At 34.0% G+C, this 115,343-nt stretch carries 95 protein-coding genes (1 of these 95 running past the window's edge); 42 read left to right on the forward strand and 53 right to left on the reverse strand.

The window, feature by feature from the left end; translation table 11 throughout:
* Positions 1-217 precede the first annotated feature (217 nt).
* The 7 genes from B0A68_RS22100 to gdhA all read right to left on the reverse strand — a co-directional run bounded on the left by B0A68_RS22100 (position 218) and on the right by gdhA (position 11,114).
* Complete coding sequence (locus tag B0A68_RS22100; protein WP_035681592.1) at positions 218-598, reverse strand: TraR/DksA family transcriptional regulator; 381 nt, start codon at positions 596-598, stop codon at positions 218-220.
* 9 nt (positions 599-607) lie between these two features.
* Complete coding sequence (gene ileS / locus B0A68_RS22105) at positions 608-4,009, reverse strand: isoleucine--tRNA ligase (RefSeq protein ID WP_035681589.1); 3,402 nt, start codon at positions 4,007-4,009, stop codon at positions 608-610.
* 130 nt (positions 4,010-4,139) lie between these two features.
* Entirely contained in the window at positions 4,140-4,853 is a 714-nt protein-coding gene (gene recO / locus B0A68_RS22110) for a DNA repair protein RecO (protein ID WP_035681588.1), read from the reverse strand.
* Between the two features lie 44 nt (positions 4,854-4,897).
* Positions 4,898-5,845 (reverse strand): hypothetical protein, encoded by a 948-nt coding sequence (locus B0A68_RS22115; protein WP_035681586.1) that lies wholly within the window; start codon positions 5,843-5,845, stop codon positions 4,898-4,900.
* 3 nt (positions 5,846-5,848) lie between these two features.
* Positions 5,849-7,297, reverse strand: a complete 1,449-nt coding sequence (locus B0A68_RS22120) for an MBOAT family O-acyltransferase (RefSeq protein WP_035681585.1) — start codon at positions 7,295-7,297, stop codon at positions 5,849-5,851.
* Between the two features lie 55 nt (positions 7,298-7,352).
* Positions 7,353-9,635, reverse strand: coding sequence for a type IX secretion system anionic LPS delivery protein PorZ (porZ, locus tag B0A68_RS22125; RefSeq protein ID WP_035681583.1), 2,283 nt, complete (start codon positions 9,633-9,635; stop codon positions 7,353-7,355).
* A gap of 135 nt (positions 9,636-9,770) precedes the next feature.
* Positions 9,771-11,114: an NADP-specific glutamate dehydrogenase gene (gene gdhA / locus B0A68_RS22130; protein ID WP_035681578.1), complete on the reverse strand. Its 1,344-nt coding sequence runs from the start codon at positions 11,112-11,114 to the stop codon at positions 9,771-9,773.
* A 326-nt stretch (positions 11,115-11,440) separates the two neighbouring features.
* Between gdhA and B0A68_RS22135 the strand changes: the two genes are divergently transcribed.
* The gene (locus tag B0A68_RS22135) at positions 11,441-12,235 is read left to right on the forward strand and encodes a THC0290_0291 family protein (protein ID WP_035681576.1); all 795 of its coding nucleotides are present in this window, start codon (positions 11,441-11,443) and stop codon (positions 12,233-12,235) included.
* Between the two features lie 74 nt (positions 12,236-12,309).
* Here the strand turns inward: B0A68_RS22135 and B0A68_RS22140 are convergent, their stop codons facing one another.
* Positions 12,310-13,452: a cystathionine gamma-synthase gene (locus tag B0A68_RS22140; protein WP_035681575.1), complete on the reverse strand. Its 1,143-nt coding sequence runs from the start codon at positions 13,450-13,452 to the stop codon at positions 12,310-12,312.
* Between the two features lie 173 nt (positions 13,453-13,625).
* Between B0A68_RS22140 and B0A68_RS22145 the strand changes: the two genes are divergently transcribed.
* On the forward strand, positions 13,626-14,369 hold the full coding sequence (locus tag B0A68_RS22145) for a DUF3298 and DUF4163 domain-containing protein (protein ID WP_035681573.1): 744 nt from the start codon (positions 13,626-13,628) through the stop codon (positions 14,367-14,369).
* A 64-nt stretch (positions 14,370-14,433) separates the two neighbouring features.
* On the opposite strand, the gene B0A68_RS22150 is transcribed toward B0A68_RS22145, so the two are convergent.
* The 4 genes from B0A68_RS22150 to B0A68_RS22165 all read right to left on the reverse strand — a co-directional run bounded on the left by B0A68_RS22150 (position 14,434) and on the right by B0A68_RS22165 (position 18,049).
* Complete coding sequence (locus B0A68_RS22150) at positions 14,434-15,573, reverse strand: ATP-binding protein (protein ID WP_035681571.1); 1,140 nt, start codon at positions 15,571-15,573, stop codon at positions 14,434-14,436.
* 144 nt (positions 15,574-15,717) lie between these two features.
* Positions 15,718-16,470, reverse strand: a complete 753-nt coding sequence (locus tag B0A68_RS22155; RefSeq protein ID WP_035681569.1) for an SDR family NAD(P)-dependent oxidoreductase — start codon at positions 16,468-16,470, stop codon at positions 15,718-15,720.
* 181 nt (positions 16,471-16,651) lie between these two features.
* Positions 16,652-17,158, reverse strand: a complete 507-nt coding sequence (locus B0A68_RS22160) for a GNAT family N-acetyltransferase (RefSeq protein ID WP_035681566.1) — start codon at positions 17,156-17,158, stop codon at positions 16,652-16,654.
* Between the two features lie 15 nt (positions 17,159-17,173).
* Positions 17,174-18,049 carry an aldo/keto reductase gene (locus B0A68_RS22165; RefSeq protein WP_035681559.1) on the reverse strand — a complete coding sequence of 292 codons (876 nt, stop codon included), beginning with the start codon at positions 18,047-18,049 and terminating at the stop codon, positions 17,174-17,176.
* Between the two features lie 213 nt (positions 18,050-18,262).
* On the opposite strand from B0A68_RS22165, the gene B0A68_RS22170 reads away from it, so the two are divergent.
* From B0A68_RS22170 to B0A68_RS22210, 9 genes are all read left to right on the forward strand, one after another.
* Complete coding sequence (locus tag B0A68_RS22170) at positions 18,263-19,267, forward strand: AAA family ATPase (protein ID WP_035681551.1); 1,005 nt, start codon at positions 18,263-18,265, stop codon at positions 19,265-19,267.
* A gap of 80 nt (positions 19,268-19,347) precedes the next feature.
* Positions 19,348-20,211: a DUF58 domain-containing protein gene (locus B0A68_RS22175; RefSeq protein WP_035681548.1), complete on the forward strand. Its 864-nt coding sequence runs from the start codon at positions 19,348-19,350 to the stop codon at positions 20,209-20,211.
* A 66-nt stretch (positions 20,212-20,277) separates the two neighbouring features.
* Positions 20,278-20,517, forward strand: coding sequence for a four helix bundle protein (locus tag B0A68_RS22180; RefSeq protein ID WP_240475226.1), 240 nt, complete (start codon positions 20,278-20,280; stop codon positions 20,515-20,517).
* Between the two features lie 201 nt (positions 20,518-20,718).
* Complete coding sequence (locus tag B0A68_RS22185) at positions 20,719-22,353, forward strand: hypothetical protein (RefSeq protein ID WP_035681546.1); 1,635 nt, start codon at positions 20,719-20,721, stop codon at positions 22,351-22,353.
* Entirely contained in the window at positions 22,353-23,357 is a 1,005-nt protein-coding gene (locus tag B0A68_RS22190) for a vWA domain-containing protein (RefSeq protein ID WP_035681543.1), read from the forward strand. The genes B0A68_RS22185 and B0A68_RS22190 overlap by 1 nt, the downstream gene beginning before the upstream one ends.
* 129 nt (positions 23,358-23,486) lie before the next feature.
* Positions 23,487-24,524, forward strand: a complete 1,038-nt coding sequence (locus B0A68_RS22195; RefSeq protein ID WP_035681542.1) for a VWA domain-containing protein — start codon at positions 23,487-23,489, stop codon at positions 24,522-24,524.
* A gap of 42 nt (positions 24,525-24,566) precedes the next feature.
* Positions 24,567-25,328, forward strand: coding sequence for a tetratricopeptide repeat protein (locus tag B0A68_RS22200; RefSeq protein WP_035687766.1), 762 nt, complete (start codon positions 24,567-24,569; stop codon positions 25,326-25,328).
* A gap of 128 nt (positions 25,329-25,456) precedes the next feature.
* A complete protein-coding gene (locus B0A68_RS22205) occupies positions 25,457-27,205 on the forward strand; it encodes a BatD family protein (protein ID WP_035681539.1) in 1,749 nt (582 codons plus the stop codon).
* Positions 27,206-27,293: 88 nt separating this feature from the next.
* A complete protein-coding gene (locus tag B0A68_RS22210) occupies positions 27,294-28,043 on the forward strand; it encodes a tetratricopeptide repeat protein (protein ID WP_035681535.1) in 750 nt (249 codons plus the stop codon).
* Between the two features lie 84 nt (positions 28,044-28,127).
* Here the strand turns inward: B0A68_RS22210 and B0A68_RS22215 are convergent, their stop codons facing one another.
* The 4 genes from B0A68_RS22215 to B0A68_RS22230 all read right to left on the reverse strand — a co-directional run bounded on the left by B0A68_RS22215 (position 28,128) and on the right by B0A68_RS22230 (position 32,059).
* Positions 28,128-29,690, reverse strand: a complete 1,563-nt coding sequence (locus B0A68_RS22215; RefSeq protein WP_035681532.1) for a vWA domain-containing protein — start codon at positions 29,688-29,690, stop codon at positions 28,128-28,130.
* A 255-nt stretch (positions 29,691-29,945) separates the two neighbouring features.
* On the reverse strand, positions 29,946-30,275 hold the full coding sequence (locus B0A68_RS22220; protein WP_035681530.1) for a hypothetical protein: 330 nt from the start codon (positions 30,273-30,275) through the stop codon (positions 29,946-29,948).
* Positions 30,276-30,516: 241 nt separating this feature from the next.
* Positions 30,517-31,086, reverse strand: coding sequence for a 5-formyltetrahydrofolate cyclo-ligase (locus tag B0A68_RS22225; protein ID WP_035681528.1), 570 nt, complete (start codon positions 31,084-31,086; stop codon positions 30,517-30,519).
* Positions 31,076-32,059, reverse strand: a complete 984-nt coding sequence (locus B0A68_RS22230; RefSeq protein ID WP_035681527.1) for a succinylglutamate desuccinylase/aspartoacylase family protein — start codon at positions 32,057-32,059, stop codon at positions 31,076-31,078. The genes B0A68_RS22225 and B0A68_RS22230 overlap by 11 nt, the downstream gene beginning before the upstream one ends.
* A gap of 102 nt (positions 32,060-32,161) precedes the next feature.
* Here B0A68_RS22230 and B0A68_RS22235 point away from each other — a divergent pair, with 102 nt between their 5' ends.
* From B0A68_RS22235 to B0A68_RS22280, 10 genes are all read left to right on the forward strand, one after another.
* Positions 32,162-32,689: a hypothetical protein gene (locus tag B0A68_RS22235; protein WP_051892447.1), complete on the forward strand. Its 528-nt coding sequence runs from the start codon at positions 32,162-32,164 to the stop codon at positions 32,687-32,689.
* Between the two features lie 105 nt (positions 32,690-32,794).
* Positions 32,795-34,591, forward strand: a complete 1,797-nt coding sequence (gene uvrC / locus B0A68_RS22240) for an excinuclease ABC subunit UvrC (protein ID WP_035681525.1) — start codon at positions 32,795-32,797, stop codon at positions 34,589-34,591.
* 4 nt (positions 34,592-34,595) lie between these two features.
* On the forward strand, positions 34,596-35,096 hold the full coding sequence (locus B0A68_RS22245; RefSeq protein ID WP_051892446.1) for an XAC2610-related protein: 501 nt from the start codon (positions 34,596-34,598) through the stop codon (positions 35,094-35,096).
* A gap of 72 nt (positions 35,097-35,168) precedes the next feature.
* Positions 35,169-37,463: a patatin-like phospholipase family protein gene (locus tag B0A68_RS22250; RefSeq protein WP_035681522.1), complete on the forward strand. Its 2,295-nt coding sequence runs from the start codon at positions 35,169-35,171 to the stop codon at positions 37,461-37,463.
* Between the two features lie 211 nt (positions 37,464-37,674).
* Positions 37,675-38,832, forward strand: a complete 1,158-nt coding sequence (locus B0A68_RS22255; RefSeq protein WP_035681521.1) for a homogentisate 1,2-dioxygenase — start codon at positions 37,675-37,677, stop codon at positions 38,830-38,832.
* Between the two features lie 222 nt (positions 38,833-39,054).
* Positions 39,055-40,215: a 4-hydroxyphenylpyruvate dioxygenase gene (gene hppD / locus B0A68_RS22260; protein ID WP_035681519.1), complete on the forward strand. Its 1,161-nt coding sequence runs from the start codon at positions 39,055-39,057 to the stop codon at positions 40,213-40,215.
* Positions 40,216-40,514: 299 nt separating this feature from the next.
* Complete coding sequence (locus B0A68_RS22265) at positions 40,515-41,285, forward strand: DUF3108 domain-containing protein (RefSeq protein ID WP_035681517.1); 771 nt, start codon at positions 40,515-40,517, stop codon at positions 41,283-41,285.
* Positions 41,285-42,217, forward strand: a complete 933-nt coding sequence (locus B0A68_RS22270; protein WP_035681515.1) for a tryptophan 2,3-dioxygenase family protein — start codon at positions 41,285-41,287, stop codon at positions 42,215-42,217. Before B0A68_RS22265 ends, B0A68_RS22270 begins: the two co-directional genes overlap by 1 nt.
* 39 nt (positions 42,218-42,256) lie before the next feature.
* On the forward strand, positions 42,257-43,477 hold the full coding sequence (locus B0A68_RS22275; RefSeq protein WP_035681513.1) for a M23 family metallopeptidase: 1,221 nt from the start codon (positions 42,257-42,259) through the stop codon (positions 43,475-43,477).
* 40 nt (positions 43,478-43,517) lie between these two features.
* Positions 43,518-44,138, forward strand: coding sequence for a hypothetical protein (locus B0A68_RS22280; protein ID WP_035681512.1), 621 nt, complete (start codon positions 43,518-43,520; stop codon positions 44,136-44,138).
* Between the two features lie 13 nt (positions 44,139-44,151).
* Here B0A68_RS22280 and B0A68_RS22285 read toward each other — a convergent pair whose 3' ends face one another.
* The gene (locus B0A68_RS22285; protein WP_035681510.1) at positions 44,152-44,994 is read right to left on the reverse strand and encodes an AraC family transcriptional regulator; all 843 of its coding nucleotides are present in this window, start codon (positions 44,992-44,994) and stop codon (positions 44,152-44,154) included.
* A gap of 95 nt (positions 44,995-45,089) precedes the next feature.
* Between B0A68_RS22285 and B0A68_RS22290 the strand changes: the two genes are divergently transcribed.
* The 6 genes from B0A68_RS22290 to B0A68_RS22315 all read left to right on the forward strand — a co-directional run bounded on the left by B0A68_RS22290 (position 45,090) and on the right by B0A68_RS22315 (position 52,170).
* Complete coding sequence (locus B0A68_RS22290) at positions 45,090-45,650, forward strand: short chain dehydrogenase (RefSeq protein WP_035681507.1); 561 nt, start codon at positions 45,090-45,092, stop codon at positions 45,648-45,650.
* 9 nt (positions 45,651-45,659) lie between these two features.
* A complete protein-coding gene (locus B0A68_RS22295) occupies positions 45,660-46,148 on the forward strand; it encodes a lipocalin-like domain-containing protein (RefSeq protein ID WP_035681505.1) in 489 nt (162 codons plus the stop codon).
* Positions 46,149-46,265: 117 nt separating this feature from the next.
* Positions 46,266-47,909, forward strand: a complete 1,644-nt coding sequence (gene pgi, locus B0A68_RS22300; protein ID WP_035681501.1) for a glucose-6-phosphate isomerase — start codon at positions 46,266-46,268, stop codon at positions 47,907-47,909.
* Between the two features lie 320 nt (positions 47,910-48,229).
* Positions 48,230-51,055: a TonB-dependent receptor gene (locus tag B0A68_RS22305; RefSeq protein ID WP_035681499.1), complete on the forward strand. Its 2,826-nt coding sequence runs from the start codon at positions 48,230-48,232 to the stop codon at positions 51,053-51,055.
* Positions 51,056-51,161: 106 nt separating this feature from the next.
* Positions 51,162-51,587: a hypothetical protein gene (locus tag B0A68_RS22310; RefSeq protein ID WP_035681497.1), complete on the forward strand. Its 426-nt coding sequence runs from the start codon at positions 51,162-51,164 to the stop codon at positions 51,585-51,587.
* Positions 51,588-51,675: 88 nt separating this feature from the next.
* On the forward strand, positions 51,676-52,170 hold the full coding sequence (locus B0A68_RS22315; protein ID WP_035681494.1) for a septal ring lytic transglycosylase RlpA family protein: 495 nt from the start codon (positions 51,676-51,678) through the stop codon (positions 52,168-52,170).
* Between the two features lie 32 nt (positions 52,171-52,202).
* Here B0A68_RS22315 and B0A68_RS22320 read toward each other — a convergent pair whose 3' ends face one another.
* On the reverse strand, positions 52,203-52,658 hold the full coding sequence (locus B0A68_RS22320; RefSeq protein WP_035681492.1) for a DinB family protein: 456 nt from the start codon (positions 52,656-52,658) through the stop codon (positions 52,203-52,205).
* A 76-nt stretch (positions 52,659-52,734) separates the two neighbouring features.
* On the opposite strand from B0A68_RS22320, the gene B0A68_RS22325 reads away from it, so the two are divergent.
* From B0A68_RS22325 to B0A68_RS22355, 7 genes are all read left to right on the forward strand, one after another.
* The gene (locus B0A68_RS22325; protein WP_035681489.1) at positions 52,735-53,085 is read left to right on the forward strand and encodes an arsenate reductase family protein; all 351 of its coding nucleotides are present in this window, start codon (positions 52,735-52,737) and stop codon (positions 53,083-53,085) included.
* A gap of 205 nt (positions 53,086-53,290) precedes the next feature.
* Positions 53,291-54,151 carry a YicC/YloC family endoribonuclease gene (locus B0A68_RS22330; RefSeq protein ID WP_035681486.1) on the forward strand — a complete coding sequence of 287 codons (861 nt, stop codon included), beginning with the start codon at positions 53,291-53,293 and terminating at the stop codon, positions 54,149-54,151.
* Positions 54,152-54,215: 64 nt separating this feature from the next.
* Positions 54,216-54,602, forward strand: coding sequence for a hypothetical protein (locus tag B0A68_RS22335; RefSeq protein WP_035681483.1), 387 nt, complete (start codon positions 54,216-54,218; stop codon positions 54,600-54,602).
* A gap of 86 nt (positions 54,603-54,688) precedes the next feature.
* Positions 54,689-55,261: a guanylate kinase gene (gene gmk / locus B0A68_RS22340; RefSeq protein ID WP_035681480.1), complete on the forward strand. Its 573-nt coding sequence runs from the start codon at positions 54,689-54,691 to the stop codon at positions 55,259-55,261.
* A gap of 52 nt (positions 55,262-55,313) precedes the next feature.
* A complete protein-coding gene (locus B0A68_RS22345; RefSeq protein ID WP_035681477.1) occupies positions 55,314-55,679 on the forward strand; it encodes a four helix bundle protein in 366 nt (121 codons plus the stop codon).
* Positions 55,680-55,710: 31 nt separating this feature from the next.
* Positions 55,711-56,292, forward strand: a complete 582-nt coding sequence (gene nadD / locus B0A68_RS22350; RefSeq protein WP_035681474.1) for a nicotinate (nicotinamide) nucleotide adenylyltransferase — start codon at positions 55,711-55,713, stop codon at positions 56,290-56,292.
* Positions 56,293-56,997, forward strand: a complete 705-nt coding sequence (locus B0A68_RS22355) for a hypothetical protein (protein WP_035681472.1) — start codon at positions 56,293-56,295, stop codon at positions 56,995-56,997.
* Positions 56,998-57,062: 65 nt separating this feature from the next.
* Here the strand turns inward: B0A68_RS22355 and B0A68_RS22360 are convergent, their stop codons facing one another.
* From B0A68_RS22360 to B0A68_RS22455, 20 genes are all read right to left on the reverse strand, one after another.
* The gene (locus tag B0A68_RS22360) at positions 57,063-58,514 is read right to left on the reverse strand and encodes a nicotinate phosphoribosyltransferase (RefSeq protein WP_035681470.1); all 1,452 of its coding nucleotides are present in this window, start codon (positions 58,512-58,514) and stop codon (positions 57,063-57,065) included.
* Entirely contained in the window at positions 58,511-58,825 is a 315-nt protein-coding gene (locus B0A68_RS22365; RefSeq protein WP_035681467.1) for a hypothetical protein, read from the reverse strand. Before B0A68_RS22365 ends, B0A68_RS22360 begins: the two co-directional genes overlap by 4 nt.
* A gap of 18 nt (positions 58,826-58,843) precedes the next feature.
* Positions 58,844-59,920, reverse strand: coding sequence for an adenylosuccinate synthetase (locus tag B0A68_RS22370; protein ID WP_035681465.1), 1,077 nt, complete (start codon positions 59,918-59,920; stop codon positions 58,844-58,846).
* A gap of 3 nt (positions 59,921-59,923) precedes the next feature.
* On the reverse strand, positions 59,924-60,778 hold the full coding sequence (locus B0A68_RS22375; RefSeq protein ID WP_035681462.1) for a hypothetical protein: 855 nt from the start codon (positions 60,776-60,778) through the stop codon (positions 59,924-59,926).
* Positions 60,779-60,780: 2 nt separating this feature from the next.
* Positions 60,781-61,116, reverse strand: coding sequence for a hypothetical protein (locus tag B0A68_RS22380; protein ID WP_035681459.1), 336 nt, complete (start codon positions 61,114-61,116; stop codon positions 60,781-60,783).
* A gap of 240 nt (positions 61,117-61,356) precedes the next feature.
* Positions 61,357-62,196: an ADP-ribosylglycohydrolase family protein gene (locus B0A68_RS22385; protein ID WP_035681457.1), complete on the reverse strand. Its 840-nt coding sequence runs from the start codon at positions 62,194-62,196 to the stop codon at positions 61,357-61,359.
* Positions 62,197-62,214: 18 nt separating this feature from the next.
* On the reverse strand, positions 62,215-62,760 hold the full coding sequence (locus B0A68_RS22390) for an RNA 2'-phosphotransferase (RefSeq protein ID WP_035681454.1): 546 nt from the start codon (positions 62,758-62,760) through the stop codon (positions 62,215-62,217).
* 91 nt (positions 62,761-62,851) lie between these two features.
* Entirely contained in the window at positions 62,852-63,676 is an 825-nt protein-coding gene (locus tag B0A68_RS22395) for a TIGR02452 family protein (RefSeq protein ID WP_035681451.1), read from the reverse strand.
* Between the two features lie 24 nt (positions 63,677-63,700).
* Positions 63,701-64,171 carry a macro domain-containing protein gene (locus B0A68_RS22400; protein WP_035681448.1) on the reverse strand — a complete coding sequence of 157 codons (471 nt, stop codon included), beginning with the start codon at positions 64,169-64,171 and terminating at the stop codon, positions 63,701-63,703.
* Positions 64,172-64,187: 16 nt separating this feature from the next.
* Positions 64,188-65,642, reverse strand: a complete 1,455-nt coding sequence (locus tag B0A68_RS22405) for an O-acetyl-ADP-ribose deacetylase (RefSeq protein WP_084678984.1) — start codon at positions 65,640-65,642, stop codon at positions 64,188-64,190.
* Positions 65,639-66,052, reverse strand: coding sequence for a hypothetical protein (locus B0A68_RS22410; RefSeq protein WP_035681446.1), 414 nt, complete (start codon positions 66,050-66,052; stop codon positions 65,639-65,641). The genes B0A68_RS22405 and B0A68_RS22410 overlap by 4 nt, the downstream gene beginning before the upstream one ends.
* 8 nt (positions 66,053-66,060) lie before the next feature.
* Entirely contained in the window at positions 66,061-66,597 is a 537-nt protein-coding gene (locus B0A68_RS22415) for an NADAR family protein (protein ID WP_035681445.1), read from the reverse strand.
* A gap of 1 nt (position 66,598) precedes the next feature.
* Complete coding sequence (locus tag B0A68_RS22420; protein WP_035681442.1) at positions 66,599-67,066, reverse strand: nucleoside 2-deoxyribosyltransferase domain-containing protein; 468 nt, start codon at positions 67,064-67,066, stop codon at positions 66,599-66,601.
* Complete coding sequence (gene prs / locus B0A68_RS22425; RefSeq protein ID WP_035681438.1) at positions 67,063-67,896, reverse strand: ribose-phosphate diphosphokinase; 834 nt, start codon at positions 67,894-67,896, stop codon at positions 67,063-67,065. The genes B0A68_RS22420 and prs overlap by 4 nt, the downstream gene beginning before the upstream one ends.
* A 92-nt stretch (positions 67,897-67,988) precedes the next feature.
* Positions 67,989-73,391: an AAA domain-containing protein gene (locus tag B0A68_RS22430; protein ID WP_035681436.1), complete on the reverse strand. Its 5,403-nt coding sequence runs from the start codon at positions 73,389-73,391 to the stop codon at positions 67,989-67,991.
* Between the two features lies 1 nt (position 73,392).
* Positions 73,393-74,595 carry a M48 family metalloprotease gene (locus tag B0A68_RS22435; RefSeq protein ID WP_051892445.1) on the reverse strand — a complete coding sequence of 401 codons (1,203 nt, stop codon included), beginning with the start codon at positions 74,593-74,595 and terminating at the stop codon, positions 73,393-73,395.
* Positions 74,596-74,604: 9 nt separating this feature from the next.
* Positions 74,605-75,297 (reverse strand): NUDIX hydrolase, encoded by a 693-nt coding sequence (locus B0A68_RS22440; protein ID WP_035681434.1) that lies wholly within the window; start codon positions 75,295-75,297, stop codon positions 74,605-74,607.
* A 113-nt stretch (positions 75,298-75,410) separates the two neighbouring features.
* Positions 75,411-75,767, reverse strand: coding sequence for a PKD domain-containing protein (locus B0A68_RS22445; protein ID WP_035681431.1), 357 nt, complete (start codon positions 75,765-75,767; stop codon positions 75,411-75,413).
* A 122-nt stretch (positions 75,768-75,889) separates the two neighbouring features.
* Positions 75,890-76,249 (reverse strand): PKD domain-containing protein, encoded by a 360-nt coding sequence (locus B0A68_RS22450; RefSeq protein WP_035681429.1) that lies wholly within the window; start codon positions 76,247-76,249, stop codon positions 75,890-75,892.
* A 51-nt stretch (positions 76,250-76,300) separates the two neighbouring features.
* Positions 76,301-77,206 (reverse strand): LysR family transcriptional regulator, encoded by a 906-nt coding sequence (locus B0A68_RS22455; protein ID WP_035687754.1) that lies wholly within the window; start codon positions 77,204-77,206, stop codon positions 76,301-76,303.
* Between the two features lie 84 nt (positions 77,207-77,290).
* On the opposite strand from B0A68_RS22455, the gene B0A68_RS22460 reads away from it, so the two are divergent.
* The 7 genes from B0A68_RS22460 to B0A68_RS22495 all read left to right on the forward strand — a co-directional run bounded on the left by B0A68_RS22460 (position 77,291) and on the right by B0A68_RS22495 (position 87,983).
* On the forward strand, positions 77,291-78,055 hold the full coding sequence (locus B0A68_RS22460) for a type 1 glutamine amidotransferase domain-containing protein (protein WP_035681426.1): 765 nt from the start codon (positions 77,291-77,293) through the stop codon (positions 78,053-78,055).
* A gap of 367 nt (positions 78,056-78,422) precedes the next feature.
* A complete protein-coding gene (locus tag B0A68_RS22465) occupies positions 78,423-79,580 on the forward strand; it encodes an iron-containing alcohol dehydrogenase (RefSeq protein WP_035681423.1) in 1,158 nt (385 codons plus the stop codon).
* 265 nt (positions 79,581-79,845) lie between these two features.
* A complete protein-coding gene (locus B0A68_RS22470) occupies positions 79,846-80,841 on the forward strand; it encodes an NAD(P)H-dependent glycerol-3-phosphate dehydrogenase (RefSeq protein ID WP_035681421.1) in 996 nt (331 codons plus the stop codon).
* A gap of 395 nt (positions 80,842-81,236) precedes the next feature.
* Positions 81,237-83,909, forward strand: a complete 2,673-nt coding sequence (locus tag B0A68_RS22480) for a TonB-dependent receptor (RefSeq protein WP_035681417.1) — start codon at positions 81,237-81,239, stop codon at positions 83,907-83,909.
* 17 nt (positions 83,910-83,926) lie between these two features.
* Complete coding sequence (locus B0A68_RS22485; RefSeq protein ID WP_035681415.1) at positions 83,927-85,234, forward strand: DUF4876 domain-containing protein; 1,308 nt, start codon at positions 83,927-83,929, stop codon at positions 85,232-85,234.
* 11 nt (positions 85,235-85,245) lie between these two features.
* Positions 85,246-86,841, forward strand: coding sequence for a DUF6850 family outer membrane beta-barrel protein (locus B0A68_RS22490; protein WP_035681413.1), 1,596 nt, complete (start codon positions 85,246-85,248; stop codon positions 86,839-86,841).
* A gap of 2 nt (positions 86,842-86,843) precedes the next feature.
* A complete protein-coding gene (locus B0A68_RS22495; RefSeq protein ID WP_035681412.1) occupies positions 86,844-87,983 on the forward strand; it encodes a cytochrome-c peroxidase in 1,140 nt (379 codons plus the stop codon).
* A 304-nt stretch (positions 87,984-88,287) separates the two neighbouring features.
* On the opposite strand, the gene B0A68_RS22500 is transcribed toward B0A68_RS22495, so the two are convergent.
* From B0A68_RS22500 to B0A68_RS22515, 4 genes are all read right to left on the reverse strand, one after another.
* A complete protein-coding gene (locus B0A68_RS22500) occupies positions 88,288-88,695 on the reverse strand; it encodes a hypothetical protein (RefSeq protein WP_035681410.1) in 408 nt (135 codons plus the stop codon).
* A 99-nt stretch (positions 88,696-88,794) separates the two neighbouring features.
* The gene (gene pheS / locus B0A68_RS22505) at positions 88,795-89,814 is read right to left on the reverse strand and encodes a phenylalanine--tRNA ligase subunit alpha (protein ID WP_035681407.1); all 1,020 of its coding nucleotides are present in this window, start codon (positions 89,812-89,814) and stop codon (positions 88,795-88,797) included.
* A gap of 202 nt (positions 89,815-90,016) precedes the next feature.
* On the reverse strand, positions 90,017-90,544 hold the full coding sequence (locus B0A68_RS22510) for a hypothetical protein (RefSeq protein ID WP_035681404.1): 528 nt from the start codon (positions 90,542-90,544) through the stop codon (positions 90,017-90,019).
* A 54-nt stretch (positions 90,545-90,598) separates the two neighbouring features.
* A complete protein-coding gene (locus tag B0A68_RS22515; RefSeq protein WP_035681402.1) occupies positions 90,599-90,955 on the reverse strand; it encodes a hypothetical protein in 357 nt (118 codons plus the stop codon).
* Between the two features lie 239 nt (positions 90,956-91,194).
* Between B0A68_RS22515 and B0A68_RS22520 the strand changes: the two genes are divergently transcribed.
* Positions 91,195-91,758: a CvpA family protein gene (locus B0A68_RS22520; protein ID WP_035681400.1), complete on the forward strand. Its 564-nt coding sequence runs from the start codon at positions 91,195-91,197 to the stop codon at positions 91,756-91,758.
* Between the two features lie 260 nt (positions 91,759-92,018).
* Here B0A68_RS22520 and B0A68_RS22525 read toward each other — a convergent pair whose 3' ends face one another.
* From B0A68_RS22525 to B0A68_RS22575, 11 genes are all read right to left on the reverse strand, one after another.
* Positions 92,019-94,415, reverse strand: coding sequence for a glycoside hydrolase family 95 protein (locus tag B0A68_RS22525; RefSeq protein WP_035681396.1), 2,397 nt, complete (start codon positions 94,413-94,415; stop codon positions 92,019-92,021).
* Between the two features lie 327 nt (positions 94,416-94,742).
* Positions 94,743-96,689, reverse strand: a complete 1,947-nt coding sequence (locus B0A68_RS22530) for a sialate O-acetylesterase (protein WP_051892444.1) — start codon at positions 96,687-96,689, stop codon at positions 94,743-94,745.
* Between the two features lie 113 nt (positions 96,690-96,802).
* Positions 96,803-98,041, reverse strand: a complete 1,239-nt coding sequence (locus B0A68_RS22535; RefSeq protein WP_084678982.1) for a glycoside hydrolase family 5 protein — start codon at positions 98,039-98,041, stop codon at positions 96,803-96,805.
* A 90-nt stretch (positions 98,042-98,131) separates the two neighbouring features.
* Complete coding sequence (locus tag B0A68_RS22540) at positions 98,132-100,369, reverse strand: glycoside hydrolase family 3 C-terminal domain-containing protein (RefSeq protein WP_035681391.1); 2,238 nt, start codon at positions 100,367-100,369, stop codon at positions 98,132-98,134.
* Positions 100,370-100,461: 92 nt separating this feature from the next.
* Positions 100,462-102,033: a GH39 family glycosyl hydrolase gene (locus B0A68_RS22545; protein ID WP_035681389.1), complete on the reverse strand. Its 1,572-nt coding sequence runs from the start codon at positions 102,031-102,033 to the stop codon at positions 100,462-100,464.
* Positions 102,034-102,336: 303 nt separating this feature from the next.
* On the reverse strand, positions 102,337-104,343 hold the full coding sequence (locus tag B0A68_RS22550) for a glycoside hydrolase family 97 protein (protein WP_035681386.1): 2,007 nt from the start codon (positions 104,341-104,343) through the stop codon (positions 102,337-102,339).
* A 377-nt stretch (positions 104,344-104,720) separates the two neighbouring features.
* A complete protein-coding gene (locus tag B0A68_RS22555) occupies positions 104,721-107,120 on the reverse strand; it encodes a glycoside hydrolase family 31 protein (RefSeq protein ID WP_035687748.1) in 2,400 nt (799 codons plus the stop codon).
* Positions 107,121-107,244: 124 nt separating this feature from the next.
* Positions 107,245-109,731, reverse strand: coding sequence for a glycoside hydrolase family 2 TIM barrel-domain containing protein (locus B0A68_RS22560; RefSeq protein WP_035681383.1), 2,487 nt, complete (start codon positions 109,729-109,731; stop codon positions 107,245-107,247).
* A gap of 131 nt (positions 109,732-109,862) precedes the next feature.
* Positions 109,863-110,744: a hypothetical protein gene (locus tag B0A68_RS22565; protein ID WP_035681380.1), complete on the reverse strand. Its 882-nt coding sequence runs from the start codon at positions 110,742-110,744 to the stop codon at positions 109,863-109,865.
* A gap of 17 nt (positions 110,745-110,761) precedes the next feature.
* Positions 110,762-112,342: a RagB/SusD family nutrient uptake outer membrane protein gene (locus B0A68_RS22570; protein WP_035687745.1), complete on the reverse strand. Its 1,581-nt coding sequence runs from the start codon at positions 112,340-112,342 to the stop codon at positions 110,762-110,764.
* Between the two features lie 12 nt (positions 112,343-112,354).
* A protein-coding gene (locus B0A68_RS22575; RefSeq protein WP_035681378.1) for a SusC/RagA family TonB-linked outer membrane protein crosses the window boundary here: on the reverse strand, positions 112,355-115,343 show its 3' portion. Its footprint extends 125 nt past the window's final position; only the last 2,989 of its 3,114 coding nucleotides appear in the window; its start codon lies beyond the right edge, outside the window — the gene reads right to left on this strand; the stop codon is at positions 112,355-112,357.

Genomic DNA, 115,343 nt, shown 5'->3' on the forward strand with positions numbered 1-115,343 from the left:
AGCAGTTCTAATTAAAAAATATTAAAAAGCATTTCAAACTACATTTTAAGAGTTCTTACAAAACAAGAGTCTCATTCTTTAAATATTCTGCAAATAAATATCATTAATTTCTTTCAAATATAATTTATTCGCATCTTTTTATTCTTCATCAAACATTAAACAAAAAAAACGCCCCTAAAAAGGAGCGCTTGTTTTTTTTATTCTAAACGGGTGTTTTTTATCTCTGCAGGTTTTTAGCTTCGATACTCATTGTTGCATGAGGAACGATTTTAAGCCTTTCTTTGCCGATTAATTTACCGGTTACTTTGCAAATACCATATGTTTTATTTTCAACACGGAATAATGCGTTTTTTAAATCGCGAATAAACTTCTCTTGTCTGATTGCTAACTGAGAGTTTGCTTCTTTAGACATTGTTTCACTTCCTTCTTCAAAAGCTTTAAAAGTTGGAGAAGTATCGTCCGTTCCGTTATTCAAGTCATTCATGTACGCACTTTTGATCAAATCAAGATCTGCTTGTGCTTTTTGTATTTTATTTTGAATTATTTCTTTGAACTCTGCTAAATCAGCATCTGAGTATCTTGTAATTTCATCTACCATTTTATTATATTATTTTGAAATTAATATCGTTGTTTTAATATCATCAAACTCAATTTCTGTGCCGTTTTCTAAAGCGTCAACAAAAAGTAAGCTGTCTGTTAATGTCTCAGACTTAATATAGTCTTCATTTTTTGAAACTCCTTCTTCTAAAAGAGCATTTCTTTTTATTTGTACCTTAATTTTATCGGTAACTTCAAATCCTGAATCTTTACGGATATTCTGAATTCTGTTTACCAACTCTCTCGCGATACCTTCGTTCTTCAATTCTTCAGATATCGTAATATCAAGCGCAACTGTAATTCCGTTAGAATTTGCAACCAGCCATCCTTCAATATCCTGTGATGTTATTTCGACGTCTTCTAATGATAAAGTTACATTATTTCCAGCAATAACAATATCTAACGTTCCCTGCTTGTCTAATTGATTAATTTGATCAGCTGAAAAAGCTTGTATTTCTTTGGAAATCAACCCCATATCTTTTCCAAAACGTGGTCCAAGAGCCTTAAAATTAGGCTTTATCTGCTTTACTAAAATACCAGAATCATCGTCTAAAAGTATAATTTCTTTCACGTTTACTTCTGCTTTTACTAAGTCAGAAATAGCTTGAATTTCTACTCTCTCATTTTCGTCAAGTACCGGAATCATTACCTTTTGCAGAGGTTGACGTACTTTAATTTTTTCTTTTGCACGCAATGATAAAACCAATGAAGAGATGGTTTGCGCCTTCTGCATTTTGCTTTCCAACGTTTTATTAACAAAGTTTTCGACAAATTTTGGGAATTCAGCCAAGTGAACACTGGCAAAATTCTCAGTTCCTGTAGAAGCAGTTAAATCTCTGTATAATTTATCCATGAAAAAAGGAGCGACCGGAGCACTTAATTTACTTATCGTCAATAGACAAGTATAAAGGGTTTGGTAAGCTGCAATTTTATCGTGAGCATATTCGCCTTTCCAAAAACGACGACGGCATAAACGAACATACCAGTTACTTAAGTTTTCCTGGACGAAGTCAGAAATAGCTCTTGTAGCTTTTGTCGGCTCATAATCTGCATAACATTCGTCAACAAATTTTATCAACGTATGCAGTTCAGACATAATCCATTGATCGATTTCAGGTCTTTCGTTTAACGGAATTTCCGCTTCATCGTATTTAAATCCATCGATATTAGCATATAATGAAAAGAATGAATAGGTATTGTATAAAGTTCCGAAGAATTTACGACGTACCTCAGCAATTCCTTCAAGGTCAAATTTTAAGTTATCCCAAGGATTTGCATTCATAATCATGTACCAGCGAGTAGCATCAGGACCGTATTCTTCTATGGTTTTAAACGGATCTATAGTATTACCTTTACTCTTAGACATTTTTACACCGTCTTTATCCAGAACCAAACCGTTTGAAACTACGTTTTTATACGCTACTTTATCAAAAACCAACGTTGCAATAGCGTGCAAAGTATAAAACCATCCGCGTGTCTGATCAACACCTTCTGCGATAAAATTCGCAGGATAATCCTTATTCTCGTCAATTTTGTCTTTGTTTTCAAAAGGATAATGCCATTGTGCATAAGGCATTGCGCCAGAATCAAACCAAACGTCAATTAAATCGCTCTCACGTTTCATTGGCTGGCCTGAAGCCGAAACCAAAGTAATTTGATCTACTACATTTTTATGCAAATCGATTAAATCATAATTTGATTCAGACATGTTTCCGATTTCGAAACCTTTAAATGGATTTTCTTTTTGAAAACCAGCTTCGATAGATTTCTCGATCGCATTGTATAATTCTTCAACAGAACCAATAAGAACTTCTTCTTTTTTGTCTTCAGTTCTCCAAATTGGCAACGGAATTCCCCAATATCTAGAACGAGATAAATTCCAGTCGTTGGCATTTTTCAACCAATTTCCAAAACGTCCTTCACCAGTAGACTTAGGCTTCCAATTGATAGTTTCGTTCAGGTCGAACATTCTATCTTTTACATCGGTTACTTTAATGAACCAAGAATCTAGCGGATAATATAATAACGGCTCATCAGTTCTCCAGCTGTGCGGATAACTGTGCACGTATTTCTCTACCTTAAAGGCTTTATTTTCTTCTTTTAATCGAATAGCAATTTCAACATCAACAGAACGCTCTGGCGCCTGTCCCGCATCGTAATATTCGTTTTTCACATATTTACCGGCAAGATCTCCTAAATGTGAAGTAAATTTCCCTTGCAAATCAACTAATGGAACTGCATTTCCTTCTCCATCCAAAACCAACATTGGCGGAATTTCCGGTTTTGCTTCTTTTGCTACTTTAGCATCATCTGCACCAAAAGTTGGAGCTGTATGCACGATTCCTGTTCCGTCTTCTGTAGTCACGAAATCACCTAAAATTACTCTAAATGCATTTTCTGCATTTTGGTAAGGCAATACATATGGTAATAATTGTTCGTAACGAATCTCAACTAAATCAGCACCTTTTGCTTCTGCTAAAATTTTGTATGGCAATTTTTTATCACCTTCTTTTACATTATCAAAATCAGCGTCATCTTCACTTGCAAAAAATCCTTTTCCGAATTGTTTTCCAACTAAATTTTTAGCCAAAACAACATTTACAGGCTCAAAAGTATATTGATTAAAGGTTTTTACTAAAACGTAATCGATTTTTGGACCAACGGTTAAAGCGGTATTCGATGGTAATGTCCAAGGCGTTGTCGTCCAGGCCAAAATGTGAATATCTCCAAAACCTTGTAAAAAGCTTGGTAGCGTTTCCGGCAAAGTTTTGAATTGCGCTACAATCGTAGTATCTGTAACATCTCTATAAGCTCCCGGCTGATTTACTTCGTGAGAAGACAATCCGGTTCCGGCTTTTGGAGAATACGGCTGAATCGTATAACCTTTGTACAACAAACCTTTATCGTAGATTTGTTTCAAAAGCCACCAAACCGATTCCATATATTTAGGTTTGTAAGTAACGTATGGATCTTCCATATCTACCCAATACCCCATTTTTTCGGTCAAATCATTCCATACGTCGGTATAACGCATAACGGTTTTTTTACACGCTTCGTTATATTCTTCTATAGAAATGGTTTTACCAATATCTTCTTTTGTAATTCCAAGCTCTTTCTCAGTTCCTAATTCTACAGGTAAACCGTGGGTATCCCAGCCGGCTTTTCTTTTTACCTGAAAACCTTTTTGAGTTTTATATCTGCAAAAAATATCTTTAATCGCACGTGCCATCACGTGGTGAATTCCCGGTAATCCGTTTGCTGAAGGCGGACCTTCAAAAAATACGTAAGGCTCAGCGCCTTCGCGAGTCGTTACACTCTTTTCAAATATATTTTCTTTCTTCCAAAAATCAAGAACTTCTGACGCCACTGTTGGTAAGTCAAGTCCTTTGTATTCAGTAAATTTTGTGCTCATTTTATCCTTTTCTTAATCGAGGTGCGAAAGTAAGGAATTTTGAGGAAATTAGATAAAAGATGACAGAAAAAAGACCGATATCAAGAAATTTATAATATAATATTCAAGAAATAGTAACGTTTTGTTTGATTTAAGAGAAAACTTCCTTTAGAATATCCAAAGATTTTGGTCTTTTGAATCCATCCAAATGAAAACTATAATAATCAATTAGAATTTTTAGCAGTATTTGTCTTTCTAAAACATGAAAGATTTTTTGGTCGTTGTCGAATTTTAAATCGATTAATTTTTTAAATAAAGCCGTTTCATGTTCTGTTAAAACACTTCCACCAGAAAAAAGTGTAAAAACACCATCATTCATTTCAAAATAAGGCAAATTAATTTCCGAAACATCGGGATAAAAACCTAGATATTTGGTTATTTCTAAAAGCAAAATCAAATGAAAATTTGAAATTTCATCATGATGATCCAGCCAAGTCAGCGCAGTTTCTAAAAACACAAAAAGCGGTTCGTTTTTTTCTTCTTCCTGAATAGAATAATGAAGCATTTCAGATAAAAACATGACCATCGTACTTTTTACAATATCGGTGTGAATGGTCTTAAAAGGAATGCTAGTTTTTATTTCTTTGAAATTCTCTAAAGTCCCTTTGTTTTTATGAACGGCTTCTATTTCTAAAATCGACAAAGGCTGAAAATAAGCAATCTTCTGACTTGCCTTTCGACTCGAAAAAGCATCGCGCACAAAATAAGATTTCAGTCCGCTTGAAAGTGTAAAACATTTTACAATCAAACTTTTTTCCTGAAATTTTAAAGAGGAAATTACTATGGCTTTGGTTTTTACCTGCATCTTTTTAATTCACTAATTACCAAAAGTAAGCACAAACATAAATGTTAAATAATCGATTTTAAGACACTTGCAAATTTTTTGGTGAACATTTCAGCGCCTTTACTATTTAAATGGCTCGCATTATAAAAAAGTGTTTTATCTAAACAAATTTCATCATTTGAATAATCGTAAAATTTCAAATTATATTTTTTAGAAAATTTGTTGTAAACATCAATAACTTCTTTTCTATTAGCTACAAAATCCTGTCCCTCTTTATATTCGGGAGTATAAACGAGAATCAAGTTTATTTCCAATTCTTTACATTCTTTAATGAAAGTTTCTAGAAGTTGGATATGTTGTTTATTCAATTTTACTCTATACGTTTTTTGTTTTGATTTAACTTTGTCAAAATCTGTGTTCCATACCCTATCCATACCCAGAAATCCGTTGTGTCGATAATTATTTACCGGGATGCCATTAATCAAATATTGAATACTTGTTTTTAACACATCTATTTTACCTATATAACGAATCATAGGAATGTAATACTCTAAATTAGTATAGTAATTATATGATTTCGTATACTTCAAATAATTGTCATTCCACAGCATATATGGAAGGTATTGATCAGCTTCATACAAACCACCAACCTTTTGCAAAGAAAAAATATCAACCGAAAGAATTATTGTCGCAGGTTTCTTATTGTACTTGAGAAATTCTAAGTGTCGTAAATATTGCAAGTCAAATGTATGTCCATCATTTCCGAAATTATAGGCTGTACGAGTCAATGAATCACTAATTATTTTAGGATCTATATGTACCCAAGCTCTTGAAGATCCATAAATTGCAATGTCACAATTTGCTTTTGAATTGTAGATATCATCCATAACTTCAAATTCACCCACCGTCTGATTCGACTTGCTTAAGAAATACGAAATTGCATAATCAAGTGGATAAGACAGAATTATAAAAGGAAAAAAGAAATAAAATATTTTTATAATAAACTTCCTCATATACTAAAATTGAAAATAAATAAATTGTTGTTCTTTACCACTAAACCAAAATATCGCAATAATAATTGCATAATACGTTGCGTATCTAAAAATTGGCTTCCACTTTAATCCCAATTTAGCTATGGCAAATTGATCCTCTCTGCCCAACCATTCCATAACCATAAAAATTAACAATAATAAAAACATTACTTTTTTAAAATCATCTCCATCATATTTGGGAATAGTAAATAACGAACTTGAAAATATTTCTGAAATATAACTTACGGCATGTTCCAAATTATTTGCTCTAAAAAAAATCCAAGCAAAAACGGTTAAGCTAAATGTCAAAACCATCTGAAGAAATTCCTTGGCATTGGGAAGGTATTTACCTTGGGCTACAATATCTAGATTTTTTCTATTTCTTTCAAAAATGATAGATGGCATGATATATAATGCATGTAGAAATCCCCATACAATAAAAGTCCAATTTGCTCCGTGCCAAAACCCACTTACAATGAAAATAATAAAGGTATTTCTAATTTTCATCCACATACCTCCTTTACTTCCTCCAAGTGGGATATATAAGTAATCTCGAAACCAAGTTGAAAGCGAAATATGCCATCTCCTCCAAAACTCAGCAATATCTCTTGAAAAATAGGGAAAAGCAAAATTCCTGAGCAAATCAATTCCAAAAAGACGTGCTGTTCCTATTGCAATATCTGAGTAACCAGAAAAATCACCATAAATCTGAAACGCAAAAAATACTGCGCCTAAAACAAGTGTACTCCCTGAGTATTCAGCAGAATTATTAAAAATATCATTAGCATATTGAGCACATTGGTCTGCTATTACAATTTTTTTAAATAATCCCCACAAAATTTGCCTTAGTCCGTCTACTGCTTTTGTATAATCAAAAATTCTCTTTTTCTGAATTTGAGGTAATAGATGTGTTGCTCTTTCAATAGGTCCTGCAACGAGCAGAGGAAAAAAGCTTACAAAAACAGAATAATCTACAATATTTTTTTCTGCATTTATTCTGCCTTTGTAAATATCAATTACATACGACAAACCATGAAATGTATAAAATGAAATCCCTACCGGTAATAGTACATCTAATGTTAGAGAATTTATATGCACACCAAAACCAGACACTGCCTCTGCAAACGATTCAACAAAAAAGTTATAATATTTAAAAACTCCCAAAAATCCAAGATTTATAGATATACTCAGCCAAAACCAAAATTTCTTTGTAATCTGATTTTTAGATTCGAATATCTTTATCCCAGAAAAATAGTCTAAACCAGTAGAAAAAATTAATAAAAACAAAAATCTCCAATCCCAGCAAGCATAAAAAAAATAACTCGATAAAAGAAGTAAGGCATTTTGAGATTTTAATGATTTATTTACCACCAACCAATAGAGAACAAATACTATCGGTAAAAAAATTGCAAAATTTAAAGAATTAAAAAGCATTATGCAGGTTTAGGATTTGTGTTTGATTTTATTTTTAGTTTCTTGTAAATTCTCTTTATCGAATAATCATTACTTTTTTGACCTTCGTTTCGCTTCCGTCCTGCGCAGATATAAAAACCATATATACACCAGAAGCAACTTTATATTTCCCAAAAGCTGTTGTGTCCCATTCTATTGTTCCTCCTGTCGAAGTGGTTTCGTAAACTAAATTACCTTCAATATCTGTAATTTTAATATTGGCTTTATCGATTAATCCGGCAACTTTTACGGTTCCGGCATAATTTGGACGCACAGGATTCGGATAAACATAAGCATTATTCAAGTTTTCATTGGCATCTGTTGCAATACCTTTAAAGGAAATCATCCCTTTGGTAGTCGCTATAAAAACTTCTCCCGTTTTACTATTGATTTTTATATCATTTATTACATCACTTGGCAGCGGCGAATTACTTATGGTAAAATGATATTTAGTTTCCTGTCCATTTGGCGACACCATAAAAACACCTGAATCTGCCGTTCCAATCCATTTATTATTGGCTCCGTCTACGACAATTGCAGTAATAAACTGTTCGTATAATAATTCCTGCGCAAGATTATCTTCCAAAATTATAATCGAATTTCCTTTCAGCTGTGCATCAGTTTGAAAATTTCCAATATTTGAGAGCACTCTCAAACCTTTTCCTGTTCCAATCCAAAGCTGGTTTTTAGTATCAATTGCTATTGCCCTCACATTGTCTGTTGGCAGATTGCCTGTATCTGCGCCAGAAGCCATTTTTTTGAATGTATTATTACTTTCATTAAAAGCAATAACACCATTATTACTTGTCGCAATCCACTTTGTATTATTTTTATCAATTACAATATTGCCGTAATTAGTAGATTCTGGAGTGGTCAAAATTTCACTTGTTGGGTAACTTTGCCATTGCCCATTGGTTTTTAAGACTTTTAAACCATTTTTAACCCTGCTGTTTGTTACCCAAAGATTTCCTGTTTTATCAAAAACAGTCCCGTTGATTCTCACGTCAACATAAGTTGGATCTGCCGTTGTTAAACTTTCTAAACCGCTGTTGTTTTCATTGTATAAAAGATTAGGAACATCCTCTTCAATCTTTAATAATCCTGAAAAAAAAGAACTTGCATAAACCTGATTTTCATTTGTTGGATTTACAAGAATCTTAGTAATCGATTTTGCATCAAAAACTTCGCTGTACGGAATATTCAGCCAGCCATTTGTGTTGTATTTACTTATCCCGTAACTATCTAAAGGATAAGGATTATAAAATGTATCATAATCACCGTAAACTGTCCAAAGAACATTTGGCGTTACATCAAGCGAAAAAATATTGTTTTTGGCTGGTCCGCCCGGCGTTATATTTTCAAAGACATTAACTCCTGTTAATGCAGAAGAAAACAATCCTTTTTCTTTTGTTCCGATATAAATTAAATTCCCAACAGCAGATGCGCAGGTAAAATTTAAAGTATTTTCTAAAACCTGAGTATTGGTTATCTGCCTACTCTGAATCATCTGGTTATTATACACATAAACTACACCAGGTGTGGTTACAAACAAACTATGATTTACAGCACGGAGATCTACAGCCGGTTGGGGCAATTGCAAAAAGCCGACAAAAACATTTGAATTTAATCTATGAATATACCCAGAAGAATTTACAGCAATAAGCTCCGTATCGAATGTTTCTACGCTCGACCAATTTCCAGAATTCACCAAAATCCATTGATTAAAATCGATTAAGTTTGGACTGGTGCTGTCTGCTCTCTTAATTCCGTTTGAAGTTGCTGCGTAAATAAATCCATTAAAATATGCGGTTTGTTTTACGCTGATTTCTGCTCCATTATCACCTATAAAATAAGTATCGCCAAATTTAGAAGTAGTCAGATTAAATTGAACAATTCCAAAATCGCAGGAAACATAAACCAAGCCATTATATTCCATAAAATGATTGATCTTTTTAAGCGTTGCGGGAAGTTGTTTGTTTATAATATCAACTACTTTGAGTATGCTGCCGTCGACTTCATTAACCAAAATCATCATTCCGTTTTCATATCCAACAATGGTTTTTTTTAATGTTTCGCTATGATAAACCGCAGAAATCGTCTGGCCAGAAAGCCCGTCTATTGTAGTGGTTGTTTTTAAGGTGTTTGAATTTACATTCTTAGAAAACAATGCATTTTCTGAAGCGGTAAAAACAGTTGTAGAAGATTCTGAAATATCTTTTACTTCATTAAAAGAAAAATATCCCTGCCAGGACAAATTACTCTGAGAGAAAGTAAATTGAAAAAGCAGCAAAAACAAAATATAGAGAAAGTTTCTTTTCATCATTTAATGTATTCGGATGGACAAATATACTACAAACGGAAAGATTTAATTTTTCTTCTTTTTAGAAATAAAAAAAATGTCTTCGACTTCTCTAATATAAGAGAAATGAAGACATTTTTTTATTTAGTTTAAAACTTATACTACACCTTGAGCAAGCATAGCGTCGGCAACTTTAACAAATCCTGCAATGTTAGCTCCTTTAACATAGTTAACATAGCCGTCTTCGTCTGTACCGTATTTTTTACATTGATTATGAATTCCAGTCATAATATCTTTTAATCTTAAATCTACCTCTTCACTTGTCCAGTTAAGACGAATAGAGTTTTGAGTCATTTCTAGCCCAGAAGCTGCTACTCCTCCTGCGTTAGCCGCTTTACCAGGAGCAAACAGCACTTTATGATCTAAGAACAGTTTAATAGCATCTAATGTAGACGGCATATTTGCTGCTTCTGTAACACATAAAACACCATTATCGATCAGCTTTTTAGCATCATCACCGTTAAGCTCATTTTGTGTAGCACAAGGAATTGCTATATCTACTTTTACTTCCCAAGGACTTTTACCTTTATGAAAAACAGCATTCGGATATTTATCAAGATATCTTTCTGCACGGTTATCTCCAGTTGCTCTCATCTCGACCATATGATCAATTTTTTCACCAGAAATACCGTCTTCATCATAAATATAACCATCAGGACCAGAAATAGTAACCACTTTTCCTCCCAGTTCATTTACTTTTAGTGCCACTCCCCAAGCTACATTTCCGAATCCTGAAATAGCAACTTTTTTACCTTTTATATCATGTCCAATTGTACGAAGCATTTGATCTGTAAAATATACAACACCATATCCTGTAGCTTCTGGTCTTATTAAAGAACCTCCGTAAGCCAGACCTTTTCCGGTTAGAACTCCTGTAAATTCGTTTCTTATTCTTTTGTACTGACCAAACAAATAACCAATTTCTCTGGCTCCTACACCAATATCTCCGGCAGGAACATCAAGATCCGGACCAATATGACGGCATAATTCAGTCATAAAAGACTGGCAGAAACGCATGATTTCCCCATCAGATTTTCCTTCAGGATCAAAATCAGAACCTCCTTTTCCTCCACCCATTGGCAGTGTTGTCAAACTGTTTTTAAAAACCTGCTCAAAAGCCAAAAATTTCAAAACAGATAAATTTACAGAATGATGAAATCTGATTCCTCCTTTGTAAGGACCAATCGCAGAATTCATCTGAATTCTAAAACCTCTGTTTACAATTATTTCTCCTTTGTCGTCTACCCATGGCACTCTAAAAATTATAGAACGTTCTGGTTCGGCTATTCTTAAAAGTAAATTTTTTCCATCGTATTTTTTTCGCTCTGCGATAAATGGAATTACTGTTTCTGCAAATTCTCTAACAGCTTGAAGAAATTCTGGCTCGTTTGGATTTTTTGACTCGATAAGAGCCATAAATTCATTTATTTTATGTTCCATTTTTGAAATAAATTATTCAGACAATTACTTTATTCTTACTCAAAACAGAATAAGAAAACTATATTTAAGAAAACGTTTTCGTTTTAACAGACAAAGATATATTAAAATGAGTATTGCAATGTTATATTTTTTGCTTTTTCGTGCCGAATTATGCATTTTTCAAACATTCCAAACAAATACATTTTACAGTTCTGTCTTTGTATTCAATTAACTTCGTTAAAGTTAGTAATTTAAGCTTTTTGTTACTTATTTTTTAATAGATTGATTTAATATTTTGAATGGTGCTTGTTTTTTATATATTTGCCTAGATTTGAAAGCCAAAAAGTATGCTTAAGCCCCTATTTATCACATTATTTGCCTTTATTAGTATCTCGACTACGGTAAATGCCCAATCCGATCTTGCACAAGAAGTAGGAATTTTTGCAGGTCCTGTAACGCTCCAATCAGATTTTGGAGAAAGAAATAATTTTGATACCAATGTTGGAAATACCGGTTTTGGAATCGGAATTGTACACTGGATCAATTTTTCTGCTAATAATAACAGAGAAAGTTTCTTTACTGAACATTTTAAGGTAAGATCTGAACTATCTTTCAGTCACACCAGCCTAAAACATTTTGGTCAGTATGTTGAAAGAACACCAGCCAAACCCTTTACTACATTATTAAAGAACATGCATGCTAGTTCTAGTTTACTAGGATTAGGAGCACAGATTGAATTTTCTCCATTCATGAAAATACATGATTTTGAAAATACAATTGGCGGCTTGAGTCCTTATATGAGTCTTGGATTTCAGGTGAGTTATTACTCAACTAAAGTAGGTTCTCATTTAGGAGACATAAATCTACCGGCAGTTACACCTGGGAAATATTTAACTCCGTCTGATGGCCGTGCACATGGTTTTTCTAGTGAAGATGGTGTCGTTTTATCTGCTACAGCAGGCGTAGGTGTACATTACAAGCTGACTACAATGAGTGATTTAATGTTTGAAACACGTTTTCAGATGTACAACTCAGATTGGATTGACGGTTTAAATCCAAATAAAGATATCTACAAAGAAAACAAGTCTAATGACTGGCAGGTATGGTTTAACTTTGGATATATTTATTACTTAGAATTCTAAAGAAAATTAAACATAAAAAAAATCCCAAATTCCAAAATATTAAAATTGGAATTTGGGATTTTTTATTTTAACCCTTAAGACAAAGCCTGTTCCAAATCGGCTATTAAATCTTCTGCATCTTCGATACCAACACTCAAACGAACCAAATCGTCTGTAATACCAACTTCTGCTCTTTTATCTGCCGGAATAGATGCGTGTGTCATTAAAGCAGGATGATTTGCTAACGATTCTACTCCTCCAAGAGATTCTGCCAAAGTAAAAACTTTAAGCTTTTCTAAGAAAGCAACAGCATCTTCTTTTTTTCCTGATTTAAAATCAAAAGAAACCATACCGCCAAAAGCTTTCATTTGCTTTTTTGCAATCTCATGAAACGGATGACTTGCAAGTCCTGGATAATAAACAGTTTTTACTTTTGGATGACTGCTTAAGAATTCCACAATTTTCTCTCCATTCTCGCAGTGTCTCTGTACTCTTAACGAAAGTGTTTTAATACCTCTAAGAACCAAAAAACTATCCATAGGTCCAAGTGTAGCACCTGTTGCAAATTGCTGAAAATGCAATTGATCTCCCAAAGCCTCATCTTTTACAATTAATGCTCCGGCAATAACATCAGAATGTCCTCCTAAATATTTTGTTGCTGAATGCATTACAATATCGGCTCCCAAATCTAGCGGTTTTTGCAAATATGGTGTTGCAAAAGTGTTATCTACTGCAAATAATATTTTATGTTCTTTGGTGATTTTTGCTACTTCCTGAATATCTGCTAATTTCATTAACGGATTTGTTGGAGTTTCAACCCAGATTAATTTTGTATTTTCATTGATTAGAGATTTCAGTTTTGCGATATCAGTCATATCTACAAAATGGAATTTTATTCCGGAATCTTTATAAATTCTCGAAAACATTCTATAAGTTCCTCCGTATAAATCATCCATTGCAATGATTTCATCTCCGGCTTTAAAAGATCTTAATACACAATCTGTCGCTGCCAAACCAGATGAAAAAGCCAAACCGCGTGTTCCGTTTTCGATACTTGCCAAAGCATTTTCTAAGGCAGTACGAGTTGGGTTAGAGGCTCTGCTGTATTCATAATCCGCCAATGGTTTTCCCGGACTTGTTTGTACAAAAGTTGATGTTTGATATACTGGAGGCATTACTGCTCCGGTACTTGGATCATGATGCTGCCCACCGTGAATCACTTTAGTATTGAATTTCATAGAATGTAAAATTTATTTTTTATTGGTATTTATTTACCGCAAATTTATTGATAATAACGATTTCTTTGATTTATGTTTTAAAAATCGTAATTTTAGAATACAAATTTACCGTTTAATTTATTTTAATCCTGCCGTTAAGGTTTATCTTTTTAATATAATTAACACTTTACGACATGAAACAATATTCTTTTTTAGTCTTTCTATTAGTGCTTTTTTCAAGCTGCAGTAAAGATTTATCATTTGAAAATGAAACCTTTGAAAAAAAATCTGACGTCCCCTGCAAAAGTGAATGTCCAGAAATTTCTATAGATATTCCGATTGCAAAAAATAAAAAAATAGTTGCCGACAGTATTAACAAAACAGTCTTTTTGGTCGTAAAAGAGATCGTCTTTTTTGAAGGAGATTCATTAAAAGTCAATGATTATAATTCTTTAGCGACGTCTTTTATTTCTTCTTATGAAGAAATGCATACCAAATTTCCAGAAGAAACTTTTGGATGGGAAGCAAAAATTAAAGGAAATATAGAATTTGAATCTAATCAGATTATCAATATTAAAATAGATCATTATACTTTTACCGGAGGTGCACACGGCTATCAGGGATATCGTTCTTTGTTGTTTAATCCAGCAACAGGAAAAACTATATTGAATAATCAATTGTTTAAAAACGAAAAAGAATTTCTGGCTTTCGCCGAAAAAGAATTCAGAACAAAATATCATATTCCGGCAAGTTCTAACATTAACGCGACGGGTTTAATGTTTGAAAATGATAAATTTCAGCTTCCTCAAAATATTTTTTATACACAAGAAGGTTTACTGCTCTATTATAATTCATACGAAGCTGCATCGTATGCCGATGGCCCGAAAAAACTTTTATTCCCTTACGATCAGGTAAATAAATACCTGAAATTCAAATAAGACATTTAACAAAGTCAGACAAAAACCTTTGTCACTTTGCTCCTCTGAAGCTTTGAACCTAAAATCACTGAATATCATACTTCATTTTACGCAGAATTCGCAATGCTTCTTTAAAAGATAAATAAATACTGCCAAAAGGCTTCAAGAGTAATTTTGCATCTATCAGTTTTTGCTTTGCCTCATCAAAACCATTTAAATAACAAATCATAAAAGTAGAAGGCAGATTTTCAAGATCTTTTAATTCTCGTTCGGATAACAAAATTCCTTTTTGCAATTTTTGAAGCAGTGCAATATTAGAATTGTAAATATGAAATAACATTCGTTTATTAAATTCCGGAGGCTGAAAAAGTATTTTACGATCAATTTTATAGTAGCCATTATCAAAGAAATTAATGGTCTGCTCTTCGAGAGGATAATAACTCGTTTTATCATTTAATCCCAGCGGCACATATTCTGTAATTGTAAAGCTGTCATCATCAAAAACAATAGTGATCACATCCTGAGCCGAATAAAAAAGCTTAATCTGCTCATTGATCAACTCAATATCAACGCGTGAAAGAAAGGTTTTATCACGTGATTTTTTAGGAACCCCAGCCCAGCAGATCACAAACAATTCTTTAAAAACATGATATTTGGGCGACATATCTTTATGCCTGAAATTCATAAAATCGATAACGCCGTCTAGTGTGTATTGAATACTGTTGCGAGAACTGTTTTCAATCCCGATAACCGTTTCAGTATTTTGATAATTTTTCTCTACCTCACCTTCAATGGGGACAGAATTACTGCCACGCCTCACAAAAACGCTATTAGCGAGAATGGTATGAATTCCTTTTTTAAAATAAGAAACTTTACTTTTAGGCTTAATGGTTACCAGTCCAATTACTTTGTCTTTTGGCAGATTTGGAAAAGGCACATTTTCGTACTGAATTCGAGGCGGATTTTCTAAAAAAGCATTTACAAGATTCTGAATTCTGCTGTCATCAAAGAAATCATCACCCACGATTTCGTTATCCTGATCCTCAACACCAACCACGATATAAGAATTATTAGCCGGGTTTGAATTTGATAAGGCACAAATATGTTTTAGAAATTTAGATTTCCCTTCTCTCGAATGAAGATTCAACTGCCTTTTTTTATCATAAAAACTGCTTTCATCATTATGAGCAAGTAGATTTTTTATTAAAAGGCGTTTATTAATCATTCTTTTTAGATATTTAGACTTGCTTAGATTTTTAGACTTCAGATTGCTGGACTTTAGACTTTAAACTCCTTAGATTTTGGATTAAATAAACTTCAAATCTAAGAAGTCTAAGTTAGTCTAATAATCTCATATCTAACAATCTAATTAACCTCTTTTAACAATAGTTGATGACGCTTGCGCTGTACTCATTACAACCAAATCGGCAATATTTACATGATAGGGTCTTGAAACCACAAAATGAATAATATCTGCAATATCTTCTGCCTGCAGCGGATCAAAACCTTTGTACACATTTGAAGCTCTTTCGACATCGCCTTTAAAACGAACTTCGCTAAATTCGGTGGCAACCATTCCCGGATGAATTGCACCAACTCTAATTCCGAATGGATTCAAATCAATTCGCATTCCGGCAGTAATGGCATCAACAGCGTGTTTGGTACCGCAATACACATTTCCGTTCGGATACACTTCTTTGGCCGCAGTTGAACCAATATTAATAATATGTCCCGATTTTCTCTCAGTCATTTGAGGAATTATGGCTTTTGAAACATATAAAAGTCCTTTTACATTGATGTCAATCATAGCGTCCCAATCATCTAAATCTCCGGTTTGAATTGGGTCTAAACCATGTGCATTTCCTGCGTTATTAATTAAAACATCAATTGCAGAAAATGCTTCTGGCAATTGATTGATTTTATCTAAAACATCATTTTTATCACGAACATCAAAAGACAAAGAATGAACTTCGGTGTAAGCCGAAAGTTCTTTTTCCAGCTCTTCTAAACGATCTTTACGTCTTCCGCAAAGAACCACTTTATAGTTGTTTTTTGCCAGTATTTGTGCGGTTGCTTTTCCAATCCCGCTCGTGGCTCCAGTAATTAAAACTGTTTTTTTCATTGTAATAATTTTGTTTTAACACATAGAAACATAGATCCAAAACTTAAAAAAAGGCGCTTTGCTTAGCATCAACAAACATAGCTATGTGTAAATGCTTGTCATTTATTACACCTTGTCATGACAATAAAAATCTATGTTTCTATGTATTTAATTTTTTTAGCCAACGATTCAGCTAATATTTTCAATTCTTATTTTTCCAATCTTCTAAATGCAGCACCATATTAAGCGCTGTCCAGATTTCGCCATCAACTTCTCTCAACAATTTCTTATCTGGATTAATCGTGAAACCTACTTTTTCATAACACTTTATTGCACCAATATTAAAATCGAAAACATTCAATTCAACACTTCGTTCTTTCCTGTTTTTAAGAATAAATTCCAGTAATAAAATTACCATTTGTTCACCAATTCCTTTTCCTCTTTGATTTACATCCATAATAAGAATTCGGCCTAACTTAGCTGAATCATCTTTAAAATAGATCTCGCAATGTCCAATTGTAGCACCATCAGAAAGATTTGCTGCTCTAAAAGCAATTCTGTTTTTATCAGAAAGTGTTTTATCAACTTGTTCTTCTGTTAAAGGAAAAGTAAATTCCGGACCTCCAAACTGCATCAATTCTTTTGCACTTTTAATAGAATCAATCAATTCCGAATAAAATTGCTTTTGAAATTTTTCTAAAAATATCATTTTCAGAATGTATAATTAAGGCACATCGTCGCCCATGCTTTCTGTCCAGATTGCAAACCAGTCTTCTTTGTCCATTTCTAATTCTACCGCTTTCATCAGCGATTGAATTCTGGCAACATTAACAGTTCCGGCAATTGGCACAACTCCTGCAGGATGTTTTAAAATCCAGGCCAGCAATAATGTATCAGAACCAAAACTATATTTTTTAACTAAGTCTGAAAGCAGTTTTTTTAATCGGCGTGTTTTCTTAGTATCTTCTCTAAAAACAGTTCCAAGCGGATTCCAAGACAGCGGACAAATTCTGTGCGTCTGCATATAATCTAAACTTCCGTCGAGCATCGCTTCATAATGAGTTGCAGAAAATTGTACCTGGTTGTAGCTTACTTCTGTTTTCTGGCGAATTAATTCGGTTTGTGAACTTGTAAAATTTGAAAGCCCAAAATCGATAATTTTTCCTTCTGACTTTAATTTCTCCACTGCTTCGGCAATTTCATCTGCCTGCATTAAAGGACTTGGTCTATGAAGCAAAAAAACATCAACATAATCTGTTTTTAATTTTTTTAATGATTCTTCTGCAGACCAAACAATATATTCTTTAGAATATTCGTAATGTTTAATTTTATTTTCCGGACGATTTTCGGCTATCATTTGAATACCGCACTTTGTAATCAGCTGTAATTTTTCTCTTGAAATTTTGCTGGATTGAAATGCTTTTCCGAAAGCTGCTTCGGTCGTATATGATCCGTAAATATCTGCGTGATCAAAAGTGGTAATTTTATTCTCGATACAAATCTGTATCATGTTTTCCATTTCCTTGGCTGTAAGGTTTTTATCCCATATTCCCCAATTCATAGTGCCAGAAATGATAGGCGATAAGACTGTTTTGCTCATGATTTTATTGCGTTATTTTTGGTGATAATTATGCTTTTATAAAACATAATCACCAAAGTTCTTAAAAATATAAAAATAGATTCATAATTCGTCCTTAAAATTAGGCCATTGGTAGAAGTTTTAACCATTCTTTAACATCTTACTTCTCAAAAAATATTCAATTTGCACTCTCAAAATTAGGACATAAAAATCAGGGTTTTTAAAAATATTTATATGGAAGAAAATACAACGACTTTAGACATTAGAGCTATAAATGAAAAAATTGAAAGAGAAAGTGCTTTTATAGACCTTCTTACAATGGAAATGAACAAAGTTATTGTGGGCCAAAAACACATGGTCGAACGTCTATTAATCGGTCTTTTAGGACAAGGGCATATTTTACTTGAAGGTGTTCCGGGATTAGCCAAAACACTAGCCATTAACACTTTATCTCAAGCAGTTCAGGGTTCTTTCAGCCGTATTCAGTTTACTCCTGATTTACTTCCTGCCGATGTTGTCGGAACCATGATTTACAATATTAAAGCAAACGAATTTTCTATTAAAAAAGGACCTGTTTTTGCTAATTTTGTACTTGCCGATGAGATTAACCGTGCTCCTGCAAAAGTACAATCTGCACTTTTGGAGGCCATGCAGGAAAAACAAGTTACTATTGGCGACACGACTTTTAAACTAGATCGTCCGTTTTTAGTATTGGCAACCCAAAACCCGGTAGAGCAAGAAGGAACTTACCAGCTTCCAGAAGCACAAGTCGATCGTTTTATGTTGAAAACCGTAATCGACTATCCAAAAATTGACGAAGAACGTTTCGTAATTCGCCAAAACTTAAAAGGATCATATGAAAAAGTAAATCCGGTAGTTTCTGTAGAGCAGATTTTGCGTGCACAAGAAGCTGTTCGTGAAGTTTATATGGATGAAAAAATCGAAAAATATATCTTAGATATCATCTTTGCAACTCGTTATCCAGAGAAATACAAATTAGCAGATCTAAAACCTCTTATCAGTTTTGGAGCCTCTCCGCGTGGAAGTATCAATTTAGCTAATGCAGCAAAATGTTATGCATTTATCAAACGCCGCGGATATGTAATCCCAGAAGATGTTCGTGCTGTTGTGCATGATGTTTTACGTCACAGAGTTGGGATCACTTATGAAGCGGAAGCGGAAAACATTACTTCTGTAGACATCATCAATAAAATCGTAAACGAGATTGAAGTACCTTAAAAATTTGTTTCGAGTTTCAGGTTTCAGGTTGTTGCAAAACGAACTTGAAACTTTTAAACTTTAAACTTTAAACAAATCAAATGGATACAAAAGAGCTTTTAAAAAAAGTACGGAAAATAGAGATCAAAACCAAAAGACTGAGCAATCATATCTTTTCGGGAGAATATCACTCTTCATTTAAAGGAAGAGGAATGACCTTTAGCGAGGTGCGTCAATACCAATACGGAGACGATATTCGTAACATCGACTGGAATGTGACCGCACGCTACAATGAAGCTCACGTAAAAGTCTTTGAAGAAGAACGCGAATTGACCATGGTTTTAATGGTAGATATTTCGGGTTCTGAAGGATTTGGATCTAAAAGTCAGTTTAAAAAAGACATCGTAACAGAAATTGCTGCAACGATGGCTTTTTCGGCTACACAAAATAATGATAAAATTGGTTTAATATTATTTTCTGACAATGTCGAATTGTATATTCCGCCAAAAAAAGGACGTTCGCATGTTTTACGCATCATTCGTGAATTGATCGAATTTGAGCCGAAAAGCCAAAAAACAGATGTTGCACAAGCTTTGAAATTTCTTTCGGGAACTCAAAAAAAGAAAGCTATTATTTTTATGATTTCCGATTTCATGTCTGACTCTTACGAGCATACTTTAAAAATTGCTTCAAAAAAACACGACATTACAGGCGTTCGAGTATACGATATCCGTGAAGAAAAAATTCCAAATTTAGGAATGGTAACCATGCTTGATGCCGAAACTGGCAAAACTCAATTGGTAGATACCAGTTCTAAAACTGTTCGTATGAATTATGAGAAGTATTATCAGGAAAGATTAAATTATTTTAAAGATACCTTCCGTAAATCTGGAGCTGGAATTGTCAACACCAGAGTTGACGAGAATTATGTAACCAAACTATTAGGCTATTTCAAATCGAGGTAAAGATTTTTGATTGAAGATTAACGATTTTTGATTTCTGATGGAGGAAATTGTATTTTAAAGATAATAATGAATAAGCAAGAATTAGAAAATAGATTAATTGATTTTGCCTCAAGCATAATTCGTTTAACAATCACATTTGAAAAAAATTATGCAGGAAATCATCTTTTAGGTCAAATAATACGTTCAAGTACTTCTCCAGCTTTGAATTATGGCGAAGCACAAAGTGCAGAAAGCAAAAAAGATTTTATTCATAAAATGGGGATCTGCCTAAAGGAATTAAGAAAACTTTTGTTTGTCTTAAAATAATTGAAAAATCAAATTTGTCAACAGATTTCAATAATATGCAGAAAGCAAAAGAAGAAGTAAATCAGTTAATATCAATTTTCGTTTCAAGTATCAAAACATCAAAAAATAATTCATAAAAATTAAAGATTACTATTTTAAAGACAACTGACAATCCTTGGAAAATCAAAAATCAAAAATCGTTAATCTTCAATCATAAATCAAATGAAATTTAAACTTTATATATTTTTATTGCTCTTTTCTACTATTGTCTTTGCACAGCAGAAACAAGTAGAAACAAGTATTGATACCACAAAGAACAAAATTGGTGCTGAGTTTAAACTGACTGTTAAAACAGTTGTAAACTCAAAATCGAATGTTGTTTTTCCAAAACTTAAAAATATTGGTGCACTGGAAGTAATTCAATCGTACCCGGTTGATACCGTAAAAAAAGACGATACTTACGAACTTATCAAAAAATACGGATTAACTCAATTTGATTCCGGACGCTATACAATTCCGTCTATCAAAATTTTAATTGATAAAAAGCCTTTTGCAACAGATTCTATTAAAGTTGAAGTTACCAATATTAAGGTAGATACCTTACAGCAAAAAATGTATGACATTAAAGATATTTCTTCTGTTGATGAAGGCATTGGAAACTGGTGGATTTATACGTTGATAATTTTAGCTGTAATAGGAATTGGAGCATTAATATACTGGTATGTAAAAAAACATCAGTTGAAAAAGATTGAAGAAGAGGTGTACAAAACCCCAATCGAAAAAGCAACCAGCCTGCTTAATAACTTAGAGAAAAAAGAACTTTGGCAAAAAGGCGAAGTAAAAGAATATTATAGTGAATTAACAGATATTGCCCGTAATTATATTGAAGAAGCAATTCAGATTCCCGCAATGGAAAGCACTACCTCAGAGTTAATCCAAGGTATTAGAACTGCTTCTACGAAAAAGAAAATGACGCTGACTCCAGAAACCGTTGAAAATTTAGAACGCGTTTTACGTCAGGCCGATTTGGTGAAATTTGCAAAATCTAAACCTCTTGATTTTGAAATTACAGAGGATAGAAATAAAATTCAGAAAGTAATTCTAACACTTGACAACGCTATTCCAACGGAAGTTCCTGCAGAAGAAGAAGATCAATTACTAAACGAAGCACAAAGACAGAAACAAATCAAGCTTCAATTACTTAAAAAACGAAATCAGCGTATTGCTATAACTGTTGGATCTGTGGTGTTTTTACTACTTGCAACAACAACTTTTTTTGTGATTACAAAAGGTTTCAAATACGTAAAAGATAATGTTATCGGGCATCCGTCTAAAGAATTATTAGAAGGTGAATGGGTAAAAAGCGAATATGGAAATCCAGGCGTTATAATTGAAACTCCAAAAGTTTTAAAACGAATGGATACTCAAAAAGTGCTTCCAAAAGAGACAATGGCCCTAATCAAAGAAATGCAGCTTTTTGCATACGGAAGCATGATTGACAACTTTTATGTAACTGTTTCAACCAGCAAATTCAAAAATCCTGTCGAACTGGATTTGGCAAAAGCATTAGAAGGTTCTATAAAAATAATTGAAGCTCAGGGCGGTCAAAATATTATTGTAAAACAAGAAGATTTTCAGACCAATCAAGGTATTCAGGGTCTAAAAGGATATGGTACAATGACGATTTTAAATCCTGAAGATAAAACAAGTACAAAAGCATATTATGAAATCTTGCTTTTCAAACAAGATCAGGGATTACAGCAAATCACGATTCTGCATGAAGAAGGCGATACATATGCTAATGATATTACAACACGAATTTTGAATTCTGTTGAACTTAAAAAAGCAAATAACTAATGAGTAAAATAACTTTTTTAAATCCAGAATTTTTTTGGTTGTTTCTGTTAATTCCAATTGCTGTAATTTGGTTTTTACTGAAACGCAACCAGCAGTCGGCTACACTAAAAATGAGTTCTACAAATGGTTTTAAAAATAGCGCCTCGCTGTTGACAAAATTAAAACCAAGTTTGTACGTTTTTAGAGTTCTTTCGCTAAGCTCATTGATCATCGCTTTGGCACGACCAAGAACTGTAGATATCAGCAATCAGACCAAAACTACCAAAGGAATTGATATTGTAATGGCAATAGACGTTTCTGGGAGTATGCTGGCAAAAGATTTAAAGCCAAACCGTATGGAAGCTTTAAAAAGAGTAGCGGCAGATTTCGTAGAAGAAAGACCAAACGACAGAATCGGATTGGTTTTGTATGCTTCAGAAGCTTATACCAAAACGCCGGTTACGAGTGACAAAGCTGTAATTTTAGAAGCCATAAAAGATATTAAGTACGATACCGCACTGCAAGATGGAACCGGAATCGGAATGGGTCTTGCAACTGCTGTAAATCGCTTAAAAGACAGTAAAGCAAAAAGCCGCGTTATCATATTACTGACAGACGGTGTAAATAATGCCGGATTTATCGAACCCGAAACGGCTTCTGATATTGCAAAACAATACGGAATAAAAGTATATACAATCGGACTTGGAAGTAACGGAATGGCTGCATCGCCCTACGCATTTGCTCCAAACGGCCAGGGATTTTTATTTAAAATGCAAAAAGTAGAGATCGACGAAAGATTGATGAAAAGCATTGCCAGAAAAACAGATGGAACTTATTTTAGAGCAACCAGCAGTGACAAATTAGCAGAAATATACAATTCGATCAATAAACTGGAAACAACCGAAATACAAGAATTAAAATTCTATGATTATGACGAAAAGTACAGAACTTTTGTATTGCTTGCGGGATTTTTATTATTGCTTGAAATTGGTTTAAGAAACACGGTTTACAGAAGCTTTATTTAATTTCTGCAAAATTCACAATTTTATTCCCGAAAGCAATTGGGATCAAATTAAGAATTTAATAACAGCTTCTTAAACAAACAACAGAAATTGGAATTTCCCGATGCTTCGGGATTGGAATTTTAAAAATTTATGGAATTAGACGAAAAAAAATATTTATACCTTTTATTCCTGCTCCCAATTGTGGTGTGTGTTTTCCTTTTTACAATGTATTGGAAAAGAAGAAAACAACGTGAATTTGGTGATATCGAAATGGTAAAAAGACTGAGCCCTGAAAAATCAGTTTTTAAACCTGTTTTAAAAATAGTTGTACTATTATTAGCTCTTGCATGCCTGATTATAGGATTAGTAAATCCGAAGATTGGAACCAAAATGGAAACCGTAAAACGTGAAGGAATTGATATTGTCTTTGCTGTCGATGTTTCTAAAAGTATGCTTGCCGAAGATGTTGCACCCAGCCGTTTAGATAAAAGTAAACAATTGGTTTCGCAGATTATAAATCAATTAGGAAGTGACAGAATCGGAATTGTAGCGTATGCCGGAAGTGCATTTCCTGTTTTACCTGTTACTTCAGATTACAGCGTTGCCAAAATGTTCCTGCAAAGTATGACGCCGGATATGGTTTCATCGCAAGGAACATCACTTGACGAAGCTATTCTATTATCGGCTAAAATTTTTGGTGAAAAAAGCAAAACCAGTAAGCTTCTTATTTTAATTTCTGATGGAGAAGATCATTCTGAAGGTGCCGCCGCAGCTGCAGAAGAGGCCAACAAATTAGGAATGAGAATTATTACCGTTGGTGTTGGAACTGAAAAAGGAGGAACAATTCCGTTAAAAGAAAACGGCGTATTAAAATCTTACCAAAAAGATCAGGACGGCCAGACTGTAATTACCAAACTTAATCAGGAAAGTTTAAAAGCCATTGCAAAAGCTACCAAAGGCGGCGGATATGTATACGGAGGAAGCACGAAAGAGGTTTTAGAATACATTAAAAATGCGCTAAATAACATTCAGAAAACAGAATTTGAATCTACGCAGATGGCCGATTTTCAATCGCAGTTTCAATGGTTTATTGGCTTTGCTTTCTTATTATTGTTTTTGGATATTTTCCTTTTAGAAAGAAAAACAAACTGGATTAAAGAGTTGAATTTATTTAACGAAAAGAAATAATTGTTCGAACCGGATTCTGAACAAACAAACAAAAAACATAGAATGAAAAATTTACTTCTTTATATCTTACTAACGTGCTCTCTGGCAGTTTCTGCTCAAGAGAAAGACAAGACACTGCCTGGTGCCAATGAAGAATATAAGCAGAATAAATTTGTTGATGCTGAGGCTGGTTATAGAATTTCTGAATCAAAATTTCCGAAACGCGCAACAGCTCCATATAATTTAGGAAATACAATTTATAAACAAAATCAGGCTTCTGAAGCTAAATATGCTTACGCGAAAGCCATAAAAAACGCAACTACCAGACCAGAGAAACATAAAGCATATCATAATCTTGGAAATGTCTTTATGAAAGAGAAAGATTATACACAGGCAGTTGAAGCGTACAAACAAGCTTTGCGTAACGATCCGACAGACGATGAAACGCGTTATAATTTTGCTTATGCGAAACAAAAACTAAAAGAAAACCCTCCTAAAAACGACAAGAATAAAGACAAAGACAAGAAAGACAAGGATAAGGATAAAGATAAAAAGAAAGACGATCAGAAAAAGGACGGAAAAGACGATAAGAAAAAAGACGATAAAGGCGACAAAGACAAGGATAAAAAAGACGGCAAAGATGATCCTAAAAAAGATGACAAGTCAGACAACAAAGGAGAACCTAAACCAACGCCGGGCGGTATCTCAAAAGATCGAGTTCAGAATTTACTAGATGCAGTAAATAATGAAGAAAAGAAAGTTCAGGAAAAAATAAACGCTCAAAAAGTAAAAGGAAATCCTAAAAAACCAGAAAAAGACTGGTAGGATTTTTGGTTAATCGTTTAACTGTTCATTTGTTTAATCGATCAAATCCTAAAGATTAAACAGTAAACAAATAAGCATTAAACAATATAAATACGATTAAACAGTTAAACAAAACTGACAAACAATTAATGAAAAGATATTTAATTCTATTACTAATAAGTTTTCAAGGACTTATGGCTCAGGTTCAATTTGAAGCCAAAGTAACCAAAAACACGCTTGGACTTAACGAAAGACTTCGTATTGACTTTATCATGAATGTTGATGGAGATAACTTTGACCAGCCTGCTTTTGAGGGATTCAGAATTACGGCAGGTCCGAGCCAGCAAGTAAGCCAGTCATGGGTAAACGGCAGAAGCTCTTTTCAAAAAGCATATTCTTATATTTTACAGCCGCTGCAAAAAGGTACTCTTACTATAAAACCGGCTTCTATAGAATATAATGGACAGGTTTATAAAACAGCTCCAATAAAAATCACGGTTACAAATGCAGTGGCTCAGGAAAGAGATCCAAATGACAGACCTCAGGGATCAAGCAATGAACTGCTCAATCTTGTTGCAGAGATTTCAAAAACAAATCCGTATCTGAATGAACCTATAACAGTTGTATATAAATTGTATTTTAATAATATAGGAGTTACCGGTTTTAAAGAACTGGCAAAACCAAAATACAACGATTTTTGGAATCAGAATATTGATATTAAACAATTGTCTGTGCAGGAAGGAACATTTCAGGGACAGAGATGTTATTATGTAGTATTAAAAAAGACTATTTTATATCCTCAAAAATCAGGAAAATTAACGATAGAACCGCTTTCGCTGGACATCGGTGTTCAATTGCCTACAAATCGACGAGATATGTTCGGCCAGATGATTATTACCGATGATAATAAAGTTGTTTCTGCCGGCGCCAAGGTTATTAATGTAAGACCGCTTCCTGAAACCAATAAACCGGAAGGCTTTACTGGCGCTGTGGGTAAATTTAATTTTACAGTAACCCCAACCAAAACTACGTTGAAAAATGGAGAAGGTCTGGATTTAATTGTAAGTGCAACCGGAACCGGAAATATGAAATTATTCACGCTTCCAAAACCAGTTGTGCCAAATGCATTAGAAATGTATGATCCTGTTCATGACGAGAACATCACAACGTCATTGTCTGGAATGTCTGGGAAAATTACCGACAAATACACCATTGTACCACAATACAAAGGAAAGTATGCTATTAAGCCAATGCAGTTTTCTTATTTTGATTTAAGTTCGGGTTCTTACAGAACGATAACTACAAAAGAGATTATGATTGATGTTCTGGATGGTCCAATGCAGGCTGAAGCAGCTGCGACTGCAAATGCCTCTAAAAATGTGACTCCAAAAACAGAACAATTCAAGTATATAAAGCTTAAAACAACTTTGACAGCTATTGACAAAAATGATTTCTATGGCTCTAATTTGTATTATATGTTGTTTTTTGCACCATTTATCATCCTGCCGATTATTGTTTTGGCTAAGAAGAGAAAAGAAGCCATTGACGGCGATGTTACAGGCAATAGAATTAGAATGAACAACAAATTGGCTAAGAAATATTTATCTGAAGCTAAGAAACACTTAAACAATAAAGAGGCATTTTATATTGCATTAGAAAAAGCAATGCATAATTTCTTAAAAGCAAAACTGCATATCGAAACCTCAGAAATGAGTAAAGATAATATTCGCGAACTGCTGTTGTCCAGAAATGCAAATCCTGAATCTGTTCAGAATTTTATAAGCCTGACAGAAAATTGTGAATTTGCGCGTTATGCTCCGGCTTCCAGCGCTTCTATACAACAGGATTATGAGAAAGCTGTTTTAATTATTTCTGAGTTAGAAAAACAGATTGTTTAATTATTTTTAACCGCAGTTCACAAAGAATGGTTTCTGTTATTTTGCGTCATTAAGATCGCAGAGTTTAAAACGTTATTATAGATCCAAAATGAAAAATATAGTATATCTCTTTTTATTAATCTCACAGGTTTTCTTCGCTCAAAGCAGCTTTGAAAAGGGAAATTCTCTTTATAAAGACAGTAAATTTGATGAAGCTGCTCAGGTTTATGAAGGCATCATTAAAGAAAACAAAGAACAATCTGCAGAACTTTATTTTAACTTGGCAAACAGTTATTATAAACTCAATAAAACTGCTCTTTCTATTTACAATTATGAAAAAGCTTTGGTATTAAAACCAAATGATCCTGCGACTTTAAACAATTTAAAATTTGCTAAAAAACTAACAATCGACGAAATCAAAGAAGTTCCAAAAGTAGGTTTCGAAAAGTTGATTCAGAATTTTACAGGCATTTTTGACTATAATACTTGGGCTAAAATTTCGGTGGGAATTGCATTTTTGTTTCTGCTGAGTTTTATTGGTTATTATTTTTCTACACTTACGCTTTCAAAAAGAATCTATTTTATCGGAATGTTTATTTTTCTTCTGGCACTGGTTTTAAGTGTTTCGGCCGGAATGACAGAAAAAAATCATTTTGATAATGACCGCCCTGCAATTGTTTTTTCAGAATTTAGTGAAGTTCGGAGCGAACCTCAAAAAGGAAGCGCGGGAATTATTTTACTTCATGAAGGTGCAAAAGTGTATGTTATGGAAACAGTAGGAACCTGGAAAAAAATTGAATTGACAGATGGAACTGAAGGCTGGATTGAAGCGTCGACTATTAAAGAAGTGAAACAGTAATTTTAATTTCTTTCAAAATAAAAAAATCCCAAATTCTAATCAGGAAAGATTGAATTTGGGATTTTTTATTTCTCTGTAGGAGTCCTAATTTACAGCTTCTATAAGACGGATAAATTCTGCTCTATACCCTTCATCGTCATTTGCGAGTCCAGATTTTGCTAATTTTTTTATGTCACTGCTTGATGTATTAGAAATATATTTTGATTCTTTCAGTTTTAATCCGAACCAGGCAACAGCACTCGTAAATTTAAAATCAGAAGATGTTTTGTCTAAGTCGGTTTTCTTATCCTGAATCGTATTTACCATTTCGATACTTTTTTCGCCGTCTGGATTTTTGTATCTAAATTTTATGGTTGCCAATTCATTACTATAATTAGATTCGTCTTTTTTTACTTTAGTATATTTTAAATCAGAAGGAACATAATCGCTCTCAACTCCTGTGGGAATAACTTCATACAAAGCCGTTACAGTATGACCGCTTCCTAATTCTCCCGCATCAACCGCGTCATTTTTAAAATCTTCTGCTTTTAATTTTCGGTTTTCATATCCAATTAATCGATACGCCTGAACATGTTTTGGATTAAATTCTATTTGTATTTTAACATCTTTTGCAATCGCAAACATTGACCCTTTAAATTCTTTTCCTAAAAAACGATTTGCTTCCTGAATATTATCGATATAAGAATAGTTTCCATTTCCTTTATCAGCCAAAACTTCCATTTTGCTGTCTTTATAATTTCCCATTCCAAAACCTAAAACAGTCAAAAACACGCCAGACTTTCTTTTTTCTTCAATTAGTTTTTCCATATCCTTATCAGAAGAAGCGCCTACATTAAAATCTCCATCTGTAGCGATCACAACACGGTTATTTCCTTGTTTTATAAAATTTTGCTGTGCGAGTTTATACGCCAGTTCAATACCTTCTCCGCCTGCAGTACTTCCTTCTGCATGAAGATCGCTAAAAGCCTCCATAATTTTGTCTTTACGGTCACCAGACGTCGGCTCTAGTACAACTCCTGCAGAACCAGCATAAACAACTATCGAAACCTTGTCTACTGGACGAAGTTCTTTTACCAAAATATTCATAGATTCTTTTAATAAAGGCAGTTTGTTTGCTGCATCCATAGAACCCGAAACATCGATTAAAAAAACCAAATTTGATGGCGGCAGATTGGTCATTGGAATATTTTTGCCCTTTAAACCAATTTTTAGTAATCGGCTGTTTTTGTTCCAAGGGCAGTCACTGTATTCTGTATTTATAGAAAAAGGATGAGCTCCGTCTGGCTGTGGATAATTGTATTTAAAAAAATTCATCATCTCTTCAATACGAACAGCATCTTTAGGAACCTTTTCTCCTCCATTAATAAAACGTCTGATATTGGTATATGAAGCATTATCTACATCAATAGAAAAAGTAGAAAGCGGTTCTTTTTTTGGAGATTCAAAAGGATTTTCTTCCACTTCAGCATAACTTTCTGTATTAGGATCTTCACTTTGATAATACTCGTCTTTCTGGTCCGGATTTGCAGGAGCATTCATTTGTACTGTTTCAATAGCAGTGTCATAAGATACAGCTTCATCCTGTTTTTTGCAGCTGTAAAAAGCAACAAACAGGAATGCCATCAAAAAATAATTTTTGTTCTTCATAGGTCAAATTTTAAATTGGTGATTATATTTTTTCTACCAAATAATGTCTAGCATTCCGGATGTACTAGTTAAAATTATTTGCAGATTCGCTCCATCCAAATTTAATGCCAGCATTCTTGTTAAATATTTTATTCTAAAAAAATACTGCATTACAAAATCAAGTGATATAAGTAAATTTTTTCTTAATTTAAAAATGACTCTTGATTACCTTATATCATTAAAGAATTAAAATGATGCCTTGTAAGTTGAAAAGCCTTATTTATAAGTTGTTTTCAACTTTTCTAATAAAAAATCGCAGCTAGATTTTAATTCAATTAGATTTTGATCCTCAGGCTCACCGTTGATATCAATAAATTTAAAAATTGATCCGTTTTTATTCATAAAATAAATTTTCCAAACAGAATTTTCACCGATCGTATCTCCATAAACATCTTTTAATAAATTATTTTTATGTTTAAAGAAATTGTCAATTTTATCCTTTTCATTTTTAGTTACTAAAATGCTGTCCTTCATTTCTTTTAGAAGGCTTTCTTCAGAAAAATTATTATATTTAAAATAGTAACTGTCTTTTTTAAAACGAAACATGAAATTATCTTTTGGCTGGAACGCTGCTCCTTTTTTACCCTCATTAAAAACAATAAATACCTCCTAAATAGTATCATCGTATGTTTTTAAAGCAGATTTCAGTAAATTATTTTCCAGGTTTTCAGGTTGATTTATCGATTCTTCTTTTTTGTTCGGTTTACAACTTATCAATAACAAAAGAAGTAATACTAACTTAAAAGGGAACTTGTTTGCCATAAATTTAAATTATGAATTAAGTTTTCTAAAACCTGTATATTTTCTCTGGCATTACGCAATAATCCAATTTTATGTCTAATTCAGAAACATCTTCAATTTTGCTTTCTGCTTCAAAAAAAGAAAGTCCAATCTTAATCGTTTCAGGTTTGCAGCCAGATAAAAACTTATCATAAAAACCTTTTCCATATCCCACACGATTTCCTAAAACATCAAAAGCCAAAAGCGGCACAAAAACGACTTCTATAGTTTCTGGCGGCACTGACAATCCGTTTACAGGTTCGGGAATATTGTATTCGTTTTTTTTGATTTTTGTATTATCTGTCAGTAAAAAATGAGACATATTTCTCGTCTCAAAATCGCTTCTAGAAATAACAATTTCTTTGTCTTTTCCAGAAAGCAGGTGCAGAATATATTCGGTATTGATTTCTTTTTGTTCTTCAATCGGAAGAAAAACATGAAAATAAGTTTTATTCCAAATCGGAAGTTCAATCAGATGATTGGTTATGTTCAGACTTTTTTCTTCAATTTCGTCAAGCGAAAGTGCCGCTCGTAAATTTTTATATACCGCTCTTAGTTCTTTTTTATTAGTAGACATCTTCTATTTCGGTACTAGTTTTAGACATATGATAAATGGCATCACCTTCGTAAACAATTGGAGAATGATTGGCGTTGATGATAAATCCGTCGTGAGGCGCCTTTACTTTCTGCTCAAATTTACCAAACGGATCTGTAATGATAGCCAGAATAGTTCCTTTGGTCACAAATTTTCCAATCAAATTAAAATCATGAAGCAATCCCGAACATTTTGCCCTAAGCCAGACTGAATTTTTAATATATATCGATGGATTATCATCTAGTTCTACGATTTGTTTTGGATCCAGCATATTGAGATAATGAAGCAGACGTTTTACGCCTTTGACACCAATATTGGCAATCTCATTGTTTATGTCTAATGATTTTCCGCCTTCAAAAAGGAGCATTTTTACATTGGCTTTTTCAGATATGTTTCTAAAAGAACCCGTAATATTTTTAGAATACAAAGTAAATGGCGCATTAAAAACATCTGCCAAAACTTTTAACTCCGGATTGTTTTCTGTAATTCTAATTTGAGGTGCATTAAATCTGCTGGCGCCTCCGGCATGAAAATCTACTGCGTAATCTATAATTGGTAAAATATATTCTACAATATTATAAGCAAAACGACTGGCCAGCGAACCTTTTCTACTTCCCGGAAAAACTCTGTTAAGATCACGTCCGTCGGGAAATTCGCGCGATTTATTTACAAATCCGTACATATTAATAATCGGAATGCAAATAATAGTTCCTGTTAGAGGGCGATTAATCTTTTTGCTGATAATCTGACGAACAATTTCTACTCCGTTAATTTCATCTCCGTGAATTCCGGCAGAAAATAAAACTACTGGTCCCTCAATCTTTGACCGGCGTACAATTACCGGAATATTAAGTTTTGTTGTAGTGTGTAATCTTGCGATTTCGACATTTATTGTTTTGTGTTCTCCCGGCAAAATCGATTCGCCAAAAATAACCAGGGGCTTGCTGTTTTTCATCTAGAATAAAAAGCTAAATATAGAAATTATATTTTAAATGTATATCTTTGAATTTAATACACAATTTCCTAAATAAGACTTATAATAACCAATTTTGAAAGGATGAAAAAAACTTTAATTCTGCTTAGTGCATTGACTCTTATGGTTTCGTGCATGAGTAAAGAAGAAAAAATGAAAGAAGCGGAAGCAGACGGAAACGAAGCTATCGCAGTAAAATCTAAACTTATAGAAGGAGCCGGAAAAGCACTTCAGGAACAGGGAAAAGCAGCCGCAAAAAGTGCTTCTAAAGGAGTTGGAGATGTTATAAAAGGAATAAATTCCGGAATGAGCGAAAGCATAAGCCAATCTGATGTAATCCCGGAAGCTTCTTTTAAAGCAAATTTTGAGGAATGTAAAGCCGAAAAAATTTATGCGTCTAACGATGATAAAGTAAAAAAAGTGACCATTTATTTAATCGCCAAAAATGATTTTAAAGGTGATTTGATCTTAAAAGCTTTTAATGCTGATAAAAAAGAAATTGGAAGAAGCCGTCTAAAAGCCGACATCAAAAAAGACGATGCTCAATATGTAGATTTTACTTTTGACGAAAGAACTCATTTACTGCAGACAGAATATTTTACGATCAAATAAAAAACACATTTTCATAAAGAGTCCTTCATAATCTGAAGGACTCTTTTTTTTGGAAGAAAGTCAAAAGAATTTTAAAATTTAAGCTCAATAGCTTAAATTTGTACTATGCAGACTCCACTTGAACTTCAAATTCTAACCTTACCAGATAATCCAGGCGTTTATCAATATTACGATAAAGACGGAAAGATATTATATGTAGGAAAAGCTAAAAACTTAAAGAAAAGAGTTTCTTCTTATTTTAACAAAATTCACGATACCAGAAAAACAAATGTACTGGTCAAAAAGATCGTAACCATAAAACATATCGTCGTTCCTACCGAAACCGACGCGCTTTTATTAGAAAATAATTTAATCAAAACTTTACAGCCGCGCTACAATGTATTGCTGCGTGATGACAAAAGTTACCCTTGGATCTGCATTAAAAAAGAGCCTTTTTCTAAAATATTTTTGACGAGAAGAATGGTGAAGGACGGTTCTGAATATTTTGGTCCTTATACTAATTTCAAAACTGTTTATACTATTTTAGATTTAATCAAAGAGTTATATCCGCTGCGTACCTGCAGTTACGATTTGAGTCAGGCTAATATCAATGCAGGAAAATTTAAAGTTTGTTTAGAATATCATATCGGAAACTGCAAAGGACCGTGTGAAGGCTTGGAATCTCTGGAAGATTACCAAAGACAAGTTGATGCAATCCGCGAAATTCTTAAAGGAAATTTTAAAGAAAGCATGAAAGACTTTAAACGTTTGATGTCACAATATGCACAGGATTTACGTTTTGAAGAAGCACAAAAAATCAAAGAAAAAATAGAGATTCTTGAAAACTATCAATCAAGATCAACTATCGTCAATCCGAAAATTACGAACATAGACGTATTTTCGATTGTATCTGATGAAAGTGCTGCCTATATCAACTTTTTGCAAATTTCTCACGGATCAATTATTCGTTCTCACACTTTAGAAATAAAGAAAAAACTGGACGAAAGCGACGAAGAATTATTAGAACTTGCGATAATCGAACTTCGTGAACGTTTTCAGTTACTTTCAAGAGAAATCATAGTTCCTTTTGAAATGGATTTGGGCGAAAACATAAAAACAACTGTTCCGCAATTGGGCGACAAAAAACAGATTTTAGATTTATCGATTAGAAATGCTAAATTCTACCGAATCGAACAGCTCAAACAATTACAAATTGTTGATCCTGATCGTCATACCAATAGAATCATGGCGCAGATGCAGAAAGATTTACGTCTGCCGGTTGAACCGCGCCACATAGAATGTTTTGATAACTCGAATATTCAGGGTACAAATCCTGTTGCGGCTTGTGTCGTTTTTAAAGACGGAAAAGCAAGTAAAAAAGATTACCGCCATTTTAATGTAAAAACCGTTGAAGGTCCAGACGATTTTGCTTCGATGACCGAAATTGTATACCGCCGTTACAAAAGATTATTAGACGAAAATGAGCCTTTGCCGCAATTAATTATTATTGATGGTGGAAAGGGACAATTGTCTGCAGCTTTAAAAAGTATAGACGAATTAGGATTGCGAGGTAAAATCACCATTATCGGAATTGCAAAAAGACTTGAAGAGCTTTTTTATCCTGGAGATTCGATTCCGTTATATTTGGATAAAAGATCAGAAACCTTAAAAATAATTCAGCAGTTACGAAATGAGGCGCATCGATTTGGGATCACTTTTCATCGCGATAAAAGAAGCAAAGCCGCACTTAACTCTTCTGTAGAAAGCATTCCCGGAATTGGAGAAAAAACAATGCTCTCGCTGATACAGCATTTTAAAAGTGTCAAAAGATTAAAATTAGCTACAGAACAAGAAATTATTGCCGTTGTTGGAGTATCGAGAGCAAAAAAAATCGTGAACTTTTATCATAACAAGGAATCATAAAACTATGAAAATATTGTTTTCAATCTTCACGATATTACTTTGCTCCTATTCATACAGCCAAGAGAACGTTGAATTTTTTCAAAAAAATAAAGAAAAAATAGAAATAAAGGCCGTTAATAATTTCGAAAAATTAGAAATAACCTTTTCTAAGAATAAGAAAAAACAGCTGATCGATAGTATTGAAACCTCACTTACAGACAAAAAAACATATTTTTCTATAGAAGATTATAACTTTGACGGTTACAAAGATTTTGCTGTCTATCGTACAGACGACGGAATGGGCGTTTATACAATTTATCAGGTATTTATTTATAATCCTGATAAAATCCTTTTCACAAAATTAAAAATGCCTTTGAGTTCTGGCGCAGCATGCGATGAGTTTTGCGATATAAAAGTGGATAAAAAGAGTAAGACATTTCAATCCAGCTGTCGAGGCGGTGCAAAATGGCATACTGACACTTGGAAATTTGACAAAAATAAAAAACTAGTCTTCTTGAAAAAGTAATGTTATTTAATATAAAATTGACACATAAAGTTCAATAATATTTACGACTTTTACAAAACCAATAAGTTTTTTATGCGCCTCCACCAGCAGTCCATTTTATATACTCGGTTAAAAGGATTTTTTCTCTCGAAGTTTTCCATTTCCATCTGGAGCGTAAATACATACGTTTTACTATTGCTTATCTTATTTTCGCAAAATTCCTTTTCGCAGGAAAAAAAGCAAGACAGCGCCAAAAGACCAAAAATTGGTTTGGTTTTGAGTGGCGGCGGGGCAAAAGGATTTGCGCATATTGGAGTATTAAAAGTTTTGGAAGAAGCGGGAATTAAAATCGATTATATTGGCGGCACCAGTATGGGATCTGTTATTGGAGGTCTTTATGCTTCTGGTTATAATGCTTCTCAAATTGATTCCATATTTAAAAAAACAAATTTCGACGATTTAATAAACGATTATATTCCGAGATCATCTAAAAATTTTTACGGTAAAAAAAATGACGAATTATACGCCATAGCACTGCCTTTCAGTAATTTTAGAATTGGAATTCCAGAAGCTCTTTCTAAAGGAATGTACAATTATAATTTGTTAAGCAGTCTGACCAGAAATGTTCGTCATATTCGCGATTTCAACAAACTGCCAACACCTTTTTTATGTATTGGAACCAATATAGAAACTGGCGAGGAAGTTTTACTAAACAAAGGAAATTTAGTTCAGGCAATGATGGCCAGCGCGGCATTTCCTTCCTTATTTACTCCCGTTGAAATTGATGGAAATTTATTAGTAGACGGAGGCGTTGTAAATAATTATCCTATAAAAGAAGTTCGAAATCTTGGCGCTGATATCATTATTGGCGTGGATGTTCAGGATGATTTGATGAAACGAAAGAATCTAAAAAACGCAACTCGTATTTTGGTACAAATCACCAATTTACAGTCTATTGATAAAATGAAAAACAAAATCAAAGACACCGATGTTTATATAAAACCAGACATTCGTGACTATGGAGTAATTTCATTTGATAAAGGGGAAGAAATTATCAGAAAAGGGGAAGAAGCAGCATTTGCGGTTTACGAAAAAATTAAAACACTTGTCAATGAAGACAATTATTATAAAAAGCCGAAATTAAAAATCAGCTCTGATACAATAGAAATTAAAAGAATAAACAGCGAAAGATTAGACAATTATACCAAAGAATACATTCGCGGTAAGCTGCGTTTTAAACCTGGAAGCACTATAACATATGATGATTTAAAGACCGGAATTAATAATTTAAATGCCACTCAGAACTTTAGTGCGATTTCGTATTGTTTACAACCAAATGGAGACAAGGATGATCTTGATTTAGTTTTAAAAGAAAATCCAACTCAGACTTATCTTAAACTTGGATTACATTATGACGGACTTTACAAAAGCGCCATTTTATTAAATCTGACTCATAAAAAAACATTTTTAAAAAATGATGTCACTTCGCTTGATGTCATTTTGGGAGATAATTTTAGATACGATCTTAACTATTATGTCGAAAACGGGTTTAATATCAGTTTTGGTTTCCGTTCCCGATTAAATCAGTTTAACAGAAATGTAAGTAACAGTATTAGTAATATTTCTACAGATAATACTAATATAAAACTGCTAAATGTAGACTTTTTAGATGTTAACAATCAGGCTTATTTCCAGACTATTTTTGTACAAAAGTTTTTAATGGGCGGTGGTGTAGAATACAAATACTTAAAAATAAATTCGCCAACAGTGGCCAATATAAACCCTGTAATTGAAGACAGTGATTATCTGAGTCTTTTTGGCTATTTAAAATATGATTCGTTTGACAACAAAAGTTTTCCTCGCTCGGGTGTGTTTTTTTCAGCCGAAGCACAGTCATATCTTGCATCTTCTAATTATACGAAACAATTTAAACCTTTTTCGACCTTAAAAGCAGAAGTAGGTTTTGCCGAAACACTCTTTAGAAAAGCAACAATTAAAGTCGGAGCAGATGCAGGTTTTAATATTGGAAGTGACAGTGTACCATTTTTTGATTATATATTAGGAGGTTACGGTTACAGCAAAATCAACAACTTTAATTATTTTTACGGATACGATTTTTTAAGTATCTCCGGAAATAGTTATATAAAGGCTGCGATTACGGCAGATTATGAGATTATCAAAAAAAATCACATTAATCTTTCTGCTAATTTTGCCAATCTTGGAAATGACATTTTCAGCACCGTAGATTGGATCTCAATGCCTAAACATACAGGATATGCTGTGGGTTACGGACTAGAAACTATAATTGGTCCTATCGAAATTAAACATTCGTGGTCGCCGGAAATGCAAAAAAGCTTTACTTGGTTTAGCATCGGATTTTTATTTTAATTTGTAATTTAAATCAATAAAAATTACGACATTTGTTATAATGAAAACAAAATGGACAGGTTTATTGGAGTATCTTCAATTTCTTATTAAGAGAAATCCGGAGTAATGCTATCGAATTGAATAATTAGCCAACTTAGAAAATGAGCTAATTATCTGTTCACAATTCACATTTTCTAATTATCTAATTTATAAATTATCTAATTGAAAAGCCATGCCATTATATCATAAACTTGGAGATTTTCCTCAAAAAAGACACACTCAGTTCGAAAAACCAAACGGAGGTTTTTACTATGAACAATTGTTTGGAACCGAAGGTTTTCACGGACATTCGTCTTTGTCTTACCATGTTCACAGACCAACGCAAGTCAAAGAAATTTTAAACTCTTATTCGGTTGAACCAAAAATTGCAATCGGAAAAAATATAAAATCATTACTTTTTAAAGGTTTTGAATTAAAACCAGAAAATGATTTTCTTGACAGCCGAAAAGCAATGTTAGTCAACAAAGACTGCATTATAGGTTTAGCTGCGCCAAAAGAATCGCTTCGAAAATATTTCTACAAAAATGCCGATGCCGATGAAATGCTTTTCATCCATAAAGGAAAAGGAAAATTAAGAACCATGTTAGGAAATATTCCTTTTGAATATGGCGATTATTTAATTATTCCAAGAGGAATCATTTATCAGATAGAATTTGAAACAGAAGAAAACCGACTTTTTTACGTCGAATCTTATTCTCCTTTCTATACACCAAAACGTTATAAAAACCAATCTGGACAGCATTTAGAACATTCTCCGTTTTGTGAGCGTGATTTTATTTTGCCAAACGAATTGGAAACACATGACGAAAAAGGCGATTTTTTAATTAAAATCAAAAAGGAAGGAATGATTCACGAAATGGTTTATGCTACACATCCTTTTGATGTTGTGGGCTGGGATGGATATAATTTCCCTTACGGATTTTCGATCCATAATTTCGAACCTATAACGGGGCGTGTTCACCAACCGCCGCCGGTACATCAAACTTTTGAAACGGCTACTTTTGTCGTTTGTTCTTTCTGCCCAAGACTTTACGATTATCACCCGAAAGCAATTCCGGCGCCATACAATCACAGCAATATAGATTCTGACGAAGTACTATATTATGTAGATGGCGATTTTATGAGCCGTAATAATATTGAGCAGGGACATATCACTTTGCACCCAAAAGGAATTCCGCACGGTCCCGCGCCAGGCGCTATGGAACGTAGTATTGGTCATAAAGAAACCCACGAATTGGCCGTTATGGTTGATACTTTCAGACCACTTATGGTTACGGAAGAAGCGATGGGATTGGATGATGGACAGTATTACAAATCTTGGACGGAGTAGCTAATCGAATTTAACCGCAAAGTCCGCAAAGATTTTACGTAAAGTTCACGAAGGTTTTTCCATTAAAGTTTTATCAAACTAAGTTCGCAAAGCTTTGCGTTCTTCGCGATTTATAAAATCTAACTAATAAAAAATCTTTACTCACTTTGCGGTTAAAAAAAATCTAAACACAACATTCGGAAAAATCAATTAAACGATTAACCGATTAAACAAATAAACATCATGAGCAAAGAAGTAAAATCAGTAGAATACGGATTAGAAAAAATATTCGAAGGAGCGCAGGATTTCCTTCCTTTATTAGGAACAGATTATGTAGAATTTTATGTAGGTAATGCAAAACAATCTGCACATTATTACAAAACGGCTTTCGGATATCAATCTTTGGCTTACGCCGGATTAGAAACTGGAGTAAAAGACAAAGCATCTTATGTTTTGAAACAAGATAAAATCAGAATTGTTTTGACGACGCCTTTAACTCAGGATTCTCCAATTCATGCGCATCTTCAAAAACATGGCGACGGCGTAAAAGTGGCCGCTCTTTGGGTGGAAGATGCCAGAAGTGCTTACGAAGAAACTATAAAACGCGGTGCTCGCTCGTTTATGGAACCAACTGTCGAATCTGATGAATTTGGAGAAGTAGTTCGTTCCGGAATTTATACTTACGGAGAGACGGTTCATATTTTCGTAGAAAGAAAAAACTACAACGGCGTTTTCCTGCCAGGTTACAAAGAATGGAAATCTGACTATAATCCAGAACCAACCGGATTAAAATACATTGACCATATGGTTGGAAATGTGGGCTGGAACGAAATGAATACCTGGGTAAAATTTTACGAAGATGTAATGGGATTTGTGAATTTCTTGTCTTTTGATGATAAACAAATTACCACAGAATATTCGGCGTTGATGAGTAAAGTAATGTCTAACGGAAACGGGAGAATTAAATTTCCGATCAATGAACCGGCAGAAGGAAAGAAAAAATCTCAAATTGAAGAATATTTAGATTTCTACGGCGGACCAGGAATTCAGCATATTGCTATTGCTACAGACGACATTATCAAAACAGTATCACAATTAAGAGCACGCGGTGTTGAATTTTTATCTGCTCCGCCTCATACTTATTATCAGGCAATTCCAGAAAGATTAGGTGTTCATATGGATATGATGAAAGAAGACATTAACGAAATCGAAAAGTTAGCTATTATGGTCGATGCCGACGAAGATGGTTATCTTTTACAAATATTTACAAAGCCAGTTCAGGACAGACCAACACTTTTCTTCGAAATTATTCAAAGAATGGGTGCAAAAGGATTTGGTGCAGGTAACTTTAAAGCACTTTTTGAGTCAATTGAGAGAGAGCAAGAATTAAGAGGAACTTTGTAAAATCGCAATATTTTTACATTAAATAGAAAAATTCGCTATAAAACGATGCTTTTTATGCAAATGTTATGTTAAACTCACTTTTTGCTATTTATTTTTTGAACTTTGTATCTATCTTTGCACTCGCAAATCAAGAAGGGGTGGTTTCCTTCTGAATTGATATAAATTTCATAATTTATAGTTTTTTGGTTAGTTAATAGCATAAAAACTCAGTCATCTTTTGACTGAGTTTTTTTGTTTTGGTACATTTGGAATAGAATTTGCATTTAATTATCTTTATATTGAAATGTAAAAATTGTACTATGAAAAAAATCATCCTCATCATATTAGCTCTAACAACACTCGGTTTCGATACTTATAAAGAAGACGCATTCGGTACAGGAGAGTATTTCAAATTTAGAATTCACTACGGGATTGTAAACGCGGGATATGCCACACTTGAGATTAAAGAAGCTACAATAAACAATAAAAAAGTTCATCATGCAGTTGGTAAAGGCTACACAACAGGCATGTCAAAATTTTTCTTTAAGGTTGAAGATTTATACGAGAGTTACTTTGACAAAGACAATGGAAACCCGTATCGTTACATTAGAAAAATTGACGAAGGCGGTTACACCAAAAATCAGGAAGGAATTTTTAATCAAACCGAAAACCGAATTTTGGTAAAAGATTACAAACGAAAATCAGAAAAAACAATTTTAGTAACTGAAAATGTTCAAGATATTGTTTCGTCTTTTTACTACTTGAGAAATCATCCTAATATAGACAAACTTAAATCTGGAGAATCCATAACAATCGACATGTTTTTTGATGAGGAAATCACAAAATTTAAGTTAAAATATATAGGTCGTCAAGATATTACAACTAAATTTGGAACCGTTACTACGATGGTTTTTAAACCGCTGGTACAAACGGGAAGAGTTTTTAAAGAGAAAGAAAGTTTAACACTCTGGATCACAGATGACGACAATAAAGTTCCTGTTAGAATAAAAGCAGATCTTGCTGTTGGATCGCTAAAAGCAGATCTTGACGAATATAAAGGATTAAAAAATCCATTTAAAGTAAAAAAATAATGAACCTCACAGATAATTCTGAATCAATTTTAAACGAAATTGATCTTAAATTTCAAGCAATAAATCAAAAAACTGATGTGCAGTTAGAAGGATTGCTTTGGTCAAAACCAATTACATATTGGGATTATATTCAAACTGATGCTCTTCTAAATTTACAAATACAGCGCACTACCCTTCCTGACGAAATGGTTTTTATAATGTATCATCAGGTTAATGAATTAATTTTTAAAATGATTCTTTGGGAAATTGATCAGATTGCAGATACAGAAAACATTCAGGTGGGATTTTTCAGTGAGAGATTGTCAAGAATTACACGTTATTTTGATATGCTTACCAATTCGTTCAGCATTATGGAGAAAGGAATGGAAGTAGATCAATATATGAAGTTTAGAAACACATTAACTCCGGCGAGTGGTTTTCAGAGTGCACAATACAGAATGATCGAGTTTGCATCTACAGATGTAATCAATTTAACAGATCATAGATACAAAGCAGATTTTGATTCCAATACCGATCTTGAAACCAGTTTTGAACATTTATACTGGCAGGCTGCAGGAAAAGATTATCAAACCGGAAAAAAATCTTATCTGCTTAACGAGTTTGAAAAAAAATACAAAGACCAGTTTTTAAGACAAATGTCTACGTTTAAAACCAAAAATATCTGGCAGAAATTTACACAGTTACCCGCTGAAGACCAACAAAATGAATCGCTAATTACTGCAATGCGCCACTACGATAAAACGGTAAACATTACATGGGTAATGCAGCATCTTAATACTGCAAGAAAGTACATTTTAGAAAGCGGTAAAGGCAACGGTGAAGCGACCGGAGGAAGCGACTGGCAAAAATATATGCATCCAAAATACCAAAGACGCATCTTTTTTCCTAAATTGTGGACCGAAGAAGAATTGTCGAATTGGGGAAATGAATAAACCACTTTAAATTTTCCAACCAAAAAAAATTATAAAAGTTTGAAAAAAGCAGTCGTAATTATAATAGTCTTGTTTTCTATTTTTTCATGTAATAAAAAAGAAGTAGTAGTTGAAAACAAAATTACCAAACCTAAAACCAAAAAAGTTGAATTTGGTTTTAATTACGCTGACTTTAATGTTGTTAATGACACCATTTCTAAAGGAGATTCATTTGGATCTATTATTCAAAGTCAAAACATTGGAGATTTAAAAGTTTACGATATTGTTGAGCAGGTCAAAGATTCTTTTAATGTAAGATCTATGCGTTATAATAAACCTTTTACATTACTTCGCTCAAAAAACAAAACCAACAAACTTCAGGTCTTTATTTATCAGCCCGATGCTCTGACTTATTACGTAATCGATTTTAGAGACAGTATTGCTAAAGCATACAAAAAAATAAAACCGGTTACTTTAAAAAGAAAAATTATTGGAGGCGTTCTAAAAAGTTCATTGTCTGAAACTTTGGGTAATGAAAGTGTAGAAACAGCATTGGCCAGCAGAATTACAAAAGTATTTTCGTGGTCGATTGACTTCTTTAAACTAAAAAAAGGAGATCGTTACGGTTTAATTTTTACGGAACGGTTTATCAATAATAAAACATATGACGGTGTAGAAGACCTCGAAGCTGCATTTTTTGAATATAAAGGCAAAATTATTTATGCTTTTCCTTTTGAAAAAGATACTCTTTCCGGTAAAATCGAATATTATGATGACGAAGGAAAAACGTTGAAAAACTTTTTCCTAAAAACGCCGATTAAATTCAGCCGAATCACTTCACGATTTACAATGAACAGATTTCATCCTGTTCAGCATACATGGAAAGCGCACAAAGGAACCGATTACGCTGCTCCAACCGGAACACCAATTTCTACAACTGCAGCCGGAATTGTTGAAGCAACAGGATATACAGCCGGAAACGGAAACTTTGTAAAAGTAAAACACAACGGTACCTACTCTACTCAATATCTGCACATGTCCCGCATTTTAGTAAAACGAGGACAACGTGTTACGCAGGGACAAACTATCGGATTAGTTGGAAGCACAGGCTTGGCTTCTGGCCCTCACGTTTGTTACCGTTTCTGGAAAAATGGCGTTCAGGTAGATGCACTTCGTCTTAATTTACCAACCGGAGAATCTTTAACCGGTAATGACAGAACTCGTTTCATGAATCAGATTGAACCTTTGAAAAGGGAATTGGACAGTATTGGTAATTTGTAATTTTTACTAAAAAGTCAATTTCAAAAAAAAATAGAAAAACATGAAAAATGCTCGCCTTAAAGCAATTTACAATGAAACTTTTTCAGATTTAAAACTATTTTACAGAGACACCAATTTACCAGACAATTTAATTTTAAATTATAAAATAGGGCAGATAATTCAGGAGAAGGGATTTACCGACATGACTTCTATTGGCGGTGGTCTTTCTGGAAATTTCAGGTATTTAATTGCAAGTGCAAACGCAAAAGATTTATCAAAGTTCAATCCGGATTCTGCAAAAATTGGTCATTTTCTTTTAGATTCTATCGCTTATTTTAAAGTATTGGATATTCAGAAAATTGACAATCAAACTCAGGTTTTTCTTTTAAATATTCCAGACAATTCACTTTCACTTTTTAAAAATTCATCTTCAAATCTGGAAGAAGAAATTACAGAAAAAGCAAGAAAGAAATTTAAGGACAAAAGAAATATTGCTTTAATTCCCGAATTACAAACTGAAAATTGGAAAGAAAAAACTAAAGCTCCAATTGGAATGAATGATAGCGGTGAACTATTTTTTGACGATTCTAAAATTAAAACTGAATCTTTAAAAAGAATAGAAATTAATACTGAAAAGAAAACTATTTCAATTAATAAAAAACCCTGGTGGAAGATTTGGTAATTAAAATCGAGAATTAATTAGATTTTTTTCTGAATTCAGAAGGGTTCATTCCTTTATGTTTTCTAAAAACTTTATTTAAGTGACTTTCATCGGAAAAATTTAATTCGTCTGCAATTTCATTAATACGCATATCGCTGTTTAAAAGCCTGGCTTCAATCAATCTTAATTTATAGTTTGCAATATACTCCTGCAGCGTTTCGCCAGTTTGTTTCTTAAAATATTTTCCTAAATAATGAAGTGAAATATTAAAATGCTCACTTATCGCATTTGATTTAAGCTGCTTCGGGTTATAAATATTTTCCTGAATATAATGCAGTATTTCCAAAACCATCTCTCCGGTTGATTCTTTAATATTCTTCGGAAGTTTTAAAGCAATATTTCTCGCTACAATTGTAATTATGGTATTTACAATTTGTTCAATAATTTTTTGATGGTAAATCTGCTGATTGTCTAGTTCTTGAATTATACTTTCTATCAGCAATGAAATTAAAGGTTTGTCAATTTTATTTTTTAGAATACATCCCGGACGATGACTTGCATTTTGAAGAATATATTCCATTCGTAAAATAGTTTCTGATTGTCCGTTTTGAGAATTAGTTTTAATATAATATTCATTAAACCGAAGAAAAAAGAATTTTGTTGGTGTTGTAATTTCAAACGAATGAACATCTTGCGGCGTTATAAGAAATAGATTTCCTTTTTGGTATTGAAATTTATTATCATTAATAACCTGAATTCCAGTTCCGTCAACCACATAAATCAATTCAAAGAAATTGTTTTTCCGAATTGTTTTCGGAAACTGTTCCAATTCTTTAAAATCAACTTCAAAAGGAAGATATAAATTCGTATTTGTCATTAGGCTAAAATACAATTTTAGTACCAATAAGTACAATTTTCTACGAAAGCTAACTTCTTAATTTTGTAACAGATAACAAACTAAAATCTACAAAAATGAGAATACTTTTAATTGGAGCCAACGGAACAATTGGCAAAATACTGAATCCGGCTCTGGCAAAAAATCATGAAATTATTACGGCAGGAAGAAACAGCGGTGATTTTAAAATCGATTTATCAGATTCAAAATCAATAGAAAAATTATTCAACGAAGTAAAAAACATCGATTCGTGCATTTGTGCTGCCGGCGACTGTTATACGGGAGATTTGCTTTCGCTTGACGAAGAAAAATTAAATATTGGTATTAAAAACAAATTATTAGGTCAGATTAACCTAGTTCTAATCGGGCAAAAATATTTAAATGAGAACGGATCATTTATATTGACTTCGGGAAAAATGGGAGACAAACCTGTGAAGAATAATATTAGCAAAGCAATTGTAAATGGCGGAATTAACAGTTTTGTGCTTTCGGCTTCACTGGAATTAGACAGAGGAATTAGAATAAATGCCATTAGTCCTGCAAAGGTTTCAGACATTCCTGCTGAAGACTTAATAAATGCTTATACAAAAAGTATTGAGGAGTCTATAAATGGAGAAATTATTAAAGTAAACTATTAAAATTTAAAGATGAAAAACACAACTTTCTTATTATTACTATTCGTTTTAAATTCGGCTCTTGCTCAAAAAACAAAATCTGATTTTTTAGGTTCTTGGACTTTGGTTTCGGTTGAAAATATAAATTCAGACGGAACAAAAAATCTTCCTTACGATGTAAATCCTAAAGGCATTTTATTTTTTGATGAAAAAGGAAATTATGCTATCGAAATCTATAAAAATGAAAGACCAAAAATAGTTTCGGGAGATAAAAACAAATGTACACCCGAAGAAAATGCTTCTATTGTTCAAGGAAGTAATGCTCACTTTGGGATATATGAAATTGATGAGAAAAATAAGATTCTTACTTTTAAGATAAAAACAGCATCTTTTCCCAATTGGGAAGGAACCGTTCAAAAGAGATCTTATACTTTTATAAATAATGAACTTAAATATGTTGTAACCAATACAACTCAAGGCGGAAAAGCTGTTAGCGCAGAAGTTGTCTGGAAAAAATTGTAACCCAGATTCATAAATCGTTTTCGTAACTATTTGTTATATAATTATAAACCTTTATCCTTTTAAAAGTTATTTCAGTATTTTTGTTTTTTATAACCACATTTATAATTAAACAACAAAATGGCTTTAAACACAACAAACCCAACTGGGACTGAAGCGTGGAAAAATCTGCAAAATCACTATAACGCAATTCACGAAACTACGATACAAGAATTATTTCAACAAGACAGTGCCCGCGTTGAAAAATTCAATTTACAATGGAATGATTTTTTAGTAGATTATTCTAAAAATAATATTAGTCAGGAAACGATCTCTCTTTTATTGGAGCTGGCAAATTCTATCGGATTAAAAAATGCGATTGCTGATTATTTTGGAGGCGAATTGATTAACAAAACTGAAAATCGTGCAGTTTTGCACACAGCGCTGCGTGCTCAAGAATCTGCGACAATTAAAGTTGACGGTGAAAATGTAATTCCGGAGGTTTACGAAGTAAAAAACAAAATCAAAAACTTTACAAAAGAAGTTATTTCCGGAGAAAGAAAAGGTTTTGCAGGAAAAGCTTTTACCGATGTAGTAAATATTGGTATTGGAGGTTCTGATCTTGGTCCGGTTATGGCTGTTGAAGCTTTACAATTTTACAAAAACCATTTAAATGTACATTTTGTTTCTAATGTTGATGGTGATCACGTTAATGAAGTAATTAAAAAATTAAATCCAGAAACTACTTTATTTGTAATTGTTTCTAAAACTTTTACAACTCAGGAAACTTTATCCAACTCTGAAACTATAAAAGAATGGTTTTTAAAATCCGGTTCTCAGGAGGATATTGCAAAACACTTTGTGGCAGTTTCAACAAACATTCAAAAAGTTACAGAATTTGGAATTAACCCAGACAACGTTTTTCCGATGTGGGATTGGGTTGGAGGAAGATTCTCTTTATGGAGTGCGGTTGGTTTAAGCATTGCACTGGCAGTTGGTTTTGATAATTATGATGATTTATTGAAAGGGGCTCACGAAACAGACGAGCATTTTAAATCGGCAGAATTTGACAAAAATATCCCGGTAATTTTAGCTTTATTGAGTGTTTGGTACAACAATTTCTTTGGCGCAGAAAGCGAAGCTTTAATTCCGTACACACAATATTTACAAAAATTAGCACCTTATTTGCAGCAGGCAACTATGGAAAGCAACGGAAAAAGTGTGGGTCGTGATGGAAAACCGGTAAATTATCAAACGGGAACTATTATCTGGGGAGAGCCTGGAACGAATTCGCAACATGCTTTTTTTCAATTAATCCATCAGGGAACAAAAGTAATTCCGACGGATTTTATCGGATTCGTAAAACCTTTGTACGGAAATGAAGATCATCACGATAAGTTGATGTCTAACTTTTTCGCGCAAACGGAAGCGTTAATGACTGGAAAAACAGCAGCACAGGTACAAGCTGAATTTGACAAACAAGGATTATCTGCTGAGAAAGCATCTTATTTACTGCCTTTCAAAGTTTTTACAGGAAACAAACCGACAAACACAATTCTGATTCAGAAATTAACTCCAAAAACCTTGGGTTCTTTGATCGCATTATACGAACACAAAATATTTGTACAGGGAATTATCTGGAATATTTTTAGTTTTGATCAATGGGGAGTTGAATTAGGAAAGCAGCTTGCCAATTCTATTTTGGAAGAAATTAACACAAAAACGGTTAAAAATCATGACAGTTCTACTTCATTTTTATTAAACCATTTTCTAAAAAATAAATAAAACTTAAGAGAAGTTTTTTTACAACCATCTGAAACGCCTTAATTTAATAAAAATTAAGGCGTTTTTTCTTATAAATGAATCTAAAACAGTAAAAAAGAGCTTATTTTTGAGCGTTTTACACTACAAAACTGTTCAAATTATTATCATTTTAACAAAAAGGTATTATCAGAATTAAAGAAATCATTATTTTGTTTAACGAAAAAAGAAAAAATCATTTTAATGCGCAGCACATTAGACAAAACTGACTTTTCTTAACATTACGATAACATTATCCGATTTAATTGTTATAATTTTGCCAAAAACAATAAACTAAATAACAAATGATGAAAATGAAAAATTGGTTACTTACCGGACTATTATTTATGATAGTTTCAACCGTATTTTCTCAAGGAAAAATTACTGGTATAATTACCGATGGCTCAGGTGGAAGTTTACCTGGTGCAAACGTTGCTATTAAAGGTTCTAACACTGCGACTTCAACAGATTTCGACGGTAAATTTTCGCTTGATGCAAAAATTAGTACTGGAGAAGTAGTTATCACTTACTTAGGTTATGATAGTAAAACTGTAAAGTTTACTGTTTCAAACAACGGAGTAGCTGATTTAGGCGAAATCGTTTTGGCTTCAAATTCTAACGAATTGAGCGAAATTGTTGTAAAAAGTTCGGTAGTAGATATCGCTAAAGACAGAAAAACTCCTGTTGCGGTTTCTACAATTAAAGCTGCTGAAATTCAACAAAAATTAGGAACACAAGAATTTCCTGAAATCTTAAAAAACACTCCTTCGGTATATGCTACTAAAGCAGGTGGTGGATTTGGAGATTCTAGTATCAGAATTCGTGGTTTTACCCAAAATAACATTGCTGTTATGATCAACGGTATGCCGGTTAATGATATGGAAAATGGTTCTGTTTACTGGAGTAACTGGGCTGGTTTATCTGATGTTGCTTCTGCTATTCAAGTACAAAGAGGTTTAGGTGCTTCTAAACTTATAACACCATCTGTTGGTGGTACTATCAATATTGTTACTAAATCTTCTGACATGAAAGAAGGCGGATCAGTTTCTTCTGGTTTTGGTAACGGTAATTATTTTAAAATTCAAGGTTCTTACAACACTGGAAAATTAGACAGCGGTCTTTCTGCTTCTGTATTATTATCTCAAACTATGGGTCAAGGTTATATTCAAGGAACTGACTTTGAAGGATCTAACTACTACGTAGCTTTAGGATATGCTAATAAAAGTGATTCACATAACTTTCAATTAACTGTAACTGGTGCACCACAATGGCACAACCAAAGATCTACAGTTTCTACAATTGCAACTTACCAAAAATATGGTTCTATCGAAAATCCAAATACAAGATACAATCCAGATGCAGGATTCTTGAATGGTGAGGCATATAATATCAGAAAAAACTACTACCACAAACCGGTAGCTTCTTTTAACTGGGATTACAAAATCAACGAAACAACTAAATTATCTTCTGTACTTTACGCTTCTATGGGACGTGGAGCTGGAGCAAGTGCTGCAGGTGGTATTAGAGGAAAATCTTACAGTGACTTAGTTGCTTTTAGAACTGCTGACGGTTTAGTTGATTACGACAAAATTGTTGCTTACAACTCTGGACAATCAGTTTACATTAACGGTTTTACAGGATTACAAACTAGAGCTAAAGTTAATGGTCTTTACCAAAATACTTTCTCTTCTGGTTCTAATGCAAATACTGCTGCTGCTGCAAGCACAGGAACTACAGGTATTTCTCAAACTTCATCTATCAACTCTCATGACTGGTATGGTGCAGTAATCAACTTGAACAAAAAATTATCTCAGACTTTAACTTTAGATTTTGGTCTTGATGCTAGAACTTATACAGGATACCACTTTACAGTAGTAAACGATTTATTAGGAGGAAACGAATTTTATGACGTTCTTCAACAAAGTTCTTTACCAGCAGGAAATCACATCACAACTACTTATCCAACATCTGTTCAATGGAATGTTTTTGATAAGAAAGATTATGAAAAAGTTTCTTTTAACAGTACTGGAAAAGTTAAATGGTACGGAGTATTTACTCAATTAGAGTACTCTAAAAACAACTTAACTGCATTTGTACAAGGTGCACTTTCTCAACAAGGATACAAAAGAGAAGATACTTTCGTATACTTGCCAACAAATCCATTGTCTTCTACTCCTTACAAAAACATCTTAGGTGGTAACGTAAAAGGAGGAGCAAACTACAACATTAGCGAAAAAAGTAATGTTTTTGTAAATGCTGGTTATTATGATAAACAACCATTCTTTAACTCTGTTTATCCTAACAACAAATCTACATTAAACCCGAACTTGACTAACGAAAAAATTACAGGTTTTGAGGCTGGATACGGTTTCCGTTCTAAATATTTTACTGCTAACGTAAACGTTTATAACACAACTTGGAATGACAGATACTTAAAAGGTAACGCACTTCCAACATCTGCAACTATTCCTGCAAATACTACTTATACAGAATTCGTAGGTCTTAATGAGGTACACTCAGGAGTTGAGATCGAAGCAAATTCTAAAATTACAGACAAGTTAAGATTTAACGGTATGTTCTCTTACGGAATCTGGGAATACAAAGGAAATGCAACTGTAAACGCTTATTACCAAGCAGATAACACACCAGTACCAGGATTCCAAGGAACTACAATTTACATGGACAAAGTAAAAGTAGGTGATGCTGCACAAATGACTGCATCTTTAGGAGCATCTTACGAAGTTTTAACAAGAGTTACTGTTGATGCTAACTACAACTTTAATAACAAATTGTACGCTGGAATTAACCCAGTAAACTTTACTAGCCCTACAAACAAAGGATCTTTAGAATTACCTTCTTACGGTCTTGTAGATGCAGGTTTCTCATACAAAATGTTAGTAGGTCAAAACAAAGACAAATCTGTTAACTTCAGATTAAACGTAAACAACTTGTTCGACAAAGTTTACATCGCTGAGTCAAGAACTAACACATTTGCTGATGATTTCGTATCTGGTACATCTGGACCAACTTACGCTTCTTCAGGACAAGTTTACAAAGGTATCGCTACAAACAACCAAGTATTCTTTGGTTTTGGTAGAACTTGGAACTTTACATTACGTTACGATTTCTAATATTTAGAATCTAAATAAATACCATGAGCGGCATTGACTTTTAAGTTTAATGCCGCTTTTTTTTAGCCTTTTTTGTTATATTTGTTTTAAACAAAAAACACAGTTTATGTATAATTTTCTACAAAAATTTCATTCCGGCTGGGCATATTTAGCACTTTTGCTTTTGCTTGTTGCAGTCGTAAATGCGATAATTGGAGTAATGTCTAAGAAAGATTTTACAGCCAAAGACCGCAAAATTGCTCTGTTTGCCTTAATTGGAACTCATACCCAATTATTGATTGGATTAATTCTTTATTTTGTTTCTCCACTTGGAAAAGCAGCATTTGGACAAATGTCTAATGCAGAATTAAGATTAACTTCTTTAGAGCATCCGCTAATTAATATTATTGCTATTATTCTGATCACTATTGGATGGTCTAAACATAAAAAGCTGATTAACAGCGAATCAAAATTTAAAACTTTTGCTATTTTCTACGGATTAGGATTGTTGCTAATTTTAAGTAGAATTCCATGGAACCTATGGTTTCAATAACCAATCAAATTAAGTCCTAAAATTGTAGGACTTTTTTTATTTCGGCATATTATTTGTACAAACTCCCCAAGTCTGAAAAAAATAAACTATGAGAATTAAAAAAAACATCGTTACGACATTAATTATATCATTATTTTTAAGTTGTATAACCAATATTACAAGCCAAACCAAACAACCTGCAGAATCAAAAACAGCTCAGGATACGGTAAAAAATTTCAAACCAAATATCATTGCCTTACCTACAGCAGACTCGATATTTACTGATAAAGGCTTAAAATTAAAACAATACAAAAAAAATGCTCACGCTTCTTATTATTCTGACCGTTTTAACGGTAAAAAAACAGCAAACGGAAGCAGGTTTAACAACAGCAAATATACCGCGGCACATAAAAAACTTCCTTTTGGAACTCGGGTAAAAGTTACCAATGAAGCCAATGGAAAGTTTGTAATTGTAAAAATAACCGATCGCGGGCCTTTTGTAAAAACCCGTGAAATAGATCTCTCAAAAAGAGCGTTTATGGAAATTACAAAGAATAAAGGTGCCGGAAAAATGATGGTAACTATTGAAACTATTATAGAATAAAAAAATCCCGCTAGATGCGGGATTTTTTTTTATTAAACAAATTTTCTAATGCTCATGATTACACCGGTATGAAGTCCTTCGTGGTAATTATTAAACTGAAACGCTTGTTCAATATCTCGAATTGTATTACCTAAACTGGTGGTATATTCATAAAAATTCACAAACAAATTGTCAGCATAATCTTTTTGAGTTTTCTCTAAGGTTGCAGAAAGTAATTCTTTGATTTCATCAACTTCTTCTTGCGAAACGTCTCCTTCTGGTTTTGCTCCTTTAGAATACTTAAGGATAAAGTCTTGAGAAACCAAGGCAGGCAGACCTGATAATTTATAAACCAATGCCTGCTGAACGGCCACACAATGCGCGGCATTCCAAATAATATTATTATTAAAACCCTGCGGAATTTTATTTAGCTGCTCTAAAGAATAATTATCTAAAATTTTCAAAAGAACTTCCCTAATTACTCTGTGTGCTTCAAAAACTGATTTCATAATTTTATTTTTTTTTCTAAAATTAGTTAATTTTAAGTTTCAAATGGATTTTCTTTGCATTCTTAAACTTAATATCATGAACAAAATATATTATCTGGCTTCTTGCGATACCTGCAGAAAAATCATTAAGAATTTACCGGAAAACGATTTGGTTTTTCAGGACATTCGTCAAAATCCGATAACTGAAGCAGAATTGGAAGAAATGTATAAACTTTCTGGAAGTTACGAAGCATTGTTTAGCAAAAAAGCGCAATTGTACAAATCAATGGATTTGAAAAACAAGTCGTTGACGGAAGCTGATTTTAAAAAGTATATTTTGGAACATTACACTTTTTTAAGCCGTCCGGTTTTTATTATTGAGGATAAAATTTATATTGGCAACAGCCAGCAGAATATTCTTCAGGTTACAAAAGCTTTACAAAAATAAAAACCCTAAAGTTGTAAGGTTTTCGGCTGCGTTAGGGATAGCAGTGGAAATCCTTTTGTGGAGCTTTTTCTGCTCCACAAAAGATTGAAACGAATAGCCCCACCGAAGGGAACGCCCAAAGACTTTTTTTTAATTTCTTGGCAGTAAAACTAGAAACTCTCGCTGTGAAGTTTTTTAGTATCTTTGCGCCTTTATATTCAATTATATGATACAATCTATGACAGGTTTTGGTAAAGCGTCTTTGCAGTTGCCAACAAAAAAAATTACCGTTGAAGTAAAATCTTTAAATAGTAAAGGTTTGGATTTGAATGTCAGGATGCCGTCTGTTTATCGCGAAATGGAATTAGGTTTGCGTACTCAAATTTCTACGAGGCTGGAAAGAGGAAAAATCGATTTTGGGATTTATGTAGAAAGTACTGCCGAACAAACTTCGACTAAAGTAAATGTTCCTGTTGTAAAAAATTACATCGCACAGCTTAAGGAAGTTTATCCCGATGCTGATGAAACTGAATTGATGAAAATGGCCGTTCGTATGCCTGATACGCTGAAAACGGAGCGTGAGGAAATTGACGAAAATGACTGGGAACAAATTCAGGTAATTATTGAAGAGGCTTTACAAAATATTTTAACTTTTAGAAAAGACGAAGGGGAATCTCTTGAAAAAGAATTCAATCTTAGAATTGGAAATATCCGTCAATATATGAACGATGCCTTGGCATTGGATCCGGAACGTGTTCAGGCAATAAAAGATCGTTTGCAAACTGCTATTGCTGAATTGCAGGTGAATGTTGATGAAAACCGTTTTGAGCAGGAATTAATCTACTATTTAGAAAAACTGGATATTACGGAAGAGAAAGTTCGTTTGACGAATCACTTGGATTACTTTTTAGAAACTATTAAGGGAACGGAAGCTAATGGTAGAAAACTAGGCTTTATCACTCAGGAAATGGGCCGTGAAATAAATACTATGGGTTCTAAATCGAATCATGCTCAAATGCAGAAATTGGTGGTGATGATGAAGGACGAATTGGAAAAGATTAAAGAACAGGTTTTAAATGTGTTGTAACGGCTATAAGCTTTACAACCATTTTATTTTAAACTAATTATCTATAATTCATTGTTTGTAGTTTATGAAAAAAATATTCCTATTCTTATGTATTATAATTGTCACTACTGGTTGTAAATCTCAAACAGAAGATTTTAGCCTAATAGGAAAATGGAAAGCAATAGAATCAATTAATAGTAATGGAGCAAAAAAATTTCATACGGATATTGAAAATGGAAATGAAATTACTTTTGGAATAGATAATATTGTAATCGATCATCATCTTAATATCAAGGGTAAATATGAAATTATAGGAGATAGTCTTCATCTTATTTTTCCTAAAAAGGAGTTTTTCTATTTCTGTCGTACGAATGAATGGAGTTCTAAAAAAATGTTTTTAGATCCTGTAAATGATAAATACCAATTAATTTGCGACGAAGGCTGTACAACAATTTACAAAAAAATAGAATAGACAATTACACGATAACACAAAACAACATACGAATAAAAGCTTAAAGCTTACCGCTTAAAGCCTAAAGCATAAATGAAGCATACATAATGAATAAAGGAAAATTAATTGTTTTTTCGGCACCTTCAGGATCAGGAAAAACAACGATAGTAAGACATTTACTTGGGAAAGAGGATTTAAATTTAGAATTTTCGATCTCGGCGGCTTCGCGTGATCCACGCGGTGAGGAAATTAACGGGAAAGATTATTATTTTATTTCGTTAGAAGAATTCAAAAAACATATTAAAGCCGAAGATTTCCTGGAATGGGAAGAAGTGTATCGCGATAACTTTTATGGTACTTTAAAATCTGAAATCGAACGCATCTGGGCTTTAGGAAAGAATGTCATTTTTGATATTGATGTTGCGGGCGGACTACGTATTAAACATAAATTCCCGGAGCAGACTCTGGCTGTTTTTGTAAAACCTCCAAGTGTTGATGAACTTAAACGCAGACTGAAAGAACGCTCTACAGAAAGTGACGACAAAATAAATATGCGTATTGCAAAAGCATCTGTAGAATTGGCAACAGCTCCTCAGTTTGACGTGATCATTAAAAACTATGATTTACCGGTAGCGCTGGAAGAAGCACACCAATTGGTTAAGGAATTTGTTTCTAAGTAAATAGTCATTAGTGAATAGTAAATAGTGAATAGTAATTAGTGGAATAGTTAAAATGAGTGAAATAAGATCTTATAAAGATTTATTGATTTGGCAGAAAGGAATTAAAATTGTCTCTCTGATTTATCAATTAGTAAAATCATTTCCTAAAGAGGAATTATTTGCTTTAACTAGTCAATTAAAAAGAGCTTCCGTATCTATTCCTTCAAATATAGCAGAAGGTTACGGTAGAAATACAGATAAATCTTTTAGTCATTTTTTAAATATTTCCAGAGGCTCATTGTTCGAAATTGAAACTCAATTACTAATTGCAAATGATCTTGGTTTTATAACCAGCCAAACTCTTTATAAAGAAATTTTAAATCAAATTGAAGAAGAATCGAAAATGATTAATGCTTTTTCTAAGACACTAAAAGACTAATCACTTTTTACTAATTACTAGTTACTTAACTATGAAAATAGGTCTTTATTTCGGCACTTATAATCCCATACATGTTGGGCATTTGATTATTGCCAATCACATGGCAGAATTTGCCGATTTAGATCAGATTTGGATGGTGGTTACGCCTCATAATCCACTAAAAAAGAAATCGACTCTGCTGGATGACCACCAGCGTTTGGAGATGGTTTATCTGGCTACAAAAGATTTTCCGAAGATAAAACCTTCAGATATTGAATTTAAATTACCTCAACCCAATTATACCGTAAATACTTTGGTGCATCTGCACGAAAAGTATCCGAATCATGAATTTTCTCTAATCATGGGCGAAGACAATCTGAAAACGCTTCATAAATGGAAAAACTACGAGGTGTTATTGGATCGTTATGATATTTATGTTTATCCGAGAATTTCGTCTGAAGAAGAAAATACAGCATTAAAATCGCACCCGAAAATTCATATTATTGATGCGCCGATTGTAGAAATCTCTTCTACTTTTATTCGAAACAATATCAAGGAAGGAAAAAATATTCAGCCTTTATTACCGCCAAAAGTTTGGGAATATATTGATCACAATAATTTTTACAAGAAGTAAATGTCTTTTTCTGCTTCTGTTTTTATTCCTGTAAAACCTAAGGGTTTTGACTTAACGCTTTCAGAAAAAATATCCTGGTATTCTCTGGGAGCATTAGTAATATATACATTACCTATGTTATTCATTGAAAACTATTACGATTATAGATTTCCTCAATGGGTTTATTATCCATCATTTCTTTTCTTTCTATTAAATTTCAGCAGTAATTTTATTCGCTTAACAGAATTTGAAAATCTTAATGGTTACTTTGAAGGAAGAATTACATTTAATGATGAATTTATAACGATAGACAACAGCGATTATAAATATTCAGATATAGAAGATCTGATTGTTTACGGAAATTCTTTCTCTGGCGAAAAAACATCCAATCACAAATCGGGTCCAATGTATGGAAATGGAACTAAAAATTTAATTTCATTTACCTCTGAAGGGATTAAAATCGAAAAACATTTTCAGCTCAATTCAGAGAAACATCTTGACCAGTTACAGGAAGTTTTGCTTCATATAATTACTAACGAAAAAATTCCTTATAAAAGAAAATACCTGAATTTTATTAATGAAGAATATCGCAGATTTATAATTTTTGAGTTTTTTATTGGAAAATTAATCAAAGAGAAAAGAATTGAATGTACAGAAGGTTTACTTTTAATTGGATACGATTCAGATAAAGAAGCCCGAGAATTAAGAGCAAAATATTGCTGCTGATTTTAGAACTAAAAAAGCCTAAATGCAATAAACATTTAGGCTTTACTTTTTTAAGCTGTTTCAAGCTATTTTTTGACGTTATTTCTAATTTCAGAAAGAGATTGGTCAATCAATAATTTTCCGTCTCTGAAAACTTCTTTAAGTTCTCCTTGTTTTTCTTCTTCCCAGGAAACATTATCGGTTAGATGATAAACGCCGTCGACTAAATCAATTTTCATTAATCCTTTTGCAGATTTTTTGGTTCCGTCGTCTGTAATCGGATCTTTGAAGATTGCTCTACCTTCTCCGTTTACTTCTCCGTACGTCGCTTTCATAGCAAAACCAAATGTATCTCTTGTGTTATATTGATAGGTAAAAGATCCAATTCCTAAAACAACATTGGTAGAAGCAAATCCTTTTAGTTTTAATCTTTCGCAGATTTGAGTTGCTCTTGGCACCGTAATACTATCTCCGTAAATAGCCCCAATCTGAGGTACTAATTCTTTGAATCCTTTATCGTTTGTAGTTCCTCCAAAAACATCCCAAAGCAATTCAATCACACCTTTCTTTTCCTGTTCTGTTTTTCCGTTCGGATTTCCGCAGATAATATCTACCGGATCTCCACTGTCAGGACGAATTACCACCTTACCTTCTCTCGAAACGATTTCGTCTTTTAATCTCGGAAGATAATCGGTTAAAACTTTCCATAAATCCCAAGTATCAGAAACGATAGAAACAATTCCTTTTGGGTAAACATCAGAAATTAATCTTCTAAAAGTTTCATATTCTCCCTCTGTTGTTCCCATACACATTACAGAATGTTCTGTAGCAGCAACCGAACCTGCAATTAATTCCTTATCTGAATCTGCTTTGTAATATTCCTCCATAAAATCAATTACAGGAATTGTATCAGAACCTGTAAAGCTCAACAAATGTCCTGCAGAAGAAGTTAAAGACGCTTCGATGCCGCCCATTCCGCGCATAGAGAAATCGTGCGCCTGCCAATCTACAAATTCCGGAACTGATGAAGTTTCCTGAGCATATCTGTCCAGAACTTTTCTGTACTCTTTTGCAATTGTAGCAGAATTACAAGGAAGCCAAACTACAGCAGAAAGCAGTGTTTCAAAATAATTGGTCAGCCAGAAAAACTCAGGAAGCGTATTGTACATCGTAAACATTGGCACTCGAATTGGCACACTTGTTCCTTCTGGCAAGGCTTTAAAAACCATAGGAATGTATCCTAAATCGTGTAAATCTTCGATATGTTTGGTCCCAACCAGGTTTTCGCCCAAATAATTATTGATTCTTCTTGAGTATTTTTTTACTACTTCTTCTTTTGGCTGTTTGAAAAAATGCAGTTCAAAATCCTGAATAATATATTTTTTAATGAAATATTGTAATCCGAAAAATACAACCTCATCAACTCCTTCGATTCTTGATTTTCTTGGTGTCCAGTTTGAGTAAACTAATGTTGTTCCGTCTGGATATTGCCTTCTGTGGTCAACTTTGTAACCGTCTGTTAATAGTAATGGGTTCATAGGTTTTTATTAATTAAATTTTCGTAAAGCGTATCGAATTCAGAAGCCAGCTTCAAATATTCATCACTCCATCCGTTTTGCATAGAAATTTCCTGAAAAGTTCCTGTTGGAGCAAATAAGTGTTGGAAAAATCCTAAGCTTTGCTGCTGATTATTATTTTCAAGCAATTTAGAATTTAAATCTATTTCGGCAATTAATTTTTCTACTGAATTATAAGATGTCCACATTAAATCTGTGTCAGCCGTAATTTTTGATTTAATTAGTTCAAGTAATTTTATTAATTCAGTCATTGTAGAATCACCTTTTTCCATTTAAATAATTTATTTTTATTACAAGGAATTCAATATTCTGAAATCTTTTGAATATGGAGAATAAGATCCATAAATAACATCAAATTTTGTTTTCAGCTTTTCTGGCTCAAATCCTGCCTCTGTCTGATCCAGACAAGTGACAACGAGGTTTTTTTTGTTTGAAGTAATATAAGCTGCATCCAATTGTAAAGCATAGTTTAACAGATCATAATCTAAATCTCCAAATCTTAACTCTTTCTGATATTCATTAAAAACACAGGTTTCTTCTTCGTTGTTTTTTAATGCAATTTCGTTTTCATTACTCATCCAGCCGTTTCCGTGTCGGGTTGCATAATTTCTGGTAACATAAAACATTTCGATTTCTTCAATGTTTAAGAATTTACAGACTTCAAAAGCGTTTTTTGAGGTTGTATTGGCGTACGTCACATTCGGAAAAACACCATGATCCATATCGAGTAAAATTCCCTGGCTTCCTTCAAAAATAAGAGTTTCAAATGATTTTAGATAACTATAATCACTGATCTTCCATTCTATTTTATCGATCGCATGTAAGAAATCGTCCAGTTCCTGTTGGATTTGAGTTCCGTCAAGAAATCCGTAGAAATAAGCAATTCCTTTTAGTTTCTCGATTAACATCTGCCGTGGCGCAATCAAATCTATGGCAAATAATTTATACGGACTTTCGTGTCTTTTCATTGTGGCTCCAACGCCTTTTCCGCAGGTTCCGTGTTCCAGATTTTTGACATTTTTGCGATTTTGCCAAACATCAAAAGGGGTTGTAATTTTTGCTAACGGATGAAGGTGCAATTCTACATTTCCGTTCTGTTCTTTTAATTCTGTTCTTTCATTAAACAAAAAAGTAGGATGAATGGTGCAATGCTCTGTAAAATAAGAAGGTAATCCGCGAAGTGCTCCGCTGGCAAAACTAGAATGAACGTGTTTTTTATCCCCGATCATAACGGTATGCGCAGCCTGCTGTCCGCCCGAAAACCGAATAACTACAGCATCCGGATTTTGCTGCGAAAGAAAATCTGTAGTGGTTCCTTTTCCTTCATCACCAAAACCCAGACCTATAACTATTTTTGCTTTTTTCATTTTTTAAAGCATTTCAATATTTTCTAATCCTCCTAAATTTACACTTCCAGAAGAGCCGCTTTTAAATCTATCGCAGATAATGCCTTTTATCACATTCGGAATTTCTCTATGATCTTGTATAGACAAACAATTTTGTCCCAGCAATTCTTTCCATGCAACATCTGATCTAATGGCCTGATCTGAATGCAAAACACTGATGTGGTAAACATCGTAGTATTTTTTTGCTTCATCCAAAAGTTCTTTAGCCGTGTAAGTCTCCTGACCTGTGCCCATAATTTCTTTAATTGCCGATGCCGGAAGAACATCCAGATTAGGCTCATCTCCTACAGTAAAAAGCAATCCTTTTTGATTTCTTTTTTCGAATGCATCGGTTTTGGTATGAAAAGCGGCAAAATACCATGCCAGAAGATAACTTTCGCCGGCATTTCCGCCACCGCCAGATTCTATATAAGTACGTGTAAGCCACATGTCTAATTCCTGATCTCCAGATTCAAACTGACCAACCTGAAGCGGATAATTATCGCATTCGTGATCACCAATTCCTAAAAATAAAAGAGCAGGATCCGGAACACCGCCTTGTATAATTCCTCCCATCAATTTAGGAAGACCTTCTTTGATTAATTCATGCGGAATATGTCCCATACTTCCCGTAACATCCAATCCTAAAATAATTGGAACTGAGTTTGGGTGAACGGCAGAATCTCTCGCTTCTCTAAAAGTAATTCCGTTAGGATTCATAGAATCGTGTGCCATTCCTTTTGCATTTTGGGTAAAAATTTCACCCGCAGATTTTTTTCCGTAACCTGCTGCTTCTGCTCTGCTCAAACGAGCGCCTAAATCATATCTTGTACCTCCCATAATTAAAATGTTTTACCAAATAAATATTCAAATCTCTTTTTTGTAACTTCCAATTGAATGTTTAAATTTCTGATTGTTAATGATAATTCCATGTCTTTCTGCACAAACGCTTCGGGCTGGAAATCTGCAAATGTCAAACTGTTTTTATCTAAAGGGCTGATATCAATAAGACCTTCCTGCTCTCTTTCGAGTCTTTTTATTTTTAGTTCGATATCTTCTACCCTGCGTCTGTATATTAGTTCTGAATCTTCTCCGATAGTGCGCGCTCTGTCTTCTCTAATCTGGTCATTATTTCTGCGTAATGACTCAATAAATCTTGGTTTTAATTCGTCTTCCATGTTTTTAAATTTAATTTGTTGTGTTAAATTCTAAATAACCCGTTTGGTGTAATTATTTTCCAACACATAGAATCATAGATTTTGCATACTTATAAAAGGCGTTTTACTTGTATTAACAAACATAGCTATGTGCGAAAATCTAAGATTTTTTAAAATTATCTTTTCTAAATATTAAAAATCTATGTTTCTATGTGTTAAATTATCTTTTTTGCTAATTACACACAACGGGTTCTAATAATCTTATTGAAATTTGTCTGCCAGTTTATGATCCAAATCTATCAGAAAGTCTTTTCCGTATTTTTCATTCTCTAAATCTTCGTATAAAAAATCAGGCAATACTTTCTCGCAGTTTTCTTTCTGGCTTAATATTGCCATGCACAAAGCTGCAACGGTATCTGTATCGCCGCCGTAATCGATACTTTTCTTTAAGCAGTGCTGCATAGAATCAGACTCAGAAACAATTTTAATGACAGACTGAGTTGTAAAATACCCGTGCATGTCTATTGGAGATGTTATTTTGTACACCTCATTTTCTTTTAAAGTTTCATTAATAAATTCTATCAATGATGTTTGCTTCTCCAGTTTATATTTATAAAAATGCACTGCCAAAGCTATTCTTTTTGCACAGCTGATTCCTTCTATAGTATTGTGCGACGTTTTTGCCTGTATTTCACAAAACTCAAGTATTTGATTGACATCTTTAAGAAGTCCGATGGAGTAAGCGCGCATCGCAGAGCCGTTTCCGTTACTTCTGTTATCGATGATTTTTAAAAAATCACTTCCGTTTTTACTGGCGTCTAATGCATTATAAACTCTGTCTGAATATCCTCTTCTTTTATCTCTATGAAAAACCTCTACAAACTTATCAGCAACTTTTACTTCATTCCAATCGTTCTCTTCCAGCAGTAATTCTGTAATTGCAATGGCCATTTGTGTATCATCAGTATATCTTTTGTAGATTTCTGTATACATTCCGTGTTTATGATATCTTGTCAGATCATTATTTTCAATAATATATTCTTGTTTCTGAAATTCAAATCCTGCACCGTATGCATCTCCTATTGCTGCTTCTAAAATCATAATTGTACTAAATTATTGTTACTTAAATTCGATGTATTTTGAAGGAACCTCATCGGTAAGCCAAACTTCATTTTCAGACAGATAAAATTTAAATCCGTCTCTGTGCATGGCACCGCTTCTAACGGTTAAAATTTGTGGAATTCCTCTTCTGCTTCCTACTTTTACTGCCGTTTCTTTGTCTTTGGAAAGATGTACATGCTGACGGCTCATTTTCTGTAAACCTTCTTTCTGAATACTTTCCATAAACTTTCCGACCGTACCGTGATACAAATATTCTGAAGGTTCTGTTTCTGCCAAATTCAATTCGACTGAAATAGAATGCCCCTGACTTGCACGGATTTTGGTTTTATCTTCATTAAAAGCAAAACGCTTTTTATCGTTATTTTCTACAACGTAATCCAAAAGTTCAGCGTCGAGATGATTCCCCTTTTTACTACATTTTAAAATTAATTCTTCTACATCTGCCCATCCATTTTCGTCTAATTTTAATCCGATTTTTTCAGGTGAATGTCTAAGTACCAGACTTAGAAATTTGCTTACTGTTTTTGCTGTTTTTTCATTCATGATTAATATATTTTTCTAGAAGTCGTACACCACAACTTCAGTATCAAGATTAGAAAGAGTTTCAATAATAATTCGTTCAATCATATCTCGTTTACCACTGGCTGAATACATCTTCGAAATGCTTAAAATTTGATTTTTTTTCAGAATTGTCAAATACTGCAAAAACTATTTTCTTAAAAGCACCGGTATATTTTTCTACAATAATTTCTTTGAACAACTGCGCTACCTCTCTGGGTTCATTTCTAAAAACACCGCAACCCCAAGCTCCCAGAATGATAATGTCGCTTTTTTGTTTTAAAGCAATTGCCAATACTTTGTCCATTCTCTTTTTTAAAACTTCTTCTATTGCGGCAATTTCTTCATTCTTGTTATGCTGCAACATCGCGCCTTTGTTTGGTGCTGCCGACGTAATGATATCTGCGACTAATGGTTTTTCTAAATAATTCCCATTATCATCGTTCCAAAACAAAACATTCGGACTATAAATCATGTAATCTGAATATAAAAACGAAGACCGATTTCTATTAAAATCATACATCGCTTTATTTTTTATTTGTGTTTCGTAAAGATTTGAAGATCTTGCCAGACTTTCTTCCTGAGCAGAAGCCCCACCTAAAAAACCGCCGCCTGGATTTTTTGCAGAAGCAAAATTCAACACACAGATTTTTCCATTTTTCTCCTGATCAATTGCTTCAATTGTAGAACAATTTCTCATAACAATCTCTGTTTCAAACTTATTTTCAACAGGGATTTTTAAGATTGTCTCCCAATCGTTTGGCACAATTGTAAACGTATTTTCTATAGATTCGTCAAGTTCTTTTTTTATGACAATCTTTTTTCCTTTATATTCATAGAAACCATTCTTTATGATTTCTAAGGTTTTATTTGCTATTTCTACTCTATAATTTTTATTCATAATGCTAATTTTATTCCCCAACTATTAAAAGTCATAAACCACAACTTCGATATTATGATCCGAAAGTGTTTTAATAATAATTGGTTCAATCGTTTCCCAATTTCCTCCTGCTAAACCGCATCCAATTCTGGGCATGTGAACAGACGCTTGATTCGTTTTTGCAAAATCAGAAACTGCTTTTAATCCTTCTTCAATGGCATTGTATCGTATTGGAGCTCCACCATTTTCATCTTTATTGATCTTGTGCTGACCAATTAAATTGGCTACCCATAAATCTTCTTCTACCCGAACAAACTGTACTTTTCCCAATTCAAAATCGTTTTTTGATTTATACCAATCTCGATATTGTTTTTCAGGTTCTTTCCATTTTTTTGAGACAGCCATTACAAATCCTTTTCCCCATCCGCCAATATCATTGCAAACATGTACTATTATTTTGTTTCCTGATGTTTGAGGTGATGTTGCATCTCCTTTTGTGTATTGGATCTCTTTCATTTCTTATAATTAATTTTTAATTTTTCAACTTTAAAGACAATCGCTCACACAAATCGTCAATATCGTTTTTTCTGGCTAATGCTAAAATCCATTTTTGAGGCATATTATCGATTCCGTAATAAAAACCAGCCAAACCTCCTGTAATTGCTCCGGTTGTATCGGTATCACCTCCTAAATTAACTGCTTTTAAAACCATTCCTTCGAAGGTATTCCAATTTAGAAAACACCAAAAACAAGCTTCTAAACTATGGAGAACATAACCCGAAGATTCAATTTCATCTTCTGGATAAGCCGCAATATTGTTTTTTAAAATCCTGTCAAACAATTGAATTTCTGCAGGATTAAATTTGTGATTGTTTAAAAATGCAGCAATAACGTCCTGCATTCTCGTATACGCTTCTTCCTTATCATTTCCATTTAAAATCTCTAAGCAGTACACCACATAAATAAAGCAAGCAAATCCGGATCTAAAATGAGCGTGGGTAATAGAGGAAACTTCTTTTACTTTTTTGTAAACCACTTCGATATCCTTTTCATTTCTAAGATAAAATACCAATGGCAAAATCCTCATTAAAGAACCGTTTCCATTATCTTTTTCCTCATAACCACCGCATAATTCCGGCAGATGACCTTTTCCAATGTTATGTATTGCATTTCTGGTAGCAATTCCGATATCGAAGACTTTACCATGCGGCGTCCATAATTCGGCACCGTACCATTTTACAAAGTTCTTCGCTATATCATTCAAATCATACCCTTTACACAAACTCTCGGCCAAACAAAAGGTCAAAGAACTGTCGTCGCTCCAAGTTCCTATTGGCTGATAATGCGTTCCGTAGCCCATCATATCCTGGACAGGATTTTCTTTCAACTCTTCTCTTGATTTAAATTCAACCGGAACTCCCAAAGCATCGCCAACTGCTACGCCAAATAAGCCCGATTTAATTTTATAGTCAAAATCGTCCTCCATTATATCATTGTAAATTTTGAAACTCTCTTCGTCATAACAGACAAAAATGATTTTATCGAACCTATTTTTCTCTTCATAAGTATAGATAATATTTAGAGCCGTTTCTGCTGCCAGCTTTTTCGGAAACTTATATATTCCTGTACTAATGTTAGGAAAAGCAATTGTTTTTACATCATTTTCTATCGCCAGCTCTAAAACACTCAAATAACAAGATTGCAATAATTCGACTTCAAGATTTTTACCATTATTCCAAACAGGACCAACAGTATGGATAACAAATTTTGAAGGCAAATTCCCAGCCGTTGTAATTACAGCTTCTCCAGTGTTACAGCCTCCTCTCCTATTTCTGATCGCAATACAATCGTCTAAAATTGCTTTTCCTCCCTTTCTATGAATTGCTCCATCAACACCGCCGCCGCCAAGCAGAGAGGTGTTTGCTGCATTTACAATCGCATCTGCTTTTATTTCTGTTATGTCGCCTCTGAGGATTTCTACAATCATTTTCTAAAACTATTTAATCTATCTCTTAGTTCGATAATATCACTTGTTAAGGAACGATCTGTAAAATGAACATTGACAATTTCGATCTCATTAATTATGTTAGCATTAAAATCAACCAAATCTTCCGATGGTATCCAAAGTTCGTTATGCGTTTTATCTCCCACATTTTGTATTTCATATTTCTCTAAAAAAGCGGTCTGCACTTCAAAAGCAGTAACAATTCCAATAAATCCAGAAAATTCATCTACAGTATTCCATTCTAAAGCAATTTGTTCAGCATATTGCTGATTGGTAACTGGGTAAAAAATAGGCTGCCATTCTAATCTTGGCGGGAATTTATTATAGCCAGATGCTGCAATTAATTCCATTTCTTTTAATCCTACCGGACGGTACAATTTTGTTGTTTCCATACTCTTAATTATCTCAATTCATCCCTAACTTCCATCAAAGCAAACCCCAAAAGATTTAAGCCTTTCCATTTCTCCGGATTTAAAACATCTTTGTGATCGCCAGCCATTCCGATTCCCCAAATAGGATCAACGGGACTTGCTTCTACAATAACCCTTTCATTTGTGTTTAGTAAAAATTCTTTTAAATCTTTATTTTGGCTGAATTTATGCAGATTCCCTTCTTTTACGATTTCAAAACGATTTGCAAGCCAAACCGTATCGATATAATTCTTTACTTCTCGTCCTAACTTTTTAGCTTCGGCCGGAGACTTTGCCTGAATAATTTTTTCTAAAACTTCCTGGTCATTAAATAATAATGCTTTTTTGGCCATCATCCAATGTTCTGCGGTTTTATACGTTGTTCCGTCAACTTCAAAAGAACTTAACCACCACTGACTGAAACAAGTTTTGGAAATACTTCCGTCTTTATTGGGCTGGTGTCCCCAGAAAAACAAATATTTATTATCGTGTTTTTCAGCTGTGAGTTTTTCTATACTATATTTCATGTCAATTTATTTTAATTTTTAATGCTTTAATTAAATCATCTAAAGTCTTAAAAGTTGGAATTCCTTTTCGTTTACAAACAATATCAATATTTCCTTTTCTCCAGAAACCTTCTTCACAGCAAACCAGCATTTTTCCTGAATCTGCAAACAACCCCAGTTCCAGCAGTGAAATGGGAGATTTAGAATTTTTATCGAAAAACATAATTATGAAATCCGATTTTTCCAGAGCATCTAATTCCCAATTTACCTGATCGTTAAATTGTTTATTTTCTATACTTTGTATCCAGCTTGAATCCCAATTGTCTCTCCTTGGATTTAGAATTACGATTTCTCTTTCTTTATAAAGATCCTGAAAATCATCAATTATTTTTTGCTGCCAATCTGTAGAATTACCCATATCAATTGTTCCTGCCAGAAATATTTTTATTCCCTGCACATCAATTGGATTTGTTGGGTAAATTACTTTCATATCAATTGATTCAAACCAACAACAACTACTCTTTCGTTCTCAAAATCTTTAAAAGAATTGGTTGTAAATATTTTTTCGAAACAATCTAAAACTTCAAAACCTTTGTTGAAAATTCCGTGGCTTACGGCCAAAAATAATTTTCCGGCATTTTTGTTTTTCAATTCTTCGGCTAAGCCGACAAAAGTTCCGCCGCCGTCGCAGATATCATCTACAATTAAACAATCCATTCCGTTTAGATCGTCTTCATAAACTTTAAAACCAGATAATTTTCCTGTTTTTACATCACGGCTTTTACTGCATTCTACTACTTCTACTCCGCCTAAAAATTCAGAAACTTTGTAGATTTTTTTTAATGCCCCGCCATCAGGAGAAATTAGTTTTACATCGTTGCCAATTGTTTTTATCACTTGTTGAATAAAAGTATGATTCGGAATCACTTCACAGTTGTTTACCAAAGCCGGAGTTACTTCAGAGTGTGCGTCAAAAACATAAACTTTTTCCAGATGCATTGCATTTAGAATATCTGCATATACTTTTACAGACAATGGTTCCCCTTTTATCATCACTCTGTCTTGTCGCGCTGCCGGAAAATAAGGAATAAAAAGATCAATAATCTTAACATCCATTCTTCTTAAAGCGTCTACCGCAAGACACAATAATCCTAAATCGTTAAAAGAATTTAGTCTGTGTGTAATGGTGATTTTCTGATTTACATCAAAGTCAGGATTAATTTTAATGTGCGGCTCTCCTCCAGAAAAAGTAAAATTTTTGAATTCTATCTCTTTTTGATTTGGAAATGGTCTGAAATTTTGGTCTAAATTAAGTATCATAGCTTTTTAGTTTGCGTTAATTATACGCAAATGTAATTAAATTAATTAAACAAACAATTTATTTTGCGTAATTTTTACACAAAATAAATTTCTTACTCTTTAAAATATTCTTTTGAAAGCTTTTGAGCGATTAGTTTTCGTTTCTCTTTTGTGGCAATATCCTCACTGTCAAAGGTTTTTACCATTCTTTGTCCTTTGGTTCCCACTCGGCCGTATTGAACAATGATATTTTTTTCTTCCTGGCTTATTTCCCAGAATTTATTGCTTCCTCCAGATGTATTAAGATATCTTTCGAAAACTGTATTTGGGTTAGAAGCTTCATTTTGGTTTTCTTCATTATGCGTTTCAATCTCCAAATTGACACTTTCGATTTCAACTTCATCAAAGAAAAATTCATTTTGCAGTGCTGCGCCGATCATTTTCAAAACACGCGGTTTGTTTTCAATCCAGTCTTTTGAGTAAATCTGGCAGACTTTCCAGCCGTTACTTTTCAGGATTTCGGGTCTTAAAAGATATTGTTCCAGAATATCATCGTTGGCATAATGCACCTCATCATCAATCATAATTCCTAAAATAAATTCTTCGTCTTCGGCGGTTTTCTTAACTCCCAAGTGGCATTTGAATTTACTCTGACCAATGTTTTTAGCCGAAAAATAACCCATTTTTGAAATTTCATCCTGAATTTGATTTACAATCAGACTCGATGTTCCGGTATTGTTTTTACTGTTTATAGAATTCAGTACGTTATTTGCTGCTTCCAATTGTCCTAAACTGATAAGCTCTGCATACTGAAGGTATTTTCTAAAGTAATTTGCACCTTCATTATATTCATTTTTAATGTCAAAATATTTGATCGAACTTACAATGCACATACTTTTCTTTGCTCTTGAAAAAATAACATTCAGTCGTTTTTCACCGCCGCGTTTGTTGATCGGCCCAAAATTCATGAGCATTTTTCCGTTCGGATTATAACCAAAACAAGTACTCATAATAATAATATCGCGCTCATCACCCTGCACATTTTCAAGATTTTTGACAAAAAGTCCCACAAACTGATTGTTCTCAATTCGCTTATATTCTTCTTCGAGTAAGTTTTCAAAAACTTTATCTTCTATACAAAGCGCTTCTATAGCAGTTTCAATTTCGTTTTGCTGTTCCATTGAGAACGCCACAATACCAATACTCTGCTCTTTATTCTGCACTAAAAGTTCGCGAACCATATTGGCGATATACTGCGCCTCCAAAATATTAGAACGGTTATTATAAACACCATTTTTAATATAATGATAGGATATTGGTTTAGAAAAAAGCTGTTCTAAATTGGTTTTGGCAGTCGTTACATCTTCCACAATAATAGGTTCAGAAATCTTACTATGGTCTTTAAGATCTGGAATCGTGAGTAATTTACTGTCATAAAATGAAGCATTAGAGAAACCGATCAAAGCTTCGTGTTTACTTCTATAATGCCATCCGAGCATAATAGACGGGAATTTACGCGCGCCTTGTGTCAGGAAACTATCTGCGTCTAACGAGAAATAATCGTTGTCTTCTTCTGTGGCATCGAGCCATAAATCGTCCTGATTTCCGGCTGCGCTTCCAAAGAAATTACTTGGCGGCATTTGCATTTCGTCACCCACAATTATAGTTTGCTTTGCCCTGTAAATTGGCACAAGTCCTTCTTCTAAAGTAATCTGACTCGCTTCATCAAAAATTACAACGTCAAAATAATCCTCGTTTACCGGCAGCGTATCCGAAACACTCAGCGGACTCATTAACCAAACGGGTTTTATCTCGCGGATAATCTGTCCGGATTCTGAAGACGCCAGATCACGAATGGACTTAAATCTAATGCTTTTACTGAATTCATTTTCCAGAATTTTTCTTCCTTCTGTTATTGATTTTTTCTCTTCTTTTTGTTCCGCTGTCATTCCCGAAACAGACATTTCAGACATTAAAATCAATTCTTTTAGATTACGGACTTGCTTTGAAACAATATATTTACCGTTTAATTCTAATAAATCGGCATACATCTTTTTTACTTTTTGAATAGACGAATGCAGCATATCCATATTGAATTTTTTATGCAGATAATTTACCGCATAATACTTTTCTAGTGATTTTTCGGCCAAAGTAATCTTCAAGTGTTCCAAAGGCACTTTTTTAGATTTTAATAATTGTAAAACCGAAGGATTTATATTTTGAATTTCCTCAAATGATGAAGCATATAAATCAAAAAATAGCTTTTTGCCCGAGATTTCTATAAGTGCATTTTCGATTTCTGAAAGACTTAAATTTTCATAACCTTCAATATTTCCGGAGAGTAAAAAGCTGACTTTCAAAAACAAATCTCTTATCGTGATGACTTCTTTTCTTTCTGATTCACTTAGGTTTGCAGTAAAATTTAAAATAGTTTCATCCAGTTCATTTTTAAGCGTTTCGGTATTGTTTTTTAACGCAAACAAATCACCCAAACGGTATTTATTTTCGAAATTATTTTTGAGATTATCCAATTCTTCTTCCATCTTATACTGTGCGCGGTAATTTCTCAGCACAGTCGATAAATTGGGTTTTACAGTATGTTTTTCAATATCATAAACTCCTAAAATCTCATTCTTAGTTTTTTTGTATTCTGAATTAAAAAATTTAAAAAAGCTGTTTTCGCTTTTGCTGATGATCTCCAATGCAGCTTCAGCCTCTGTTTCTGATATTTTTTTATTCCAATACGGATATTGATCTGCTAGTTTTTTAATATCATTTTTGACTTTTAAGAGGGTTTTAGTTTCTTTTTCCAAAGCATTAAAAAGAGAACTATCGGGCTGCAGTAATTCTGAAACATTTTTCTCGAAATAAGGAAAAGCAGCAATGGCTTTTCTCAGGAATTTCTGAATATCAAAAAAGGAATTAATTTGGTTTGGAACCGTAATAAAGTCTAATCTTTCTGAAATATTTTCCAGCATTTCTAGCGCGTTTTCCAATTCGTTTTTAAAGTCTGTTACGCTTCGATACTTGTTAAAAGTATCTAACTTTAAAAAACGGAAAGGATGCACAGAAAAAAACTCAGACTGATTGGTTTCCTGATTTATGGCGTACAATTTTTCTATTGCTTCCTGATTTTTAATCCAGTCCTGCAAACCGGCTTTGTCATCGAGAATATTAAGGTTATCCAATAAAGCTTTGTGTGAACTGGAAATCAAAACATCAAAAAGAGATTGGATCGTAATGTGATTTTCTGCATCGATTTCAGCATTCATAAAATCATGAAAAGCACCAACTTTTGCAATTTCGCTATCAATTTTCTGAACCAGTTGTGCGCGATTTTCTGCAATAGACTGAAATTTATTTTTAGAGGCAGAAAAATCATTAAACGTCTTTTTCAGATCAAGAATAAACTCCTTTTTATCGGCTTGCGAATCATGAATCAAACAACATAAATCATCCAGTCCCTGATTTTTTAATCGATAAAAAACCACGTCAAGCGCCGCACGTTTCTCGCATACAAACAAAACTTTTTTTCCGCTGGCCACATAATTGGCAATCAGGTTGGCAATAGTCTGCGATTTTCCTGTTCCCGGCGGTCCCTGAATAATATAACTTTCGCCCGATTCAGAATATTTTACAGCATTATTCTGCGTCGGATCACTTGCCACAACATTAAAGGTTTTAGTAAAACTGTTTCCGGATTGTGATTCGTTTTTAAAATCTTTTTGGGCTAATGAATTGAATAAATTTTTAAAAACATTACTCTCAACATTGTTTTCGATTACCTGATTATAATCACGGACGAGCGACATTTTTTTATAATTAAAATTACCCAGAATCAAATTACAAGTGTCAAATTCCCAGCGAAAAGGATTCGACTCACCTTCGTCAAGCTGATAAAATTCTCTTTCGACGGTTTTGTTTGGATTAAAAAACTGCGTGTTTTGTTTTATATCGCTGTTTATTAAATATTCTAAAGAAGAAGCCTGAGTGAAAACGTAATTTCTAAACAATTCTAAACCATAAGGCTGAAAATTTTCGGGCGTATACGAATAATTTAAGTTACGCTGATCCTGAATTGCGAGTTTCTTTTTAGAACGTTTATTAAACTGTGTGAGGATTTGTTTTGCCTGCGAATAAATCAGTTTTATTTTCGGCTTATCAATATAATCCAGCGCTATTCCTGAGTTATTTTTTTCGACCTGAACGCGAAGTAATTCAAAAACAGATTCGATTTTAGTTTCAGAAAGCTGTATTCTTTCCGGCAGTCGAATGTCGTATAACTCTTTGAGCATATTGGCCAGCACGGGATTTATCTCTACCTCAGAATCCAGAAATTCTAACGAGTATTGATCTTTTAATCCTTTTTTCTTCGTGAGCGCTACCGATGCCAAAAGCAACGGCGAAACTATTTTTTCTGAACTGTTTTCTTTGGTATTAAACCAATTGAGGTTGCAGATCACTAATTTTAACTGACTGAAACCATACTCATTAATATCTTTATTGGCTTCTAAACGAATTTTATCGAGCGTGGGAACGATATACGGATTGTCGTCAATTTCTAGATATTTGTTGAGCGAAATGGTACTGTTTTTACTTATTTTTTTTGAAATTTCTTCATTCCAGTAAAAAATAGAACCTGGATCAATATTTTTATAATCTAAAGCCTGAGGAACAGAAGATACGGTAAGATTTAAAAACTTTAAATTGGGCTGAAAATATAAAAGTCTGTTGCGTTTGCTGTTATCAAACAATCGGTTTCGAAGTTTCTCGTGAATAAACTGATTTTTATTCTGAACTTTTGCATCTATAAGATGAGATAAATCGTATTCGTTTTCAGGATCGTAATCTCTGTAATTTTTGAGTTTTTCGATTATTTCATTCAAATCCTTCCAGCGCTTTTCTCGGTTTAACTCCGTCATTCCAAGAATAATATTCGCAATTGCAGGATTTATTCTGTTGTTTAGAGAATACATTTTGCTGCGATATTCTACAAACTCTTTCAGATCTTCGAGTTCTGTAAAATCAAACTTCAGGGTAATACTCGCCAAAATCATTCCTAAAACAAAAATATCGGTCACGGGATCATGATGATCAAATTCAAATTCAAAACAACTGTAATCTTTTATATAAACCGCTTTTTTATTGGTTTCTTCTTCATTTTCAGAAACACTTTTATTGCCGTATTCACGAGTTACTTCTTCGCCAATTTCTGTTTTAGTATAATGCAGCCCGGAAATTTCAAACGCCTTGCTTTTACTTTTAAATAATGCAGCAACAGGTTTGAGATTATTTTTTATTTCGAATGTATTATCGATAATATTAAAATGTCCGTTCTCTATATAAATCGTAGAAATCGCATCCAAAGACGCCACTTTTCCTTGGTTATGAATAGCTGTAACGGTCTTTAGCAAGGGCATCATTATCGCAATAATATCATCGCTTGTAAAGGTTCCTTTTTGAAAATTTTCGGTAATAAATTGATAGAATGCTGATTCTTTTATTGGTGCCGTCATCTTAATAAGTATTTTCCAGATCAGATTGTAAAATAGTGTTTAAAACAGCCGTACAAGTCTGAGTAAATGATTTATACGTCTTTTCGGTAAGATTTAATTCCTTTTTCAGAATCGTTTTCATATGATCTTCGAGTCCTAATTGTTCAGAAATATCCAAAATATGTCCGATAAATGCTTCTTTCAAATCAGCATCGCATAAGGCAAAATCGAGCATTACATAGGCATAATACTCTTTTAGGTTTTTCTTGCTGTTTTCTATTTTCAGTTTAAAAGCTTTATCAATAACAACATCACTTTTTCGGTCTGAATTAGAAAAATATTGCTTAAAAAGTGCCGTACAATATTCAGATTGTGTCCATTTTGGTTTCAGAATAAGTGAGATTAATTCTTTAGTACTATCAAAAACTAATTTTTTGGTAAATAAATTGAGCTGATGCAGATCGATTTCGCCACAAATAATTTTTTCTGTTCTGGAATAAAAATTTGCGTTGTCGTTTTGAAAAATTTCTAAAGATTTGGCACGAATAAAATTCTCTGGATGTGTTTCGCCATCAGAACCTTTTTGGATTCTTTCGAGGATTTCGTTGGCTTGTTTTAAATAACTTTCGGCCGAGACTTTTTCTAAGCCGGTATTTAATTTAACTAAAGTTTCGATCGTAGTTTGCAAGCTTCCGCTCACTTTTAGTGCGCCCAAGTCGCAGAACAATTCGGTATAAAGCTGGTATAATCTTGCGGTTTCGTAATAAAACAATTCACTGTCAGGATCACTCGAAATGGTATTGATAATTCTGTTTGTTATTTCGAAATCACCATTTTCTAAATTAAAAAGTAAAATATGCGACAATTCGTGACCGAATAAAACCAGCAGTTCATCATCGTTTAACAATTTTAAAATACTGCCCGAAAGAATAATATGCGCTTCATTTTCAAAAAAGACAACTCCGGCGTTATTGCCGTCTATGGTCTGCGATTGATAGATAGTAATCGGGATAATAATTCCTAATCTGTCTTTTGCGGTGTTTAAAATTTCATAAACTTTTGGTTCCGTTTCCGGCTCTATGCGATATGAATTTTTTAATAAATCGGTTTTGTATGCCTCTTGTTGTTCTGCTTTTACTTTTTCTTGAGAAAACCAAGACCAGGTTTTGTCTTGCTTTTTAAAATAATCTCTTAAATCAGAATGGAATGGAAATGGTTTAATCATAGTATTAGTTTAAGCGAATTTTATTTCAAAATGAAAACCTCCCTTTCTTAAGTCATTATATTTCTGCTTATTAAAGCAAAATAATTTGGCAGGGCGTCCCGTTTTTATTGGCGAATAATTTTCTGTTTCTTCTACAATTCCGAAACTGAGAATTTTTTTGCGGAAATTTCTGCGTTCAATTTCCTTTTCTAAAATAGTGCAGTATAAATTTTCGAGTTCAGAAAACAGAAATTCTTTGGGCAGAAGATCAAAACCAATAGGTTCGTAGGTAAGTTTTGCCTGCAGACGTTCTATTGCCTTTTTTAGAATTATATTATGATCAAATGCCATTGCCGGAACATCATCAATTTTAAACCATTGTACTTTCTCGGCATCAGAATCGGCTTTGATTTGTAATTTTGAAGGATCTACCAAGGCAAAATAAGCCACAGAAATAACCCGATTTCTCGGATCTCTATAAACATCATCACCAAACGTAAAAAGCTGTTCAAAATAATTTACTGCTACGTTAGTTTCTTCCTTAAGTTCTCTTTTTACAGCATCCTGCAACGATTCATCGTTCTTAACTAATCCGCCGGGAAACGCCCAATATGATTCGCTTGAACCAAATTTCTGCTGGATCAAAAGAACATATAACTGACTGTTTTGATACCCAAAAACGATGGCATCTACAGCTACTCTAATATTTTGCAAATTTTCCATAACTAAAAAATCATATCGAACAAATATAACGAATGAGAGTCAACTTTATAATTATACCAAGGCATAATTATAAAATTGACTCTCATCATTATTTTTTCTTTTTCAGGAGCTTGCTAATTCACTGTTATGCTCTTTTTAGGACTGCTTGTACAAGTTGCATTTCCTTCTTTTGTTGTAACATCTGCTTTGACCTCAAAAGTACCTGCCGCTGCATAAGTATGCGATACAGATGTGCCGGTTCCTGTTGTTCCGTCACCAAATGTCCATTTTACATCACTTAATGTTCTGCTCCCGTTATACTCTATAGAATAATTAATTTTCTTAGAATCTGCCGCATCAACAGAATGCTTTAACTGGATAAATAATGAATCTCCAAAACAATCAACTATTTCTTCCTCATCATGTTTACTGCAAGAATTAGCTGTAAATAATACGATTGCGAGTATTAAAACTGATACTATCTTTTTCATAATTAGACTTTTAGTGTTTGTCTATCAAAATTATCCTTTTAAAAGATAAAGTCAAACAAAAAAAGAAGAATTTTCATATAATTCAAAAGCTTGTTTTTTTATAAACCTTGACAACCAATATATTAGTTTATCTTTACCGTTTTCTTTTCGGTTACGGTACAATTCTCTCCATCTTTTACAATTGTTACATCGGCTTGAACTTCATAAGTTCCTGCTGCTTCATAAGTATGGGTTACTTTTAAACTTTCTCCAGCTGTTTTTCCATCACCAAATGTCCATATTATATAACTTAAACTTCCACTTCCTTCATATTTAACCGAATAAGTAATTTTCTTAGCATTAAGCGGATCTAAAGCATATTGTATTTCAACCTTAGATGATTGTCCCCAACAATTTGTTATAGAATCTATTTGTTCTTCGGTACAGGAATTAGTAACAAAAAATACTATGAATAGTAATAAAATCTTAGCTGCAGTTTTCATATTGTAGGTTAAGCGATTTGGCAAGTTATAGAAATTAATTCGGGGTAGTAATTATATTCTATTTCCAAAAAACAATTTTAATTCTTTAGAAATACTTTCAAAAAAAGAGTTCAAATTATTGTTTTTAGCGGTTAACAAATAAACAAATTCTTCTGGCACATGAAAACTATTCCACAACAACTGCAGCTTGTTTTCTTTAATATATCTTCTGGCATTACAATTCCAGGTTATAGCAACGCCGGAGTTTCTGGACAACATTTCGAGCATTTCAGATTCTGACGGAATGATATAATTAGGAACCATAGAAGGTCTTTTTTTATTAAAAGCATGAAGCCAAAACAATTTTATATGTCCGATTCTGGCATCGTGGCAATACCATTTTTGATCGTTAAGCCATTGTTCTGTTTCTGTGTAATTGTCTGCTTTTAACTTTTGACGAAATTCTGATGCATCCAAATTCATTGGCGCCACCATGACCAATTTAATTTTTCCGACAATTTCGTAAATGGTATCAAAGGTTTCGAACTGTTTTCTTAAGATTGCAAAATCTAGTTTTTTTGCATCGACCAATGCAAAAAGAGCATCGTCTTCTGCAAAGGTAAAATCTATAAAATCAAATTTTGAAATCAGCGTACTGCCGACACTATTAAATAAATCTTTGGATATACCTACCGATATTAATCTTACAGAATCCTGAGCTTTTGTTCTAAAAGTATTTTCAACATTCTCCAGACGATCCAGAGCATCAATAATTAAATTATTTAGAAGCTTGGCGTACTCCGTTGGTTCGACTCCTTTTGATTTTCGGTTAAATAATTTATTACCTACATGAGCTTCCAGCATAGAAATCTGCTGACTTACAGCAGGCTGGCTCATAAATAACTCTTTTGCGGCAATCGAAAAATTTCCGTTTTTATACACCGCCTTAAATGTTCTGTACCATTCCAGATTTACCATGACATAAATATATTTATAACAAACATAGTTTATTTTATTTTTACTGATATCACTTAAGCCGTAAATTTGCGTAAATTTAATCATATGAAAAAAATAACATTACTTACAATTATAGCGTTCACAGCTGCGGGCATTTCTGCCACGGCTCAAAAATCAAATAAAAAAGGTATGAAAAAAGTATTATTTGTTGTAACCAGTAATGATAAACTGGGCAGCACAGGAGAAAAAACCGGATTTTGGTCAGAAGAATTGGCAGCACCCTATTACGAATTATTAGATAAAGGAGTAGAAATTACAATTGCGACGCCGCTTGGAGGACAACCGCCAATTGATCCTAAAAGTGCAGATCCAGCTTCTGCAACTGAAGACACTAAAAGATTTGATGCAGATAAAGTATTACAGGAAAAATTAAAACATACACAAAAGCTTTCTACAATAAATCAGGCAGATTACGATGCTGTATTTTATCCTGGCGGACACGGACCGCTTTGGGATTTAGTTGAAGATAAAAATTCAATCGCTTTAATAGAATCTTTCTATACACACAAAAAACCAGTTGCTTTTGTTTGTCATGCTCCTGCAGTTTTGAAAAATGTAAAAGTAAAAGGTGAATTTTTAGTAAAAGGAAAAAAAGTAACAGGATTTACAAATGAAGAGGAAGAAGCAGTTGGATTAACCAAAGTAGTTCCATTTTTATTGGAAGATGCAATGACTCAAAATGGAGCAAATTTCTCTAAAGGACCAAATTGGGGACCGTATGCTGTAGAAGACGGACTTTTAATAACAGGTCAAAATCCGGCTTCGTCTAAATTGGTAGCCGGGAAATTATTGCAACAATTGAGTAAATAAGGGACTAAGGTTCTGAGGTTCTATGATTCTAAGGTTTCTCTTAGGGGCTTAAAAACTCAATCCTTGTTTAACACATAGTCCCGAAGCTTCGTGATAGATTTTTAAATATTTAGAAAAGATAATTTTAAAAAATCTTAATTTTCACACATAGTCCCGAAGCGTCGGGATGTGTTAAAACAAGTAAACGCCTTTTATAAGTTTACAACATCTATGTTTCTATATGTTGAAATAATTACAACCAACAGGTCACTAATAAATAAATAACGATGCTAAGTTTATCAGATAAGTTCAAAGAGAAAAAGAAAAATAAAAAAAACTCAGAACCTCAGCAACTTAGCATCTCAGTACCTTTAAAAATAAAAAAACTATGCTAAACTTTGAATTATATAATCCGACGAATTTAATCTTCGGAAAAGGACAAATAAAAAAACTTTCAACTCTGGTTCCAAAAGACGCTAAAATTCTTTTGGCTTATGGCGGCGGAAGTATTTTTAAAAACGGAATTTACGATCAGGTAATCGAAAATCTGAAAGGTTTTGATATTGTAGAATTTGGTGGAATTGAACCAAATCCGAGATTCGAAACTTTGATGAAAGCGGTTGAAGTAATAAAAGCGGAAAAAATCGATTTTATTCTTGCTGTTGGTGGCGGTTCTGTAATTGATGGAGTAAAATTTATTTCGGCTGCAGTTCATTTTGAAGGAAATGCTATCGATATTTTGCAAAAACGCATTTTGATTACAGAAAACGCAATGCCGTTTGGAACTATTTTGACTCTTCCTGCAACTGGAAGCGAAATGAATTCTGGATATGTGGTAACGATTGAAGCCACTCAGGAAAAATTATCTTCTGGCGGAAGCGCTCTTTTTCCGAAATTTTCGATTTGTGATCCGGCAGTTATTGCTTCTTTGCCAAAAAGACAAATTCAAAATGGTGTTGTAGATGCTTACACACACGTAATGGAACAATATTTAACGTATCCTCATGAAGGCTTTTTGCAAGACCGAATTGCAGAGGGAATTTTACAGACTTTAATTGAAGTTGGCCCTGGTGTTGTAGAAAATCCTACCGATTATACTCTTGCTTCAAACTTTATGTGGAGCTGTACAATGGCTTTAAACGGATTGATTCAAAAAGGGGTTCCGGCTGATTGGGCAACACACATGATCGGACACGAATTAACTGCTTTGTACGAAATTGATCATGCAAGAACTTTGGCGATTATCGGGCCAAGTTTGTACCATGTAATGTTTGAAACCAAAAAAGGTAAATTGGCACAATACGGAAGACGAATCTTTAACCTAACAGGTTCTGAAGATGAAGTTGCAAAAGAAGCGATCAATAAAACCGTTGAGTTTTTCCACAAAATGGGAATGGACACTAAGCTTTCTCAATACACAAACGATTATGATAAAACTGCAGATTTTATTGTAAATCGTTTTGAAGAAAGAGGCTGGAAAGGTTTAGGAGAAAATCAATTGGTGACTTTAGAAAAAGTAAAATCTATTGTAGAAATGAGTTATTAAAATTTGCTCAGCGAATTAAATACAAAAGGCGTTCTTAAAATATTTTAGGAACGCCTTTTTCAATATTTAAAACAAAACTAACTAACTCTATTTTTTTAATTTCCAAACAGTTAAAACGTTTTTCATTAAATATTATTGTATATGTTGTGCAAAAAAATTTCTTATTTATAAACCATTAAAATCAAAGGCTTTGAGAAAAAATCTTAAATGAGATTTTGTGTTATTACTACATAATTAAGTACTTTTGTTTTAAATTATTAAAATAATGAGCGAAAATTTAAAATTTGCAGTAATTGGAGGAGGGAGCTGGGCAACGGCAATTGCAAAAATGTTATGCGTTAATCTTCCCGAAATTGCGTGGTACATGCGTAATGACGCTGCTATCGAGCACATTCAAAAATATAAACACAATCCAAACTATTTAAGTTCGGTAGAATTTGATACCAATAAACTTAAATTGACCAACAATATCAATGAAGCAATAGAATATGCAGATTATGTAATTTTTGCGATTCCGTCTGCTTTCTTAGATGCTGAACTAAAAAATCTTACTGTTTCACTGGCCGATAAAATTATTTTTTCTGCTATTAAAGGAATTGTTCCGGAAACGAGTTTAATTGTTGGAGAACATTTTCATATACAATACGACATTCCATATTACAATATTGGTGTAATTACAGGTCCGTGCCACGCCGAAGAAGTAGCTTTAGAGCGGCTTTCTTACTTAACAATTGCGTGCGGCGATCCAGACAAAGCGAGCATCGTAGCCAAATCTCTTTCTGGAAATTATATAAAAGCTAAAATCTCAGACGATATTATTGGTACTGAATATGCAGCAATGCTTAAAAACATTTATGCTATTGCTGCCGGAATTGCGCATGGATTAGGTTATGGTGATAATTTTCAGTCGGTTATGATGAGTAACGGAATTCGTGAAATGAAAAAATTCATTAGAAAAGTACATAAAATGAAACGTAACATTAATGATTCTGCTTATCTAGGCGATTTGTTGGTTACAGGATATTCTGTTTTCTCCAGAAACAGAATGTTCGGAAACATGATTGGAAAAGGATACACTGTAAAAAGTGCCATGATGGAAATGAGTATGGTTGCCGAAGGTTATTATGCCACAAAAAGTGCTTATAAATTAAATCAGGGTTACGGAGCTAAAACGCCGATTATTGATGCCGTTTACGCTATTTTATACGAAGGAAAAGATGCTAAATCTGTTTTTAAGAAATTGACTGAATCTCTGGATTAACTTTTTCTTTTAGAAAATAGAGACCAGAATAAAGAGAATATATTAAATTAAAGAGCCAGAAAAAATTATTTTCTGGCTCTTTTTTATTTCTATAAATCTTAAAAACTTGAATTTGATTAAAAAAGAATACTTCAATTAATAAGAAATAACTTCTTTCGCAATACATCAAACCTACATCTTGCCAAAAAAAAGTTAATCCTTTACTCTTACAAACTTTAAAAAACAGTATTGATTTGTTTATCAATAACTTAATCTCATAATTTAAAAAGATAATCAATGTGATTTTCTCACAAATTGAGCATTTTCATTTTTATAATTCACTTATTTTTTATTGCTTCACAAAGAAATATCGATAGATTTGCATTCTTATTTTTATTTGTTCTAATTAAAAACAGATGCGTTTTATTGTTATTCTCTTACTATTCACTCAAGTTATTTTTTCTCAAAAAGTAATTACGGGTAAAATTTTGTCAAAAGAAACTTCGACAGCATTATCTGGTGTTTTTGTTCGTGATACCAAAACAGAAAACTGGACCATTTCTGATAAAGACGGTAATTTTACTATTACAATTACCTATTTTCAAGACATTGAATTAAATTTTTCTATACTTGGAAAAAAAGATGTCAATGAAACTTTAAAAAACGATCAGAACTTTATTACAGTTTATCTTGAGGATAATACGCTTCGACTAAAAGAAGTGGTGGTTACGGCAGACAAAAAAAGACAGTATTCTGAATTGACATTGGGAAAAAATGCCATAAATAATGTTCAGGCTTTTTCGCTTGACGATGTTTTGCAGCAACTTCCGGGACAGACGACTACAACATTTAATCTTAACGAGTACAAAAATATTGTTTTTCGTACGGCCTCTATTACTACTCCGTCTTACTATAACAAGGCTTTTGGAACTTCTTTTGTGATGGATGATATTCCGATTTCCAATAACGAAAACATGCAGGCTTTTAACCCAAATTCTGGGCTTGGCAATGATTTTGGCACCAAGACAAATACTTTTACCAATACCAATAAAGGGGTAGATTTAAGGGAAATATCGACTAATAATATTGAAGAAATAAAAGTCATTCAGGGAATCGCTTCTGCCAAATATGGCGATATGACTTCGGGTCTGGTTTTAATAACCACAAAAGTGGGAAACAGTCCGTATCGCGTTTCTGCATCGATAAGAGATGCAACTTCTCAGCTAAATTTAACAAAAGGAGTAAAATTCAACTCCAACAATTCAATGAATTTCGGAATAAACTATCTGGATTCTAAAGCCGATCCGAGAGATAATATTCTAAATTATCAAAGGGTAAACGGAAACATTTCCTGGCAGTTTAAAAACAACGATGCTACTATAAAAAACACCGTAAGCAGCTCTTTCAGAATGAATTTGGATAATGCAAAAAGCGATCCCGACGATATTACTGCTGTGGTAGTGAAAAATCAAAAACATGGATTTTCTATTTCTGATAATTTAATGTGGAAACCTAAAAATTTATGGGTAGATGGAATTAATGTAAATGCGAGTTTAAGTTATGACCGACAATTTACGCGCAGAGAAAGATGGCTGAATTCCTCTAATTCGGCTGCAACAGATACGCGCGAAGAAGGCATACATGAAGCTATTATTATTCCTTCGCAATATACTAGCATCAGTACGGTCGAAGGTATTCCTGTTTCAACATTTGTAACACTGGAAACGACAAAAACGCTGAGCAACAAAAACAATTGGATTCATAGTTTGGTTTTTGGAATTTCGAACAGAACGAGTTCGAATAAAGGCGAAGGAAGAAAAAATGCGGCAACTGGATTATTCAATTTATATACGCTGGCAAGAGAAGGAGACAATACGCTGGCATACAGAGATTACAGTTTTGATAATACCAAAACGGAGTATCAAATATCGGCTTATCTGGAAGACAGAATATTTAAAAAATTTAAAAATGAACAACTTCTAAATGTTGACTTAGGTTTAAGATTTGATGATCAGCTGGGAAGTATTTCTTTACAGCCGCGTGTAAATTCTTCTTATACTCTTAATAAAGTATTTAGATTACGAGCTGGAGGAGGAATGTCATCAAAAGCACCGTCTTTAAACCAATTATATACGGGCGAAAGGTATTTTGATAAATTAGTTGGAGGCGGAATTTATACCTATCCCGGGATTTATCAAAAAGCCTGGATACAAACTATTATAACTCCAGGAGATAATTTTAACTTAAAACCCAGCAAATCTTATCGAACTGAAGTTGGCTTAGATGTTAAACTGCCTTTTGCTTCAGTGAATTTTACAGGATATTATAACAAATTATTTAATGGTTTTTCCAGTCAGCAGATTCCGGTTTACAAAATAATTCCAAAAGCTCAGGTTACCGCAATAGGAACTGAGATTCCGACCTATGAAATTATTGGAACTGAGAAATTTTACTACATGAGCACCGGATTAACAAACAATAGCACCTCGGAAGATAAAGGTGTGGAAGCGACTGTTAATTTTAAAAAAATAAAATCCCTGAATCTGGATATTAGCATGAATGCTTCTTATACATACACAAAAGATTTTTCAAATGTTCAGGAATATTATGTTTCGTCCAGTCTGATATCGCCGGAACGATACGGCGTATACGATAAGCAAAAACAGCTGATGGATAATTTTACGGCAAGTTTTAATTTTAATTATCATATTCCTGCTGTCGGTTTACTTGTTTCCATGAGAAGTGAACACATCTTATTACGAAATACTAAATCACCGTCAGGTAATTTTTTAAACGGTTATTTAGACACTGAGCTTGTTTATCATGAAATTCCGATCGAAGACAGAACAAATATTCAAAAATATGGGCACCTGATCAGAGAACCGAGTCAGACTCAAAGTGAACTTCAAAAAATGCTTCATAATTTTCATTTGAGGGTTTCTAAAGATTTTTTAAATGGATTTAGTGTTTCTCTTTATTCCACAAACTTTTTAAATCTCAAACCCTATTATTACGATACGACAGGTCAGAAAGTTTTATCGAATATCGCCACGCTCTCCTTTGGCGCGAGTCTTAACTACGAATTTTAAACTAAATATATATTACTATGAAAAAAACATTCCTTATTACTATAGTTTTCATGTTAGGATTACTGATTCAATCCTGCAGCAATAACGATGACGAAGCTTTAAAACCTGTAAATCTGACTATTACACTTAAATATGATGAGACATTCAACAGTCTTTTAACAAAAAATTCAACTGTTGTCATTGTAAATAATGAAACTGGAAATAAATATACTGTACAAACAGACACTAATGGTATTGCCCAATTCAATCAGATTATACCAGGTACTTATTCAGTTTCTGCAACCAAAGTGATGCTGGCTAACGAATTTACAGAAACTTTTGGCTACACTCCGAGTGAAGCCGAAATTAACTTTAATGGTACTGAAACCAGTTTAACAGTAAACACTGAAACTGCTCCGGTAAGTATAATCATGAAAACTTCGAAAGTGGGTGATTTTGTAATTAAACAAATTTACTATGGTGGTTCTGATACTAAAAAAGGTGCTGTTTTTAGAGACCAGTTTATCGAAATTTACAACAACTCAAACGAAGTACAATATGCTGACGGATTGTATATCGCACAATTATATGGTACGAATGTTACAACGGTATTTGCTTACACGCTTTCTACAGGTCAATTTGACTGGAGTAAATCTGAAGAAATGACAATCGGCGACGTTGCAAACAAAAATTATGTATATGCTTCTAATGTTCTGCAAATTCCAGGAAACGGTACACAATATCCGGTACAGCCAGGAAAAAGCATTGTAATTGCGCAAAATGCTATTAACCACCAATCCAACTATATTGACAATTCTGGAAAATCTGTAAGTATATTAAATCCTGAATTGACTGTAGATTTAAGCACTTCAGATTTTGAGTCTTTTTTAGGAACTTATTCAGGGGATCTTTATCAATTTGACGTTCAGAATCCGGCAGTACCAGATTTAGAAATTGCTTATTGGGGCAACGGAAATAATGATATGATTCTGGATCCAAGCGGCAGACAATCTTTTGCTATTTTTAATATGAATGCCGCTGCTTTTGCCAGTCTTAAAAAATATAAAAATCCTAAGGGCGATAAAAATTTGTATTTACAGATTCCGAATACAGTACTTACAGACGGTGTTGAGCTTACAAAAGATTTAGGATCTGGCCTTGTACCTAAAAAACTTCCTGCACAAATAGATGGTGGAAATACGTATTTACCAAGCGGATCTTATTCTTCAAAATCTGTAATGAGAAAGACAAAAACAACAATTGGAGGAAGAGTTATTCTGCAAGACACCAATAATTCTACTAACGATTTTGTAGAAACAAAAGCAAATCCAAGAGGATTCAACTAAAATTTTCATTAATGAAAATCAAAATGCCTGCACTTTTCAAAACCAAAAGTAATATCCGGAAATACTGGATATTACTTGTTTTATTTATTTTTAATCTTTTTTCAGCACGAGCTCAGGACAGTATAATTATTACCAATCATAGTATTGATGCACAGCTTAAAAATCAAATTTTTAAATATCCTGTCAATTATACCAAACAGCATATTAAGGATTTTACTTTTACAGAAATAATATACGAATATCAAAAAAACGAATTTGCCAGAAAGCAGATTGCAAATGAAATTAATTCTTATCAGTTTTCTGCTCAGGGATATTATACAACAAAATCAAAATGGAATTTGTTTGGTAATTTATCTATTAAAAAAACAGACGAAAAAGATTTAGGATGGGTACTTTCTGATGATCGTTCTGAAGAACAAGAAGTTATTCTTCCTCATTATTTTTATGTTCCGAGAAAAGCCAACTGGACCAATCAGGAATATAAAGTGAGCGGCGGTATTTCTAAAAATATTACAAATAAGATTTCAATTGCGGCAAAGCTCAATTATAATACCGGAAAATACAGCCGAAATCTGGATCCAAGACCTGAAATTATTTCAAGGAAACTTGGAGGTGAATTGCAATTGGGATATCAGCTGCAAGAAAACCATAACGTTTTTGCTCTCGCAGATTATTCAAGATCTGATAAAGATTTTTCCTATAAATACAAAGACACTCATTCTAACGTTGAAGGCAATCCTGAAACCTATCTACGATTCAATTCTGGTTACGGAAGAATCCTTAACTATTTTAAATCTGATTATGGCAGCAATAAGTTTCTTTATAAGGAAATACAAAACAAAATAGGAATTGGATACAATTTTAGTACTAAAAACATAACCTTAACCGCTTTATATTACAATCAAAAATCAGACAATAATTTCTATACCAGCATTTTTGGCACAGAAGACAAAGAAAGATTAACACTAGAAACAACTTTAAATCATGCTGAGATTTTTGCTTTATATAAATGGAACAAAAGAGAAATAAAATCGACATTAAAATTTGACAAAAGCAATGCCCGAAATTATGATCTGAAAAACAATGGTTATAATTACAAAAACAGCCTAAATGCGATTAGTTGGTTAAGTTCCGTTTCACAAAAAACAGGTTCTAAAATTGATTATTTATTTGGATTGGATATTCTTTATCAGCAAAACCAGTACAGCGACATTATGGCGACAAATGATATTGAAATAAACTCGCTTAACACAGGTATATTCGGAAGTAAGGATTTTTCATTCGGAAAAAGTAAATTAAACTCCACTGTAAGTTTTAATATGTATTTCCCGCTTCCATCAAAATTAGAATATTATGATACTTCTGGCGGTACAAATGCTTCTTTTTTAAACGAAGTTATTATTTATGATTATGCAGTTAGTACAACAAATTATTTTGCTCCGGCACTACGTTTAGAATATAGTTATCCTGTAAAAAACAACAAAACAGTGGTTTTCTTTACTAATCTGAAGGAAAAAATCGCACTAAAAAAACAAACTGATTATCCAGTCAATATTAATACAAATACCACCTATTGGGTTCAAATGGGTGTACAATTAAATTATTAAAAATGAAAACTAAATTAATTGCCGCAGGAGCAATGGTATTTTCACTAATTATACTTTCTTATTCTAAGATTGAACCAAATCTGTCTATTAGTGAATTAAAAAGATTATACAGCAGTAACGATTATACAAAATGGCCAAAACCAGAAGTTGACTCACTTGTCTATGCACAGGGTTTTGAAGATATTGGAACTTTGGGCAAACCAGAATTTCCCGAAAACAACCCTTATACAGAAGAAAAAGCCGAATTAGGTAAAGTTCTCTTCTTTGATCCGAGATTATCAAAATCGGGTCAGATTTCTTGTGCCAACTGCCACGATCCGGAGTTAAGCTGGGGCGATGGCAGAAGAGTTTCTTATGGAGAAGGAAGACTGCAGGGAATTAGAAATTCTCCAAGTTTAATGAATATCGCTTACTCTAAAGTTTTCTTTTGGGACGGAAGGGCTTCTACTCTGGAAGATCAGGCAAGTTTTCCGATAAAAGACACTAAAGAAATGAATTTCCATATTGACTTAGCAACAAAACGTTTAAATAAAATTAAGGGTTACAAAACTTATTTTAAAAAAGCTTTTGGTAAAGAAAAACTGAATCAGGAAGAAATTTTAAAAGCCATTGCCACATTCGAAAGAACATTAATAAGTCCGAAAAGCAGATTTGACAAATTTATAGCAGGAGATTCTACTCAGTTAACCAATAAACAAGTACAAGGTCTGCATTTATTTCGTACCAAAGCACGATGCATTAACTGCCACAACACGGCTAATTTCTCAGATAATAAATTCCACAATATCGGTTTAACGTATTACGGAAGAGAATATGAAGATTTAGGCAGATATAATGTGACTGGAAAAGCTGAAAATGTTGGCGAATTTAAAACACAATCGCTAAGAGGAGTTTCTCAAAATGCACCTTATATGCACAATGGTTTGTTTCCAAATTTAAGAGGCGTATTGAATATGTACAATGCCGGAATGCCGCAGCCAAAAAGAAAAGAAACGCAGCTGAACGATACTTTGTTTCCAACAACTTCAAAGCTTATTCAAAAATTAAAACTAAACCAATCGGAGTTAGAAGCTCTGGAGTCGTTCATTACAAGTTTATCAACCGGAGCGTACAAAATGCGTCCGCCTGTTTTACCGCAATAGTTTTAGAGTAGAAAAAAGAGGGAAGAGAATAGAGTAAAGAGAATAGATGCAAGAAGCAAGAGGAAAGATATTAATAGAGGAAAGATGCTAGAAGCTAGAAAATAGACTTCTATATAAACAAAAAAAAGAGTCAAGACGAAATTTAGTTAGTCTTGACTCTTTTTTTTTAACTATTCTATTATCTATTTGATGCCTACAATAAAAGTCTTTAATCTTGCCTCTATTCTCTTGCTTCTTGCCTCTTTACCTATTCTCTTTCCTCTTGCATCTTGCCTCTATTCTCTTTACTCTTTACTCTAGCAGCTTACTTCACCATCACACCTTCAACGAACAAAATTGGCACTTCTTCCGTATCATTCTCGTTGATTAAATTAGATTTAAATATAAATTTCTTGTCATACAAAGTATTTCCGATAAAGAAAGTCACCATAAATTCGTTATTCATAACTAAAAGGCTTTTCTCGATCATTTCGATTTTTACAACCGAAACCGCTGGAACTTCTACAAATGCATGACGCAGAATCGAGGTTTTCTTCATTTCTCCGTCTATGGTTCCAAATGCTTTAGAAACCACCATTACACTGTCTAAATTAAAGTCGCTGTCGTTTATTAAATAAGCGTACCAGACTTTTTCCATAAAGTCGTCGCTCCATTCCTGAACTGCTGCCAAGAATACATTTTCTACTTCGGGGATTGTTATATCTGCTTTCATGTTAGTCAAAAGTCATAAAGTCCAAAGTCGAAAGTCCAAAAGTGGTAAAGTCTTTACTAATAGACTTTTGACTTTCGACTTTCGACTTTGGACTTAAAATTAAATATTTGATTTAAATTGCTCTAAGAAACGAACATCATTTTCATAAAACATACGAATATCTCCAATTTGGTATAAAAGCATTGCAATACGCTCCACTCCCATTCCAAAAGCAAATCCGTTGTATTCGTCAGGATTGATGTCACAATTCTTTAAAACGTTTGGATCTACCATGCCGCATCCTCCAATTTCTAACCAGCCTGTTCCTTTTGTGATACGATAATCAGTTTCGGTTTTTAAACCCCAATAAATATCAATTTCGGCACTTGGTTCTGTAAATGGAAAATAAGAAGGACGAAGACGAATTTTAGATTTTCCGAACATTTCTTTAGTAAAATAAAGCAATGTCTGTTTTAAATCTGCAAAAGAAACATCTTTGTCAATATACAATCCTTCTACCTGATGAAAAATACAGTGCGAACGTGACGAAATAGCTTCGTTACGAAATACACGTCCCGGAGAAATAGTACGAATTGGCGGTTTATTATTTTCCATATAACGCACTTGAACAGATGATGTATGCGTACGCAGCAACACGTCTGGATTGGTCTGGATAAAAAATGTATCCTGCATATCACGAGCCGGATGATATTCTGGCAGGTTTAATGCAGTAAAATTATGCCAGTCGTCTTCGATTTCCGGACCTTCAGAAACGTTGAATCCGATATTAGCAAAAATATCTATAATCTGATTTTTTACGATAGAAATAGGATGACGAGAACCAATAATTACCGGTTCTGCCGCACGCGTTAAATCGCCAAAAATTCCTTTTGTTTCTTCTTTGCTTTCAAGTTCTTCCTGAATACCTCTTATTTTTTCTTCAGCAACAGCTTTTAAGGTATTCATTACAATTCCAAAATCTTTTTTCTGGTCGTTTGGAATATTTCTAAACTCATTAAAAAGTTCTCTTACTAAACCTCTACTTCCTAAATATTTAATACGGAATTGCTCTAAAGATTCTTTATTTTTCTCATTAAAGGCTTTAGCTTCCTCTATATGCTGTTTTATCTTATCTATCATTTTCCTTCAATAATTGAGAGAACAAATTTAAGCAATTTGTTTTAAGTTTAATGTTTAAAATTTAAAGTTTATCTACAGTCAAGAGTTACATCAAATTACTATTTATAAAGAATGAGAAACAGGATTTCTATTCGCAGATCAATTCAAAAATCACACATTTAATTAGTTCGATTTTTATCCTGTAAAGATTATTATTAGGAAACTATTTTATCAGTTTTATTTTGCCTTCAACTTCCTTAACCAGTTCCAGCCAATAATTTACACCATCCTGATTTTTAATAATTTCTTTTCTGTTTTTTGATGCGACACTGCTCAATTCTGACCAGTTTCTATTCCAATCCTTATCTTTTTCATTCTTGTCTAAAGGCTCAATTCTCTTACGCCAGAAATCAATATTTTTAAGATAAGTCTCTTTTAAGTCTTCGAAATACTCTATTAATTTTTCTTTTGAATTCGGAATATAACCACCGCCGCTGCAACCGCAGGAATGAAATGTAATTCCAACAGAATATAAACTTCTAAGATGTTCCCACTTCTTTAAATCGTCTTTTTTTGGCGATTCAAAATCAAGTCCCATGTTCGCCGTTAATTCACCGCATTCTGGACATTTGGCTTCAAAAACTGATGATTCTCCTTTTTTAATATCCCCATAAAGTCTTCTTTTAAATGTTTTTCGGCAATTAAAACAAGCATAATGCGGTTTATAAGAAGTCATGGCGTATCTACACATGTTTTTTAATTTTTAGTCGTAGTTTCAATCTCAGTTTACAGAATTCTAAAAAAATTAATCAATCAATTCCCTTTCTAAAAAATAATTTACAATCGCTTCTTTCATCAAGACAGATTGTTCTCCGGCTTTTAAGGGCGGTAATTCTTCTTTTACTTTGTAATGTGGCCAGCCTTCGGCATCAAAAAAATCGAATTCGTAGAATCCGTAAGGCTCTAATAATCTGCAGATGGCAATGTGCATCAGGTTTAATTTTTCATCTTTTTTGAATTCACGGTGTACTTTTCCGAGTTCCTGAACTCCAATTAGATAAATTATGGCATCCAAATCTAAGTCTTCTCCCTGCGAAAACTGATTGGATAGTATATCAACGAGCTTTTCCCAGCGCTCTTTTAGTTGTGTATCTCTAGACATTTTAATTTATGATTTATGATTTTTGATTTTAGATTGCTGATTAAAAAATATAATCCTGAAGGTCAGAACTGCAATCTGAACTCTAAATATGAATCAACAAAGATACATACTCTTTACATAAAATGCATATAGAAGCTTTGCAGTTGTTTTTAAGTTCAAAAACCTTTGTCCTCTGCACCTTTGTAACTCTGAACCTAAAAAAGATCTATATTTGCGCTCATTAAACATAAAACCAAAGCATGAGTTTTTTTGATATTATCGTTGGCGCACTTTTGTGTTATAGTCTATATAAAGGCATTAAAAACGGCCTTTTTGTAGAAGTTGCTTCTTTTATTTCGCTGCTTTTAGGAATTTACCTTGCCATTAAATTTTCTTCATTAATGACTGGAATAATTTCAAAACATGTTTCCTGGAATCCAACTAATATTCAGCTTACAGCTTTTATTTTGACTTTTATTTTAGTTGTTATAGGCGTTTATTTCTTAGCTAAAATATTAACCGGAATTGCAGATTTTGCCATGCTGGGCTGGCTGAACAAATTGGGAGGCGGTTTTTTCAGAATTTTAAAAACCATTCTTATTTTAAGTATTTTTATTGCCTTATTTGAAAAAATCAATTTCAATAATACTTTCGCCAAAAAGGAAACTTTAGACCATTACATTTTTTATAATCCAGTAAAAAAAGTCGCTGCATTTGTATATCCATCAATCGAAAAATGGTACGAGACTTTTAAAAAGGAACATTCTGAAAAACCAGAAGAAAAAGAAAATGAATCAAAACAAAAACCTGCGGAGTCATATTAATTTTAACCGCAAAGTACGGTAAGGTTTCATTTTACTTTACGGATCGAAAACACACATCCCGAAGTCTCGGGATGTGTGTTTTTAAGCCATTCCTATAAAAAATCTTAGCACACTTTGCGGTTAAATTCATTCTTAATTTTATAGCTGCACAAATTTTTGTATTGATCCAAGAAAATACTCAAAAAGAGCAATAATAAATTAAAAATAAACCCGACAGTCCCGAGGCTTCGCGACTGTCGGGTTTTGTATTAGAATTTTATTTAAAAATTGATTTCTCTTTTCTCTCCCTTTTTCAAAACAATTTCCTGTTTTTTATCTCCGAAAATCAAAGTTGTTTTACCACCATTTTTAGACGAAATAATTACGTTTTCAGGCTTTTTATTATTCCACGTCATTTCAATTTCAAATCCGCCTCTTGCGCAGATTCCTTTTACAGAACCTTCTTCCCAAGCGTCTGGTAAAGCAGGAAGTAATCTGATTTCGTTTTCGTTTGACTGCACCAACATTTCGGCAACGGCTGCGGCACCGCCAAAATTTCCATCAATCTGAAACGGCGGATGCGCATCAAATAAATTCGGATACGTTCCTCCTCCTCTTCTTGGTTTATCGGTTTTCTTTCCGTCGGGATCTACATATCTTAATAATTCGCGGAACATTTTGTAAGCACGGTTTCCATCCCAAAGTCTCGCCCAAAGATTAATTCTCCAGCCTTTTGACCAGCCTGTGGTTTCGTCGCCTTTTATTTCTAAAGTTTTTCGTGAAGCTTCGGCTAAATCGGGAGTTTTTTCTGGCGTAATATGATCGCCTGGAAAAAGTCCGAACAGCTGCGATTGATGGCGGTGTTTTGGATCATTATCTTCCCAATCAAAATACCATTCCTGCAGGTTTCCTTTTTTACCAATTTGATACGGATATAGTTTTGAAAGTGCTTTTTCTAATTTTCCTCTAAAGTCAGCATCGGTATTCAGCACTTTTGCCGCTTTTATGGTTTTATCAAAACATTCCCGAATCATGGCCAAATCTGCCGTTCCTCCATAAAGTGTAGCGCCTACAAAACCATCGGCAAGTTTATACTGATTTTCTGGCGAAGTTGACGGCGAAGTGATTAGATTTCCGTTTTTATCGGTCACAAGCCAGCCTAAACAAAATTCAGCTGCACCTTTCATCAACGGATAACCTTCTTTCTTTAGATATGCTGCGTCCTGCGTAAAAGTATAATGCTCCCAAATGTGCGTACTGAGCCATGCGCCTGCTAACGGCCAGCAAGCCCACATTGGATCTTCTTTTCCGAATTGCCCAACCGGATTGGTCATTGCCCAAATATCTGAATTATGAGCAGCAGCCCAGCCTTCGTTTACGCCATAAAATGTCTTTGCCGTAACTTTTCCCGTTACCGAAAGATTTTTTATAAAGCTTAAAAGCGATGTGTGCATTTCTGAAAGATTGGTGTTTTCTGCCAGCCAGTAATTTTCTTCCAGATTAATATTCATGGTGTAATTACTGCTCCAAGGCGGACTTAAATGCGGATTCCAAATTCCTTGTAAATTGGCCGGAACTCCAAGTGTCCGAGATGAACTGATTAATAAATATCGCCCGTAATTGAAATATAAAATCTCCAGATTTTTATCTTCTTTTCCATCAGAATATCTTAGTAAACGTTCGTCTGTAGGTAAATCTGGTGCAGTTGTTTTTCCTAAATTCAAATCGACACGATTGTAAAATTTTTGATAATCTGCAATGTGGTTTTCTTTTAATTTATCAAATGGTTTTGCAAACGCTTTATTCATGTTTTGCAATGCAATTGCTATATCGTCTACTCCTTCGGTTGCAGGATTTTTGTCAAAACCGTTAAAGCTTGTGGCAACAGAAACATAAATAATAGCTTCTGTTGCGTCTTTTAAGGTTAAAGATTCTCTGGAATTTGTAATTTTACCGTCTGTCTTTTTGATTTGAACTAAAGTTGTAAATTTTGTTCCTCTTTCTTTTATATCAAGATATTTTGGCAGAACAGTATATCCCGCATTTTCATGAATTGGCGCAGTACCAGTCATTACCAAAATATTATTGCGCACTTCGACATTAGACTTTAAAAGGCTTTTTGAATTAATATCAAAGTTTAAAGCGCCTTTTATACTGCTTGTCAATTTGATTATCATGATTTGATCTGGCGCCGAGACAAAATATTCTCGTGTATATTTTATGCCGGCCATTTCGTAACTGACTTTTGATATGGCATTAGAAATATCCAGCTCTCGATGATAATTTACCGCTTTTCCTTTTTCAGAATTATTGATTTCTAATGTTCCCAATGGAGCGTAAGATTCGGAGTTTTTTCCTTGAATTTTTTTATTGAGTTCTTCCGCCAGTTTGTAGTTTTCGTTTTTTAATGCTTCGCGAATGGCGGGAATGTTTTTGTACGCTTCCGGATTCATTTTAGCATTTACAGGTTCGCCCGACCAAAGTGTGGCATCGTTCAGATAGATTTTATCAGAATTTGCACCTCCAAAAACTGTTGCACCCAATTTTCCATTTCCTAAAACTAAGCTTTCTTCAAAAAAATCTGCGGGCTGATTGTACCACAAAACATTCGTGGATTGCGCTGAAATGTTTGTATAGTAACACGCGAAAAGTAAGAGGAAAAATATTTTTTTTATCATATTTGGTTATCTTATCCTAACAGGTTTTAAAAACCTGTTAGGTATTCATTTAATATCTAAAACTAATAAATATTTATGTTATACCTACCAGGTTTTTAAAACCTGGTAGGATAAAAATCTTTTATGAGATTTATAGCCATTTTATACGCGTGAGGGATAGGAGCAAACTACCGAAGTAGCGCGGATAGCCCGACCGCATTTACAAAAGGCGCACATAAGCGGTTTGTTACATAGCGCCTTTTGTAAATACGGTCACGCCCAGATTACTACTTTTATTGATTGTATTAATTATACCTAACAGGTTTTGAAAACCTGGTAGGAAACGAATTATTTGCTTACCTTATAGATTTCGTTTGCCGTGATCATTTCCCAATTATCGGTTCTGAATGGCGATGCGGGGAATTTTTCTTTGTTGAAAAGATTGATTGCCGTATCGTCGTCTGCCCAGCCGTAATGCACTGCAACTGGATTTTTTACATTTTCACTCGAAACTATTATTTTGTTATTTTGAATTATCGCTTTCGCAACATGAAAAACTTTGTCAGCACCTGCGATTTCGAAACCTTTTAGTTCATCGCTATTTAAAGTTGATAATCCTGAGCCAATATTATCGAAAGTCAGAATGATTTGGTTTCCTTTTATTTCCTGAGATTTGAAAGTTGGACCGCTGTAAACTTGTTTTTTGCTGTACAGATTATTCAATGCGATTGCAGCCAAACGCAAACCAACATCTTGTTTGTTTGTGGGGTGAATGTCTTTTGCATTTCCGATATCGGTTGAAACGGCCATTCCGGTATTGGGTAATTTTAAAGTTTCGGATTGTGCTTCGCGAAGTTCTGCCCAACGGCTTCCTTTTTGGCTGTTGCCTCCAAACTCATCAAAAGTGGATAATTGAACGAAATAAAAAGGAAAATTGCCTTGTTTGAATTTGGCTCTCCAATCGTTGATCATTAACGGAAATGACTTTTTGTATTCTGCTGCTCTCCAAACATTGGCTTCGCCCTGATACCACAAAACACCCTGAAACGCATACGAAACAAGCGGATTTACCATGGCATTGTACAATAATGATGGATAACTGTTTGGCGAAACTTCGATTTTTACTTTTATGACATTGAATTTCCAAAGTCCGTCAAGCGGAAAAGCTGCATCTTTAAAGTCGATTTTTAGATCGGATGGATCGCCGTAGATTCCGCCACCGCCGCTGTAATCTGTAATTCTGACTGCGATTACGTTGGTTCCTTCTTTTAAGACATTGGCAGGAATTTTATAAACTCTTAGTTTGTCCCAAAGATTATTGGTTCCTACTTCGACTCCGTTTACATAGGTTTTGTCTTCGTCGTCGATTTTTGCTAAGTGTAAAACGGCTTCTTTTTTGGCTTGTTCGGCTGTTAAAACAATGGTTTTACGCATCCAGACAATTCCGTCGATGTTGCCAATCTGCTGATTTTCCCAAAGTGAAGGCACTTTTATTTCGGGCCAGTTTTTATCCTGAAAATTTTGGTCTTTAAATTGATTTTCATTTTCCATGGAAACATCAAAACCTTGTACTTTTTTAAGGTTGTCTAAAACCGATTTTTTGTAAGTTTCAAAAATTGCATTGATATCTACCACTTGAACATCGGCAATCATGGCTTTGAATTCAGGACTATTTTGGAAAGCTTCACGGCTTGTCCAGGTCTCAACATTTGTCCCGCCCCAAGAAGTATTGATGATTCCGATTGGGATTTTTAATTCTGAATATAATTTTTTGGCGAAATAATATCCTACTGCTGTAAAATTACCAACGGTTTCTTTGCTAGAAACTTCCCATTTTCCTTGTTTCAAATCGTCTTTTCGAGTGCCGCTTAAATCTTGCGCAACACCAAAATGACGAATCATCGAATAATTTGAATCTTCGATTTCTTTTGCTGCATTTATGGTTTTGAAAACCTGAAATTCCATATTCGATTGTCCGCTGCAAATCCAGACTTCACCAACCAAAATATTTTTGATGGTGATTTTATTTTTTCCGATAATGATTAATTCGAATGGTCCGCCGGCTTTTTCAGCACTTAAATTTACCGTCCATTTTCCGTTTTTATCGGCTTGTGTTTTCTTAATTTGTTTATTGAAATGAATTTCTACACTTTCGTTCGCATCGGCAAAACCCCAAACAGGAATTTCTTTGTTGCGTTGTAGTACCATTCCGTCAGAAAAGATTAAAGGCATTCTCACATTAGCATTAGCAAACGTGCTAAATATCAACAAAATAAAAACAATTAACTTTTTCATTATTACTTATTTAAATTAATTTAAATCATATAAGTGATATAAGTAAATATAAACTCAACTTACAATAGAAACTTAAATTATCTTATATCACTTATATGGTTTCGAAAGCTTTTTTACTGCATTCCTTCTTTTAAAGCGTTTAAAGCTTGTGTGTCAAAAACTGTATTATCGCTTCTTTTAAAAATTCCGAAACCATTATTTTCCGTACTTCCTTCATCCCAATAAAATGGAAGTAACCCGTTTGCTTTTGCTGTTTTTACCACAGTTTTTAAATAATAGGCTCTCGAAGCTAAGTGTAAAGTTAATGCATCTCCCGCTAAAGTTGTTCTGCGGATTGCTCCAAATTCTCCTAATAAAACCGGAATTCCTTTGTCTACAAATTGGGTTTTCATTAATTTGAAATTCTTTTCTAAATCGGCTTCTTCTCCCCAAGTTGCATTGCGTTCTGTGTCGGTTGTAGAATGGAAACCCGATCCCCAATAATAAAACATTTTCCCCCAAGATTCATCTTTGGTTAAACCCGCAAAATTCCAAGGTGCATAATAATGTACTTCGACCATCATTCTGCCTGAGGCTTTATCTACTGGCAATGTAGTCATTAATTTGTTTGTTTTTTCGATATCGGTCGTTGGTCCCTGAACGACTAAAACACGAGTTGCATTTTTTCCTCCTGTTGAACGAACGGCATCAATAAAAGTTTGGTGGTACGAAGTTAAAACTGCCATTTGAGCAGCATCCTCAACCGCTGGTTCGTTGGCACTTGCAAAAAGCAAATGTTCGTCGAATCCTCTTAAATGTGTAGCGATTTGTTCCCAAAAAGCTTTTTGTTTGGCGTTATTTTCTACTTTTTTGGCTTCGGTAATATTATTTTCCAACCAGCCGCCGTCCCAGTGAATATTTACCACAACGTACATATCATTGTCTACACAATACTGAACTACTTCTTTAACTCTGTTCAGCCATTCGGTTTTAATTTTTGCTGTTGATGCGTTTTCCAGATTCTGATTCCACGAACAAGGAATGCGAATTGCATTAAAACCGTTTGCTTTTACGGCATCGATTAATGCTTTGGTAACTTTTGGATTTCCCCAGGCGGTTTCGCCTCCGGTTGCTTCCAACGTATTTCCGATATTCCAACCCAATTTAATTTTTGCTGCTAACTGCACGGCAGAACTTGTCATTCCGGAATTATCCGCAGCAATTGGGTTTGTATTGTAACTGGGATATAATCCTGCAGCTTCGGGTATTATTTTTTCTACTGTGTCTTTATCATCTGAACTGCAGGCTAAAACTCCCAGAAATGCAAAACATAAAGCAAAACTTAATAGATAATCTTTAATTGTCTTTTTCATCTTATTTGGTTTGGTGGTTAACATTAACGCCAGCTTTAAAGGGGCTGGCGTTAATTTATAGTTAGATTTTATCAAAAAGAAAACAGCTGGTTATTTAACTGTTACTTGAATTTCTTTTTTGATGTCTCTTGAAGAAGTTCCAAGTTTAATAGTATATTTTCCTGGTTCCACGATCCATTTTTTAGCAGTAACATCATAGTAAGCCAATTCTTTTACTGGCACTTTGATCGTCACATTTTCTGAATTTCCTGCTTTAACTGCCGCTTTTTTGAAACCTTTTAGTTCCTGAGCGGCACGGGTAATTTTAGAATCAGATTTAGAAGTATACAATTGTACTACTTCTTTTCCATCTGCTTTTCCGGTGTTTTTAACGTCTACAGAAACTTCAATTACATCATTTTGAGCGTAAGATTCTTTATTCGCTTTTGCATTATCAAGCGAAAAAGTAGTATAAGATAATCCGTAACCAAAAGGATATAACGGCGCGATGTTTTTAGTATCAAACCAACGGTATCCGATCAGAATTCCTTCGGCATAATTTACAGATTTGTCTCCAGGGAAACTATTTGTTGCATGTGCAGGAGAATCTTTAAGTTGTTTTGGCATTGTCCAAGGTAATTTTCCTGACGGATTTACTTTTCCTAAAATTACATCTGCCAAAGCATTTCCGCCTTCAGAACCATTAAACCAGCTCCAAATTAAAGCCGAAGATTTTTGACTGACTTCATTAATATCAAAAGGAGCGCCGGCAATCATGACTACAATAGTTTTAGGATTTACTGCCATTACTTTTTTGATTAATTCTTCTTGTCCAAATGGTAAATGCAAATCTCTACGGTCTGAAGCTTCTGTTTCGTAATCACGGTTTGAACCCGCAAAAATAATAGCAACATCTGAGTTTTTAGCCGCTTCTACTGCTTCAAGCACTTTTGCAGGATCTAATTGATCAATGGTAACTGGGCCGGTAGAAGTAATATTTCCTAAGTTTCCTTTATTTTTTTCGTCGTAACGCTCTAAGTATCCTTCGGCATAATTGATTTTAATAGAAGAAGGAAGTCTGTTTTTAAGACCTTCTAAAGGGGTAACTTCTCTTTTTGTTTTAACTCCTGCACCAAATCCGCCTAAAGCATTTTTCTTTGTAGCATTGTTTCCAATAACCGCAATAGATTTTACGCCGTCTAGTTTTAATGGCAAGGCATTATTTTCGTTTTTCAACAATACAATTGCTTCTGCAGCAATTTTGTAAGCGTCTTGATAATGTGCTTCTGTTGCGATGCTTCCTTTTGCACGTGTACCTCCGCCTATTGCTTTTACCTGAAATAAAACACGCAAAATACGTTTTACATGCAGATTAATTTCTGTTTCAGAAACTTCTCCAGATTTAACCGCTGCAATTAATTTATCGGCTAAGAAAAATTCGTTGAACGGTTTTGGTGTTCCCATTTCAATATCCAAACCATTCTTTAGTGTTTTTGCAGTAGAATGCACTGCTGCCCAGTCTGAAACCACTACACCTTTAAATCCCCATTCGTCACGAAGGATTTTATTCAGCATATAATCGTTTTCACATAAGTATTCGCCTCTAAATTTATTGTAAGCTCCCATTACAGCATACGATTTTGCTTCTTTTATAGAAGCTTCAAAAGCCGGAAGATAAATTTCACGAAGTGTACGCTCGTCAATTTGTACATCGACAAAATCACGATTGGTTTCCTGATTATTGGCTGCATAATGTTTTACGCACGCCATTACATCTTTTTCCTGTAAACCAACGATCAGCGGCACTGCGATTTTTTTATTCAAAAACGGATCTTCAGACATATATTCATACGTTCTTCCTCCAAGCGGCGTTCTTACCATATTGATCGCCGGCGAAAGTAACATGTCTTTGTCTCTTGCACGTAATTCTTCTCCCAGACTAGTTCCAAAAGTATGTGCCATTTCAGTATTCCAGGTTGCTGCCAAACCGCCGCCTGCCGGATAATAAGTAGCAAAATCGTTTGTTAAACCTGCTGGTGCCCAATTGTCTCTTGAGATTTCTTCACGAACTCCCAACGGACCATCGGCCATTTTTAATTCTGGAATTCCAAGACGTTTTACGCCTCCTGTGCTAAACATGCTGTTACCATGAAGCATTCCTATTTTCTCTTCAATCGTCATTTGCGAAATCAGTTTGTCGATTTCTGCGTCATGTTCTGTACCTACTTCTTTTCCTTGGTACTCTTCGGTTTGTGCCGAATTTGAAGCGGTAGTTTGTGCATCATTTTTACAAGATGTAAACAATGCAAAAACAACAGCTGCCGAAAGGTATATCATTTTGTTTTTCATAGATAGTTAGATGTTTTCGATTTAAAGATTCTGATTCCTCACACATTCTCTTTAAATACAGTTATAATATTTTATGTTGATGGTTTTTTAAATTATTGTTTAATCAAATTCAGCATTACGACGTCATTTTCATTTATATTTAATTCTCTGCTAAAAATTCCTTTTCCGTCGATTGTAATTTTTTCTACAGAAATTGGTGCGCCGTTATTTCTTTCTTTTATGGAATTAACCTGCTGGCGTGTTAACTGACTTGGTTTATTCAAAGCCTGATAATCTGCATAAGCGTCGTTTACTTTATAGCCTACTTTGTATATTTCTAGTATATATTTTCCTTTCTGCATTCCCTCAACTTCAATTTTGACTTTTCCTTTTTCTTTTGATGGAAGATCCTGAACATAATAAGTCTGGTTCCAAACTTTATCGCCTGGATGTGTATTGGTAAAATCCCATAGCAAAACCTGCACATCGCCTTTTGCATTTTTGGAAGTCCAAGAAGCTTTGTCTGAATTTTGAAGTTCTGTTTCTCCCAATTTATTCATTAAATAATAAGAGAAATAAGCTGGCTTTTTAATTCCCTGTGTATTCAACAACCCGAAACCTCCGTGAAAAGGCGTAAATCTTGGTCCTGGTTCTTCAAAAATATCGGTAAAAACCCAATACGACATGGAGTTAGCCGCATTGCCGACTTGTTTTAATTTCTGCAGAATATAAGCTGCGGAATGATAACTGTCGTGAATGGGATCTGCCGGTGTATAAGAAGAACTCCATTCGGTATAATGCAGTTCTAAATTAGGTTTAGCCGAATTGGTAATCTGCTTACGCGAATTAATAACATCTCCGTTTACACTATTTACGTCTGGACTCAAAACTGTTCCAGAAGTCCCGAATTCGTCCAAATATCCTTGGTTTACGCCATAGGTATGTGTCGAAATAAAATCTAAAGGCACATTATTTTTAACACAAAAATCAATTGTTTCCGGAACCCAGCCTGCGCCTGCCGTTGCTGGTCCGCCGACTTTATATGCTGGATTTACAGCTTTTACACCGCGGGCTGCATAATCGTATAATTTAAAATATTCTTGCTGCGTTCCTGTCCAGAAACCTGGTGATAAATTCGGTTCGTTCCAAACTTCAAAATACCATGTTTTTACTTCTTCATCGCCGTAACGTTCTTTAAAGTGTGCGGTTAGATTTTTAATTAAATCTTCCCATTTTTTATAATCTTTTGGAGGCGTAACATTTCCTTTCCACCAAAATATAGTTTCTTTCCCGCTTGCCAATGCATTTGGCATAAAACCTAATTCTACAAATGGTTTCATTTTCAAACTCACAATATAATCAAACAAAACGTCTACATATTGGTAATTATATTCTGGATTTCCTTTGTTATCTTCACGATAAACCGCCATATCATCAGACAATAAACCATGAAAACGGATGTATTTAAAATCGCATTCTTTTTTCACCACAGCTAATTGCTGCTGCCAGTCGGCTCTCAAACCTTCGTTTGCTCTCCCGGCACCAATGCATTCTTTGAACATGGTGTTCAGTTTTCCTGCTTCCTTTTTATAATCAACTTTTATGATTCGATTTTCAGCAGTATTGTTTTGTCCAATGATTTGGATTGAATGAATTAAAACCAATAATATTAAAATCCTTTTCATCTGAAAATTTCTTTTTTTATCCTAACAGGTTTCCAATCCCGAGGCTTCGGGACTGTTAGGTATTATTTTACCCAATCTAAATAGTTTCCTTAATTGTAATATGATATTTGATACCTAACAGGTTTCCAAAACCTGTTAGGATACTTAACTTGATAAATTTTTGTTTAACTTCTAACTTCATATTGGAACGTAGACGCACTGCGGTGCGTCTCTACAAATACACGTAATCGTTGCGTTACGTAAACCCGACAGGTTTTAAAAACCTGTCGGGTTTAACTTCTAACATCTAACTTTTAACTTAAACTACAATTTTTTGAATCTAACTGCTCCACCGCCGGCACCGCCTAATTTCAATTGTAATTTATCTGAAGCTTTTACTGTTTTCTTAGAAATTGCTACTGCTTCCGGATTATGTGTTTGATCTGTTCCTTCGGCATCCACGTAAATTTGTGCTTCGTAAGTTGCTGCTGGATCTAAGAATGATAATGAAACTTCTACGTTTCTTGGTTTTTCATTTGTTAAAGTTCCTAAATACCAGTCGGCACTATTTCTGTCTTTTCTTGCTGTTGTGATATATTCACCAATTTTTCCTTCTACTATTTTAGTGTCTTCCCAATCTGTCGGAACATCTTTTAAGAATTGCAAAGCTGGTTTTCCTTCATAATTTTCTGGAAGATCTGCCAGCATTTGAATTGGAGAATAAAGCGCTACATATAATGCCAATTGCTGTCCTACTGTTCCTTGAATTCTTTTTCCCGGATACCCTTGTTTTACCTCAACATCAAAAATTCCAGGTGTAAAATCCATTGGTCCAGAAAGTAATCTTGTAAACGGAATAATAGTTAAATGGTTTGGCGGATTTCCTTCGCTCCAAGCGTTATATTCTTGTCCGCGCGCTGCTTCTCTCGAAACCATGTTTGGAAAAGTTCTGCGTTCTCCGGTATCTTTTATCGATTCGTGGTACAAAACGGCCAAATCATATTGTGCAGCTTTTTCTAAAATGTATCTGAAATAATTTACTCCAAACTGCCCGAAGTGCATTTGCTTCATATTCAATTTAGAACCTACGTGTCCAATTTTTACGGTATGAATTCCTAATTTTTTATATAAAGCAAAACCTTCGTCAACTTCTTTTAAATAGTTAATTAAGTTCGAACCTGTTTCATGGTAACCGATTAATTCGATGTTCTTTTTCTTTCCGTATTCTACGACTTTTTCAAGATCGAAATTGTCTGCACTTTTCGTAAAGCTGAACATGTGCATACGGTTTTCATACCAGCCCGGTGTCCATCCTTTGTTCCATCCTTCGATCAATAAATGATTAAACCCTTCTTTTGCAGTAAAATCAATATATTCTTCGGCGTGTTTGGTTGTTGCGCCTTGTTTATCACTTTCCCAAAATGTATATTTTCCGATGTGCATTCCCCACCAGATTCCTAAATATTTATATGGTTTGAAATAACTTGCTGTATTCTTTAATTTGTTTGGTTCATTTAGATTTAAAACTAAATATGAAGTGATCAGTTCACCGGGATTTTCTCCAATTTGAATGGTCCTCCAAGAAGAAGTGAAAGTATCTTTTACGCGAACTTTTATTCCATCAGGCCACGGCACCAAATCCGATTTTAATTCGGTTCCTTTTGTGTTAACCAAAGTCATACTTGCAAAATCAATTAGGTTTGCTTCGTGGAAACTTAAAGCCAATCCGCTTTTGCTTTCGATTGTCAACGGAGTTAATACGGTATCCAAAGTACTTACCGGCGCATCTTTAAAAAGATATTCGTCACGGTTTTCTCTGTTTGCTGGAATCCACCATGCTTTTCCATCTTCTTTTAGGTTAAAAGTTGTTTTTTCATCCGTAATGAAAATACTGTCTTTTACATTTTGTTTTGGATAAACATATCTAAAAGCAACTCCATCATCGAAAGCACGGAATTGAATTTGTAATTTACGTTTGTTTCCAGTCTTTTGCTGCAAATCAACTACAAGCTGATTGTAGTTGTTTCTGATGTTTTTCTTTTCTCCCCAAACTTGTTCCCAAGTTTCATCAAAAGTCGAAGTTTTGGCACCTTTAATTTCAAAATTAGAACTTAAGTCTTCGTTTCCTTTCAATACAAATCCCATTTCTGATGGCGAAATCACTTCAGTTTTTCCGTGGGAAACGGCATATTTTGGAGCATTTTTTACGAGCTCAAATTTGATTTTATTTTGTCCGTTTGGCGAAGCGAGTTCGTAAGCATTTTTAGTTTTTTGACTGTAGCCAATTGCTATTGAAAACAAGACGGCTGGGAGAACTAGATAGTTTTTCATGTTTTTTGGTATTATATTTTTTGTCACTCCCGATAGCTATCGGGATAAAATGATTAGAGAGGATTTTTAAAACTGTGGCTATATTTTTTTAAACACATAGAAACATAGTTTATTGAAAACCTATAAAAGGCGTTTCACTTTCATAAATACACATAGCTCTTCTATGTGTTAGAAACTAGTTTCTTTTTGCTTTCTTTATTCACAAACAAAAACCTATGTATCTATGTATTTAAATAATTTTCTCGCAGATTCGGCAGATTTAAGCAGATTTTTTAATTTTTAATCCTTTAATCTGTGGCTGTATTTTTTTACCACAAATTCCGCAAATTATCACAAATTTAATTCGTGGAAATTCGTGCAATTTGTGTTTAACTTTTTTATTTTGCCCACTCGGTTTTAAAAGTGGTTTTTCCGTTTAACGGATTTGCAGCTACATCAAAATTGTTTCCGTTTTTGGTCACTTTTATTTCTTGTACAGCATTGCCTTCTGGTAAAAATACTTTGGCAGTCGCCGATGTAGTTTTATCGCTTGCATACACTTTCAATGTCAATTTGCTCCAATCCATATCTTTTGTAGACTGTGCTAAACCAATGTGCGGAATTGCAGTTCCGTCTTTTATTAAAACTATAATTGGCACTTCGCCAGCTTTGATTTTATGCCAGCCCGATTGGTACACTTTTTTGGTTTGGTAATCAATCCATGTTCCTTCCGGAAGGTAAACGTCTCTTTCTTCTACTTCTTCAAAAAGTGGCGCAACCAACATACTTGATCCAAATAAATATTGATTATCAACTAACCAAGCTCCCGGATCGTTTGGATATTCTACAAATAAAGCACGCATCATCGGCAGTCCTTTTTGTGAACTTTCTTTTGCCTGAGCATAGATATACGGCATTAATTCGTAACGCATATTATCTGCTTTTCTAAATCCTTCAAGGAAATCTTTGCTGTACAACCAAGGTTCACGAGGCGGTTCTCCGTGGCTTCTTACGTGCGAAGTCAGCATTCCGAATGGGGTCCATCTTCTGTAAATATTTTCAGGAGATTTTGTTGCAAATCCGCCCACATCATGGCTCCAGAAACTGAATCCGCTAAGACCTAATGAAAGTCCGCCGCGTAGTTCTGCCGACATTGCTCCGTTGGTAGTTTCAGAATCTCCTCCCCAATGTAATGGATAACGCTGCGATCCTGCCCAAGTACTTCTCGCCCAGATTAAAGTATATCCTTTTTCTTTCTGAGTAATTTCTGCAACTGCTTTGTTGTAACGAAGCGGGTATAAATTATGCTCGTAGAAACCTGTTCTTCCAGAATGGTAAATTCCGTCTGGCGGTGCCGCTTCTCCAAAATCAACTTTGAAAACGGCCACGCCTTCATCAAATAATTTCTTCAATTTTCCTTGATACCAAGTCACTGTTTCTGGATTTGAGAAATCTAAAACAGCATCTTCGTAAGGAAGATTTCCTTTTCGGTCCCTTACTGCTAAGTTTTTATCCATGATTTCTGGAAACAAAGTATTCTTTGGTGTGAAATAAGGCAATTGCCATAAACAAACCTGAAAACCATCTTTCTTTAAATCAGACATCATTTTTGTAGCGTCTGGGAAACGAGATTTTGCAAACTCGTAGTTGTTTCTCCAATCTACATCAAACCACCCTGTATCAAAGTGAATCACATCGGTTGGAATTTTATATTTACGCAAATCTTTTGCTACTTCACGACCTTCTTTTTCAGAGAAATACGTAATACGGCTCATCCAGAATCCGAAAGACCAAAGTGGCGGCATAGCAGCTTTTCCGGTTAAATTGGTATATTGGTCTAAAATGTCTTTTGGTTCTCCGATAAAGAAAAATAAATCTGCTTCGTCATCTCCAATATACATTTCGTTTGCACTTCCAAAATATTTACCAAAATCAACTGTAATTGGTGTTGAATGGTGCATAAAAACTCCGTAACCACGGCTGCTCATGTAAAACGGAATTGGTTTGTACATGGTTTCATTCTGGATTCCATTGGCATCATCTGCCCATAAAACTACTTTTTGACCGCGTTTGTTTAATTGTGTAAATGATTCTCCACAGCCAAATATTTTTTCATCCGGCTCTAAACTGAAAGCAGCACCCATACTTCTTGAATAATCGCTGTTTCTGCGAACATACGAAAACGGAAGTGTTGGTGTGTAGGTGTTTTTAAAATCGGTATCGTGAAGCGTGCTTGTCAGTAATTTTCCTTTTTCATCATAAATTTTCACATGCCAAGGCTGTGTCAAAATTTCGACCCTTCCATGTTTGCTTGTATAACTGTGACCTCCTTCGATCTTAGCATATTTCCACAATTCAGGATGATTTGGCGCAACGCCGTCAACCAGCATTAAAGATGCTGCCTGTGGATGAAACTGTGGTCCAGAAGTTGTTTTGATACGGACTGTTCGATCTGAAACAAACTGAATTTCGAATGGTAAAACCGGCGAAACTTCATATTCTGTTGTTGGAAATTCGTTTGGTTTTTCCACATCAGGTTTCATCATCATATTGTTGAAAGCCTGACGTGTTTTATAATTGTATCTCAAATATTTTATAGTTCCCTTTCCTGTTGCAGGATCAAAAGAGGCCAGTTCGTCGGCAAAATAAAAAGTGTTCAGATAATTCTGAAAATCTTTACTGATATCTATTGGTGCGTTAAGGACATCTGCGTTCTGGATTTGTGCTGAGGCATTTGGCGTCAGAACTAATCCAAACATACAGGCTGAAAGTAATGCCGTTAATTTTGAGTTTTTCATTGGTTTAGTTTTTGTATTTCCTTCCTGCAAGGTTTTGAAAACCTTGTAAGTCTGCTATTTTTTATTCTATACTTTACTATTAATACCTACAAGGTTTTGAAAACCTTGCAGGAAAGACGTACCGTTATTCTGTTGTAATTACAATTGTAGCTTGTTTTAAGCCATTCGCTTTAGCGGTTAATTCTAATCTTCCTGATTTAGTATCAGACTGAACAATTACCAGACATTTTCCGTTTAGGGCAGTATGTTTATTTCCTTTGTACGATTCATGACTTACGGGATCTCCACTGCTAACGCCCACGATTTTTCCGTTTCCTTTTAATGAGAAGTTGATTTCGTTATTAGCATTTGGAGCCAAAATTCCTTTATCATCTAAAATATCAACTGTAATAAATGACAAATCATTTGCATCTGCTTTTATTGTGCTTCTGTCTGCAGTTAATTTTAATTGAGACGGATTTCCAGCTGTTTTAATTTCGCTTTCTAAAACCACTTTTCCGTTTTTACGGGAAATCGCTTTTAAAGTTCCAGCTTGGTAAGGAATTCTCCACATGACATGAAGATCATCTCCTTTCTTGCTTCTGATTCCGACTGATTTTCCGTTTAAGAAAAGTTCAACCTCATCCGCTTTATTATAATACGCCCAAACATCAACAGTTTGTCCGGCTTTCCAGTTCCAATGCGGAAAAATATGCAGCACGGTTTTGTCTGTCCATTCACTTTGGTACATATAATAAACGTCTTTTGGGAAACCAGCCAAATCTACAATTCCGAAATACGAACTAACCGATGGCCATTCGTACGGAGTTGGTTCTCCGATATAATCGAAACCAGTCCAGATGTACATTCCAGAAAGATAATCGTGTTTTTTAATTACTTTCCAAGTTGCTTCGTGAGTAGACCCCCAAGGCGCCTGAACCTGATCGTAAGCCGAAACTGTGTTACCCGGATTTCCGCCTGTAAATTTAAGATCCCATCGTACCGGCCACTTTTTAACGGTGTCTGAAACGGCATCATAATAACCTCTTGTCTGCAATCCTGAAGTTGTTTCTGTTGCTATAAAAGGTGTATTTGGAAAATTTTCCTGATGATGCTCATAAGTCTGATGTGCATAATTATATCCTATTAAATCTAAAACTCCAGATGCTGCAATAGCATTAAACTGAACATTCTTTTTTTCGAATTGCAGTGTTACCTGATCAATATTCATGTTAACCGGCGGATTCATAGCGGCAGTCAGCGGTCGTGTTTTGTCGTATTGACGTGTAATTGCGGCTAATTCTTTTGCAATTTGAACTCCGGTTTCGCTCCATTGATCCGGAATTTCATTTCCTATGCTCCAAATAAAAACACTTGCATGATTTCTATCGCGAAGCAATTGATCAATCAAATCCTTTTTGTGCCATTTGTCCCAGTCGTTGGCGTAATCATATTTGGTTTTATTGGTTTTCCACATATCAAAAGCTTCATCCATAACGATGAAACCCATTTTGTCGCAAAGTTCTAAAAGTTCCGGAGCAGGCGGATTATGAGAAGTTCTGATTCCGTTTACTCCCATTCCTTTCAGAATTTCCAACTGGCGTTCGATTGCGCGGGTATTGATAGCAGATCCTAAAGGACCTAAATCATGGTGCATACAAACCCCTTTTATTTTAACTTGTTTTCCGTTAAGGATAAACCCTTTATTCAAATCAAATTTAAAATCTCTGATTCCGAAAGTTGTTTTATACTGATCAATGATTTTATCGTCAAGCGAAATTTCGGTAACTGCTGTGTACAATTCCGGTTTTTCATCAGACCATAAAATGGGATTTTGAACTTCTGCTAATTGCTTTACTACTTGATTGGCGTCAGCATCAATTGTTATATTTTGAGTAACCGATGTTACTTTTGTATCTTCTTTAAAAATAGTAGTGGTTACTGTTGCTTTTTTGGCTTCTTTGTTTTGATTTTGAATCGTAGTTTCTACATTCAAAAAAGCCTTTTCTGCAGTAACTTTTGGCGTTGTCACATAAGTTCCCCATTGTGCAACGTGCAGTTTATCGGTAGTTTCTATCCAGACGTTTCTAAAAATTCCTGAACCAGAATACCAGCGTGAATTGGGTTGTTTTGAATTGTCAACCTTTACAATAATTTCATTTTCTTTTTCTCCATAATTCAAATAAGGAGAAATTTGGTATTGAAAACCGATGTATCCGTTTGGGCGTTTTCCTAAATAATGTCCGTTTACCCAAACTTCACTATTTCTGTAAACACCATCAAAAGTGATTGATGTTACTTTACTGCTGTCTTCTGGAGCGACTTTAAATGTTTTTTTATACCAGCCTAAACCTCCATTTAGTGAACCTCCGCCATATCCTGCCGGACTTTTTTCGTCAAATTTTCCTTCGATGCTCCAATCGTGAGGTAAGTTTAAGGTTCTCCATTTTGTTGAAGTTCCTATAGTGTCTTTATCGATGATACTGTCATTAAGATGAAAACTCCAGCCCGTATTAAAAGAAATTTTTCTGTTGTTAAAAACATCATCTTTTTTAGTGCAGGAACTCAGAAATATAATTCCGACAGCAATTGCTAATACAATTTTTCCGCTTAAATGGTTTGTTTTACGCATAGTTATTTTTTTTGGAATTGAAGATAAATAATAAAACAGCTGTTTCTGATTTCTCCTTAAAATAATTTAAGTCTCAGTCATAAAGAACATTAGGAATGCTTTTACGACTGAGACTTTAAAAACTAACTAACCTAAGCTTTTGGAATTAAACTAACAATAACCTGAGCGCCATCATCGCGAAGCATTGCATATTTTAATGATGTTGCTGTAATCTCAACCAATCGTACACGAGAAAAACTAAACCCTGGTGCTTGCTGTGTATAATAAGCATTTTGATAAAGCATTTTTGTACCACCATTAAAATCTAAGAAATCCTTTTTAAAATCAGAGCTCAAAGTATAAGTAAAAGTTCCTTTTGTTGTAGTCTGCGCAGTACTTCCTGTAGTTAAAGAAGTTTGTTTTACTGTTACATTATATCCTTCATTAAGATCAAAAGTTATTTCTCCCCAATCTTTTACTTCAATTCCAGACCATAATATTTCGTTGATACTTCCCGGAAAATAAGTCCATGCGTCTCCTCCTGTATCACCAACGGTTGTATTAAGGTATGCTGGTCCGGCAAATCCGATCGGGTTAGCCATTTTGATCACCCAGGTTTTTCCAGCTGCACCATTTGTAAGCATTCCCCATCGAGGATCTTTAGTAATAGAAGACAAATCTGTTTTAAGAACTGTAATCGTTTTTGGAGCTGTAGCAATTATACCACCTCTTGTATAAGCAGTATAAGTTACAGAATAGCTTCCTTTAAAAGGTATAATAGCTTGTGCATTATTACCGTTATAATGTCCTAACTCTACTTTTGTAGCATTATCAACAACAGACCAATAAGAGATTACATCTTTATCATTGTTTGTTAAAGTCAGTGTATTATCTGTCAGTACTTCTGTATGATTAAGAGTTGCTTCAGTATAATTAATTGCAGGAAGGCTGTCGCGGTCTTCAAGAGGTTCACAAGAAAACAATCCTGTCCCAATAGTTACTGCGGTTATTAAAATATATAATATACGTTTCATAATTATTTTGTTTTAAATTAATTCCACCCTGGATTTTGAGTTATAGAACCATTTGAAAGCACTACCTGTGATTGCGGTAATGGGAACCAGCCCTGAGTTTCTGTTCTAAAAGTTACATTAAACTGAGAATCTCCAGTATTATTATCGATAGCCAGTTTCATTGCAGACATTCCTTGTCTGATTAAATCAAAATAACGTAATCCTTCTAGTGCCAATTCTAAACGACGCTCTTCCATAATATTTGGCAGCGTTGCAGTAACTCTGTGCGTAGTACTTTTGAAAGCACGATCACGAACTCTGTCTAAATCTGTTTGGGCCAAAGCAGCATTTGAAGTTAAATTTAATTCTGCTGCCATAAGCAATACATCTGCAAAACGAATAACTGCATAATCCTGATAGTTATCAATCTGGAAATTTCCTCCATTTGCTTCAACAACAGCTGTTCCGGCTGCATTTGTAATCGGGCAGTATTTTTTCCATGAATATCCAGTGTACTGGCGTTGTTCTCTTGCTTGTGCATTAAAGTTTAAACCTTCTCCAACATAATCAATAAATGAAGCTGCTTTTCTAGTATCAGCAGTATCGTAGTCGTTAACCAATTTTGGGTTTACCGGTGCTCCTCCCCATCCTGTTGCATATCTTCCGATAGATCCTCCACGAGGCGCTATGTTAACCTGAAAACGGTTTCCTTCGTGAAGATCCCAGTTTCCTTTTCCTGAACCGTTAAAACGAACAGCCCATACCATTTCTGTATTGTCTTCTCCAACAAAGTTTTCTAAAGATGCTGCAAGCCATAGATTAGCAAAATCTGCTACAAGACCATGTCCGCTATTGTTTACTACATCGTTTATATAAGCTGTTGCCTGATCTTTTGTAATTACTCCTGCTAAATCAGTTTTTGTATAAGCTCCTGTATAAAACAAAAATGTTCTTGCTATATACGCTTCTGCAGCCCATTTTGTAATACGTCCGAAATTAGCATTTCCTTGTTGTGAGAAATTTTCCGGTCCTAAATTTTCTGCAGCGAATTTTAAATCGTTTGCAATTAAGGCATACGTAACTTCTGGTGCTTGTCTTGGTAATTCAAATTCGCTTGTCGTTACAGTATGATCCAGCGGAATAATATTTCCGAACATTTTTGCAGCCTGAAAATGAAAATGTGCTCTCAAAAAACGAGCTTCTGCTTCGTATCTTGTTTTCAAAGCTGTGTTGGTTCCCCAATCTACTTTACCCAGATTTTCTAATAAAATGTTTGCTCTGTAAATTCCTAAATAAGAATTTTTCCAGGTATCTGCATTCATTTCTTTATCCATCGAATATAAAAAGCGGTCCCATTCTAAATCTCTTGCCGGATCGGCAATACCAAATCCTCCAAAACAATTGTCAGATGCCTGCTCGCTCACGATTAACTGTGTTCCATAAGCTTCGCGTTGTAAAACATCATAAATCGCTACCAATCCTTCAAAAGCATCAGCAGGTGTTTTGTAAAAGTTATCGGTTACTTTATCTGTATAAGGTTCGTTTTCTAAAAAATCTTCCGAACAAGCTCCTAATACTAATAAGCTCGAAAGGGCGAATAATTTTATATATCTTTTCATCGTTTTCATAATTTAAAAATTAACATTAAGTCCCATCATGTAGCTTCTAGGCTGCGGATAATATCCAACATCAATTCCTCTTGCCCATGGCTGTGTAACGTTTCCGCTGCTATCTGTTGCATTGTTACCAAAACCAATCTCCGGATCCATACCTTGGTATTTTGTAAAAGTGAAAAGATTATTTCCTGCAACATATATTCTGAATTTACTGAAGAAACTCAACTTGTCTGTCAATTTTGTTAAATCGCATCCAATCGCTACATTCTTAATTCTGAAGAAATCAGAATTCTGAACATATAAATCTGAGAATTTAGTGTAGTTTCCGTTAGGATCTGTACCATAAGTTACTCTTGGTGTTGTATTTGAAGTTCCTTCACCAGTCCATCTGTTTAAGATATCTGTTGTGTTATTTGTATAGGCACGAGTATAATCGTGAACACCAAAAACATTTTGTCCTCCTGCAGAACCATAAGTATTAATTGTAATATCAAATGCTTTATAAGATAAATCAATATTTAAACCGTAGGTAATATCCGGGTTTGGATTTCCGATTTGTGTTTTATCGTTAGCATCAATTTTTCCATCTCCATTGTAATCAACAAAACGAACATCTCCAGGCTGTGCATTTGGCTGTACACCTGCTGCAACTTCTGCCGCATTTTGAAAAATTCCATCTGTTTTTAATCCGTAGAAGTAACCCATTGGTTTTCCTACCTCAACACGGTTCATTTCGTCTAGACCTTGAAATAATAAGTTTGCATCTCCGTGAATGATTCCTTCATTATTTGCAATTCTAAGAACTTCATTTTTATTGCTTGAAACATTAGCGTTAATACCAAAATTCCAATCTTTTCCAAAACGAGTACGGTATCCTAAACTAACCTCGAATCCTTTGTTGCTTACGTCTCCACCATTAACATAAGGGGCAGTTGCTCCGGCATAAACCGGGATAGAAGCCAGTACTAACCAGTCTTTTGTTTTTTTATCGTAGTAATCAAATGATAATGTAAAATTGGTAAACAAAACAGCATCAAAACCTAAATCTAATTGTTCTGAAGTTTCCCATTTAAGGTTACGGTTAGAAAGCTGATCCGGGCTTGAACCTACTAGCAGAGTTTCGGTTCCTGTTCCAAAATGATACGTTTTATCTGCAGAATTAACTGTAGATACATAAGCAAATCTTCTTGCAAATTGATCGTTACCATTTTGTCCCCAGCTTGCTCTAAGTTTAAATGTATTTAAAACTTTATTTTCTTTGAAAAACTTTTCTTTATCTAAATTCCAACCTGCAGAGAATGATGGGAAAATAGCATATTTGTTATTTGGTCCAAATTCTGAAGATCCGTCTCTACGAACTGTTGCAGAAAATAAATATCTGTTGTCATAATCATATAATAAACGCCCAAAATAAGATTGGATCGCATAATCTTTACGATTTCCTTTTACCACATTTGATGTTGGATCTTTTGCATTATCAAGATAAGCATGTGCAAAATCATCAAAAATTAAATTTCTTCCTTGGCCTTCCATAAAATCTCCTGTATTCTTTTTTGCAGAAGTACCAACTAAAACATCAATATTATGAACTCCGCCCAATGTCTTCTTGTACTGTAAAGTATTTTCAAAAATCCATCCAGACGATTTAGTAGCATTTTGAGTTACGCTCGAAACGGTATTATTATCACTTGAAGAAAGTGAATAAACTGGTCTGAAAGAACGATAGTTACTATCTGACATATCAACACCAAAACTTGTTCTGAATGTAAAGTCTCTTAAGATTTTTAATTCTGCGAAAATATTACCTACATAACGGTTATTTTTGCTTTCATTAAAGTTATTGTAATATAATGAACCTACCGGGTTGCTGATATCTGCTGATATTACCGAAGGAGCAAAACCTCCATTTGCATCGTAAGCTGCGTCAATTGGAGCTGCATTTAAGAAACTTCTAATTCCGTTGCTGTAAATACCATCATCTGCAATACCTCTTGATTTTACATTAGAAAAAGTAAAGTTTTCTCCAATTTTCAAATATCCTTCAATTACTTCAGAAGTAGAGTTTACTGTAAAAGTAACACGATCGTATTGAGACTGACTAGTTGCTCCTCCAATCATTCCTTCTTGTCCGTAATAAGACAAACCTGTTGCAATTGTAGATTTTTTATCACCTCCTGTTATAAAAAGTGAGTGATTTTGTTTAAGTGCTCCCTCATTAAACAAATCTTTCTGCCAGTCGTGATTAGGAAATGCTGCAATCTGTGCTGGAGAATACAAAGGTGCATATCCAGAATTTACACGAGCTTCATTCATAATCGTAGTATATTCCTGTGTATTCATTAAGTCTAATTTCTTAGAAACTTGCTGAAAACCGGTATAAGTATTGAATGCAACATTCATTTTACCATCTTTTCCTTTTTTCGTTGTTACCAAGATAACTCCGTTTGCCGCTCTTGCTCCGTAAATAGAAGAAGCCGCTGCATCTTTAAGAACGTCAACCCTTTCGATAACAGACGGATCTAAATATCCGATACCATTATCTACAACAACACCGTCTACCACATAAAGCGGATCACTTTTTCCTGCTGTTCCTGCTCCACGTATGTTTACGACCATACTAGATCCCGGTTGTCCAGAAGATGAAGTAACATTTACTCCAGACGCCTGACCTTGCAAAGCATTTACAACATCAAGACTCGCAACCTGCTGAATATCTTTTCCAGATACTAGAGATGTTGCAGCTGTGTTTACTTTTTTCTTCTGTGTACCGTAACCAATTACTACAATCTCCTTAAGTTCAGAAGTTTCTGCAGCCAGTGTTATATTAATCACTTTTTGTGCTCCTACGGTAAGTTTTTGTGTTTTAAAGCCAACAAAACTTACTACAAGAACATCTCCTGTTTTAGCTTCAATTTTATATTTTCCGTCAAAATCAGTTACTGTACTTGCTTTACTTCCCTGTACAATAACGGTAGCTCCTGGAACTCCCATATTATCATCTGCA

It is taken from the genome of Flavobacterium reichenbachii (assembly GCF_002217435.1).
GTDB lineage: Bacteria > Bacteroidota > Bacteroidia > Flavobacteriales > Flavobacteriaceae > Flavobacterium > Flavobacterium reichenbachii.

What these genes read in the sequence shown, in the direction of transcription:
- B0A68_RS22100 (WP_035681592.1), bottom strand. Translation starts at nt 598, where the DNA reads ATGGTAGATGAAATTACAAGATACTCAGATGCTGATTTAGCAGAGTTC.
- ileS (WP_035681589.1), bottom strand. Translation starts at nt 4,009, where the DNA reads ATGAGCACAAAATTTACTGAATACAAAGGACTTGACTTACCAACAGTG.
- recO (WP_035681588.1), bottom strand. Translation starts at nt 4,853, where the DNA reads ATGCAGGTAAAAACCAAAGCCATAGTAATTTCCTCTTTAAAATTTCAG.
- B0A68_RS22115 (WP_035681586.1), bottom strand. Translation starts at nt 5,845, where the DNA reads ATGAGGAAGTTTATTATAAAAATATTTTATTTCTTTTTTCCTTTTATA.
- B0A68_RS22120 (WP_035681585.1), bottom strand. Translation starts at nt 7,297, where the DNA reads ATGCTTTTTAATTCTTTAAATTTTGCAATTTTTTTACCGATAGTATTT.
- porZ (WP_035681583.1), bottom strand. Translation starts at nt 9,635, where the DNA reads ATGAAAAGAAACTTTCTCTATATTTTGTTTTTGCTGCTTTTTCAATTT.
- gdhA (WP_035681578.1), bottom strand. Translation starts at nt 11,114, where the DNA reads ATGGAACATAAAATAAATGAATTTATGGCTCTTATCGAGTCAAAAAAT.
- B0A68_RS22135 (WP_035681576.1), top strand. Translation starts at nt 11,441, where the DNA reads ATGCTTAAGCCCCTATTTATCACATTATTTGCCTTTATTAGTATCTCG.
- B0A68_RS22140 (WP_035681575.1), bottom strand. Translation starts at nt 13,452, where the DNA reads ATGAAATTCAATACTAAAGTGATTCACGGTGGGCAGCATCATGATCCA.
- B0A68_RS22145 (WP_035681573.1), top strand. Translation starts at nt 13,626, where the DNA reads ATGAAACAATATTCTTTTTTAGTCTTTCTATTAGTGCTTTTTTCAAGC.
- B0A68_RS22150 (WP_035681571.1), bottom strand. Translation starts at nt 15,573, where the DNA reads ATGATTAATAAACGCCTTTTAATAAAAAATCTACTTGCTCATAATGAT.
- B0A68_RS22155 (WP_035681569.1), bottom strand. Translation starts at nt 16,470, where the DNA reads ATGAAAAAAACAGTTTTAATTACTGGAGCCACGAGCGGGATTGGAAAA.
- B0A68_RS22160 (WP_035681566.1), bottom strand. Translation starts at nt 17,158, where the DNA reads ATGATATTTTTAGAAAAATTTCAAAAGCAATTTTATTCGGAATTGATT.
- B0A68_RS22165 (WP_035681559.1), bottom strand. Translation starts at nt 18,049, where the DNA reads ATGAGCAAAACAGTCTTATCGCCTATCATTTCTGGCACTATGAATTGG.
- B0A68_RS22170 (WP_035681551.1), top strand. Translation starts at nt 18,263, where the DNA reads ATGGAAGAAAATACAACGACTTTAGACATTAGAGCTATAAATGAAAAA.
- B0A68_RS22175 (WP_035681548.1), top strand. Translation starts at nt 19,348, where the DNA reads ATGGATACAAAAGAGCTTTTAAAAAAAGTACGGAAAATAGAGATCAAA.
- B0A68_RS22180 (WP_240475226.1), top strand. Translation starts at nt 20,278, where the DNA reads ATGAATAAGCAAGAATTAGAAAATAGATTAATTGATTTTGCCTCAAGC.
- B0A68_RS22185 (WP_035681546.1), top strand. Translation starts at nt 20,719, where the DNA reads ATGAAATTTAAACTTTATATATTTTTATTGCTCTTTTCTACTATTGTC.
- B0A68_RS22190 (WP_035681543.1), top strand. Translation starts at nt 22,353, where the DNA reads ATGAGTAAAATAACTTTTTTAAATCCAGAATTTTTTTGGTTGTTTCTG.
- B0A68_RS22195 (WP_035681542.1), top strand. Translation starts at nt 23,487, where the DNA reads ATGGAATTAGACGAAAAAAAATATTTATACCTTTTATTCCTGCTCCCA.
- B0A68_RS22200 (WP_035687766.1), top strand. Translation starts at nt 24,567, where the DNA reads ATGAAAAATTTACTTCTTTATATCTTACTAACGTGCTCTCTGGCAGTT.
- B0A68_RS22205 (WP_035681539.1), top strand. Translation starts at nt 25,457, where the DNA reads ATGAAAAGATATTTAATTCTATTACTAATAAGTTTTCAAGGACTTATG.
- B0A68_RS22210 (WP_035681535.1), top strand. Translation starts at nt 27,294, where the DNA reads ATGAAAAATATAGTATATCTCTTTTTATTAATCTCACAGGTTTTCTTC.
- B0A68_RS22215 (WP_035681532.1), bottom strand. Translation starts at nt 29,690, where the DNA reads ATGAAGAACAAAAATTATTTTTTGATGGCATTCCTGTTTGTTGCTTTT.
- B0A68_RS22220 (WP_035681530.1), bottom strand. Translation starts at nt 30,275, where the DNA reads ATGTTTCGTTTTAAAAAAGACAGTTACTATTTTAAATATAATAATTTT.
- B0A68_RS22225 (WP_035681528.1), bottom strand. Translation starts at nt 31,086, where the DNA reads ATGTCTACTAATAAAAAAGAACTAAGAGCGGTATATAAAAATTTACGA.
- B0A68_RS22230 (WP_035681527.1), bottom strand. Translation starts at nt 32,059, where the DNA reads ATGAAAAACAGCAAGCCCCTGGTTATTTTTGGCGAATCGATTTTGCCG.
- B0A68_RS22235 (WP_051892447.1), top strand. Translation starts at nt 32,162, where the DNA reads ATGAAAAAAACTTTAATTCTGCTTAGTGCATTGACTCTTATGGTTTCG.
- uvrC (WP_035681525.1), top strand. Translation starts at nt 32,795, where the DNA reads ATGCAGACTCCACTTGAACTTCAAATTCTAACCTTACCAGATAATCCA.
- B0A68_RS22245 (WP_051892446.1), top strand. Translation starts at nt 34,596, where the DNA reads ATGAAAATATTGTTTTCAATCTTCACGATATTACTTTGCTCCTATTCA.
- B0A68_RS22250 (WP_035681522.1), top strand. Translation starts at nt 35,169, where the DNA reads ATGCGCCTCCACCAGCAGTCCATTTTATATACTCGGTTAAAAGGATTT.
- B0A68_RS22255 (WP_035681521.1), top strand. Translation starts at nt 37,675, where the DNA reads ATGCCATTATATCATAAACTTGGAGATTTTCCTCAAAAAAGACACACT.
- hppD (WP_035681519.1), top strand. Translation starts at nt 39,055, where the DNA reads ATGAGCAAAGAAGTAAAATCAGTAGAATACGGATTAGAAAAAATATTC.
- B0A68_RS22265 (WP_035681517.1), top strand. Translation starts at nt 40,515, where the DNA reads ATGAAAAAAATCATCCTCATCATATTAGCTCTAACAACACTCGGTTTC.
- B0A68_RS22270 (WP_035681515.1), top strand. Translation starts at nt 41,285, where the DNA reads ATGAACCTCACAGATAATTCTGAATCAATTTTAAACGAAATTGATCTT.
- B0A68_RS22280 (WP_035681512.1), top strand. Translation starts at nt 43,518, where the DNA reads ATGAAAAATGCTCGCCTTAAAGCAATTTACAATGAAACTTTTTCAGAT.
- B0A68_RS22285 (WP_035681510.1), bottom strand. Translation starts at nt 44,994, where the DNA reads ATGACAAATACGAATTTATATCTTCCTTTTGAAGTTGATTTTAAAGAA.
- B0A68_RS22290 (WP_035681507.1), top strand. Translation starts at nt 45,090, where the DNA reads ATGAGAATACTTTTAATTGGAGCCAACGGAACAATTGGCAAAATACTG.
- B0A68_RS22295 (WP_035681505.1), top strand. Translation starts at nt 45,660, where the DNA reads ATGAAAAACACAACTTTCTTATTATTACTATTCGTTTTAAATTCGGCT.
- pgi (WP_035681501.1), top strand. Translation starts at nt 46,266, where the DNA reads ATGGCTTTAAACACAACAAACCCAACTGGGACTGAAGCGTGGAAAAAT.
- B0A68_RS22305 (WP_035681499.1), top strand. Translation starts at nt 48,230, where the DNA reads ATGATGAAAATGAAAAATTGGTTACTTACCGGACTATTATTTATGATA.
- B0A68_RS22310 (WP_035681497.1), top strand. Translation starts at nt 51,162, where the DNA reads ATGTATAATTTTCTACAAAAATTTCATTCCGGCTGGGCATATTTAGCA.
- B0A68_RS22315 (WP_035681494.1), top strand. Translation starts at nt 51,676, where the DNA reads ATGAGAATTAAAAAAAACATCGTTACGACATTAATTATATCATTATTT.
- B0A68_RS22320 (WP_035681492.1), bottom strand. Translation starts at nt 52,658, where the DNA reads ATGAAATCAGTTTTTGAAGCACACAGAGTAATTAGGGAAGTTCTTTTG.
- B0A68_RS22325 (WP_035681489.1), top strand. Translation starts at nt 52,735, where the DNA reads ATGAACAAAATATATTATCTGGCTTCTTGCGATACCTGCAGAAAAATC.
- B0A68_RS22330 (WP_035681486.1), top strand. Translation starts at nt 53,291, where the DNA reads ATGATACAATCTATGACAGGTTTTGGTAAAGCGTCTTTGCAGTTGCCA.
- B0A68_RS22335 (WP_035681483.1), top strand. Translation starts at nt 54,216, where the DNA reads ATGAAAAAAATATTCCTATTCTTATGTATTATAATTGTCACTACTGGT.
- gmk (WP_035681480.1), top strand. Translation starts at nt 54,689, where the DNA reads ATGAATAAAGGAAAATTAATTGTTTTTTCGGCACCTTCAGGATCAGGA.
- B0A68_RS22345 (WP_035681477.1), top strand. Translation starts at nt 55,314, where the DNA reads ATGAGTGAAATAAGATCTTATAAAGATTTATTGATTTGGCAGAAAGGA.
- nadD (WP_035681474.1), top strand. Translation starts at nt 55,711, where the DNA reads ATGAAAATAGGTCTTTATTTCGGCACTTATAATCCCATACATGTTGGG.
- B0A68_RS22355 (WP_035681472.1), top strand. Translation starts at nt 56,293, where the DNA reads ATGTCTTTTTCTGCTTCTGTTTTTATTCCTGTAAAACCTAAGGGTTTT.
- B0A68_RS22360 (WP_035681470.1), bottom strand. Translation starts at nt 58,514, where the DNA reads ATGAACCCATTACTATTAACAGACGGTTACAAAGTTGACCACAGAAGG.
- B0A68_RS22365 (WP_035681467.1), bottom strand. Translation starts at nt 58,825, where the DNA reads ATGGAAAAAGGTGATTCTACAATGACTGAATTAATAAAATTACTTGAA.
- B0A68_RS22370 (WP_035681465.1), bottom strand. Translation starts at nt 59,920, where the DNA reads ATGAAAAAAGCAAAAATAGTTATAGGTCTGGGTTTTGGTGATGAAGGA.
- B0A68_RS22375 (WP_035681462.1), bottom strand. Translation starts at nt 60,778, where the DNA reads ATGGGAGGTACAAGATATGATTTAGGCGCTCGTTTGAGCAGAGCAGAA.
- B0A68_RS22380 (WP_035681459.1), bottom strand. Translation starts at nt 61,116, where the DNA reads ATGGAAGACGAATTAAAACCAAGATTTATTGAGTCATTACGCAGAAAT.
- B0A68_RS22385 (WP_035681457.1), bottom strand. Translation starts at nt 62,196, where the DNA reads ATGATTTTAGAAGCAGCAATAGGAGATGCATACGGTGCAGGATTTGAA.
- B0A68_RS22390 (WP_035681454.1), bottom strand. Translation starts at nt 62,760, where the DNA reads ATGAATGAAAAAACAGCAAAAACAGTAAGCAAATTTCTAAGTCTGGTA.
- B0A68_RS22395 (WP_035681451.1), bottom strand. Translation starts at nt 63,676, where the DNA reads ATGAATAAAAATTATAGAGTAGAAATAGCAAATAAAACCTTAGAAATC.
- B0A68_RS22400 (WP_035681448.1), bottom strand. Translation starts at nt 64,171, where the DNA reads ATGAAAGAGATCCAATACACAAAAGGAGATGCAACATCACCTCAAACA.
- B0A68_RS22405 (WP_084678984.1), bottom strand. Translation starts at nt 65,642, where the DNA reads ATGATTGTAGAAATCCTCAGAGGCGACATAACAGAAATAAAAGCAGAT.
- B0A68_RS22410 (WP_035681446.1), bottom strand. Translation starts at nt 66,052, where the DNA reads ATGGAAACAACAAAATTGTACCGTCCGGTAGGATTAAAAGAAATGGAA.
- B0A68_RS22415 (WP_035681445.1), bottom strand. Translation starts at nt 66,597, where the DNA reads ATGAAATATAGTATAGAAAAACTCACAGCTGAAAAACACGATAATAAA.
- B0A68_RS22420 (WP_035681442.1), bottom strand. Translation starts at nt 67,066, where the DNA reads ATGAAAGTAATTTACCCAACAAATCCAATTGATGTGCAGGGAATAAAA.
- prs (WP_035681438.1), bottom strand. Translation starts at nt 67,896, where the DNA reads ATGATACTTAATTTAGACCAAAATTTCAGACCATTTCCAAATCAAAAA.
- B0A68_RS22430 (WP_035681436.1), bottom strand. Translation starts at nt 73,391, where the DNA reads ATGACGGCACCAATAAAAGAATCAGCATTCTATCAATTTATTACCGAA.
- B0A68_RS22435 (WP_051892445.1), bottom strand. Translation starts at nt 74,595, where the DNA reads ATGATTAAACCATTTCCATTCCATTCTGATTTAAGAGATTATTTTAAA.
- B0A68_RS22440 (WP_035681434.1), bottom strand. Translation starts at nt 75,297, where the DNA reads ATGGAAAATTTGCAAAATATTAGAGTAGCTGTAGATGCCATCGTTTTT.
- B0A68_RS22445 (WP_035681431.1), bottom strand. Translation starts at nt 75,767, where the DNA reads ATGAAAAAGATAGTATCAGTTTTAATACTCGCAATCGTATTATTTACA.
- B0A68_RS22450 (WP_035681429.1), bottom strand. Translation starts at nt 76,249, where the DNA reads ATGAAAACTGCAGCTAAGATTTTATTACTATTCATAGTATTTTTTGTT.
- B0A68_RS22455 (WP_035687754.1), bottom strand. Translation starts at nt 77,206, where the DNA reads ATGGTAAATCTGGAATGGTACAGAACATTTAAGGCGGTGTATAAAAAC.
- B0A68_RS22460 (WP_035681426.1), top strand. Translation starts at nt 77,291, where the DNA reads ATGAAAAAAATAACATTACTTACAATTATAGCGTTCACAGCTGCGGGC.
- B0A68_RS22465 (WP_035681423.1), top strand. Translation starts at nt 78,423, where the DNA reads ATGCTAAACTTTGAATTATATAATCCGACGAATTTAATCTTCGGAAAA.
- B0A68_RS22470 (WP_035681421.1), top strand. Translation starts at nt 79,846, where the DNA reads ATGAGCGAAAATTTAAAATTTGCAGTAATTGGAGGAGGGAGCTGGGCA.
- B0A68_RS22480 (WP_035681417.1), top strand. Translation starts at nt 81,237, where the DNA reads ATGCGTTTTATTGTTATTCTCTTACTATTCACTCAAGTTATTTTTTCT.
- B0A68_RS22485 (WP_035681415.1), top strand. Translation starts at nt 83,927, where the DNA reads ATGAAAAAAACATTCCTTATTACTATAGTTTTCATGTTAGGATTACTG.
- B0A68_RS22490 (WP_035681413.1), top strand. Translation starts at nt 85,246, where the DNA reads ATGAAAATCAAAATGCCTGCACTTTTCAAAACCAAAAGTAATATCCGG.
- B0A68_RS22495 (WP_035681412.1), top strand. Translation starts at nt 86,844, where the DNA reads ATGAAAACTAAATTAATTGCCGCAGGAGCAATGGTATTTTCACTAATT.
- B0A68_RS22500 (WP_035681410.1), bottom strand. Translation starts at nt 88,695, where the DNA reads ATGAAAGCAGATATAACAATCCCCGAAGTAGAAAATGTATTCTTGGCA.
- pheS (WP_035681407.1), bottom strand. Translation starts at nt 89,814, where the DNA reads ATGATAGATAAGATAAAACAGCATATAGAGGAAGCTAAAGCCTTTAAT.
- B0A68_RS22510 (WP_035681404.1), bottom strand. Translation starts at nt 90,544, where the DNA reads ATGTGTAGATACGCCATGACTTCTTATAAACCGCATTATGCTTGTTTT.
- B0A68_RS22515 (WP_035681402.1), bottom strand. Translation starts at nt 90,955, where the DNA reads ATGTCTAGAGATACACAACTAAAAGAGCGCTGGGAAAAGCTCGTTGAT.
- B0A68_RS22520 (WP_035681400.1), top strand. Translation starts at nt 91,195, where the DNA reads ATGAGTTTTTTTGATATTATCGTTGGCGCACTTTTGTGTTATAGTCTA.
- B0A68_RS22525 (WP_035681396.1), bottom strand. Translation starts at nt 94,415, where the DNA reads ATGATAAAAAAAATATTTTTCCTCTTACTTTTCGCGTGTTACTATACA.
- B0A68_RS22530 (WP_051892444.1), bottom strand. Translation starts at nt 96,689, where the DNA reads ATGAAAAAGTTAATTGTTTTTATTTTGTTGATATTTAGCACGTTTGCT.
- B0A68_RS22535 (WP_084678982.1), bottom strand. Translation starts at nt 98,041, where the DNA reads ATGAAAAAGACAATTAAAGATTATCTATTAAGTTTTGCTTTATGTTTT.
- B0A68_RS22540 (WP_035681391.1), bottom strand. Translation starts at nt 100,369, where the DNA reads ATGAAAAACAAAATGATATACCTTTCGGCAGCTGTTGTTTTTGCATTG.
- B0A68_RS22545 (WP_035681389.1), bottom strand. Translation starts at nt 102,033, where the DNA reads ATGAAAAGGATTTTAATATTATTGGTTTTAATTCATTCAATCCAAATC.
- B0A68_RS22550 (WP_035681386.1), bottom strand. Translation starts at nt 104,343, where the DNA reads ATGAAAAACTATCTAGTTCTCCCAGCCGTCTTGTTTTCAATAGCAATT.
- B0A68_RS22555 (WP_035687748.1), bottom strand. Translation starts at nt 107,120, where the DNA reads ATGAAAAACTCAAAATTAACGGCATTACTTTCAGCCTGTATGTTTGGA.
- B0A68_RS22560 (WP_035681383.1), bottom strand. Translation starts at nt 109,731, where the DNA reads ATGCGTAAAACAAACCATTTAAGCGGAAAAATTGTATTAGCAATTGCT.
- B0A68_RS22565 (WP_035681380.1), bottom strand. Translation starts at nt 110,744, where the DNA reads ATGAAACGTATATTATATATTTTAATAACCGCAGTAACTATTGGGACA.
- B0A68_RS22570 (WP_035687745.1), bottom strand. Translation starts at nt 112,342, where the DNA reads ATGAAAAGATATATAAAATTATTCGCCCTTTCGAGCTTATTAGTATTA.